This window comes from Nocardioides sp., from assembly GCF_041393715.1.
Classification (GTDB): domain Bacteria; phylum Actinomycetota; class Actinomycetes; order Propionibacteriales; family Nocardioidaceae; genus Nocardioides.
In genome coordinates this window covers 114,397-227,914 of sequence record NZ_JAWKJQ010000003.1, presented here as the reverse complement: position 1 = coordinate 227,914, position 113,518 = coordinate 114,397, and the positions used below count along the sequence as shown (strand labels likewise).

Annotated in this window: 110 protein-coding genes, 3 pseudogenes and 1 riboswitch (1 of these 114 cut by a window edge); of the genes and pseudogenes, 50 read left to right on the top strand and 63 right to left on the bottom strand. The window is 72.8% G+C overall.

Annotated features, from left to right (window positions below; genetic code table 11):
- The 8 genes from mraY to mraZ form a co-directional block, all read right to left on the bottom strand.
- A protein-coding gene (gene mraY, locus R2740_RS06470; protein WP_371301870.1) for a phospho-N-acetylmuramoyl-pentapeptide-transferase crosses the window boundary here: on the bottom strand, positions 1-329 show its beginning. 757 nt of this gene lie to the left of the window's left edge; 329 of the gene's 1,086 nt are visible here — the first part of the coding sequence; it begins with the start codon at positions 327-329; its stop codon lies off the left edge, out of view.
- Complete coding sequence (murF, locus tag R2740_RS06465; protein WP_371301869.1) at positions 326-1,741, bottom strand: UDP-N-acetylmuramoyl-tripeptide--D-alanyl-D-alanine ligase; 1,416 nt, start codon at positions 1,739-1,741, stop codon at positions 326-328. The genes mraY and murF overlap by 4 nt, the downstream gene beginning before the upstream one ends.
- A complete protein-coding gene (locus R2740_RS06460) occupies positions 1,738-3,258 on the bottom strand; it encodes a UDP-N-acetylmuramoyl-L-alanyl-D-glutamate--2,6-diaminopimelate ligase (RefSeq protein ID WP_371301988.1) in 1,521 nt (506 codons plus the stop codon). Before R2740_RS06460 ends, murF begins: the two co-directional genes overlap by 4 nt.
- Before the next feature lie 61 nt (positions 3,259-3,319).
- Positions 3,320-5,056, bottom strand: coding sequence for a peptidoglycan D,D-transpeptidase FtsI family protein (locus tag R2740_RS06455; RefSeq protein ID WP_371301868.1), 1,737 nt, complete (start codon positions 5,054-5,056; stop codon positions 3,320-3,322).
- 166 nt (positions 5,057-5,222) lie between these two features.
- A complete protein-coding gene (locus R2740_RS06450) occupies positions 5,223-5,864 on the bottom strand; it encodes a hypothetical protein (RefSeq protein ID WP_371301867.1) in 642 nt (213 codons plus the stop codon).
- 11 nt (positions 5,865-5,875) lie between these two features.
- The gene (rsmH, locus tag R2740_RS06445; RefSeq protein WP_371301866.1) at positions 5,876-6,862 is read right to left on the bottom strand and encodes a 16S rRNA (cytosine(1402)-N(4))-methyltransferase RsmH; all 987 of its coding nucleotides are present in this window, start codon (positions 6,860-6,862) and stop codon (positions 5,876-5,878) included.
- Between the two features lie 9 nt (positions 6,863-6,871).
- Positions 6,872-7,015 carry a hypothetical protein gene (locus R2740_RS06440; RefSeq protein WP_371301865.1) on the bottom strand — a complete coding sequence of 48 codons (144 nt, stop codon included), beginning with the start codon at positions 7,013-7,015 and terminating at the stop codon, positions 6,872-6,874.
- A 213-nt stretch (positions 7,016-7,228) separates the two neighbouring features.
- Entirely contained in the window at positions 7,229-7,657 is a 429-nt protein-coding gene (gene mraZ, locus R2740_RS06435; RefSeq protein ID WP_371301864.1) for a division/cell wall cluster transcriptional repressor MraZ, read from the bottom strand.
- A gap of 480 nt (positions 7,658-8,137) precedes the next feature.
- Between mraZ and R2740_RS06430 the strand changes: the two genes are divergently transcribed.
- The 3 genes from R2740_RS06430 to R2740_RS06420 are packed head-to-tail and all read left to right on the top strand — an operon-like array spanning position 8,138 to position 12,799.
- Positions 8,138-9,115, top strand: coding sequence for an AAA family ATPase (locus tag R2740_RS06430; protein ID WP_371301863.1), 978 nt, complete (start codon positions 8,138-8,140; stop codon positions 9,113-9,115).
- Between the two features lie 22 nt (positions 9,116-9,137).
- Positions 9,138-10,412 carry a DUF58 domain-containing protein gene (locus R2740_RS06425; protein ID WP_371301862.1) on the top strand — a complete coding sequence of 425 codons (1,275 nt, stop codon included), beginning with the start codon at positions 9,138-9,140 and terminating at the stop codon, positions 10,410-10,412.
- The gene (locus R2740_RS06420) at positions 10,409-12,799 is read left to right on the top strand and encodes a transglutaminaseTgpA domain-containing protein (RefSeq protein ID WP_371301861.1); all 2,391 of its coding nucleotides are present in this window, start codon (positions 10,409-10,411) and stop codon (positions 12,797-12,799) included. Before R2740_RS06425 ends, R2740_RS06420 begins: the two co-directional genes overlap by 4 nt.
- A 58-nt stretch (positions 12,800-12,857) precedes the next feature.
- On the opposite strand, the gene R2740_RS06415 is transcribed toward R2740_RS06420, so the two are convergent.
- The 7 genes from R2740_RS06415 to R2740_RS06385 all read right to left on the bottom strand — a co-directional run bounded on the left by R2740_RS06415 (position 12,858) and on the right by R2740_RS06385 (position 21,107).
- Positions 12,858-13,187: a DUF3040 domain-containing protein gene (locus R2740_RS06415; RefSeq protein ID WP_371301860.1), complete on the bottom strand. Its 330-nt coding sequence runs from the start codon at positions 13,185-13,187 to the stop codon at positions 12,858-12,860.
- A 147-nt stretch (positions 13,188-13,334) separates the two neighbouring features.
- Complete coding sequence (dinB, locus tag R2740_RS06410) at positions 13,335-14,540, bottom strand: DNA polymerase IV (RefSeq protein ID WP_371301859.1); 1,206 nt, start codon at positions 14,538-14,540, stop codon at positions 13,335-13,337.
- 36 nt (positions 14,541-14,576) lie between these two features.
- A complete protein-coding gene (locus R2740_RS06405) occupies positions 14,577-15,377 on the bottom strand; it encodes a methyltransferase (RefSeq protein ID WP_371301858.1) in 801 nt (266 codons plus the stop codon).
- A gap of 64 nt (positions 15,378-15,441) precedes the next feature.
- Positions 15,442-19,464, bottom strand: a complete 4,023-nt coding sequence (locus R2740_RS06400) for a DNA polymerase III subunit alpha (protein WP_371301857.1) — start codon at positions 19,462-19,464, stop codon at positions 15,442-15,444.
- Positions 19,454-19,927, bottom strand: a complete 474-nt coding sequence (locus R2740_RS06395; RefSeq protein ID WP_371301856.1) for an SAV_6107 family HEPN domain-containing protein — start codon at positions 19,925-19,927, stop codon at positions 19,454-19,456. The genes R2740_RS06400 and R2740_RS06395 overlap by 11 nt, the downstream gene beginning before the upstream one ends.
- A 13-nt stretch (positions 19,928-19,940) precedes the next feature.
- Positions 19,941-20,384 (bottom strand): DUF6504 family protein, encoded by a 444-nt coding sequence (locus R2740_RS06390; RefSeq protein ID WP_371301855.1) that lies wholly within the window; start codon positions 20,382-20,384, stop codon positions 19,941-19,943.
- A gap of 225 nt (positions 20,385-20,609) precedes the next feature.
- Positions 20,610-21,107, bottom strand: a complete 498-nt coding sequence (locus R2740_RS06385; protein WP_371301854.1) for a hypothetical protein — start codon at positions 21,105-21,107, stop codon at positions 20,610-20,612.
- A 202-nt stretch (positions 21,108-21,309) separates the two neighbouring features.
- On the opposite strand from R2740_RS06385, the gene R2740_RS06380 reads away from it, so the two are divergent.
- The gene (locus tag R2740_RS06380; protein WP_371301853.1) at positions 21,310-21,708 is read left to right on the top strand and encodes a YbaK/EbsC family protein; all 399 of its coding nucleotides are present in this window, start codon (positions 21,310-21,312) and stop codon (positions 21,706-21,708) included.
- A gap of 19 nt (positions 21,709-21,727) precedes the next feature.
- On the opposite strand, the gene R2740_RS06375 is transcribed toward R2740_RS06380, so the two are convergent.
- Positions 21,728-22,621 carry an alpha/beta fold hydrolase gene (locus R2740_RS06375; RefSeq protein WP_371301852.1) on the bottom strand — a complete coding sequence of 298 codons (894 nt, stop codon included), beginning with the start codon at positions 22,619-22,621 and terminating at the stop codon, positions 21,728-21,730.
- 245 nt (positions 22,622-22,866) lie between these two features.
- Between R2740_RS06375 and R2740_RS06370 the strand changes: the two genes are divergently transcribed.
- A complete protein-coding gene (locus R2740_RS06370; protein ID WP_371301851.1) occupies positions 22,867-23,469 on the top strand; it encodes a DUF4126 domain-containing protein in 603 nt (200 codons plus the stop codon).
- A gap of 13 nt (positions 23,470-23,482) precedes the next feature.
- Positions 23,483-24,787 (top strand): phytoene desaturase family protein, encoded by a 1,305-nt coding sequence (locus R2740_RS06365; RefSeq protein ID WP_371301850.1) that lies wholly within the window; start codon positions 23,483-23,485, stop codon positions 24,785-24,787.
- A 61-nt stretch (positions 24,788-24,848) separates the two neighbouring features.
- Here R2740_RS06365 and R2740_RS06360 read toward each other — a convergent pair whose 3' ends face one another.
- Together R2740_RS06360 and metF are read right to left on the bottom strand one after the other, a co-directional pair.
- The gene (locus R2740_RS06360) at positions 24,849-25,457 is read right to left on the bottom strand and encodes an SIMPL domain-containing protein (protein WP_371301849.1); all 609 of its coding nucleotides are present in this window, start codon (positions 25,455-25,457) and stop codon (positions 24,849-24,851) included.
- A 52-nt stretch (positions 25,458-25,509) separates the two neighbouring features.
- Positions 25,510-26,448: a methylenetetrahydrofolate reductase [NAD(P)H] gene (metF, locus tag R2740_RS06355; RefSeq protein WP_371301848.1), complete on the bottom strand. Its 939-nt coding sequence runs from the start codon at positions 26,446-26,448 to the stop codon at positions 25,510-25,512.
- A 63-nt stretch (positions 26,449-26,511) separates the two neighbouring features.
- On the opposite strand from metF, the gene R2740_RS06350 reads away from it, so the two are divergent.
- Positions 26,512-27,639, top strand: coding sequence for a polyprenyl synthetase family protein (locus R2740_RS06350; RefSeq protein WP_371301847.1), 1,128 nt, complete (start codon positions 26,512-26,514; stop codon positions 27,637-27,639).
- Between the two features lie 159 nt (positions 27,640-27,798).
- Here the strand turns inward: R2740_RS06350 and R2740_RS06345 are convergent, their stop codons facing one another.
- The 4 genes from R2740_RS06345 to R2740_RS06330 all read right to left on the bottom strand — a co-directional run bounded on the left by R2740_RS06345 (position 27,799) and on the right by R2740_RS06330 (position 29,406).
- Positions 27,799-28,236 carry a barstar family protein gene (locus R2740_RS06345; RefSeq protein ID WP_371301846.1) on the bottom strand — a complete coding sequence of 146 codons (438 nt, stop codon included), beginning with the start codon at positions 28,234-28,236 and terminating at the stop codon, positions 27,799-27,801.
- On the bottom strand, positions 28,233-28,688 hold the full coding sequence (locus R2740_RS06340) for a ribonuclease domain-containing protein (RefSeq protein ID WP_371301845.1): 456 nt from the start codon (positions 28,686-28,688) through the stop codon (positions 28,233-28,235). Before R2740_RS06340 ends, R2740_RS06345 begins: the two co-directional genes overlap by 4 nt.
- A gap of 68 nt (positions 28,689-28,756) precedes the next feature.
- Positions 28,757-29,011 carry a DUF2000 family protein gene (locus R2740_RS06335; RefSeq protein ID WP_371301844.1) on the bottom strand — a complete coding sequence of 85 codons (255 nt, stop codon included), beginning with the start codon at positions 29,009-29,011 and terminating at the stop codon, positions 28,757-28,759.
- A 20-nt stretch (positions 29,012-29,031) separates the two neighbouring features.
- On the bottom strand, positions 29,032-29,406 hold the full coding sequence (locus R2740_RS06330) for an Rv2175c family DNA-binding protein (protein ID WP_371301843.1): 375 nt from the start codon (positions 29,404-29,406) through the stop codon (positions 29,032-29,034).
- Between the two features lie 155 nt (positions 29,407-29,561).
- Here R2740_RS06330 and R2740_RS06325 point away from each other — a divergent pair, with 155 nt between their 5' ends.
- From R2740_RS06325 to R2740_RS06300, 6 genes are all read left to right on the top strand, one after another.
- The gene (locus tag R2740_RS06325; RefSeq protein ID WP_371301842.1) at positions 29,562-31,934 is read left to right on the top strand and encodes a PASTA domain-containing protein; all 2,373 of its coding nucleotides are present in this window, start codon (positions 29,562-29,564) and stop codon (positions 31,932-31,934) included.
- A 9-nt stretch (positions 31,935-31,943) separates the two neighbouring features.
- Positions 31,944-32,402 carry a helix-turn-helix domain-containing protein gene (locus R2740_RS06320; RefSeq protein WP_371301841.1) on the top strand — a complete coding sequence of 153 codons (459 nt, stop codon included), beginning with the start codon at positions 31,944-31,946 and terminating at the stop codon, positions 32,400-32,402.
- Positions 32,403-32,442: 40 nt separating this feature from the next.
- Positions 32,443-32,850, top strand: a complete 408-nt coding sequence (locus R2740_RS06315; protein ID WP_371301840.1) for a VOC family protein — start codon at positions 32,443-32,445, stop codon at positions 32,848-32,850.
- Between the two features lie 37 nt (positions 32,851-32,887).
- Positions 32,888-33,796 (top strand): deoxyribonuclease IV, encoded by a 909-nt coding sequence (locus tag R2740_RS06310; RefSeq protein WP_371301839.1) that lies wholly within the window; start codon positions 32,888-32,890, stop codon positions 33,794-33,796.
- Entirely contained in the window at positions 33,793-34,701 is a 909-nt protein-coding gene (locus R2740_RS06305; protein WP_371301838.1) for a DMT family transporter, read from the top strand. The genes R2740_RS06310 and R2740_RS06305 overlap by 4 nt, the downstream gene beginning before the upstream one ends.
- A 125-nt stretch (positions 34,702-34,826) precedes the next feature.
- Positions 34,827-35,921, top strand: a complete 1,095-nt coding sequence (locus R2740_RS06300; RefSeq protein ID WP_371301837.1) for a hypothetical protein — start codon at positions 34,827-34,829, stop codon at positions 35,919-35,921.
- Between the two features lie 18 nt (positions 35,922-35,939).
- Here the strand turns inward: R2740_RS06300 and R2740_RS06295 are convergent, their stop codons facing one another.
- From R2740_RS06295 to R2740_RS06285, 3 genes are all read right to left on the bottom strand, one after another.
- On the bottom strand, positions 35,940-36,932 hold the full coding sequence (locus R2740_RS06295) for a low specificity L-threonine aldolase (protein WP_371301836.1): 993 nt from the start codon (positions 36,930-36,932) through the stop codon (positions 35,940-35,942).
- Between the two features lie 7 nt (positions 36,933-36,939).
- Positions 36,940-38,325: a class II 3-deoxy-7-phosphoheptulonate synthase gene (locus R2740_RS06290; protein WP_371301835.1), complete on the bottom strand. Its 1,386-nt coding sequence runs from the start codon at positions 38,323-38,325 to the stop codon at positions 36,940-36,942.
- 127 nt (positions 38,326-38,452) lie between these two features.
- Entirely contained in the window at positions 38,453-39,442 is a 990-nt protein-coding gene (locus R2740_RS06285) for a hypothetical protein (protein ID WP_371301834.1), read from the bottom strand.
- Between the two features lie 157 nt (positions 39,443-39,599).
- On the opposite strand from R2740_RS06285, the gene R2740_RS06280 reads away from it, so the two are divergent.
- Together R2740_RS06280 and glpK are read left to right on the top strand one after the other, a co-directional pair.
- Positions 39,600-40,427, top strand: a complete 828-nt coding sequence (locus R2740_RS06280; RefSeq protein WP_371301833.1) for a DUF1028 domain-containing protein — start codon at positions 39,600-39,602, stop codon at positions 40,425-40,427.
- Complete coding sequence (gene glpK / locus R2740_RS06275) at positions 40,424-41,902, top strand: glycerol kinase GlpK (RefSeq protein ID WP_371301832.1); 1,479 nt, start codon at positions 40,424-40,426, stop codon at positions 41,900-41,902. Before R2740_RS06280 ends, glpK begins: the two co-directional genes overlap by 4 nt.
- 81 nt (positions 41,903-41,983) lie before the next feature.
- Here glpK and R2740_RS06270 read toward each other — a convergent pair whose 3' ends face one another.
- The 5 genes from R2740_RS06270 to R2740_RS06250 are packed head-to-tail and all read right to left on the bottom strand — an operon-like array spanning position 41,984 to position 46,099.
- Positions 41,984-42,898 carry a hypothetical protein gene (locus R2740_RS06270; protein WP_371301831.1) on the bottom strand — a complete coding sequence of 305 codons (915 nt, stop codon included), beginning with the start codon at positions 42,896-42,898 and terminating at the stop codon, positions 41,984-41,986.
- A 9-nt stretch (positions 42,899-42,907) separates the two neighbouring features.
- Positions 42,908-43,408 carry a GNAT family N-acetyltransferase gene (locus R2740_RS06265; protein ID WP_371301830.1) on the bottom strand — a complete coding sequence of 167 codons (501 nt, stop codon included), beginning with the start codon at positions 43,406-43,408 and terminating at the stop codon, positions 42,908-42,910.
- A 7-nt stretch (positions 43,409-43,415) separates the two neighbouring features.
- On the bottom strand, positions 43,416-44,102 hold the full coding sequence (locus tag R2740_RS06260; protein WP_371301829.1) for a response regulator: 687 nt from the start codon (positions 44,100-44,102) through the stop codon (positions 43,416-43,418).
- Positions 44,103-44,111: 9 nt separating this feature from the next.
- On the bottom strand, positions 44,112-45,248 hold the full coding sequence (macS, locus tag R2740_RS06255; RefSeq protein WP_371301828.1) for a MacS family sensor histidine kinase: 1,137 nt from the start codon (positions 45,246-45,248) through the stop codon (positions 44,112-44,114).
- Between the two features lie 32 nt (positions 45,249-45,280).
- Complete coding sequence (locus R2740_RS06250) at positions 45,281-46,099, bottom strand: lysophospholipid acyltransferase family protein (RefSeq protein ID WP_371301827.1); 819 nt, start codon at positions 46,097-46,099, stop codon at positions 45,281-45,283.
- 159 nt (positions 46,100-46,258) lie between these two features.
- Between R2740_RS06250 and R2740_RS06245 the strand changes: the two genes are divergently transcribed.
- Positions 46,259-47,026, top strand: coding sequence for an alpha/beta hydrolase (locus R2740_RS06245; protein WP_371301826.1), 768 nt, complete (start codon positions 46,259-46,261; stop codon positions 47,024-47,026).
- A 32-nt stretch (positions 47,027-47,058) separates the two neighbouring features.
- On the opposite strand, the gene R2740_RS06240 is transcribed toward R2740_RS06245, so the two are convergent.
- The 7 genes from R2740_RS06240 to R2740_RS06210 form a co-directional block, all read right to left on the bottom strand.
- Entirely contained in the window at positions 47,059-48,651 is a 1,593-nt protein-coding gene (locus R2740_RS06240) for an ROK family protein (RefSeq protein ID WP_371301825.1), read from the bottom strand.
- Between the two features lie 28 nt (positions 48,652-48,679).
- Positions 48,680-50,401 carry a pilus assembly protein TadG-related protein gene (locus R2740_RS06235; protein WP_371301824.1) on the bottom strand — a complete coding sequence of 574 codons (1,722 nt, stop codon included), beginning with the start codon at positions 50,399-50,401 and terminating at the stop codon, positions 48,680-48,682.
- Entirely contained in the window at positions 50,398-50,814 is a 417-nt protein-coding gene (locus R2740_RS06230; RefSeq protein WP_371301823.1) for a TadE/TadG family type IV pilus assembly protein, read from the bottom strand. The genes R2740_RS06235 and R2740_RS06230 overlap by 4 nt, the downstream gene beginning before the upstream one ends.
- A 335-nt stretch (positions 50,815-51,149) precedes the next feature.
- The gene (locus R2740_RS06225) at positions 51,150-52,091 is read right to left on the bottom strand and encodes an ROK family glucokinase (protein WP_371301822.1); all 942 of its coding nucleotides are present in this window, start codon (positions 52,089-52,091) and stop codon (positions 51,150-51,152) included.
- Positions 52,088-52,489, bottom strand: a complete 402-nt coding sequence (locus R2740_RS06220; protein ID WP_371301821.1) for a hypothetical protein — start codon at positions 52,487-52,489, stop codon at positions 52,088-52,090. Before R2740_RS06220 ends, R2740_RS06225 begins: the two co-directional genes overlap by 4 nt.
- Positions 52,486-53,673, bottom strand: a complete 1,188-nt coding sequence (locus tag R2740_RS06215; protein ID WP_371301820.1) for an ArsA family ATPase — start codon at positions 53,671-53,673, stop codon at positions 52,486-52,488. Before R2740_RS06215 ends, R2740_RS06220 begins: the two co-directional genes overlap by 4 nt.
- Before the next feature lie 25 nt (positions 53,674-53,698).
- Positions 53,699-54,136: an SRPBCC family protein gene (locus R2740_RS06210; RefSeq protein WP_371301819.1), complete on the bottom strand. Its 438-nt coding sequence runs from the start codon at positions 54,134-54,136 to the stop codon at positions 53,699-53,701.
- Between the two features lie 138 nt (positions 54,137-54,274).
- Here R2740_RS06210 and R2740_RS06205 point away from each other — a divergent pair, with 138 nt between their 5' ends.
- The 13 genes from R2740_RS06205 to R2740_RS06145 all read left to right on the top strand — a co-directional run bounded on the left by R2740_RS06205 (position 54,275) and on the right by R2740_RS06145 (position 67,295).
- Positions 54,275-56,059 (top strand): long-chain fatty acid--CoA ligase, encoded by a 1,785-nt coding sequence (locus tag R2740_RS06205; RefSeq protein WP_371301818.1) that lies wholly within the window; start codon positions 54,275-54,277, stop codon positions 56,057-56,059.
- Positions 56,060-56,344: 285 nt separating this feature from the next.
- Entirely contained in the window at positions 56,345-57,127 is a 783-nt protein-coding gene (gene cpaB, locus R2740_RS06200; RefSeq protein ID WP_371301817.1) for a Flp pilus assembly protein CpaB, read from the top strand.
- A gap of 33 nt (positions 57,128-57,160) precedes the next feature.
- Complete coding sequence (locus R2740_RS06195) at positions 57,161-58,327, top strand: CpaE family protein (RefSeq protein WP_371301816.1); 1,167 nt, start codon at positions 57,161-57,163, stop codon at positions 58,325-58,327.
- Positions 58,324-59,838 (top strand): CpaF family protein, encoded by a 1,515-nt coding sequence (locus tag R2740_RS06190; protein ID WP_371301815.1) that lies wholly within the window; start codon positions 58,324-58,326, stop codon positions 59,836-59,838. The genes R2740_RS06195 and R2740_RS06190 overlap by 4 nt, the downstream gene beginning before the upstream one ends.
- Positions 59,838-61,757: a type II secretion system F family protein gene (locus tag R2740_RS06185; protein WP_371301814.1), complete on the top strand. Its 1,920-nt coding sequence runs from the start codon at positions 59,838-59,840 to the stop codon at positions 61,755-61,757. Before R2740_RS06190 ends, R2740_RS06185 begins: the two co-directional genes overlap by 1 nt.
- Positions 61,758-61,760: 3 nt before the next feature.
- On the top strand, positions 61,761-62,690 hold the full coding sequence (locus R2740_RS06180) for a type II secretion system F family protein (protein ID WP_371301813.1): 930 nt from the start codon (positions 61,761-61,763) through the stop codon (positions 62,688-62,690).
- On the top strand, positions 62,690-64,309 hold the full coding sequence (locus tag R2740_RS06175; RefSeq protein ID WP_371301812.1) for a sensor histidine kinase: 1,620 nt from the start codon (positions 62,690-62,692) through the stop codon (positions 64,307-64,309). The genes R2740_RS06180 and R2740_RS06175 overlap by 1 nt, the downstream gene beginning before the upstream one ends.
- A complete protein-coding gene (locus R2740_RS06170) occupies positions 64,306-64,953 on the top strand; it encodes a response regulator (protein WP_371301811.1) in 648 nt (215 codons plus the stop codon). The genes R2740_RS06175 and R2740_RS06170 overlap by 4 nt, the downstream gene beginning before the upstream one ends.
- Positions 64,954-65,130: 177 nt before the next feature.
- Entirely contained in the window at positions 65,131-65,343 is a 213-nt protein-coding gene (locus R2740_RS06165; protein ID WP_371301810.1) for a Flp family type IVb pilin, read from the top strand.
- Positions 65,344-65,621: 278 nt separating this feature from the next.
- A complete protein-coding gene (locus tag R2740_RS06160) occupies positions 65,622-65,834 on the top strand; it encodes a Flp family type IVb pilin (RefSeq protein WP_371301808.1) in 213 nt (70 codons plus the stop codon).
- 264 nt (positions 65,835-66,098) lie between these two features.
- Positions 66,099-66,308 carry a Flp family type IVb pilin gene (locus tag R2740_RS06155; protein WP_371301809.1) on the top strand — a complete coding sequence of 70 codons (210 nt, stop codon included), beginning with the start codon at positions 66,099-66,101 and terminating at the stop codon, positions 66,306-66,308.
- A gap of 300 nt (positions 66,309-66,608) precedes the next feature.
- Positions 66,609-66,821, top strand: coding sequence for a Flp family type IVb pilin (locus tag R2740_RS06150; RefSeq protein WP_371301808.1), 213 nt, complete (start codon positions 66,609-66,611; stop codon positions 66,819-66,821).
- 267 nt (positions 66,822-67,088) lie between these two features.
- Positions 67,089-67,295, top strand: coding sequence for a Flp family type IVb pilin (locus tag R2740_RS06145; RefSeq protein ID WP_371301807.1), 207 nt, complete (start codon positions 67,089-67,091; stop codon positions 67,293-67,295).
- 75 nt (positions 67,296-67,370) lie between these two features.
- Here the strand turns inward: R2740_RS06145 and R2740_RS06140 are convergent, their stop codons facing one another.
- From R2740_RS06140 to R2740_RS06125, 4 genes are all read right to left on the bottom strand, one after another.
- A complete protein-coding gene (locus R2740_RS06140; RefSeq protein ID WP_371301806.1) occupies positions 67,371-68,534 on the bottom strand; it encodes a hypothetical protein in 1,164 nt (387 codons plus the stop codon).
- Positions 68,535-68,572: 38 nt separating this feature from the next.
- Positions 68,573-69,502, bottom strand: coding sequence for an NlpC/P60 family protein (locus R2740_RS06135; RefSeq protein WP_371301805.1), 930 nt, complete (start codon positions 69,500-69,502; stop codon positions 68,573-68,575).
- A gap of 73 nt (positions 69,503-69,575) precedes the next feature.
- Positions 69,576-69,759: riboswitch (cyclic di-AMP (ydaO/yuaA leader) on the bottom strand.
- 181 nt (positions 69,760-69,940) lie between these two features.
- Complete coding sequence (locus R2740_RS06130) at positions 69,941-70,147, bottom strand: hypothetical protein (protein WP_371301804.1); 207 nt, start codon at positions 70,145-70,147, stop codon at positions 69,941-69,943.
- A 135-nt stretch (positions 70,148-70,282) separates the two neighbouring features.
- Positions 70,283-70,543 carry a hypothetical protein gene (locus tag R2740_RS06125; RefSeq protein WP_371301803.1) on the bottom strand — a complete coding sequence of 87 codons (261 nt, stop codon included), beginning with the start codon at positions 70,541-70,543 and terminating at the stop codon, positions 70,283-70,285.
- A gap of 80 nt (positions 70,544-70,623) precedes the next feature.
- Between R2740_RS06125 and R2740_RS06120 the strand changes: the two genes are divergently transcribed.
- The 4 genes from R2740_RS06120 to R2740_RS06105 all read left to right on the top strand — a co-directional run bounded on the left by R2740_RS06120 (position 70,624) and on the right by R2740_RS06105 (position 76,969).
- A complete protein-coding gene (locus R2740_RS06120) occupies positions 70,624-72,423 on the top strand; it encodes a DEDD exonuclease domain-containing protein (protein ID WP_371301802.1) in 1,800 nt (599 codons plus the stop codon).
- Positions 72,420-72,698 (top strand): Lrp/AsnC family transcriptional regulator, encoded by a 279-nt coding sequence (locus R2740_RS06115; protein ID WP_371301801.1) that lies wholly within the window; start codon positions 72,420-72,422, stop codon positions 72,696-72,698. The genes R2740_RS06120 and R2740_RS06115 overlap by 4 nt, the downstream gene beginning before the upstream one ends.
- Before the next feature lie 116 nt (positions 72,699-72,814).
- A complete protein-coding gene (locus R2740_RS06110) occupies positions 72,815-76,261 on the top strand; it encodes an Ig-like domain-containing protein (protein WP_371301800.1) in 3,447 nt (1,148 codons plus the stop codon).
- A gap of 69 nt (positions 76,262-76,330) precedes the next feature.
- A complete protein-coding gene (locus R2740_RS06105; RefSeq protein ID WP_371301799.1) occupies positions 76,331-76,969 on the top strand; it encodes a hypothetical protein in 639 nt (212 codons plus the stop codon).
- Here R2740_RS06105 and trpD read toward each other — a convergent pair.
- From trpD to R2740_RS06090, 3 genes are read right to left on the bottom strand one after another with little or no spacing between them, the layout of a single operon-like run.
- Positions 76,951-77,985 carry an anthranilate phosphoribosyltransferase gene (gene trpD, locus R2740_RS06100; RefSeq protein WP_371301798.1) on the bottom strand — a complete coding sequence of 345 codons (1,035 nt, stop codon included), beginning with the start codon at positions 77,983-77,985 and terminating at the stop codon, positions 76,951-76,953. The genes R2740_RS06105 and trpD overlap by 19 nt on opposite strands.
- 52 nt (positions 77,986-78,037) lie before the next feature.
- Positions 78,038-78,454, bottom strand: coding sequence for a hypothetical protein (locus R2740_RS06095; RefSeq protein WP_371301797.1), 417 nt, complete (start codon positions 78,452-78,454; stop codon positions 78,038-78,040).
- Positions 78,451-79,401, bottom strand: a complete 951-nt coding sequence (locus R2740_RS06090) for a cytochrome c oxidase assembly protein (protein ID WP_371301796.1) — start codon at positions 79,399-79,401, stop codon at positions 78,451-78,453. The genes R2740_RS06095 and R2740_RS06090 overlap by 4 nt, the downstream gene beginning before the upstream one ends.
- 142 nt (positions 79,402-79,543) lie before the next feature.
- On the opposite strand from R2740_RS06090, the pseudogene R2740_RS06085 reads away from it, so the two are divergent.
- The 4 genes and pseudogenes from R2740_RS06085 to R2740_RS06070 all read left to right on the top strand — a co-directional run bounded on the left by R2740_RS06085 (position 79,544) and on the right by R2740_RS06070 (position 83,843).
- Positions 79,544-80,114, top strand: a pseudogene (locus tag R2740_RS06085) (heme-copper oxidase subunit III).
- A 74-nt stretch (positions 80,115-80,188) separates the two neighbouring features.
- A complete protein-coding gene (locus tag R2740_RS06080; RefSeq protein ID WP_371301795.1) occupies positions 80,189-81,055 on the top strand; it encodes a c-type cytochrome in 867 nt (288 codons plus the stop codon).
- The gene (locus R2740_RS06075) at positions 81,052-82,092 is read left to right on the top strand and encodes a Rieske 2Fe-2S domain-containing protein (protein WP_371301794.1); all 1,041 of its coding nucleotides are present in this window, start codon (positions 81,052-81,054) and stop codon (positions 82,090-82,092) included. The genes R2740_RS06080 and R2740_RS06075 overlap by 4 nt, the downstream gene beginning before the upstream one ends.
- The gene (locus R2740_RS06070) at positions 82,089-83,843 is read left to right on the top strand and encodes a cytochrome bc complex cytochrome b subunit (protein ID WP_371301793.1); all 1,755 of its coding nucleotides are present in this window, start codon (positions 82,089-82,091) and stop codon (positions 83,841-83,843) included. The genes R2740_RS06075 and R2740_RS06070 overlap by 4 nt, the downstream gene beginning before the upstream one ends.
- A 91-nt stretch (positions 83,844-83,934) precedes the next feature.
- On the opposite strand, the gene R2740_RS06065 is transcribed toward R2740_RS06070, so the two are convergent.
- From R2740_RS06065 to coxB, 6 genes and pseudogenes are all read right to left on the bottom strand, one after another.
- Positions 83,935-84,459, bottom strand: a complete 525-nt coding sequence (locus tag R2740_RS06065) for a hypothetical protein (RefSeq protein WP_371301994.1) — start codon at positions 84,457-84,459, stop codon at positions 83,935-83,937.
- Positions 84,460-84,726: 267 nt separating this feature from the next.
- Positions 84,727-84,879: pseudogene (locus tag R2740_RS06060) on the bottom strand (type IV toxin-antitoxin system AbiEi family antitoxin domain-containing protein); the annotation flags it as partial.
- A 148-nt stretch (positions 84,880-85,027) separates the two neighbouring features.
- The gene (locus tag R2740_RS06055; protein WP_371301792.1) at positions 85,028-86,248 is read right to left on the bottom strand and encodes an Ig-like domain-containing protein; all 1,221 of its coding nucleotides are present in this window, start codon (positions 86,246-86,248) and stop codon (positions 85,028-85,030) included.
- A gap of 147 nt (positions 86,249-86,395) precedes the next feature.
- Positions 86,396-86,815 (bottom strand): cytochrome c oxidase subunit 4, encoded by a 420-nt coding sequence (locus R2740_RS06050; RefSeq protein WP_371301791.1) that lies wholly within the window; start codon positions 86,813-86,815, stop codon positions 86,396-86,398.
- The gene (ctaD, locus tag R2740_RS06045; protein WP_371301790.1) at positions 86,812-88,554 is read right to left on the bottom strand and encodes a cytochrome c oxidase subunit I; all 1,743 of its coding nucleotides are present in this window, start codon (positions 88,552-88,554) and stop codon (positions 86,812-86,814) included. Before ctaD ends, R2740_RS06050 begins: the two co-directional genes overlap by 4 nt.
- Positions 88,551-89,423, bottom strand: coding sequence for a cytochrome c oxidase subunit II (gene coxB / locus R2740_RS06040; RefSeq protein WP_371301789.1), 873 nt, complete (start codon positions 89,421-89,423; stop codon positions 88,551-88,553). Before coxB ends, ctaD begins: the two co-directional genes overlap by 4 nt.
- A gap of 93 nt (positions 89,424-89,516) precedes the next feature.
- Here coxB and R2740_RS06035 point away from each other — a divergent pair, with 93 nt between their 5' ends.
- Together R2740_RS06035 and R2740_RS06030 are read left to right on the top strand one after the other, a co-directional pair.
- On the top strand, positions 89,517-90,743 hold the full coding sequence (locus tag R2740_RS06035; RefSeq protein WP_371301788.1) for a cysteine desulfurase family protein: 1,227 nt from the start codon (positions 89,517-89,519) through the stop codon (positions 90,741-90,743).
- Entirely contained in the window at positions 90,740-90,979 is a 240-nt protein-coding gene (locus tag R2740_RS06030) for a sulfurtransferase TusA family protein (protein WP_371301787.1), read from the top strand. The genes R2740_RS06035 and R2740_RS06030 overlap by 4 nt, the downstream gene beginning before the upstream one ends.
- Here the strand turns inward: R2740_RS06030 and R2740_RS06025 are convergent.
- Complete coding sequence (locus R2740_RS06025; RefSeq protein WP_371301786.1) at positions 90,976-91,956, bottom strand: carbohydrate kinase family protein; 981 nt, start codon at positions 91,954-91,956, stop codon at positions 90,976-90,978. The genes R2740_RS06030 and R2740_RS06025 overlap by 4 nt on opposite strands.
- A gap of 64 nt (positions 91,957-92,020) precedes the next feature.
- Between R2740_RS06025 and R2740_RS06020 the strand changes: the two genes are divergently transcribed.
- Positions 92,021-92,260 (top strand): hypothetical protein, encoded by a 240-nt coding sequence (locus tag R2740_RS06020; protein ID WP_371301785.1) that lies wholly within the window; start codon positions 92,021-92,023, stop codon positions 92,258-92,260.
- A 104-nt stretch (positions 92,261-92,364) separates the two neighbouring features.
- On the opposite strand, the gene R2740_RS06015 is transcribed toward R2740_RS06020, so the two are convergent.
- Together R2740_RS06015 and R2740_RS06010 are read right to left on the bottom strand one after the other, a co-directional pair.
- On the bottom strand, positions 92,365-92,727 hold the full coding sequence (locus R2740_RS06015) for a HesB/IscA family protein (protein WP_371301784.1): 363 nt from the start codon (positions 92,725-92,727) through the stop codon (positions 92,365-92,367).
- A 134-nt stretch (positions 92,728-92,861) separates the two neighbouring features.
- Positions 92,862-93,953, bottom strand: coding sequence for a glycerate kinase (locus R2740_RS06010; protein WP_371301783.1), 1,092 nt, complete (start codon positions 93,951-93,953; stop codon positions 92,862-92,864).
- Positions 93,954-94,001: 48 nt separating this feature from the next.
- On the opposite strand from R2740_RS06010, the gene R2740_RS06005 reads away from it, so the two are divergent.
- On the top strand, positions 94,002-94,904 hold the full coding sequence (locus R2740_RS06005) for a GNAT family N-acetyltransferase (RefSeq protein WP_371301782.1): 903 nt from the start codon (positions 94,002-94,004) through the stop codon (positions 94,902-94,904).
- 49 nt (positions 94,905-94,953) lie between these two features.
- Positions 94,954-96,126, top strand: a complete 1,173-nt coding sequence (gene nadA / locus R2740_RS06000) for a quinolinate synthase NadA (protein ID WP_371301781.1) — start codon at positions 94,954-94,956, stop codon at positions 96,124-96,126.
- Positions 96,127-96,220: 94 nt separating this feature from the next.
- Here the strand turns inward: nadA and R2740_RS05995 are convergent, their stop codons facing one another.
- The 4 genes from R2740_RS05995 to R2740_RS05980 are packed head-to-tail and all read right to left on the bottom strand — an operon-like array spanning position 96,221 to position 98,813.
- Positions 96,221-96,832 (bottom strand): hypothetical protein, encoded by a 612-nt coding sequence (locus R2740_RS05995; RefSeq protein WP_371301780.1) that lies wholly within the window; start codon positions 96,830-96,832, stop codon positions 96,221-96,223.
- Between the two features lie 4 nt (positions 96,833-96,836).
- Entirely contained in the window at positions 96,837-97,742 is a 906-nt protein-coding gene (htpX, locus tag R2740_RS05990; RefSeq protein ID WP_371301779.1) for a zinc metalloprotease HtpX, read from the bottom strand.
- Between the two features lie 10 nt (positions 97,743-97,752).
- Complete coding sequence (locus R2740_RS05985) at positions 97,753-98,031, bottom strand: hypothetical protein (protein ID WP_371301778.1); 279 nt, start codon at positions 98,029-98,031, stop codon at positions 97,753-97,755.
- On the bottom strand, positions 98,028-98,813 hold the full coding sequence (locus R2740_RS05980) for a PspA/IM30 family protein (protein WP_371301777.1): 786 nt from the start codon (positions 98,811-98,813) through the stop codon (positions 98,028-98,030). Before R2740_RS05980 ends, R2740_RS05985 begins: the two co-directional genes overlap by 4 nt.
- 184 nt (positions 98,814-98,997) lie before the next feature.
- On the opposite strand from R2740_RS05980, the gene R2740_RS05975 reads away from it, so the two are divergent.
- Positions 98,998-99,549 (top strand): DUF3043 domain-containing protein, encoded by a 552-nt coding sequence (locus tag R2740_RS05975; protein ID WP_371301776.1) that lies wholly within the window; start codon positions 98,998-99,000, stop codon positions 99,547-99,549.
- 35 nt (positions 99,550-99,584) lie between these two features.
- Positions 99,585-100,409, top strand: coding sequence for a hypothetical protein (locus R2740_RS05970; protein WP_371301775.1), 825 nt, complete (start codon positions 99,585-99,587; stop codon positions 100,407-100,409).
- On the opposite strand, the gene R2740_RS05965 is transcribed toward R2740_RS05970, so the two are convergent.
- A complete protein-coding gene (locus R2740_RS05965; RefSeq protein WP_371301774.1) occupies positions 100,397-101,464 on the bottom strand; it encodes a 2Fe-2S iron-sulfur cluster-binding protein in 1,068 nt (355 codons plus the stop codon). The two genes, R2740_RS05970 and R2740_RS05965, sit on opposite strands and share 13 nt — an antisense overlap.
- A 109-nt stretch (positions 101,465-101,573) precedes the next feature.
- On the opposite strand from R2740_RS05965, the gene R2740_RS05960 reads away from it, so the two are divergent.
- Both R2740_RS05960 and R2740_RS05955 read left to right on the top strand, forming a co-directional pair.
- A complete protein-coding gene (locus tag R2740_RS05960) occupies positions 101,574-102,959 on the top strand; it encodes a GNAT family N-acetyltransferase (protein ID WP_371301773.1) in 1,386 nt (461 codons plus the stop codon).
- A complete protein-coding gene (locus R2740_RS05955; RefSeq protein ID WP_371301772.1) occupies positions 102,956-103,255 on the top strand; it encodes an AzlD domain-containing protein in 300 nt (99 codons plus the stop codon). Before R2740_RS05960 ends, R2740_RS05955 begins: the two co-directional genes overlap by 4 nt.
- Before the next feature lie 93 nt (positions 103,256-103,348).
- On the opposite strand, the pseudogene R2740_RS05950 reads toward R2740_RS05955, so the two are convergent.
- Positions 103,349-103,582 (bottom strand): annotated as a pseudogene (locus tag R2740_RS05950) (PTS sugar transporter subunit IIA); the annotation flags it as partial.
- A gap of 2 nt (positions 103,583-103,584) precedes the next feature.
- Complete coding sequence (locus R2740_RS05945; protein ID WP_371301771.1) at positions 103,585-105,042, bottom strand: PTS mannitol transporter subunit IICB; 1,458 nt, start codon at positions 105,040-105,042, stop codon at positions 103,585-103,587.
- Between the two features lie 304 nt (positions 105,043-105,346).
- Between R2740_RS05945 and R2740_RS05940 the strand changes: the two genes are divergently transcribed.
- Positions 105,347-107,083, top strand: coding sequence for an alcohol dehydrogenase catalytic domain-containing protein (locus R2740_RS05940; protein ID WP_371301770.1), 1,737 nt, complete (start codon positions 105,347-105,349; stop codon positions 107,081-107,083).
- 29 nt (positions 107,084-107,112) lie between these two features.
- Here the strand turns inward: R2740_RS05940 and dapB are convergent, their stop codons facing one another.
- A complete protein-coding gene (gene dapB / locus R2740_RS05935) occupies positions 107,113-107,844 on the bottom strand; it encodes a 4-hydroxy-tetrahydrodipicolinate reductase (protein WP_371301987.1) in 732 nt (243 codons plus the stop codon).
- Positions 107,845-108,068: 224 nt separating this feature from the next.
- Between dapB and R2740_RS05930 the strand changes: the two genes are divergently transcribed.
- Genes R2740_RS05930 through R2740_RS05920 form a run of 3 tightly spaced genes read left to right on the top strand, consistent with a single transcriptional unit; the run spans position 108,069 to position 109,753 of the window.
- Positions 108,069-108,581 carry a trans-aconitate 2-methyltransferase gene (locus R2740_RS05930; RefSeq protein WP_371301769.1) on the top strand — a complete coding sequence of 171 codons (513 nt, stop codon included), beginning with the start codon at positions 108,069-108,071 and terminating at the stop codon, positions 108,579-108,581.
- A 51-nt stretch (positions 108,582-108,632) separates the two neighbouring features.
- On the top strand, positions 108,633-109,235 hold the full coding sequence (locus R2740_RS05925) for a transposase (RefSeq protein WP_371301768.1): 603 nt from the start codon (positions 108,633-108,635) through the stop codon (positions 109,233-109,235).
- Positions 109,232-109,753: a hypothetical protein gene (locus R2740_RS05920; protein WP_371301767.1), complete on the top strand. Its 522-nt coding sequence runs from the start codon at positions 109,232-109,234 to the stop codon at positions 109,751-109,753. Before R2740_RS05925 ends, R2740_RS05920 begins: the two co-directional genes overlap by 4 nt.
- 9 nt (positions 109,754-109,762) lie before the next feature.
- Here the strand turns inward: R2740_RS05920 and R2740_RS05915 are convergent, their stop codons facing one another.
- On the bottom strand, positions 109,763-111,142 hold the full coding sequence (locus R2740_RS05915) for a M16 family metallopeptidase (RefSeq protein WP_371301766.1): 1,380 nt from the start codon (positions 111,140-111,142) through the stop codon (positions 109,763-109,765).
- An 8-nt stretch (positions 111,143-111,150) separates the two neighbouring features.
- Complete coding sequence (locus R2740_RS05910; protein WP_371301765.1) at positions 111,151-113,361, bottom strand: polyribonucleotide nucleotidyltransferase; 2,211 nt, start codon at positions 113,359-113,361, stop codon at positions 111,151-111,153.
- Between the last annotated feature and the right edge of the window lie 157 nt (positions 113,362-113,518).

Sequence of the window (113,518 nt, the reverse complement as noted above, 5' to 3'; positions counted from 1 at the left end):
AGACCGAGAGAGCGCTGCTTCACGATCTTGATGAAGTCGTCGACGAACCCCACCAGGCCCATGCCGACGAACAAGAAGAGGAGCAGCAAGGCCGAGGCGGACGGCTCGGTGCCGGTGAGCAGGTTCGCGAGGGCGTAGCCGACGACCGTGGCGAGGATGATCACCAGTCCGCCCATCGTGGGCGTGCCGCGCTTGGTGTGGTGGCTGGTCGGGCCGTCGTCGCGGACCTCCTGGCCGTAGCCGCGCCGCGACAGCACCGTGATGGCCACCCGGGTGCCGAGCAGCGAGATCAGCAGCGAGAACGCGCCGCCGAACAGGATCGCTCTCATGCCCCGGGGTCTCCTTGGTCGCTGGCTGTCGGTGCGGCGCCGGTGGGAGCCAGCAGACCCTCGGCGAGGACCTCGAGCGCGGCGCCCCGGGACGCCTTCACGAGTACGACGTCCCCGGCCGTGACATTGTTCCGTACCCAGGCGAGCGCGGCGTCACGCCCCGCCGTGTCGACCGCCAGCCCGGCCCAGCCCGGGGCGTGCCGAGCACCGGCGGCGATGGCGGCGGCCTCGGGGCCGACGGCGACCACCACGTCGACCTCGCACGCGGCGGCGTAGCCGCCCACGTCGCGATGCAGCGCGCCGGCCCCGGGCCCCAGCTCGCGCATCTCCCCCAGCACCGCGAACGTGCGCCCGCGCCGCCGGCCGAGATCGCGCAACGCGTCGAGCGCGGCGCGCATGGAGGCGGGGTTGGCGTTGTAGGCGTCGTTGACGACGACCAGGCCGTCGTCGCGCTGGTGCAGCTCCATCCGCCACCGCGAGCCCGGCGCCGGCCGGTTGAGCGCCTCGGCGACGAGGCCCAGCGGCACCCCTGCCGCGAGCGCCATCGCGGCCGCCGCCGTCGCGTTGGCGACCTGGTGCGAGCCGACCTGGGAGAGCCGGACCGGCAGCCACTCCCCCGCGAACCCGAGTGAGTACGCCGGCCGGCCGAGGTCGTCGGCGGTGACGTCTCGCCACGCGACCTCGCCGGCGGACCCGAAGGTCAGCACGCGTGCCGCCGTCCGGGACGCCATGGCGGCGGTCCGCGGGTCGTCGGCGTTGAGCACCGCCACGCCGTCGGCCGGCAGGGACTCGACGATCTCGCCCTTGGCCCGGGCGATCCCCTCGACCGAGCCGAACTCCCCGAGGTGGGCGGTGCCGACGTTGAGCACCGCGGCGACCCGGGGCGGCGCGATGCTGCAGAGGTAGCCGATGTGGCCGACGCCGCGGGCCCCCATCTCGACGACCAGGAAGCGGGTGTCCCCGGTGCACCGCAGGGCCGTCAGCGGGACGCCCAGCTCGTTGTTGAGGTTGCCGCGGGTCGCGACCGTCGGGCCGGCGGCCGCCAGCACGTGGCCGAGAAAGTCCTTGGTCCCGGTCTTGCCCTGGGAGCCGGTCAGCGCCAGCACGGTCAGGTCGGGCAGTCGGTCGAGCACGGCCCGAGCCAGCCGCCCGAGCGCGGCCACCACGTCGTCGACCAGCACCGCCGGCACGCCGACGTCGCGGGAGGCCAGCACGGCGGCGGCGCCACGGTCGACCGCCGCAGCCGCATAGTCGTGGCCGTCGACGTGCTCACCGGCCACCGCGACGAACAGGCCCTCGGGGACCGGCTCGCGGCTGTCGAGGAACGGCTCGCCACTCACCACCAGGTCGGGCGGTCCGACGACGACGCCGGCGACGGCCTCGGCGATCTGGGCGAGCGTCATCGAGATCATCGGGCGGCGAGCTCCTCGGTCACCACGACCCGGTCGTCGAAGGGGTGCACGACGCCGGCGACCTCCTGGCCGGTCTCGTGCCCCTTGCCGGCCACGACCACCACGTCGCCGGGCCGGGCCCGGTCGAGCGCTGCCCGGATCGCTGTCCTCCGGTCGCCCACCTCCACCAGCTCCGCCGGGCCGCGGGCCCCCGCGAGGACCGCCCGCCGGATCGCGGCCGGGTCCTCGCTGCGCGGGTTGTCGTCGGTCACCACCACCAGGTCGGCGAGCCGCGCGGCGGCCTCGCCCATCAGCGGTCGCTTGCCGGTGTCGCGGTCGCCGCCCGCGCCGACCACCATGATCAGTGCGCCGGCCGTCAGCGGCCGCAGGGTGCCGAGCAGGGCCTCGATGGCGTCGGGCTTGTGGGCGTAGTCGACGACCACCAGGAAGTCCTGACCGGCGTCCACCCGCTCCAGCCGGCCCGGGACGCCCGGGCCGGCGGCGATGCCGGCCGCGACGCGCGCCGCGTCGTAGCCCGCCTCGGCGCAGGCCGCCACGGCCGCGAGCGTGTTGGCGACGTTGAACTCCCCGGGCAGCGGGCAGCCGGCGGCGACCTCCAGGCCGTCGGGCCCGAGCACCGTGAACGTCGACCCGGTCGCGCTGGCGACCACGTCGACGGCCCGCCAGTCGGCGCCGGGGTTGTGCAGCGAGAGGGTGCGCACCGGGATCGAGGCGTCGAGCACCAGCCGCTGCCCGTGCTCGTCGTCGACCGAGACCAGTCCCAGCCGCGCGCGCTCGATCGTGAACAGGGAGGCCTTGGCGCGGTAGTAGTCCTCGAGGTCGTCGTGGAAGTCGAGGTGGTCGCGACCCAGGTTGGTGAAGACGGCGACGTCGAAGACGACGCCGTCGACCCGGCCCATCACCAGCGCGTGGCTGGACACCTCCATGGCACACGCCGCCACGCCGTCCTCGACCATCCGCGCGAACAGCCCGTGCAGGTCCGGAGCCTCCGGGGTGGTCAGCGCCGTCGCGACGTCGCGACCTCCGATCCGGGTGCCGACCGTGCCGATCACCGCCGCGGGGACGCCGGCCGCCAGCAGCCCGCCCTCGGCGAGCCGGGTCGTCGTGGTCTTCCCCTGGGTGCCGGTCACCCCGATCAGGGTGAGCCGGTCCGCCGGCCGGCCGAAGACGTACGCCGACAGCTCGCCGAGCACTCGCCGGGGCCGGTCGACCACGACTCCGGGAAGACCCGCCGGCACGCTCGCCGCCCCCTCGTCGTCGGTGAGGACCGCGCCGGCCCCGGCGGCCAGCGCGTCTGCGAGGTAGGAGATGCCGTGGGTGCGCGACCCCGGCAGGGCGGCGTAGAGGTCGCCCGGCCGGACCCGCTGTGAGCTGAGCGTGATCCCCGTGACCCGGGTGTCGCCGGGCGCCTCGCCCAGCAGCCGCCGCGGGACCCCCTCGTCCTCGAGCCACGCGGCGACCTCGGCGACGGTCCGGCCGACCGGACGTCGGGGACGCGTCGATGGGTCCTCGGTCAGCACGCCGTGAGGCTACCGCCCGGCGAGACGCCGAGCGGGGTGTCGGGGACGGGGGCCGGCCTCACTGGCCCCAGGTCGCCGGCAGCGCCGGCGCCTTGGTGCCGGTCGGCGGCACCGCGAAGTGGCGCAGCGCGTAGCCCATGATCTTGCTGAACGCCGGACCCGCGACCGAGCCGCCGCCACCGCCGTTGCGCGGGTTCTGGACCACGACGTAGACCGTCAGTCGCGGGTCGTCGGCCGGGGCGAAGCCGGCGAAGGACACGGTGAACGTGCCGTCGTAGCAGCTGCAGCCCTCACCCACGCGCTGCGCGGTGCCGGTCTTGCCGGCGACGCGGTAGCCGGGCACCGCCGCTGCCGGCGCGACGCCCACGTCGGGGTCGACGACCAGCTCCATCATCCGCGCGGTCTGCCGGGCCGCCTTGGCGCTGACCACCCGGTTGACGGTGGCGTGGTCGGTCCCGACCACCTGGCCGCCGCGGGTGCGGGCGCTGCCCTCGATCAGGCTGGGCGAGACGTGCTCTCCCCCGTTGGCGATGGTGTTGACCGCGGCCGCCATCTGCAGGGCGTTGACCGACATCGACTGGCCGAAGGCGACCCGGTCCTTGGTCTGCGGGGTCATCGCGGCGCCGTCGGTGAGGATGCCGGGCGCCTCGCCGAGGATCCCGACGTTGGTCCGCTGTCCGAGCCCGAAGCCGCGCAGGTAGCGCCACAGCCGGCGCGGCGACATCTTGTCCGCCGCGAGCACGGTGCCGATGTTGGACGACTTGGCCAGCACCCCGGCCAGGGTGAGCTTGAGGTCGCCGTGCGCGAACCAGTCGTGGATGACCCGGTCCTGCCGAGCCAGCTCCGGCGGCACCAGGATGTGCTGCCGCGGCGTGACCAGGCCGGCGTCGAGCAGCGACGACATGGTCAGCACCTTCTCGACCGAGCCGGGCTCGTAGACGTCGTTGAGCGCGCGCGACCCGAGGTCCTCCTTGGGAGAGTCCAACGGCTTGCTGGCGTCGTAGGTCGGGTCGTCGGCGAGGGCCAGGATCTCGCCGGTGCGGCTGTCGAGGACGATCGCCACACCCGAGTCGCCGCCGGCGTCCTCGACGGTCTGGCGGAGCACCCGCTGGGTGTACCACTGGAGGTCCATGTCGAGGGTGGTGTGCAGGTCGCGACCCTCCACCGGGTCCACCGTGGTGCTGTCGGCCAGCGGGATGCGATAGCCCTTGCCGACCTGGTAGGTCGCCTTGCCGTCCTTGCCCGCCAGCCGCTTGTTGAAGGTGAGCTCCAGACCGGCCAGCGGCTGCACGCCCTCGAGCGGGTCGGGGGTGCCGAGGAAGCCGACGACGTTGGCGGCGACGTCGTGACCGGGGTACTCCCGCACCGGGTCGCGCTCGGTGCCGAGCCCCTCGAACCCCTCGGCCTCCGCCTTGGCGACGACCGCGGTCGCCTGGGCCGCGGGCACCCGGCGGGCGAGGTACTGGAAGCGGCTGTCGGGCGCGCGCAGCCGGTCGAGGGTGTCGAAGTAGTCCAGGCCCATCTCGTCGGCCAGGAAGCGCGCCAGCTCGGGCGCCTGGTCGCGGGTCAGCTGGGGGTCGGCCACCAGCATCAGCCCGTCGATGGACTCCGCCAGGGGCTCGCCGTTGCGGTCGAGGATGTCGCCGCGGGTCGCCGGGAGCACGATCTGCACCGAGCCCTCGGCGGCGGCCATCTCGGCGTAGGACTCGGAGTCGAGGCCCTGGAGCTGCACCAGCCGGGCGCCGAAGACCGACAGCACCATCGCGATCACCACGAAGCCGACCCGCAGCCGCACGTGGGGCGAGCCGCGGCGGACCCGGGAGACCGTGGAGGACGACCGGCCCGACCCCGGGCGACCGGCCGGCCGGCGAGCCAGGCGGCCGCGACCGGAGTCTCGTCGACCGGTCCCTCGGCGGGGACGCGCGGCAGGCGACACAGGTGCTCCTCGGAGGGGTCTCGGATCAGCGGCCGGCACGAGCCGGCGTCCCGCGGTCCGGCGTACCGCCATTACTACCCTGGGCGGAGCCGGACCCAGGTGAGGCGGAGCCCGTGTCCTGGCGGTTCTTGGTCTTGCTCTTGGCCTTCTTCTTGGCCTTGTTGTCGTGTCTGTGCTTCGCGCCGTCGGTCGCCTTGGCCGGCACGGTGATCGGCGCAGGATCGAGGATCGCCGGCTTGACCGGGGCGGCGGGCAGCAGCCGCAGCCGCTCCGGCGCCGGGGACGCGGCACAGGCCGGCTGCTTGCCCGACAGCACCAGGAAGCACGACCCGCTCGGCAGCACCATGCCCATCGACTGCGCCTGCTCGGCCACCCGCTGGGGGTCGCGCAGCGCCTCCACCTGCACCGACAGCGCCTGCTCCTGCGCGCTCAGTGCGGTCGCCTTGTCCTCCAGCCGGGAGGCCGTGAAGGAGGCCTGCTGCATCGAGGTGTTGAACATCAACAGCCCGACGACGCCGAGGGCGAGGACCAGCGAGACCAGCAGCACGAACGGCACCCGCGGCGCTCGCGCGCGCACCCGCGGCACCACGGTCAGCCGGGCCCGGGTCAGCGCGGCGTCGGCCAGCCGCGGCGCACGACGCAGCCCGGCGCTCACCGGGTTCGTCATCGGACTGCTCATCAGGCTGCTCCCTCGCGCGGGTCGGGGCTGGAGACTCGACCGGGGCGGACCCGCTCGGCGGCCCGCAGCCGGACGGACGCGGCGCGCGGGTTGTCTCGCACCTCGTCGGGACCGGCCTTCTCCGCGCCGCGGGTCACGAGCCGGAGCACCGGCTCGTGCCCCTCAGGGACGAACGGCAGGTCGTCGGGTACGTCGGTGCGCGCGGCGCCGGCGAAGACCCGCTTGACGATCCGGTCCTCCCCCGAGTGATAGGACTCCACGACCACCCGACCGCCCACCGCGATCGCGTCGACGGCCGCAGGCACCGCGCGGCGGAGCACCGCGAGCTCGTCGTTGACCTCCATGCGCAGCGCCTGGAAGGTGCGCTTCGCGGGATGACCACCGGTGCGCCGGGCGCGGGCCGGGATCACGTCGTAGAGCAGCTCGACGAGGCGGGCGGAGGTGGAGAACGGCTCCTTCTCCCGCTCGCGCACCACCGCCGCGGCGATCTGACGCGCGAACCGCTCGTCGCCGTAGACGCGCAGCACCCGGGCCAGGTCGGCGGCCGGGTAGGTGTTCAGCACCTCGGCCGCGGTCCGTCCGCGGGTGGGGTCCATCCGCATGTCCAGCGGCGCGTCGGCGGCGTAGGCGAAGCCGCGGTCCACCAGGTCGAGCTGCATCGAGGAGACACCGAGGTCGAACAGGACCGCGCTCACCTCGGCCATCCCGAGGTCCTGCAGCACGTCGGGGATCTCGTCGTAGACCGCGTGCACGGGGGTGAACCGGTCGCCGAAGTCGGCCAACCGGCGTCCGGCGAGCTCCAGGGCGGCCGGGTCGCGGTCGATGCCGACCACGCGGGCCAGCTCGCACCGACCCAGCACCGCCTCCGAGTGCCCGCCGAGACCGAGGGTCGCGTCGACGAGCACCGCGCCCGGATGGTCCAGGGCGGGCTCCAGAAGAGCGACGACCCGGTCGAGCAGGACCGGGACGTGCTGGGGGGAGCTCATCGTGGCCGCCTAGCGGCCCAGCCGGGTGAGCAGCAGGAGCACCGTCGCGAAACCGGCCGACAGGCCGACCGACATCGCCATCACGGCCAGTGACTGGCGGGCCTGGTGGCGCACCCGCTGTGGCCGTGGGCCGGTGATCGGCAGGCTGCTCATGGTCTCGACCCCCTGTGCTGGTGATGGCGCTGGTGCTGGTGCTGGTGGAGTCGTCGGGCCAGGTCCCTGCCCGCTCCGTGTGGGGAAGCGCCCTCTGGAACCGGGGAAGGTGCCCCAGATGGCGGCAGCGGAGCGGGCACGAGCCTCGCCTGACGAGTCCTGTGTGGAGTTGGCTGTGGTGGTGCTGGTGGTGCTGGTGGTCCTCGAGCGGGGTCAGATCCCGGGGAAGATCTCCTCGCTGAGGTCGGCGTAGCGCTGCTCCTGCTCCGCCAGGTAGGTCTCCCAGCTGGTGGGGTCCCAGATCTCGACCCGGTTCATCGAGCCGATCACCACGACGTCCTTCTGCAGGGAGGCGTAGGAGCGCAGCAGGGGCGCGATGGTGATCCGCCCCTGCTTGTCCGGCACCTCCTGGAAGGCGCCGGAGGTGAGCATCCGGACGTAGTCACGGGTGGTCTTGTTGGTGAGCGAGGCCTCGCGGAGGCGCTCGGTGAGGACACCGAACTCCGTCAGCGAGTAGACGGTCAGGCAGCGCTCCTGCCCTCGCGTGACCATCAACCCGTCCTCCAGCTGTTCCCGGAACTTCGCCGGGAGGAACAGCCGCCCCTTGTCGTCCAGCTTCGGGGTGTAGGTGCCGACGAACATCGCCACCTCCGCCTCTGCCGGACCCCTTGCGGCGCCCGCTTCCTCCACTTTCCACCACCTTACCCCACTTTCCCCCACCGTCAACCACATCCGGCCAGGAAATCGCCGGGTTTCCACCGTCGAACGCCTCGCTGACCTGGGAGAACGCGCGGTGGAGCGAAGTGGAGGGGATCCGCGGGCGCGCGCGGCGCTCGCCGGGGCCGACGCGGGCCGGTACGACGGCGCGGGGACCGGGTGCCGGCGACGCCGGTGAACCGAGGAGCCGCCGAATCCGTAAGCAAACCGTGACCAGCGTGACGTCGAGGGGGATCGACGCGACCGCGTATGTTGCCCAGACGGCCTACGGTGGAGGCACCGACGGTCGCCGGGCTCGCCACCCGCGGCCGCCCGGGCCGCTTCACCGTCACGAGCCCAGGCCGCAACCCGGCCGAGGCGCACAGCGGACCCCGACCCGGGGTCCCGGACCAGGAAGGACCGCACGTGTCAGCACCAGGTTCGGCCGGCGCCGACCTCGACACCCTGACCCGGGTGACCGACCGGGTCCGCGACAACGTCCAGCGCGTGCTCGAGGGCAAGCCGGACGTCGTCACCTCGGCCCTGGTCGTGATGCTCGCCGAGGGCCATCTGCTCATCGAGGACGTCCCGGGCGTCGGCAAGACCATGCTCAGCAAGGCGTTGGCGCGCAGCATCGACTGCTCGGTGCGCCGGATCCAGTTCACCCCCGACCTGCTGCCGTCCGACGTGACCGGGGTGTCGGTGTTCAACCAGAACACCCGGGAGTTCGAGTTCCGGCCCGGCGGTGTCTTCGCCAACGTCGTGGTCGGCGACGAGATCAACCGCGCGTCGCCCAAGACCCAGTCGGCGCTGCTGGAGTGCATGGAGGAGCGTCAGGTCACCGTCGACAACACGACCTACCAGCTCGAGGCGCCGTTCATGGTGATCGCGACCCAGAACCCGATCGAGATGGAGGGCACCTACGCCCTCCCCGAGGCGCAGCGCGACCGGTTCATGGCGCGCGTCTCGGTCGGCTACCCGGTCCCCGCCGCTGAGATCGCGATGCTCGACGTGCACACCGGGCACCGACCCCTCGAGGACCTCGAGCCGGTCACCGACGCCGCCGAGATCCGCAAGCTGATCGACATCGTGGCCCAGGTCTATGTCTCCCAGCCCGTGCAGCGCTACGCCGTCGAGCTGGCCACCGCGACCCGGCGGGCGGCCGAGCTCACGCTGGGGGCCTCGCCCCGCGCGACCCTCCACCTGGTGCGCGCCGCGAAGGCGCGGGCGGCGATGCGAGGGCGCGACTACGTCCTGCCCGACGACGTGACCGCCCTCGCCCAGCCGGTGCTGGCCCACCGTCTGCTGGCCAGCGTGGAGGCGTCGATGACCGGTCGCACGACCACCGCCATCCTCGACGGCATCCTTGCCTCGGTCCCGGTGCCCGAGGGCGCCGGAGGCTGACCGGGTCCGGAGGGGGACGCAGGTGCGCGAGGGACTGAGCGGACTCACCACGCGAGGACGGGCCTTCCTCGCGGCCGGGGTGACCGCCGTGGTCTGCGCCCTGGTGATCGGCCAGCCGGCGCTGACCCGGGTGGGCGTGCTGCTGATGACGGTGCCGCTGCTGGCGGCGTACCTCGTCGGCGGCAGCCGCTACCGACTGGCGCTGGTCCGCACCGTGTCCCCGCAGCTGGTCGCCGCCGGGCAGCCGGCCCGGGTGCGGCTGACGATCACCAACGAGGGCCGCACCCCCACCGGCATCCTGCTGCTGGAGGACCAGGTGCCCTACGTGCTCGGCACCCGGCCGCGGTTCGTGCTCGAGGGCATCGGCCACGGCTGGCGGCGGCACGTGACCTACCAGGTGCGCTCCGACCTGCGCGGCCGGTTCCAGATCGGCCCGATGTCGGTCCGCGTGACCGACCCGTTCGGCATGGTCGAGCTGGGTCGGGCGTTCACCACCACGGTGCCGCTCACCGTGACCCCGCGCACCGTCCCGCTTCCGGCGATCCCGCTGGGCGGGGTGTGGAGCGGCTCCGGCGACCATCGGCCGCGTGCCTTCGCCTCCGGCAGCGCCGAGGACGTCACCGTGCGGGAGTACCGCCGTGGCGACGAGCTGCGGCGCGTCCACTGGCGCAGCTCCGCGCGGGTCGGCGAGCTGATGGTGCGTCGCGAGGAGCAGCCCTGGCAGGCCCGGGCCACCCTGGTGCTCGACAACCGGCTGCCGGCCCACCGCGGCCAGGGCGCCGCCTCCTCCCTGGAGGCGGCGGTCTCCGCCGCGGCGTCGATCGCCGTGCACCTGACCCAGCGCGGGTACGCCGTCCGGCTGGTGACCGCCACCGGCGAGGAGGCCGGCGCCGAGTGGCACTCCCGCGACGCCACGATCAACGCCGCGCCGCTGCTGGAGTCCCTGGCGGTGCTGCGGGCCACCCCCGCGCCGCGCTTCGACAGCGGCTGGCTGGCCGACCCCGGGCAGGGTTCGCTGATGGTGGCGGTGCTCGGCGCGGTCGAGGAGGCCGACGCCCCGGTGCTGCGCCGGATGCGGATGCACACCTCCACCGCGATGGCGCTGGCGCTCGACGTCCAGGCCTGGGCTCCGGACAGCCCGGCCACCCTCGACGGCGCGTCCGTGCTCGGCGGCTACGGCTGGCGTGCGGTGGAGCTGCGCCCCGGCAGCCGGCTCGACGCCGTCTGGCAGGAGCTGGGCCGGCTGGGCACCCGGCAGCCGACGGGTCCGGAGCAGCCCGAGGAGCTGGTCCGATGAACAGCGGGTCGCGCACCGGTCTGCCGCACAGCCTGGCGGTCTCCCTGGCCGCCGCGCTCACCACGTGGCTCGCGATGCTGTCCTGGCGCGGCTTCGGCGAGGACGCCAGCAGCTACCTCGCCCCGCTCTTCGACAGCGCCCTGATCATCGCCGGCCTCGGCGGCGTGCTCCGCTGGTGGCGCGCCCCGGGCTGGCTGGTGCTGCTGGCCCAGGTGATCGGCGTCGGCGCCTACGTCACCCACGTGCTGACCGGCTCGCTGCTCCCCGACGCCGCCGAGCGCGCCGACCTGCTCGTCCGCTGGGAGGCCGCGGTCCAGGCCTCGCAGGCCTACGCCTCCCCCGTGCCCGCCGAGGCGGGCACCCTCGAACCGCTGCTGCTCCCGCTCGGGGTGGTCTGCCTGCTCCTCGTCGACGTGGTGGCCTGCGCCTGGCGCCGGGTGCCCCTCGCCGGCCTGGTGCTCCTGACGCTCTACGCCGTCGGCGTGAGCGTGCTGGCCGGTCAGGTCGCGTGGGGGTGGTTCGCCCTCCCGGCGGCCGGGTTCCTGGTGATGCTCTACCTCCACGAGGACGAGTACGTCGGCCGCTGGGGGCGCGGCGTGGGCAGCAGGCACGACGAGGGCGGCTTCGCGGTCCGCACCGGCGCCGCCCGCACCACCGCCCTGGGGGTGGGCGCGGCCGCCACCGCGCTCGCGGTCGTGCTCCCAGCCCTGATCCCCACCCTCCAGTTCGGCGTCTTCGGCGGCGGGCTGGGCGCCGGCGGCGATGGCAGCGTCGACATCCAGGATCCCGTGGTCGACCTGCGCCGCGACCTCAACCGCGACGTCGACGTCCCGTTGCTCCGCCTGGAGACCAACGACCCCGCGCCGGCGTACCTGCGGATCTCGGTGCTCACCGACTTCAACGGCGAGGCCTGGAAGGCCGGCGACCGCGACATCCCGGCCGACCAGCGGGCCGACGGCACGCTGCCGCCGCTCTTCGGGGTCTCGAGCTCGGTGGACCGCACGGAGTACAGCTACCGGGTCTCGGCCCTCCAGTCGTTCCGCTCGACCTGGCTGCCGGCGATGGCCACCGCCACCTCGGTCGACGCTCCCGGCAACTGGCGCTATGACCGCGACACGATGGACTTCCTCGCCGCCGACGAGGGCACCAACACCCACGGCATCAGCTACACCATGCAGGCCGTCGACCTCGACCTGACCCCCGAGGAGCTCGCCGCCGCGCCGCTGCCCTCGGGTGATCTCATCGACCGCTACACCAGCCTGCCCGCGTCGGTGCCGCGAGACGTGGTGGCCCAGGCGCAGCAGCTGACCGCCGACGCCACCAGCGACTACCAGCGGGCGGTGATCCTGCAGAACTGGTTCCGACGCGACGGCGGGTTCGAGTACAGCCTGACCAACGCCACGCAGGGCAACGGCGGCGACGAGCTCGAGGCCTTCCTCACCGACCGGGTCGGCTACTGCGAGCAGTTCGCCTCGGCGATGGCCGTGATGGCGCGCTCGCTCGGCATCCCGTCCCGGGTGGCCATCGGGTTCCTCACCCCCGACCGCACCGCGGCCGATGCCTTCGAGTTCTCCGCCCACGACCTGCACGCCTGGCCCGAGCTCTACTTCGCGGGCTCGGGCTGGGTGCGGTTCGAGCCGACGCCCAGCACCCGCACCCCGGCCGCGCCCAGCTACACCCGCGGCCAGGTCCCGCAGTCCGATGAGGAGTCGTCCAGCGCCAACCCCGACCAGCAGAGCGGCGAGCCCAGCGCCAGCGCGAGCAGCCGGCCGCTGCGGCCCGACCTGCTGGACCAGCAGGGGGGCGGCGGCACGGCACCGGACACCGGACCGCGGTGGATGCTGATCGGCTCGATCGCCGGCGGCGTGGTCCTCCTGGTCGTGCTGGTGCTGTTGCCGGGCTGGTGGCGGCGGTGGCGGCGGGACGCCCGGTGGGCGGCCGATCCGGGTCCCGAGGCCGCCTGGCTCGAGCTCCGCGACACCGCCGTCGACCACGGTCGCGCCTGGCCCGTCGGGCTGTCGCCGCAGGCCACCGCGCTCCGCGTCGCCGACTGGTTCGGCGACCCCGACGACCCACATCCGCCGGCTCGGCCGCCGCACGGCCCCGACTACGCACCCGACGCGGTGGCCGCGCTCGGTCGGCTGGTGCAGGCCGTCGAGCGGCACCGCTACGCGCGGCCCGGCGGCGCCGACCCGACCGGGGCCGACCAGCTGCGCGAGGAGACCACGACGGTCAGCCGCGCGATCGCCGCCGGCACCACCCGGCGTACCCGCCGTCGGGCCCGGTGGCTGCCGAGGTCGCTGTTCCGACGGACGCCGTCGGTGCCGGTGGTCTCCGACGACGTGGAGGTCGTCGAGCGCGGCGGCCTGGTCGACCACGTGCACTGACCACGAGGCTCCACCAGGAGGCGTCGGCGGCCTTGAGAGAGCCGGGCCGAGGCGGCGGTCAGCCGTCCTGGCCGCGCCGCCGCCAGGGCAGCGGGGTCGGCGCCTGGGCGCCGTCGTCGGTCTGCGCCCGCCAGGCGGTGAGCCCGACGGCGGCCGAGGCCAGCATCACCACGAAGCCGGCGATGCCCACCGGGGTGAGCTGGGCGATGGCGCCGGTCATCAGCACGGCGATGCCCACGAGAAGGCCGACACCGGCGTAGATGACGCGGCGGCGGGCGTTGCGGCGGCGGGCGGTGCCGCGCAGGGTCGAGGCGAGCTTCGGGTCGTCTTGGACGAGGGCGCGCTCCATCTGCTCCAGCAGCCGGAGCTCCTCTTCCGAGAGTGGCACGTTACCTCCCCGATGCCCGGGGCCTCGGCTTGCGGGATGCGAGCCGTGCGGACCGGCGGCTCCAGTCTAGGTGGGCATTCCGCCGCGCGGTAGCGACCGGGCCAAATTGTCCGATCACATCTCGGCCAACGCTCGAAGCCGGCCCGGTCAGGCCGGGTCGGCCAGCAGCGCGGCCGGCTGGACGGCGGCGGACCCGAACCGCAGCCGGGCCCGGTCGACGGCCCGGTCGGCGTCGGGCCAGCCGTGCTCGCGCTCCCCCAGCACCCCCTGCCGGTGCACCGTGGTGCGCGGCACCAGTCCCTCGACCCGCACCCCGACCAGCCGCAGCCGGGCCCGCTGCAGCCCCAGCCCGTCATAGAGGCGCAGGGCGGCGCGGTAGATCTCCTGGGTGACGTCGGTCGCCTCCGGGAGGGTCCGGGAGCGGGTGATCGTGGTGAAGTCGGCGAACCGCACCCGCACCGTCACCGTCCGGCCGGCCACCTCGGCGGCCCGCATCCTCCCCGCCACCCGCGCCGACAGCCGGAGCAGCTCGCGGGCGATCACCGCCCGATCGTCGGTGTCGCGGCCGAAGGTCTCGTTGGCGCCCATCGACCGGTCGGGCTCGTCGACGCCCCGGCGCTCGACGACCTCGCGGGCGTCATCGCCCCAGGCCAGCCGTCGCAGGTGCCGCCCGAGAGCGTCGCCGACCGCCCGGCACAGGGTGCGCTCGGGGGTGTGCGCGAGATCGCCGATGGTCTTCAGCCCGAGCCGGTGCAGCATCGCCTGGGTCTTCTCCCCCACCCCCCACAGCTCGCCCACGTCGAGCGGATGCAGGAACGAGGTGACCTCCTCGGGAGGGACCACCAGCAGCCCGTCGGGCTTGGCGCGGCGACTGGCCATCTTGGCCAGGGTCATCGCCGCCGCCACCCCCACCGAGCAGGTGATGCCCTGCTCGTCGTGGATGGTGGCGCGCAGCTGCTCGGCGATCTCCCGCGGCGAGCCCCACCGCCGGGTCGCCCCCCGGACGTCGAGGAACGCCTCGTCGAGGGAGACCACCTCCACCAGCGGGGTGACTCGGCGGAAGGTCTCCATCACCGACGCGGACACCTGGGTGAAGGTGTCGTAGTCGGGTGGCACCACGACCACCTGGGGGCACAGTCGGCGGGCTCGGGTCCCGGGCATCCCCGAGCGGACGCCGTACCCGCGGGCGAGGTAGTTGGCCGACAGCACCACGCCGCGGTAGCCGCCGCCCACCATCACCGGCACGTGCTGCAGCTCCGGGCGGTCGCGCAGCGCCACCGAGGCATAGAAGGCGTCCATGTCGACGTGCAGGATCGGCGCGGCCCAGGACGGGTCGGGGCCCGCGGGCGTCACGGTGCCTCCTCGGAGGAGACACCGGCGGACGGACCCTCAGCGACGGCGGGCGAGCAGGTGCAGCTGCGCGGCGAGGGGGAGGTACTCCGGCCGCTCGGCGACCGCCTGCTCGAGCTCGGCCAGCGCGGCGGTGGCGCCGGGCTCCAGGTCGAGCAGCGACCCGGGCACCAGGTCGGCGAAGACCCGGATGCCATGCAGGGCCTCCACCTCCCAGTCGGTCTCGACCAGGGCGGTGAGCTCCTCGGCGGTGAACCGGTGCCCCATGGCCCCCCGGGTGCTCGGGTCCGGAGGCGGCGAGGTGTCGAGCAGGGTCCGGGCCTGCTGGAAGTGGCCGGCCATCGCACGGGCGATGACGGCGGCGTGCCGCTGGGCGACCAGCAACGAGAGGGCGCCGCCGGGGCGGAGCACCTCGTGCACCGCGGCCAGTGCCGCCGCGGGGTCCTCGACCCCCTCGAGCACGCCGTGGCACAGCACCAGGTCGGCGGGCCGGTCGACCTGTCCCTCGCCGACCACCGTGGGCAGCTCGGCGACGTCGCCCTGGACGCCGGTGACCAGGTCGGTGACCCCGTGCTCGGCGGCGCGCCGGCCCAGCGCGGCGAGCGCGTCGGGGCTGGGGTCGACCACCAGCACCCGGTGGCCCAGCTCGGCCAGCGGGACGGCGAAGCCGCCGGTGCCGCCGCCGAGGTCGACGATGCTCGCCCGCTGCTCGGCGTAGGCCCCCGGCGCGGCCAGCGCCCGCCGGAGCGCCTCCCACACCACGCCGGTGCGGACCAGGCTGCGCCGCTCGCTGGCCCGGTCGAGGGCCCGGTCGCTGGTTGCCCGGTCACTGGCTGGCATGGCCCCACCCTAGGCCCTGGCGCCCCGGGGCTTCGGGGGTGTTGCTTCACGCCGACCCCCACGCTCATCCCGGACTCCCGGGGCTGCGGTGCCAGAGCTTGCGGGCGACGTCCTTGGTCGGCTCGCCGGCCGGCTTGATGTCGGAGTAGGGCGAGACCTTGAAGCCGCTGGAGTGCACCAGCACCCGGCGGCGGCCCATGCCGCCGGCGGCGCCCCTGCCCTCGGGGTCGTCGGCCCCTCCGGCCATCGACCCACCGGCCATCGACCCACCGGGCGCGGCCATCACCGGACGGCTGCTGCGACTCTCCGCCGCACCGGCCACGGCCGCCTCGCCCACCCCGGCGAAACCCTCGGGCACCACCGCCATCCGCTCACGGACCGCGTCCATCCCCTCGGCCTCCCACAGCGCGTGCAGCGCGGGCAGCTCCCAGCAGCCGGTGGCCCGCAGCGACACCCCCTGCCGGCCGGTACGGCGCAGCTCGCCGCGCACCACCAGCAGCCAGGAGTGGAACACGGTGGCGGCGTAGGGACCCTGGGCGTCCTCGAAGAACGTCGCGTCCACCGGCCCGGTGGCGTCATCGAGGGTGAGGAAGATGACCCGCCGGCCGGAGCGGATCGGCGGGGTCTGGGTGGCGACCTTGACCCCGGCCACCAACAGCTCGGCCTTGCTGCGCCGGCGCAGCAGGTCGCGGCTGCGGGTGACGCCGAGCGCGTCGAGGAAGCCGGCGTAGGAGTCGACGACGTGCCGGCTGGCGTCGAGGCCGAGGATCTCCAGCTCGGCCTTCATCTTCTCCTGCACGTCGAGCTCGGGCAGCCCGCTCACCTCTCCCTCGGTCGGCGCGTCGCCGAGGTCGAGGGCGAGCTGCACCGAGGTGACCGGCGCCGGCGGCGGGGTCGCCTGCGACTGCGCGGCGGCGGCCGCCCAGACACCGCCGTCGGCCAGCGGGTGCCGCTCCAGCCGGGCCGCCTGCTCGCGCTCCCGCGGGTCGGAGCTGTTGCGCTCGGCGGCCTGCGCCGCCCGGGTGGCCGCGACCTCGGTGGTGGAGGCGACCTGGGACCGGGCCGCGGCAGGAAGCCGGCCCACTCCGCGGCTGCCCAGCCCGCGCCCGCGCGCCGCCCGGTCCAGCGCCCGGGCGTGCCGGTCGAGGTCGGCCACCTGGAGCAGCAGGTCGCGACGGGTCACCCGGCCCCGCCGCCGGACCCCGAGGTCGACCGAGCCGATGCCGTAGATGCTGTCGAACCCGCCGGCCAGCACCAGCCGCTCCACGACCGGCCGGGAGATGTGCGCGCGGTGCCAGAAGTCGGTGAGCGACTGGTAGGGCCGGGCGGCGACGATCCGCTCCACCTCGGCCCCGCTGATCCCCTTCACCTCCGCCAGCGCCAGCCGGATGCCGTAGGCGCGACCGTCGGGCCAGCCCACTCCGGGCTCCCGCGCCGAGCGGCCGAGCACGGTCGGGGGTGGCTCGTCGAGGGAGGCCATCGGCTCGACGACGTAGTCCTTGGCCGAGGCGTTGACGTCGAGGCCGAGCACCGCGATGCCGCACTGGCGGGCGTCGTCGAGGATCAGCCGCTTGGGGTACATCCCCGGATCGTGGGTGAGCACCCCGGCCAGGAAGTGGGCCGGCCAGTGCGCCTTGAGCCAGGCCGACTGGTAGGTCGGCAGTGCGAACGCCGCGGCGTGGGCCTTGCAGAACCCGAACGACGCGAACGCCTCGAGCACCTTCCAGACCTGCTCGACCACGGCCAGCGGGTAGCCGCGGCCCAGGGACCGCGGGAAGAACCACACCTTGGTCTCGGCCATCCCCTCCCGGTCGCCGAGCGCGCGGCGCTTCTCGTCGGCCTCGGCATAGGAGATGCCGGCCAGCTGGGCGATCATCTCGATCACCTGCTCGTGGAAGACCACCACGCCGTGGGTCTCGCCGAGGATCGGCCGCAGGTCGTCGTGGAGGTAGGTCGCGTCCTTCCAGCCCTGCTTGGCCTCGAGGTAGGGCGTCACCATGTCGCTCTTGACCGGACCGGGCCGGAACAGCGAGATGTCGGTGATGATGTCGGAGAACGAGCCCAGCCCGGACTTGCCGACCAGCTCGCGCTGCCCGGGCGACTCGATCTGGAAGACGCCGAGGGTCTTGGCGGCGCTGATCATGGCGTAGGTCGCCGGGTCGTCGAGGGGCACCTGCGCCTCGTCGTCGAGGTCGATCGCGACGCCGTCGACCCGCTGGATCTCGGTCAGCGCATGCGCCATCGAGGACTGCATCCGGATGCCGAGCACGTCGAGCTTGAGCAGCCCGAGGTCCTCCACGTCGTCCTTGTCGAACTGGCTCATCGGGAACCCGGCGTACGACGCCTCGACGGGGGTCCGGTCGAGCAGGGTCGCGTCGGAGAGCAGCACCCCGCAGGGGTGCACCGCGATGTGCCGGGGCAGCCCGTCGAGCCGCTCCACCAGCCCGAACATCAGGTCCAGCCGCTCCTCGCCCAGGCCGCTGGCGCGGAGCTCGGGCAGCTCGCGCAGCGCCGCCCGCGCGTCGCGGGCCCGGATGTGCGGGAACGCCTTGGCGATCGCGTCGATCTCACCGGGCGGCATGCCCAGCGCCGCCCCCACGTCGCGGACGGCGTGCCGGACGCGATAGGTGTCCATCATCGAGACCGCCACGCAGCGCTCCCCGCCGTAGCGGTCGAGGATCGCCTCGTAGACCTCGGTGCGCCGCGCCGACTCCACGTCGACGTCGATGTCGGGCAGCGCCTGCCGCAGCGGGGAGAGGAACCGCTCCATCAGCAGGCCGTGCCGGATCGGGTCGACCCCGGAGACGCCGAGCAGGTAGTTGACCACGCTGCCCGCCCCCGACCCGCGCGCCGCGCAGCGCACCCCGAGGTCGCGGATCAGGTCGGTCACGTCGCCGACGGTGAGGAAGTACGACGCGTAGCCGAGCCGCCGGATCATCTCCAGCTCGTCGTCGAGCCGCTTCCACACCACCGCCAGCCCCGCCGAGCCGTAGCGGTCCCCGATCGCCGTCTCGCACCTGGCCCGGAGCACGTCGTCGGCGGTCGCCCCGTCGCTCCTCGACCCTCGCTCGTCCTCGCCGGCGAGCTCGAACTCCGGGAAGTGGATCTCGCCCAGCCCCAGGTCGGCGCGCGGGTCGAGGGCACAGCGGTCGGCGACGGCGCGGGTGCGGGCCAGCAGCTGCCGTGCCTCCCGGGCCGGGTCGCCCAGCCCGGAGAGCCGGCAGACCTCCTCGGCGATCTCGTGCATCTGCTTGCCGGACTTCAAGAACCCCTCGGCGTTGCCGCGGTCGAGGTGACGGTGGTCGAGCGCCACCAGCCGGCGCGCGGCGTCGAGGATGTCGACGGTCGGGGCGTCGAGCCGGTCGGCGTAGCGCACCGCGTTGGTGAGCACGCTGCCCAGCCCGGCCCGCCGGGCCAGCCCCGCCATCCTCGCGGCGTGCGGGGAGGTGCCCGGGCCCCAGTCGCCACCGCTGGCCCCGAGCCGGTGGGAGACCAGCTCGACCAGGAGGTTCTCGGCCGGCACCACCTCGCGCCACGGCGCCAGCGCCGCCAGCGCCAGGTCGTCGCGGCGGCGGGTCACCGCCTCCCCCACCTCGGAGGCGGGACCGAGCAGCACCACCACGTCGCCGCCGGCGAGGTAGGGCGCCAGCACCTCGAGGTCGGCCACCGGGGCGCCCCGCTCGCCGGCCAGGTGGGTGGCGGAGATGGCCCGGCAGATCGCCGCCCAGCCGGCCGCACCCCCTCGGCCGCCGGCATGGGCGAGCAGGGTGACCCGGGGCAGCCGCGGGTCACGGAACTCGCCGCCGCGCACCGGGCTGCGCGGCCGCCGCCGGTCGGGCACCTGCTCCCGGCCGCTCCCCCGCGGCGGCCGGTAGGCCAGGTCGACCCCGAGGACCGGGCGGACGCCCGCCCGCAGACAGGCCTTGGCGAACTTCACCGCGCCATAGACACCGTCGCGGTCGGTGAGGGCCAGGGTGTCCATCTCCTGCTCCGCCGCCCGCTGCACCAGCAGGTGCGGGTGCGAGGCGCCCGCCTGCAGCGAGTAGCCGGAGGCGACGTGGAGATGGACGAACGGGTCAGGCGACACCGGCCCGGCCGGCGGGGCCGCTGAGCCCGTGCCCGGTCAGCGAGGGGTGCGGGACCAGGCCCAGCGCCGTCTCGACCACCTCGAGGAACCGGTCGGCGTCGCGCACCAGGTCGTCGGCCTCCCGCGCGGTGACCGCCCGGGTGGACCCCGCCTCGGCGGCCGCCCTCTTGGCGGCCCCGGCGGCGAAGAAGGTCGCCCACTCCCCCAGCTCGGGGGCGACCTCGGCGAGCAGCACCCAGGCGTTCTTCTGCGGTCGTCGACGGCGCGGCGCCGGCCGGGCTCGCGAGGCCAGCAGCGCGGCGGCCGCCCGGAGCGCCGCCACATGGGCACAGGCGTAGCGGGTCGGCACGTCGGGCGCGGTCATCGCCTCCTGCAGCGAGGCCGCGGCGCGGGTGAGGTAGGAGTGGGTGGTGGCGGGCAGCGCGTGCGGTGCCGGCGCAGCATGAGAGGCAGCGTGGGTCATCGTCGGCTCCTCCTCAGTCCAGACAGCCGACGAGCTGCCAGCAGCCGTCGGCCCAGCTGAAGGACAGGTCGAAGACCCCGGACCACCCCTCCGGGTCACCGGTCGCCCCACCACCCGACCCGCCGGGCCGACCACGACCGGCCTCCACCCGCCACAGCTCGCGCTCCACCAGCAGGTCCCGGTCCCCCAGCAGGTCGAGCGACGACTGCGCCCGGTCGGCCGACCCGGCCGGCCGCCCTCCCGACCGCGCCGCCGATCCCTCGGGCTCGTGGGTGCCGAGGACCGCCCGCACCCCGGCGGAGCGCCACCACGGGCCGGTCTCCACCCAGTGCGCGACCACCGCCCGCACCTGCCACAGCCGCCCGCGCCACAGGAACTGCTCGGGCCCCTCCACCCCGCTCTCCGGGGCCCCGATCCAGCCCTGCCGCACCTCGACGGGGTCGTCGTACCTCCTCATGCCTGCCTCCCACGGAAACGACTCGACCCCAGCCAGTCGACCCCCGGGCTCAGGCCTCACGCCTGCCTCGGCGGAGGCGGGGGTCGAGGTCGCCTCCGCCGAGGTGATCGAACATCTGTTCGAACACGACCACGGTACACCGACCCCCCGACGGCCCGTCAACGCCCGACGGGAAGAAGAGGCAAAAAGAATCCGGCCCGACGCGACCGGCCCGGTCGAGCTCGCTCAGCCCTGCGAAAGAGCCTCGGCCGCCGGCACGTCCTCGTGCAGGAACCGGCCGGTGTCCTCTCTCCACAGGAACCAGACGAGTGCGGCGTTGAGACCCAGCGCCACCACGCCCAGCCCCACGAACAGCGGCGGCTGCGCCCGCCACAGCCCGACGGCGATCGCGAAGGAGGTGAACGCCGCCGTGGCCGTGAGCACCACCCGGGACCAGGGGTGGCCGCCCCGGAGGAAGGCGACCAGCACCAGCACCAGCGCGGCATAGACGACCAGGAAGGTGACCGTCAGCGCGGCGAAACCGGGGATCCGGATGGAGCTGCTCTTGAGAGCCTCCAGGCCACCCTCGTCGAGGACCTCCTGGGCCGCCTGGTTGCCGCGCGCCCAGGCCACGACCAGCTCGTCGCGCAACAGCACGGTGAGTGCGGTGGCCAGCACACCCCAGGCGACCAGGGCGCGCACCAGCATGATCGAACGCCGCACCGAGGTCGGCAGCTGCCCCACTCGTCTCCTCCTCCGCTCACCATCCGGCCTCCGGGTGCCGCCCGGCCGCCGCTAGGGTCGCCGCATGAGCAGCGACGCCGCACCATCCTCCCCCGGCCCGTCCGCCTCAGGCCCATCCTCCCCCGACGCGCCGACACCGGAGCATCCGTCGATCGCGAGGTTCCGGGCCGAGCACGTCGCGCGCGGCGGTACCGGTGAGATCGTGATCCTGCCAGACAGTGTGCACACCGCGGCACTGGCCGCCGAGGCGCTGGGCTGCGAGGTCGGCGCGATCGCCAACAGCCTGCTCTTCGACGCCGACGGCGGGCCGGTGCTGATCCTCACCTCCGGCGACCATCGCGTCGACACCGCCAAGGTCGCGGCGACCCTCGGCGTCGACGCGCTGCGCCGGGCCACACCGGAGTTCGTGCGCGAGCACACCGGCCAGGTGATCGGCGGGGTCTCCCCCTTCGCGCATCCGGCCCCGGTGCCGACGTACCTCGACCCGTGGCTGCGCCGCTTCGAGGTCGTCTGGGCCGCCGCGGGTCACCCTGCCGCGGTCTTCTCCACGTCGTACGACGAGCTGCTGGCGATGACCGGAGCCACCGAGGTCGAGGTCTGACGCCCGGCGGCGCGAGCCCTCACCCGGACAGCAGCCCGTCGAGCGCCTCGTCGACCCGGTCGGCGCCGATGGACACGTGGCCCTCGCCGGGCAGCAGCCGCGACGTGGCGCCGGCGACCTCCGCGGCCAGCCACCGGCCGTGGTCGAAGGGCACCATCAGGTCGGCGTCGCCCTGCCAGACGTGGACGGGCACCTCCGGCGCGGTCGCGTCGAAGCCCCAGGGCGACACGAACGCCAGGTCGTCGTCGAGCCACCCGTCGATGCCCGTCGACACGGCCGCCCGGAAGCTCGCCGCCAGGTCCTCGGCCAGGTCGTCGCGACCCAGCGCGGCCACGTCGACCTCCGGCAGCAGCGTCGACAACGACGCCACCAGCTCGGTGCCGGTGACCTCGGCCAGCTCGTCGCGGGCGGCCTCGAGGAGGGCCCGCAGCGACGCCTCCCCCTCCAGCGCGGCCCCGAACTCCGCGATGTTGTCGTCACCCATGCCGGCCAGCCAGTCCAGTCCGGCGGCGTCGTAGGGCGCCACCCCGGCCAGCAGCAGGGCGCCGGCCACCCGGTCGGGGGCGAGACAGGCGCTGGCCAGCGCGTGCGGGCCGCCGCCCGACCACCCCATCACGTGGGCGCGCTCGACGCCGAGGTGGTCGAGCACCGCCCGGAGGTCACCGACCACCTCGGCCACGGTGCGACCGGGATCGCGCGTCGAGGCGGCATAGCCGGGGCGCGACCAGCTGACCAGCCGCAGCCCCCGCCGTGCGGCCGCGGCGACCACCGGCGCGGGCGGCACCCGCCATCCCGGCGTGCCGTGGTGGTAGACCAGCACCCCTTGGTCGGAGGCGGCCTCGGTGCCGTCGGTCCGGCCGTGCACGGCCACGTCGAGGACCCGGTCGCCGACCGGGAGCAGCAGTTCGGTCACGCCCCGATCGTAGGACGGCCCTCGAACGGCCACCACGCCCGGCACAGCGGCGACCCGGCCCAGCGGCGACCCGGCCCAGCGGCGACCCGGCACGGTGACGACCCGGCACGGGTGACGGCCCGGTCCCGCACCACCCCCGTGACGCCCGGGACCGGGCCGACGCGTCCACCGTGCCGCCGACGCGCCGACGAGTCATCCGTGCGGGTACTCAGGGCCTACGGGTGCGACGTACCTAGGATGTGCGCGTGGAGACCCTCCCCCTGGTGTTCTCGAGCGGCTGGGCCAGCGGCGTCAACGCCTACCTCGTGGTGCTGGTCCTGGGCATCTCCGACCGCCTGCACGACACGCCGGAGATCCCCGACGCCCTCGGTCGCTGGGACGTGCTGGCGGCCGCGACGTTCCTCTACGCGATGGAGTTCGTCGCCGACAAGATCCCCTACATCGACTCCACCTGGGACGCCATCTCCACCGCGATCCGGCCGACCGCGGGCGCGGTCATCGGGGTGCTGATGGCCGGCGACGCGCCGACCCTGCAGGCGGCCGTGCTCGGCGTCGTCGGCGGCGGGACGGCGCTGCTCAGCCATCTGGTGAAGTCGGGCACCCGGCTCGCGGTCAACTCCTCGCCCGAGCCGGCGAGCAACGTCGCGGTCAGCGTCGGCGAGGACCTCACCGTGCTCGCGCTGGTCTGGTTCGCGATCGACCACCCCCGCGCGGCCGCCGCGATCGCCGCAGTGCTGCTCGTGCTCGGGCTGGTCCTGGTCTACGTCGTCGGCCGGACCGTGCGCCGCGGCTGGCGGCGCTGGAAGGGCCGCGAGCCGGCGCCGACGACGACGCTGGGCGAGCCCTGACCGGGTGCCGCGCGTGACGCGCGTCGTGGTGGTGGGCGGCGGGCTCGGCGGGATGGCCGTCGCGGCACGGCTGGCCAAGCTGGGCCACGCGGTGACGCTCTGTGAGGCCTCCGACCGGCTGGGCGGCGCGCTGAGGCCGGTGGAGCGCGACGGGTTCGTGTGGGACGGCGGCGCGGCCTCGACGCTGTTGCCGGCGGTGCTGCGCGACCTCTTCCGCAAGACCGGTCGACCCCTGGAGCGGGAGCTGCACCTGGTGCCGCTGCAGCCGATCCGCGAGCACCGGTTCACCGACGGGTCGCGGCTGGCGCTGCCGGGTGGCTCGCGGGCCGCGCAGCTCCGGGCCTTCGACGGACTGGGCGCCGGGCTGGGCGCCGCATGGGCGGCGTACGTCGCGGGGCTCGCCGTCGACTGGGAGCTGGTCCGCCGCGACTACCTCGAGCGGCCCTACGACCCGGCCACGGCCGACCGGGCCGCGACCGTGGTGCTGCGCCGCCGACTGTCGCTGGGCCGGCTGGTGGAGCAGGCGCTGCCGGACGAGCGGCTCCGGCTGGTCGCACTCCACCACGTGCGCGCGGAGGGTCAGGACCCCGCCCGGGTGCCCGCGTGGGTGGGCGTGTGGTCCTACCTCGAGCAGCGGCTCGGCGCGGCGACGGTCCCCGGTGGGCTCTCCGCGGTGGCGGCGGCGCTGGAGCGGCGGCTCGAGACGCGAGGGGTCGAGGTCCGGCTCTCGACTCCGGTGACCCGGCTGCTGGTCGACGGCGGGCGCGCCCGTGGCGTCGCCACCGCGGCCGAGGAGCTGGCCTCCGACGCGACCGTGGTGGCCTGCGACCCGTCGCGGTTCCGGGCGCTGTCACGCCACGTCCGCCGCACGACGCCGGTGCCGGCGCCGACGGTCGTCCATCTCGGGGTGACCGGTGACCTCGACCTCGCCCACGAGACCGTGCTCCACGGCGGGCCCGACCTGGTGCTGCATCGCGGCGGGTCGGCGCCCGCCGGGCACGCCGTGCTGACCGTCGCGGCGCACCGGCCGCCCGCCACCTCGGACCTCGTCGACCTGCTGGCCGACCGAGGGATCGACCTGCGCGAGCGCGTCGTGAGCCGCGTCGACCGATCCGCGGGCGAGGTCGGCGCCGGCGGGTCGCCGTACGGCGTGGCCTGGGAGGGCCGCGCGACCGTCAGCCGCCGGCTCGGACCGCGCACCCCCATCGCCGGGCTGTTCGCCGCCGGCGCGCACGCCACCCCGGGCGGCGGGGTGCCGTTCGTCGGACTGTCGGCCGCCCTCGTCGCGCAGGTCGTCGGGCCGGCCCCGGGCCGATAGTCCGCCACGTTCGGCACCGGTTCACCCCCCGACACTGGTGCCGAACGTAGCGGACTATCCCTCAGACGAGGCGCCAGGTGATCCTGACGGTCGCGGAGACGCCCTGCTCGCCGGCCTCGAAGGCCAGGTCGGCCTTGGCGGCACGGCCCGCCGCGAGGGCCACGGGTCTGGCGAACCCCGGCTCGTCCTCGACGACGGTCACCACCTCGCCGAGTGAGGCGTCGCTGAGCGCCGCCAGCGCCTCGGCCCGCTCGCGCGCGTCGGCGTACGCCGCCTCTCGCGCCGCCTCCGCCGCCGGTCCCGGGTCGGACACGGTGAGCGACACCCCATCGATCGTCAGCCGGTCGCCGACCTCCTCGGCCAGCTCGGCCAGCAGCCTCCCGGCGGCCGTCACATCGGCCACCCGGATCCGCAGGGAGTGTCGCGCCTCGAACCCGCTGGGCTGGCCACTGCGGTCGTGGGCCGGCCACACGGTGAGCCCGGTGGAGGAGATCCGCGCCTCGTCGGTGTGCCGCCGGGCGACCTCCCCGATGCTGCGGGCGGCGGAGTCCACACCGGCGCACGCCTCCGCCACCCCGCTCGCCTGGTGCCGCGCGCCGATCGTGACGACGGCGGCGTCGGGCACCACCTGCACGGTGCCGCGCCCGGTGGTGGTGACGGTGCGCTTCATGCGGCGAGGGTACGCCGGGGCCCGGCCCCGCAGGCGAGTGGACGGGCGCGCCTCAGGCGGTGATCCGCAGCGCCTCGAAGATCTCCAGCGTCGCCCGGGAGCGGTTGAGCGTGTAGAAGTGCAGCCCGGGGGCGCCGCCGGCCAGCAGCGCCTCGCAGAGCTCGGTGGCGACCTCGACCCCGACCCGGCGTACGTCGGCCGGCTCGGTGAGGCCGTCGAAGCGCGCCAGCACCGCCTGCGGGATCGTCGCACCCGACAGTTCGGCCATCCGGCGCAGCGAGCCCAGGTTGGTGATCGGCATGATGCCGGGGAGGATCGGCAGCTCCACGCCCCGGGCCGCGACCCGCTCGACCAGCCGGAAGTAGTCGTCGGGCCGGAAGAACAGCTGGGTGACGGCGAAGTCGGCCCCGGCTCGCGCCTTGTCGGCCAGCACCCGGGCGTCGGTCTGCAGCGACGCGGCCGACGGATGCCCCTCGGGGAAGGCGGCGACCCCCACGCTGAACGAGCCGACCTCGTGCGCCAGCTCGACCAGCTCGACGGCGTAGGTCAGCCCACCCGGGGTCGGCGTCCACGGAGCGGTCGGCCCCTCCTTCGGGTCTCCGCGCAGCGCCAGCAGGTTGCGGACGCCGGCCTGCTGGTAGGCGCGCAGCACCTCGACCAGCTCCTCGCGGGTGTGCCCCACGCAGGTCAGATGGCCCAGCGCACGAAGCGAGGTCTCCCGCGCGATCCGCCCGGTGATCTGCACGGTGGTGTCGCGGGTGGTGCCGCCGGCGCCGTAGGTCACCGACACGAACGTGGGCTGGTAGGGCTCCAGGTCGGAGATCGCGCTCCACAGCTGGGCGGCCCCGGCCTCGTCGCGCGGTGGCATGAACTCGAACGACACCGACCGCTCGCCCGCGGCGACCAGCTCGCCGATCCCCCGCTCCCCGTGCGGCGTCGGGTCGGCGGCGGGCACGGCGTCGGGCACGGCGTCGGGGGCGGCGTCGTCCATGCCGATGATTTTAGGGCCGACCGCCCAGGCGGAGGTCCGCCGTCCACTGGCTAGGCTCGCGGCGTGACCTCGCCCGACGACGCCCTCCCGGCCGGTCGACCCACGGTGGACGCCGCGGTCGAGGCGCCGTGGGATCCCGCGGCGTTCCGCGCCCGCGTGCAGCGGGCACTCGACGACTTCCTGACCGAGCAGGCCGACCGGCTCGCCCCCCTCGGCGCCGACGCCGAGCGGTTGCTCGCGGAGGCGCGCGACGGGGTCGGCGGCGGCAAGCGGCTGCGGGCCGCGTTCTGCTACTGGGGCTACCACGCCGTGGCGCCCCACCCCTCCCCGGCTGAGGAGCAGGCGCTGGTCCGGGCCTGCGCCTCGCTGGAGCTGCTGCATGCCAGCGCGCTGGTCCACGACGACCTGATGGATGCCTCCGACACCCGGCGCGGGCGGGCCGCCACCCACCGGGGGTTCGCCGCCGAGCATCGCGCACATGCCTGGCCGGGCAACCCGGAGCAGTACGGCGCCGCGGCGGCGATCCTGCTCGGCGACCTGCTCCTGGCCTGGGCCGACGAGCTGCTGCGCCGTTGCGGGCTGCCCTGGGAGCGCGTGGCGGCCGCGCTGGAGGTGTTCGACGCCTGCCGCAGCGAGGTGATCACCGGTCAGTTCCTCGACGTGTCGGTGCAGGCACGCGGCCGCGCCGACGTCGACGCCGCGATGACCGTGCTCCGCTACAAGTCCGCGAAGTACTCCGTGGAGCGGCCGCTGCACATCGGGGCCGCGCTCGCCGGTGCGACCCCCGGGCAGCTGGCCGAGCTCGGCGCCTTCGGCCTGCCCCTCGGCGAGGCCTTCCAGCTGCGCGACGACCTGCTCGGCGTCTTCGGCGACCCGGCCAGCACCGGCAAGCCCGCGGGTGACGACCTCGTCGAGGGCAAGCGCACCGTGCTGGTCGCGCTGGCACTCGACACCGCACCACCCGAGGCGGCCGCCGAGCTCGACGCGGCCCTCGGGACGCCGCTCGACGCCGCGGGGGTCGACCGGTTGCGCGCCATCATCGACGCGAGCGGGGCGCACGCCCAGGTCGAGGGCGCGATCACCGCCCTCGCCGAGCGTGCCGAGGCCGCCCTCGACCGGGCCGACGTCGACCACCGGGCGCGCGGCGTCCTCCGCGACCTGGCCGCCGCCACGACCCATCGCGCCGTCTGACTCGCCGCCTGCCGCGCCGTCTCCCGCGCTCGGTCGCGGCCGTCTCCCGCGGGCGCCGCCCGGGACGTCATACACACCGGCCGCCCCCACGACCACGTCGTATGACGCCCCCACCGCCGACGCCCCACCACCAGCCGGGCGGCCACCCGGGCCGAGGGGTCAGTCCAGACTCTCGACGCCGGTGACGCTCGGCCCCTCACCTCGCAGCAGCACCGCGAACGGGCCACCGTGGTCGTCGGCCACCCGCCGCCCCAGTACGGTCAGCGCCTTGAGGAACGCCTTCTCGTCGTGCCAGGCGAAGGGGCCCCAGCCGTCCCACAGCAGCAGCGTGCCGTGGGAGTCACCCGCCTCGACGTCGCGCAGGCAGTCGGCCAGCGCATCGAAGTTCTTGCCGTAGTAGTCGGGGAAGTGCAGGGCATCACCGACGGCGCGCAGGAACTCCTTCTTGGTCTCCGCGTCGTGCCAGCCGTCGATGTGGGCGAAGTGCCAGCCCGCGTGCTCGACGGTGTGCTCGATGTCGGAGACGGAGAACGCCCCGTGCCAGTGGTAGATCCCGGGCTCCCGGCGCTCGGCCAGCAGCGCTGCCAGTCCACTCATCGCCTGATCCTTTCGAACGAGTCGTAGTGGTCCTCGGTCCAGTAGAGCTCCCCGCCCGCGCCGGCCACGATCCGGCGAGCGCCGCGGTCGGACGACCCCGGGGTCTCGACGGTGTACTCGTGGTAGTAGCCCCGGTCGTGGTCGGGGAGGTTCTGCTCGTTGTTGTAGAACACCGACCCGTCCTGGTCATAGGGGAACGGGCCGCCGCTGTCGATCAGCGCCAGCGTGTCGGCCGCCTCGGGCGGCAGCGCGGACGCGTCCACCCAGGGCAGCCCACTGTCGGGGTCGGTGGTCCCGGCCCCACCGGTCTGCCCGGCCGCCTGGCTCGTGGTCGAGCCCGCTGCCCCGCCGTCGTCGCTCCCCTGGAGCAGCTGCGGCGCTCGCCAGACCACCAGCACGACCACGACCGCCGCGATCACGGTGAGCACCGTGCGGAGCCGGGCCTGGTTCACGCTTCCGACCCTAGATCACCCCGACGGCGCTCGGACGGGCGGTCCCGACGCGCTCCTCGACCACCCGCTCACGGGTGCAGCCGGCTGCCCTTGACCACCTTGTCGACCGCGGAGCGAGGCCCGTGGAGCGCCAGCCCCACCAGGTCGAGCCGGTCGCCGGGGACGGCGGCCACGACCGCACGGTTGGCGGCGTCGTGCCCGGTGCCGAACATGTCGGCGGTGTAGACGGCCGGCTCAAGCTGCCGGCGTACGGCGCGCTCCCGGGCGGCCGCCAGCACCGCGCCCGACGCCGCGAACACAGGGCGCGCGGCCGTCCACGGCACCCCGCGGGTGGTGGGATCGGTCAGAAGGCCATCGCCTGGGCGCGGCGCTTGACTTCCGAGCCCCGGTTCTCACGGAGCGCGTCGATCGGCCGGCCCGGAAGGTCGGCGTCGGTGAAGACCCACGCCACGCTCTGCGCGGGGTCGTAGCCGCCGTCGTGCAGCACGGTCAGCAGACCCACGAGCCCCTTGACCACCAGGCCGTCCTGCACGAAGAGCGCGGGCACCTGGGCCCGGTCCCCCGGCGACGGGGGCAGGGCCACCAGCTCGTGTCGGCGCAGCATCGTGCGCAGCTGCGTCTCGGAGACGCCGAGCGCGTCGGCGGCCGTCTCGAGGTCGAGCCAGTCGGCCACCAGGGAGCGCAGGTCGGGCGTGCTGTCGGGGGTCACCTCGGGCATGACGCCACTGTCCCAGGACAGCGGCGGTGGCCGAAATCGGTGCCGTGGTCGCGCCGCCGCCACGCCGGGGCCTCCACAGCGGCGGCTTCCTCGGCCGCGAAAGTACGATGGTCCTCCGGATCCCTTCCCCGTCCGGGCACTCGAAAGGTCGACACGTGGAGCCAGACGAGGCCGCTCCTGCGCGCCCCGCCGCGCCGCCGCGCGCCCGCGGGGATGCCAGCGACGCCCTGACCGGCCGGCTCCTCGACGGTCGCTATCGCATCGGCTCGCGGATCGCCCGCGGCGGCATGGCCAGTGTCTACGAGGCCGCCGACATCCGCCTGGACCGGATCGTCGCGGTCAAGATCATGCACTCCGGGCTGGGCGACGACACCGAGTTCGCCGAGCGGTTCGTGCGGGAGGCGAGGTCGGCGGCGCAGATCTCCCATCCGAACGTCGTGGCCGTCTTCGACCAGGGCGACGACCAGGGCACCCTGTTCCTGGCGATGGAGTACATCCGCGGCCACACGCTGCGCGACGTGATCCGCGACGAGGCGCCGCTGTCCCCGGGCCGGGCGCTGGCGCTGCTCGAGCCGGTGGTGTCGGCGCTGGCCGCCGCCCACCGCGCCGGCCTGATCCACCGCGACGTGAAGCCCGAGAACGTGTTGATCGCCACCGACGGCCGGATCAAGGTGGCCGACTTCGGGCTCGCCAAGGCGGTGACCGCCGACACCCAGCACACCGCCACGGGCGGGGTGCTGATCGGGACCGTGTCCTACCTCGCCCCCGAGCTGGTCGTCGACGGCCGGGCCGACCCGCGTGCCGACGTCTACGCCGCGGGCGTGATGCTCTACGAGCTGCTCACCGGCCGCAAGCCCCACGAGGGCGAGTCGCCGATCCAGGTCGCCTACAAGCACGTGCACGAGGACGTGCCGGCCCCCTCGGCCAGCGAGCCCCGGCTGCCGGCGTACGTCGACGCGCTGGTGGCCCGCGCGACGGCCCGCGACCGCACCCAGCGCCCCGCCGACGCGGGCATCCTGCTCCACCAGCTGCGGCGGGTCGCCCAGGCGCTGGCCGACGGTCTCGACGACGACCCCGAGCTCACCGCCGACCTCGCGCTGCGGGCGCCGGCAACGGAGCCCCCCGACGCGGAGGCGACCACGGCCCTGGGCGTCGCCGGCAGCTTCGGTGAGGAGGCCGAGGCCCCCGACGCGGTCGACACCGGCGAGCGCCCGGCCGCCGTCGCGGCCGCGGCCGTGGTGGGGGCGGCCGCCGTGTCGCCCACCGTCAACCCGCAGCTGCGGGCCGTGCGCCCCGGACAGGACCCTCGCGACGACGTCGCCGCCCACGACGACCGCGACGACCGCCCGGCCTCCGCCGCCCCCACCGAGGGGTCCGCCCGGGTCGCCCTGGTGCCACCCCGGCCGCGCGCCGACGTGGCCGACGGCGTCGACGACGACGTGTTCGGACTGGCCGAGTCGCTGGCCGACGAACCGCGGGCCGGCGCGGCGGACACCGCCCAGAGGCCGGCCGCCCACGAGCCCTTCCGCAGCGTTCCGCCCGACTACACCGCGCCGATCGCCACGCTCGGCGCCGCGACGCCGTACGCCGACGAGGGCGGCTTCGACGACGACGGCGACCTCGCGGCGGCACCGCCGCGCCGGTCCCGCCGCGGCCTCCTGCTCCTCCTGCTCGCGCTGCTGCTGGCCGCCGGCGTGGGCGTCGGCGCCTGGTGGTTCGGCTACGGCCGCTACACCCCGGCGCCGGCGGTGCTCGAGCTGACCCAGGCCAACCCCGAGGCCAAGATCGACGAGGCCGGACTGGTGGCCAAGGTCGTCGACCAGCAGTACGACGAGGAGATCGGCAAGGGCAAGGTGATCAGCGCCAGCCCGGCCGCCGGTGCCAACGTGCTGCGCGGCGGCGTCATCGAGCTGGTCATCTCCCTCGGCAAGGAGCGCTACAACGTCCCGAAGCTGGTCGGCCTGACCGAGGACAAGGCCCAGGACGCCCTGGCCGAGCAGCACCTCACCTTCGGGACCAGCACGCGCGAGTGGAGCGAGACGGTCAAGGAGGGGCGGGTCATCTCCCAGTCCCTCAAGCCCGGCAAGCGGGTCAAGCCGGGCACCGTCGTCGACCTGGTGGTCAGCAAGGGCCGCCAGCCGATCCGCTTCGGCGACTGGAGCGGCAAGCCCGCCGCCGACGCCACCGCGGCCCTGGAGAAGAAGGGCCTCAAGGTCGACGACTCCCAGCAGGAGTTCTCCGACACGGTCCCCGAGGGCTCGGTGATCTCGCAGGACCCCGCATCCGGCCCGCTCTTCCGCGGCGACACGGTCAAGCTCGTGGTCTCCAAGGGCCCCGAGCTGATCGAGGTCCCCCGGGTGATCGGGTCAGGCGTCGAGGCCGCCCGGCAGCAGCTCGAGGACCTCGGCTTCGTCGTGAAGACCAGGAAGTCCGGAGAGTACGTCGGCCTGCAGTTCGTCGTCCGCACCGACCCCGGGCCGGGCGAGCTGGCCCCCAAGGGCAGCACGATCACGCTGATCGTGGTCTAGGTCGGCGGGATGTCGTCGGCCGAGGAGGACGTCCACCGCCGCCTGCTGCGGGCCCGCGACCTGATGGACCGGCGCTATGCCGATCCGCTGGACACCCGCAGGCTGGCCGAGGTGGCGCTGATGGGCACCTCGCACTTCATCCGGGAGTTCCGCCGGGTCTTCGGTGAGACGCCCCACCGCTACCTCCAGCGACGCCGCGTCGAGCGGGCGATGCAGCTGCTGCGCGACACCGACGCCAGCGTCACCGACATCTGCCTCACCGTCGGCTTCACCAGCCTCGGCACCTTCAGCCGCCGGTTCTCCGAGGTGACCGGCGCCAGCCCGACGGCGTACCGAGCGCGGGCCTCGACCCTCGGCCTGCGCGCGCCCACGTCGTTCACCATGCGCTGGACCCGCCCCGCCGACCTCGGTGCGCGGCCGGCCGAAGACGGCGATTTCGGAGAAGCCTCGCCGTCGCGGCCGACCTAGGCTCACGGTCGACCGACCGACACCGACCTCCGGAGGCCCGATGCTGCAGCGCAACAACCTGTCCTCGATCTTCGTCCTCGACCAGGACCAGGCGCTCGACTTCTACGTCGGCGTGCTGGGGCTGGAGGTGAGCGCCGACCTGGACTTCGGCCCGATGCGATGGCTGACCGTGCGGGTGCCGGGCGACGCCAAGGAGATCCTCCTGGAGCGACCGGGGCCGCCGGCCCACGACGAGGCCACCGCCGAGCAGGTGCGCGCCCTGGTCACCAAGGGCGCCGGCGGCGGCTGGCTGGCCTTCACCACCGACGACGTCGACGGCTTCTTCGCCCGCGTGGAGGCGGCCGGGGTCGACGTCACGCAGGAGCCCACCGACCAGCCCTACGGCCGCGACTTCGGCATCCGCGACCCGTTCGGCAACCACCTGCGGATCGGCAGCCTGCACGCCTGACCCGACCTCGGTCGAGGGCGGGAGATAGCCTCGCGGCGTGCCGACCTCGACCGTGGCCGCGCGGGTCCGCAACCCGCTCGGCACCCACGTGCTGGTGGGCTCCGGCCTGGTCTCCGGAGCGCTGGCCAGTGCCGAGGAGCTCGGCTGCGACGCGATCCAGATCTTCGCCGGCAACCCGCGGGGCTGGGCGCTCAGCGACGGCGACCCGGCCGCCGACCGGAGGTTCCGGGACGCGGCGGCCCGGCAGGGGCTCCGGGTCGTGGTGCACGCGCCCTATCTCGTCAACCCGGGGTCCCCCGACCCGCTGACCTACGAGCGCTCGATCGCCTCGGTCGCCCACCAGCTGCGCCGCGCGGCGGAGCTGGGCGCCGAGGGGGTCGTCGTGCACACCGGGTCCTATGTCTCGGTCGAGGGTGGGGCCGAGGAGCACGCGGCCGCGCTCGGCCGGGTCCGGGAGGGGCTGCTGCCGCTGCTCGACGCGCTGCCGGCCGACGGCGACGAGGCGCCGTGGCTGCTGCTGGAGCCGACCGCCGGCCAGGGTCGTTCGCTCTGTTCCCGGGTGGCCGACCTGCCGGCGTACCTCGCGGCGCTGGAGCACCACCCACGCGTCGGGCTGTGCCTCGACACCTGCCACCTGTTCGCCGCCGGCGAGCCGCTGGACGAGCCGGGCGGCACGGCGGCCGTGGTGGACCGGGTCGTCGAGATCGCCGGCGAGGGGCGCCTGCGGCTGGTGCACGCCAACGACTCCCTCGACGTGCGCGGGTCGCTCCGCGACCGCCACGCGCGCCTCGGCGAGGGACGGCTGGGCACGAGGGCGTTCGCGGAGCTGTTCGCGCACCCCGCCACGGCCGGAGTGCCGTTCATCCTGGAGACCCCCGGGTCTCGCGACCCCGGCAACCCGGACCTCGCGCTGCTGGAGCGACTGCGGGCGGAGGTCCGCTCGTGAGCGACCCGGCCGGTCCGACCTCGCTGCGCACCCGGCTCGCGGCCACCGCCGCGCTGCTGGCAGTCACCGCGGTGTGGGGGTCGACGTTCCCGCTGATCAAGGGCCTGCTCGACCGGGTGCCGACGCTCGACTTCCTGGCCATCCGCTTCGCGATCGCCGCGGTGTTCCTGGTGCTGGTCGCGCCACGCGCCCTGGGCCGCCTCTCCCCCGACTCGCGGCGTCACGCCCTCGTCCTCGGCGGCATCTACGGCGTCGCCCAGGTGCTGCAGACCGCCGGCCTGGCGCACACGCCCGCCAGCGTCTCCGGCTTCATCACCGGGATGTACGTCGTGTGCACGCCGCTGCTCGCCGCGCTGGTGCTGGGCACCCGGATCGGCCCGCTCACCTGGCTGGCCGTGCTCGTCGCCACCGGCGGACTGGCCGTGCTCACCCTCGACGGGTTCTCGATCGGCTACGGCGAGGCACTGACCCTGGTGGCCGCGGTCCTCTACGCCGCCCACATCGTGGGCCTGGGTGCGTGGAGCCGGCCGGACCAGGCGCTCGGGATGTCGATCCTGCAGATCATCGTGATCGCCGTGCTGTGCTTCGTGGCGACGGTGCCCGACGGCGTGGTGCTGCCCGACCGTCCCGGCGACTGGCTCTCGATCGTCTACATGGCCGTCTTCTCCGGCGCCCTCGCCATGCTCGGGCAGACCTGGGCGCAGGCCCACCTGCCCCCGACCCGGACCGCGATCATCATGACCATGGAGCCGGTGTTCGCCGCGACCTTCGCGGTGCTGCTGGGCGGCGAGAGCCTGACCGCGCGGATGGCCGTGGGCGGGCTGCTGGTGCTGGCCGCGATGCTGATGGTCGAGCTGGCGCCGCGCCGCAAGCTCGAGGCGGAGGTGCCGCACCTCACGGTCTGAGGCCGCGCAGGGCCCGAACGGAGGCGCTCCGGACGGTGGGGACTCGGCATCCGGGCGCACCTGACCTAGGCTTGCCTCCCAGGTCAGGGACGTGGTGGGGCCAGTCTGCCGGACGGGAGGGACCGATGGCGTTCTGCGCACGGTGCGGTCACGACCTCGGCGAGGCGCCGGTCTGCGACCGCTGCGGCACCCGCGCGGCCCGCTACGCCCAGCCCGGGGCGGCCGGCCACACCTCCCCGCGGCTGCCGGCCGTCGGCCTCGACGACACGGCCGAGCGCCCCGGCCTCGGGCTGGCCGAGGCCCGGCACGCCCGGGTGGTCGCCGAGGCCGAGCCCACCGTCGTACCTCCTCCGTCGGCGGAGCCGGCGTTCTCCCATGCTCGCTTCCCGCTCTTCGCCGACGAGGCGGTGCCCGTCCGAACCGCCGAGGAGCCCGCCGTGGCGCCGCCGCCGGTCGCCGGTCGCGACCGCTCGATGGCCGAGCTGCTGCCGTGGGTGTTCCTGGCCGTCGCCGCCGTCGGACTGCTGCTGGTCACCGCGGTCTGGCTGCTGTTCCGCCCCGGCTCCGACGCCACGGCCACCGAGCGCCAGCAGACCGCCGCGTCGGCGGACGGCCGGGCGGGCGACCGGGCGAGCGACCAGGCCGAGGACGGGGCGACCCAGGACCAGCCGACCGAGGGCGAGAGCGCCACCGGGACCGACCGGGGCGACGACGCACCTGCGGGGCGGACCCGCAACGTCGCCGCCGGCGCCACCGCCCTGGTGCCCTCGAGCGCCCCGGCCGGGCAGGATGTCCGCGGGCGTCCGGTGCGCTACACCGCGGCGCAGATGTTCGACGGCGACCGCTCCACGGCGTGGCGGATGGTCGGCGACGGCACCGACGCGTTGATCACGATCCGGCTCGCGAGGCCCACCGAGGTCAGCAAGATCGGGCTGGTCAACGGCTACGCCAAGCAGGACGTCGACGGGCGCGGCCACACCGTGCGGTGGTACCCCCGCAACCGCCGGATCACCGCCGTCACCTGGTCCTTCGACGACGGGTCGGTGGTCGAGCAGGACCTCCGGCAGCGACCGGACATGCAGATGACGAAGGTCGGCTCCGAGGTGACCCGCACCATCCGGCTCCGGTTGGTCGGCGTCACTCCGCCGATGCCCGGCCCCCGCGGCCGCAACTACACCGCGATCAGCGAGATCCGGATCAAGGGCGTGCCCGCCGGCTGAGCGCCCATCGTTTGCTGCCTAGAGACGAGCGAGCACGGCCGCGGCCCGCTCGGCGTCCGCACGCGTGACGTCGAGGTGGGTGACGAGCCGGACTGTCGTCGGCCCGACGGCCGAGACGCGTACGCCGGCCTCGGCGGCCGCCGCGACGTACGCCGGCGCGTCGGCGCGCTCGAGCACCACGATGTTGGTGTCCACGCCGGCCGGGTCGACGCCGCACGCCTCGGCCAGCAGCCGCGCGTGGGCGTGGTCCTCGGCGAGCCGCTCGACGTGGTGGTCGAGGGCGTAGAGGCCGGCGGCGGCCAGCACCCCGACCTGGCGCATCCCCCCGCCCATCCGCTTGCGCCAGACCCGCGCCTCGGCGATCGCGTCGGCGCCGCCCCCCACGAGCGAGCCGACGGGGGCGCCGAGACCCTTGGACAGGCAGACGGCGAGCACGTCGGCGGCGCCGGCGTAGTCCCGGAGCGGCACCCCGGTGGCCACCTGGGCGTTCCAGAGCCGGGCGCCGTCGAGGTGGATCCGGGTGCCGACCTCGTCGGCCCAGGCGCGCAGCGCCTGCAGGTCGGCCAGCGGGAGCACGGTGCCGCCGGCGAAGTTGTGGGTGTTCTCGACCGAGATCGCGGCGGTGGCGACGAAGAACGGGCCCATGTCGGGGGCGAACAGCCGTTGCAGCGCGGGCAGGTCGACGCCTCCGCGCGGGTGGGTCCAGGTGCGCATCGTGAGCCCGGTGTAGGCCCCGTGGGCGCCCAGCTCGGCGCGGGCGATGTGGGCGGAGGACTCGCAGAGCACCTCCTGGCCGGCGCCGACCAGCGAGCGGACGGCCAGCAGGTTGGCCATCGACCCGGTCGGCGTGAAGAGCGCGGCCTCGTGGCCGAGCAGGTCGGCCACCCGCTCCTGGAGAGCGAGCACGGTCGGGTCCTCGCCGAAGACGTCGTCGCCGACCTCGGCCCGGGCCATCGCGGCCCGCATCCCCTCGGTGGGGCGGGTGAGGGTGTCGGAGCGGAGGTCGATCACGGCCGGGTCAGCCGCGGTCGCGCTCGGCGGCGCGCAGCATCTCGGCCACCAGGAACGCCAGCTCCAGGCTCTGCACCCGGTTGAGCCGCGGGTCGACCACCGACTCGTAGCGGTGGGCCAGCCCGGCCTCGTCGATCTCCTCGCCGCCGCCGACGCACTCGGTCACGTCGTCGCCGGTCATCTCGACCAGGATGCCGCCCGGCCAGGTGCCGAGGCCCCGGTGCACGTCGAAGAAGCCCTGCACCTCGTCGATGACGTCGTCGAAGCGCCGGGTCTTGAAGCCGTTGCTCGCCTCGAACGTGTTGCCGTGCATCGGGTCGGAGACCCAGGCGACGTTGAGCCCCTCCGCGGTGACCTTCTCGACCAGCGGCGGCAGCCCGTCGCGGATCTTGTCGGCGCCGAAGCGGGTGATGAAGGTGAGCCGGCCGGGCTCGTTGTCGGGGTTGAGCCGGGTGGCCAGGGCCAGGGCGTCGTCGGGGGTCGCGCTCGGACCGAGCTTGCAGCCGATCGGGTTGCGCAGGTGGCGGAAGTACTCCACGTGGGCGCCGTCGAGCTGCCGGGTGCGCTCACCGATCCAGACGAAGTGGCCGGACACGTTGTAGGGCAGCTCGGTGCGGGAGTCGATGCGCGTCATGGCGTGCTCGTACTCCATCAGCAGCGCCTCGTGGCTGGAGTAGAAGTCGACGCGGCGCAGCTCGTCGGGGTCCACCCCGATGGCCTCCATGAAGGACATCGCCTTGTCGATCTCGGCGGCGAGCACCTCGTAGCGCTGGCCGACGACCGAGCCGCGGACGAAGTCGGTGTTCCAGGTGTGGACCTGGCGCAGGTCGGCGTAGCCGCCGGTGACGAAGGCGCGCACGAGGTTCAGCGTCGCGGCGGACGCGTGGTAGACCTCGACCAGCCGCTGCGGGTCGGGGATGCGGGACTCGGCGGTGAAGTCGAAGCCGTTGACCGCGTCGCCGCGGTAGGCCGGCAGGGTGACCCCGTCGCGGGTCTCCAGGTCGGCGGAGCGCGGCTTGGCGTACTGGCCCGCCAGCCGGCCGAGCTTGACCACGGGCACCGAGGCGGCGTAGGTCAGCACCACCGCCATCTGCAGCAGCACCCGCAGCTTGTTGCGGACGTTCTCGGCGGTCACGCCCTCGAACGTCTCGGCGCAGTCGCCGCCTTGGAGCAGGAACGCCTCGCCCCGGCTGACCGCCGCGATCTTGTCCTTGAGGTCGTCGCACTCACCCGCGAACACCAGCGGGGGCATCTTCCGCAGCCGCGCCACGGCGTCGTCCAGCGCGAGGCGGTCGGGGTAGGTCGGCTGCTGGGCCGCGCCGACGGCGTGCAGGGTCTCCAGGCTCGGGATCGCGCCGGGGGTCGACCCGGGAGGGGTGCTGGACGTGCTCACCGCACCAGGGTACGGCGTCGGGTCCCCCGCTCGGCATCGCTATCCGCCTCCCGGGCCGCCCCCGCTGCGATAGTCCGCTACGTTCGGCACCGGTCGGAGGCCTCCACGTGGTGCCGAACGTAGCGGACTATGCGGATCGGCGCTGGCCCCACCAGGGCGGCGGCTCCAGCGTCCACCCGCGCTCCTCGGTCGTACGCCGGCGCGCGCGACGCCAGGTGTCGCGCATCCGCTGGGCGACGCGGTCCCGATGGCGCAGCTCGCCGCCCACGACGCTGAAGTACTCCAGGCCCGCGGCGCGCATCCGGTCCTCGCGGGCGAGGTCCTGCGCCCGCTGGGCGGTGCGGAGGTGGTGCGCCCCGTCGTACTCACCGACGACGCCGAGGGTGGGCTCTAGCAGGTCCGGGTAGCCCAGCAGCCGACCCTCGAGGTCGAACACGGGCTGGTTGCACACGGGCGGCGGGAGCTCGGCGTCGAGCAGCCAGCACAGGCGAAGCCACGACTCCTGCGGCGAGCGCGAGTCGTCGCTGGCCAGGGCGACGGCCTCGCGGGTCTGCGGGACGCCCTCCCACGCGTGCTTGTGTGACACGAACTCCGCGAGCCCGGCGATGCTGAGTAGGCCCGCCGCGGAGACCATGTCGGCGGCCACCACCGCCTGCCGCACCGAGCCCGCGAAGCGCATCACGTCGAACAGCGACCGCTCCACCGTGGCGCACGGGACGCCGCGCACCAGCTCGGTCTCGGTGGGCGCCAGCTGCGCGCCGCTGAACCGCGCCGGGCCGGGTGGCAGCGACGCCCCTCCCCCCAGGCGCAACAGGTCGACCGGCGCGAGGCTCCCGTCGGGCCGATGCCCGTCGAAGTAGGCCGCACCCCGCCATCGCAACGCCGCCCAACCCGACAACGCGCCCTCCGTCCCGACCACCCGGACCGCCTGCTCGAGGATGCGCTGCTCGACGTCGTCGGGGTCCACCGACGCCGGGACGTACCACCCCCGGGCACACCGGCGCCACGCGCGCCCACGTGCCTGTCCGCGCGTCGGCCCGCGCACCCCCCTCGGGTCGAGGCGCACCGGCCAGACCAGGTCGCGGTGCGGGTCGACGTACGGCGTCCAGAGGTCCATGTCCTCGGCATGCCCGGTCGGTCGGGCGACCACACCGACCTGCGCGGCCCCTGTGGACAACCCACTAGTCCGCTACGTTGCGCACCAGTCGGAGCCCCGCAGGTGGTGCCGAACGTAGCGGACTATCCCCCACACGTCGGGGCACTAGGGTCGGAGCATGACCTTCTCGATCGTGGCGCGCTCGGCAGACGGAGAGTCCTGGGGGGTGGCGGTCGCCTCGAAGTTCCTGGCGGTCGGCTCGGCGGTGCCGGCAGCCGTCGCCGGGGTCGGCGCCATCGCGACCCAGGCCGACGCCAACCTCGCCTACAAGGGCCAGGCGCTGGCCCACCTCGACGACGGCGCCACCGCCTCCGTGGCGCTGCAGCGGCTGCTCGAGGAGGACGACGGCCGCGACCACCGCCAGGTGGGGCTGGTCGACGTCGACGGCTCGGCCGTCACCTACACCGGCGCCGCGTGCTTCGACTGGGCCGGCGGTCGCACCGGCCCGGGCTACGCGGTCCAGGGCAACATCCTGACCGGCGAGGAGGTGGTCGCCGCGATGGAGCAGACGTTCGTCGACGCCGACCCCGAGACGCCCTTCGCCCACGTGCTGCTGGCGGCCCTGGCCGCGGGTGACGCGGCGGGCGGCGACAGCCGCGGGCGCCAGTCGGCGGCCCTGCTGGTGGTCCGGGAAGGGGCCGGCTACGGCGGCCACGACGACATCGCCGTCGACCTGCGCGTCGACGACCACCCCGACCCGGTCACCGAGCTGGCCCGGCTCCTGGAGCTCAACGACCTCTACCTCACCGCCTCGCGCGACGACGAGAAGGTCGAGGTCACCCCCGCGCTCGCCGAGGAGCTGGAGCGGCTCGCCCGGAGCCTCGGCGCCCGCGACCTCCATGCCTGGGTCGGCACCGAGAACTACGAGATGCGGGTCGCCGGCGACGGGTCGTGGATCGACGAGAAGATCCTCGCCCGGCTCCGGGCGGCCGGGGAGGACGCATGAGCGTCCTCGCCATCGATGCCGGCACGACCGGCGTCACCGCGGTTGTCGTCACCCCCGACGGCACCATCGCCGCCAAGGGCTACCAGGAGTTCCCCCAGCACTTCCCGCGCCCGGGCTGGGTCGAGCACGGCCCCGAGGAGATCTGGCAGGCCACCTTGGAGGCCACCCGCCAGGTGCTGACGTCGTACGACGCCGCCGAGCTCGAGGCCATCGGCATCACCAACCAGCGCGAGACCGTGCTGCTGTGGGACCGGGAGACCCTGGCGGCCCCGCGCCGCGCGATCGTCTGGCAGGACCGGCGCACCGCCGACATCTGCACGCGGCTGCGCGACGCCGGCCACGAGGACCGGGTCGCCGAGCTGACCGGGCTCCGGCTCGACCCCTACTTCTCGGGCACCAAGCTCGTCTGGCTCGCCGAGAACGAGCCGCACACCTGGGCGCTGGTCGAGTCCGGCCGCTACGCCGTCGGCACCGTCGACTCCTACCTCATCGCCCGGATGACCCGCGGCACCTGGCACGTCACCGACGTGTCCAACGCCTCGCGCACCCTGCTGTTCGACCTGGAGGCGGGCGACTGGTCCGACGAGCTGTGCTCGCTGCTCGGCGTCCCTCGCGACGCGCTCCCCGACCTGGTGCCCAACTGGGGCGAGGTCGCGACCAGCGACCCGGCCGCCTTCTGCGATCTCGAGCTGCCGATCGCGGGCATCGCCGGCGACCAGCAGTCCGCGCTGTTCGGTCAGACCTGCTTCGACGAGGGCGACTCCAAGTGCACCTACGGCACCGGGTCGTTCATCCTCACCAACACCGGCACCACCGTGCAGCGCTCCGACGCGGGCCTGCTCAGCACCGCCGCCTGGCGCTCCCCCGACGGCACCCTGACCTATGCCAACGAGGGCGCGATCTTCGTGACCGGCGCGGCCGTCCAGTGGCTGCGCGACGGACTCCAGATCGTCGGGTCGGCGGCGGAGACCGAGGCGATCGCCCGCTCCGTCGACGACTCCGGAGGCGTGGTGTTCGTGCCCGCGCTGACCGGGCTCGGCGCCCCCCACTGGGACCCGCACGCCCGCGGCCTGATCGCCGGCGTCACCCGCGGCACCACCCGCGCCCATCTGGTGCGGGCCACCCTCGAGGCGATCGCCTTCGAGGTGCGCGACGTGCTCGACACGATGGACCTCGGCGACGACGACACCCCGCTCAAGGTCGACGGCGGCGCGTCGGCCAACGACCTGCTCTGCCAGCTGCAGGCCGACCAGCTCGGGCGCCCCGTCGAGCGGCCCGAGCTGGTCGAGACCACGGCGCTCGGCGCGGCGTTCCTCGCCGGCCTCGGCGTCGGCGTCTGGGACTCCACCGACGACCTGCGCGACAGCTGGCAGCTGGACCGCCGCTTCGAGCCGAGCGCGGACCGCGACGCCGCCGACGCCGCCCACGCCCTCTGGCTGGAGGGGGTACGCCGCGCCCAGGGCTGGCCCGGCTGACGCCTCCGATAGTCCGCCACGTTCGGCACCACTCGCCGGCGCCAGACCGGTGCCGAACGTAGCGGACTATCGCAGCGGCGGTCAGTCCAGGTCGTCGAGCTCGGTCTGCCGGGCGTCACGCTCGGCCTCGGCGTCGGCCAGCGCGACGGCGGCGTCCTCGACCTCCTCCTCGGCCTCACCGACCTGGTCGTCGAGCTCCTCGGCGCGCGCCTCGCGCTCGGCCACCTGGCGACGGAGCTCGTCGAGCTCGGCCTGCACCTGGAGCCCGGCGGCGCGCAGCCTCTCCAGGGCCCGCTCGGCCCGGCGGTGCGCCTGCGTCGCCGCGCGGACCGTCGAGCTCGCCTCCCGCACCGCCTTCTCCGCCTCACGCCGGGCCGCGCGCAGCGCCGCGGCGTCCGGCTCCGGTGACGGTACGACGTGCAGCTCGGGCCGCGGGGTCGGCGCGGCCTCGCGGGCGGTCGCCTCGAAGCCCAGCGCGTCGGGCAGCGCGACCGCCGCCGCCACGTCGGCGGCGTCGACCCCGTTGGCGCTCAGCGAGGTCACCAGCAGGCCGCTGCGCACCGCCTCGGCGGCACCCTCGTCGACCATCGCGGCCGTCAGGGTCGCCTCGACCTGCTCGGCGACCGACTCGGTCACCCGGGCCCCCTCCTCGGCAGCCAGCGCCCGGGCCTGGGTGGTGACCGCCGCGGTGACCTGCCGGCGCTGCCTGGTCAGGGCCCGCAGCTCGTCGCCGTCGAGCGTGCGCTGGGCCTCCCGCAGCGCGGCGCCGACCTGCAGCACCTGGTCGACCTGGGCGGCGTCCCGGCGGACCAGCAGGTTGACGACCCAGGCCGCCACCGACGGCCTCCGCAGCGCCTTGACACCCGCGGCGAGGTCCCGATCGGCGCTCCGCAGCTCCTTGGCCAGCGCGTCGCGGGCCGCGGTGAACTCACCCGCCGGCAGCCCGTAGAGCTCGTCTGCATGCGCCAGCAGCGGGTCGTCGGAGGCGGAGGGCACCGGCCCAGCCTAGGGCTCGACCACCGGCCCCGCGCCGAGCGCGTAGCCCACCTCCGTCGGGTACGGCGGCCACGGCTCCGGCTGCGTCTCCCCGGTCGGCCGCCAGCCCTCCCGCTCGTAGACGGCGCGGGCCCGGTGGTTGTCGGCGAGACACCACAGCCTCAGCTCGGTGTGCCCGGCGGCCCGCAGCCGCTCCTGGGCGTGCCGGAGCGCGGTGGTGCCGAGTCCCTGCCCCCACAGGGCCGGCGCCACGGCGAGCTGGCGGACCGTGCCGTGGTCGTCGTAGGCCACGACGCAGGTCAGCTCGGCCTCCGAGCCGTCGACGACGTCCACGGTGGTCCCCGGATCGGCCAGCACCAGGTGCCAGCGGGCCAGCACGTCCGCCGACGGGTAGGGGTGCCGGTCGGCCGGGAACACGTGCCCGAGCGCGGCCAGGCTCGCCGCACGCTCCAGACCCAGCAGCGCCTCGGCATCCGCGGCCCCGGCCCGCCGGAAGGCGGCCGAGGTCACCGCGGGCTCACCCGTCGTCGTCCTCGTCGGCGTCGAGCCCGTGCTCGATGGCATAGCGGGTGAGCTGCACCCGGTTGTGCATCTGCAGCTTGCGCAGGGTGTTCTGGACGTGGTTCTGCACCGTGCGATGGGAGAGCACCAGCCGGTCGGCGATCTGCTTGTAGGACAGCCCCTTGGCCACCATCTTGAGCACCTCGGTCTCGCGCTCGGTGAGCTCGGGGGCGTCGGGGTCGGGGTGGGCGGGCCCGTCGGAGAGCCGCCGGAACTCCCCGAGCACCAGCCCGGCGAGGCCGGGCGTGAAGACGGTGTCGCCCTGGGCCACCCGGCGCACGGCGCGGATCAGCTCCTCGCGGGAGGCCGACTTCACGAGGTAGCCGGTCGCCCCCGCCTTGACCGCGTCGAGCACATCGGCCTGCTCCCCGGAGGCCGACAGGATCAGCACCCGGGCCGAGGGGTCCTGGGTCAGCACCTCGCGGGTCACCTCGACCCCGCTCGGCGGCGGGATCTGCAGGTCCAGCACCACCACCTGGGGCCGGGCCGCCGGGAAGCGCGCCAGCGCCTCGGTGCCGGTGGCGGCGACGCCGACGACGACGAACCCGGCGTCCTGGAGGTCGCGCTCGACGGCGTCGCGCCACATCGGGTGGTCGTCGACGACCATCACCCGGATCGGCTCGCCCTCGGTCGCGGTGTCCATGCGCCGACCCTACCGAGCGCCAGCCGCGGGTCGGGCCGGGTCGAGCGGGAACGTCAGCTCCCACTCCGTGCCGTCGCCACCCGTGACCAGCTCCGCCCGTCCCCCGAGCTCGGCCACCCGCCCCAGGATCGAGTCGCGGACGCCGAGCCGGCCCTCCGCCGCGGCGGCGTCGAGGCGACCCTCCGGGATGCCCAGGCCCTCGTCGCGCACGGTGACCACGACCTCGTCGGAGATCTGCTCCAGCAGCACCCAGGCGGGCGCCTCGAGACCGACGTGGCGGGCCACGTTGTCCAGGCAGGCCGACACGACGGCGACGACCTCCCGGACCACCACCGCGGGCAGCAGCACCGGCGTGCCCGGCGTGGCCACCGAGACGACCGGCGGCCGTGCGGCCTCGAGCCGCTCCAGCTCGGCGGCGAGGTCGACCTCGCCCTCCTCGCCGGCCTCGGCGGGCACCGAGTCCTGCTGCCGGATCAGCGACCGCAGCGCGCTCTCCTGCTCCCCCGCCATCCGGCCCAGCTCGGCGAGGTCTCCGCCGGCCTCGGCTCCGCGACGCTGCATGAGTGCGAGCACCTGCAGCACCCCGTCGTGGACGGCGCGGGCCAGCCGGGTCCGCTCCTCGGCGGCGGCCGCGGCGCGCTCGGCCCGGTCACGCTCGACCCCCATCAGCTGCAGGGTCTCGCACATGTAGCCGACGATCGGCCCGCCGACCAGGAGCAGGAAGACGTTGCCGTAGTTGGACTGGGTGATCTGGTCGCGGATCGCCAGGTCGGCGGCGGCGAGGCAGGCCCCCGCGAACAGGCCGCCTCGCCAGCGGTAGTGCACCGCCCAGGCGAGCAGCGCCCCCATCACCCAGAAGCCGGGGATGGTGGCCCGCAGCTGCTCCCCCTTGACGACGGGCGAGACCAGGATCGCGCCGACGGCGATCGCGAGGTCGGCCGCCAGCAGCCAGGTGGTCCGGCGAGCGGCGTCGCGGTAGGCCCAGGTGGCGTACGCCGTCCACGCGACCAGCACCAGCACCACCACGATGCCGGCCCAGGGGTGCACGAAGTTGTCGTGACGCCACAGGTTGAGGCCGACGGCGTTGACCAGCACCACCCAGCGCAGCACCGCCAGCGCACGCAGCAGCCTGTCCTCGACGGCCACGGCCGCCGGCGCCGACCACCACGGCTCGGTGCTCAGGAGGCTGCCCTCCGGTCCTCGCCGTCCGTCGTGGGACCGTCGGTGTCGTCGGCGCCGCCCGCCTCCTGCTCGGCGGCGGCGGCCGCCTCCTGCTCCGCCTTGGCCGCCCGCTCCGCGCGCTTCGCCTCGTCCTTGGCCTTGGCGGCCAGCTCCTTGGCCTTCTGCGCGTAGAGGTCGACGTACTCCTGCCCGGAGAGCCGCATGATCTCGTACATGATCTCGTCGGTGATCGAGCGCAGGATGTAGCGGTCGTTCTCCAGGCCGTCGTAGCGCGAGAAGTCCAGCGGCTCGCCGAAGCGCACCGACGGCCGGGTGACCGCACCGAACTTCTTCCCGGGCGGCGCGACCACGTCGGTGCCGAGCACCGCGACCGGGATGACCGGGACGCCGGTCTCCAGGGCCAACCGGGCCACGCCGGTGCGGCCGCGGTAGAGCCGACCGTCGTGCGAGCGGGTGCCCTCGGGATAGATCCCGAACAGCTCCCCCTCCTCGAGGATCCGGCGCGCCGATGTCAGCGCCCCCTCGGCGGCGGTGGCGCCCGAGCGGTCGATCGGCACCTGGCCGGCCCCGGAGAAGAACTTCCGCTGGAACCAGCCCTTGATCCCGGGGGTGGTGAAGTACTCCGCCTTGGCCACGAAGGTGACCCGCCTCGGGAGCGTCAGCGGCATGAAGAGCCAGTCGGCATAGGACAGGTGGTTGCTCGCCAGGATCGCCGGCCCGGTCTCGGGCACGTGCTCCTCACCCTCGACCCGCGGACGGAAGATCAGCCGCAGCACGGGACCGATCGCGATCCACTTCAGGAACCAGTAGAACAACCGGGGGGTCTCCTCTCCGAGCGTCGCGGCACGCGACAGACAGAGGCTAGTCCCTGGGCGCGCCCGGACCCCAGAGCCCGGACACTCAGCGCCTCCTCACCTCGGACAGCCCGCGGGGTGTCCGCTGACGGCCGCCGTCGGGAGGGGCACAATGCCTCCATGGCCATCGACCCGCACGCCGCCCCGCTGTCCGTCGCCGCGCGACCCGAGCTCACCGGCGGTCGCCGGATCGGCGTGCTGCTGAGCCATGGGTTCACCGGGTCGCCGTTCTCGATGCGCCCGTGGGGCGAGCATCTCGCCGCGCTCGGGTACGCCGTCGAGGTGCCGCGGCTGCCCGGTCACGGCACCTCGGTGGCGGAGGCCAACCGCACCCGCTGGGAGGACTGGTACGCCGAGATCTCCCGCACCTTCGAGAAGCTGGCCGCCGAGAACGACGCCGTCGTGGCCGGCGGGCTGTCGATGGGCGGCGCGCTGGTGCTCCGGCTGGCCGCCGACCAGGGCGATCGGCTCTCCGGTGTCATGGTCGTGAACCCGGCGGTCAAGACGCTGCGCAAGGACGTGCTGGCGCTGCCGGTGCTCAAGCACGTCGTGGCCGCGTTCCCGGCGATCGGCAACGACATCAAGAAGCCCGGCCAGGACGAGCACGCCTACCCCAAGACGCCGCTCAAGGCCGCCGCCTCCATGTTCGGTGGCTACAAGGCGCTGATCCCCGACCTCGGCCGGATCACGGTGCCGCTGCTCTACTTCCGCTCCACGGTCGACCACGTCGTCGACGAGTCGTCCGAGCCGGCCATCCTCGGCGGCGTGTCCTCGGCCGATGTCGAGCGGGTGTCGCTCGAGAACAGCTACCACGTCGCCACGATCGACAACGACGCCGACCTGATCTTCGAGAAGAGCGCGGAGTTCATCGGCCGGGTCGCCGGCTGACGAGCACCGGCCGTGCCGCGCCCCTGGCCCCGTCACCGGGCGCGGCCTACGGTGGTGCCGTGAGCGAGCGGGAACCCGACGCCCGGGACGAGGACGAGCTGTGGCGCTCGATCGTGGACAACTACGGCGACCGCGCCGAGCTGAGCCCGGACGAGCTCGCCGCCGAGGCACGTCCCGCCGAGGGCCCCGCTGAGCCGCCCGCCACCGACCCCGGGGAGCCGGAAGTCTTCCTCGACGACGAGGTCGAGGAGTTCGTGCCGCCGGAGCCGCCGCCCGTGCCGCTCCCCCGCGGACCTCGGCTGGCCGCCTGGGGAGGGGTGCTCCTGGGACCGCTGCTGATGCTGCTGGCCGCGCTCACCCGCACCACCCTGCCCACCCTCGGCGGGCTGGCGCTGGTCTCCTGGTTCATCGGCGGGTTCGCCTACCTGGTGGCCACCATGCCTCGCGGCCCCCGCGACCCCGGGGACGACGGCGCCGTCGTCTAGCCGCGACGTGCGCGGTCCGGTCCCGCGACCTGCGGGAAATGGTCCGCCGACCTGCGGGAAATGGTCCGCCGACGTGCGGGAAATGGCGACGCGAGGGTCAGTCGGAGACCCGCGGCGCCGTGCCCAGCGGCCCGGTGGCGATCGCCCACCGGTTGGGGCGGAGCGTGGCGCGAGCCAGCGCGGCCGCGCCGACCAGGCCGGCCTCGGGACCGAGCTGCGCCTGGTGCACGGGCGGCACCACCCGGTGGGCCGCGCCCACCAGGGAGCTCGCCATCTCTGCGCGCGCCGGCCCCAGCAGCAGGTCTCCGCGTCGGACACCCCGCCGCCGACGACCACGCAGTCGGGGTCGAAGGCGGCGACCAGGTTGGCGATGCCGACACCCAGCCAGGTGCCGACCTCGTGGAAGGCCGCGCGGGCGACGGCGTCTCCCGCGACGGCCGCCTCGGTCACCATCGGCCCGGTGATCCGGTCGACGTCCCCCGCGCAGGCCGCCTCGAGGCTCGTCGGCTCCTGGCCGATCCGGGCGCGGACGAAGCGCACCAGCGCGTTGCCGGAGGAGTACTGCTCCCAGCAGCCCGTGCCCCCGCACTCACACGGCAGCCCGTCGGGCACGACCTGCATGTGGCCGAACTCGCCGGCCATCCCGTTGCGGCCCCGGTGCACGGCCCCGTCGAGGAGGATGGCACTGCCGATCCCGGTGCCGAGGGTGATCATCAGCGCCGAGTGGGTGCCGCGCGCCGCGCCGTACGTCCACTCGCCGACGGCGGCGCAGTTGGCGTCGTTGTCGAGCACGACCGGCGCGCCCCAGCGCTGCTGGAGATGGGCCCGGACCGGCTCACCGCGCCAGGGCAGGTGCGGGGCGAACATCACCCGCTCACCGGCCTGGTCGACGAACCCCGCTGCGGCGACGCCGACCGCGGCGATCGGGGTGCCGTCGGCGACGTCGAGCACGGCCGCGACCAGCGCGTCCTCCACGATGGTCGGGTCGACCAGGCGACCCGGCGTCGACCGGCGTGCGGTCGCCACCACCTCACCGCTGCTGGTCACCACCCCGGCGAGCACCTTGGTGCCGCCGACGTCGACGCCGACGTAGAGCCCGCGCTTCTTCAGCCGCGACGGTCGTTTGGACGCTTGCCTCATGGAGGCTGATCCTAGGGCCGGCGTGAGGTCAGTCGCTGAGCACCGGGACGAGCGGCCCGTTGGGGTCGAGGATGACACCCGCCTCGGCGGCGCCGTCGGCCGGGAGAGCGTTCTTGTTGAAGAACACGACGTGCATCGACACCACGCGGTTGCTCTGGATGTCGGTGCCGTTCATGGTGGTGCTCGGCGTGCCGTCGGTGAACAGCTGCGTGTTGTACGACGACTCGTTGGCCTCGGAGGTGATGAAGCAGGGGCGGATGTCGGTGATGGAGTAGTGCCCGCTGCCGCCGCTCGTCGGGTCCACGGAGATCACCGGCACGTAGCAGAACCGCGGCGAGTTGTAGATCTCCGGGTCTAGGGCCGGGCCGCCGCTGTAGGTCGGCGACGCGATGTCCGCGAGCGTCATGGCCGGGTTCGCCATGAAGCACGACAGCGTGTCGTCGTTGACCGAGTGACCGAGCAGCTGTCGCTGCCGGGTGACGTGACCGGGTGAGCACTCACGACCCGCGACCGCCGTGGTCGTGGGGTGCAGCTCCAGCCGGCCGACCTTGCCGGTGCCGGTGCCGGTGACCAGACCCTGCGTCGCGACCTGGGCGGTGAGACCGGTGTCGGTGTCGACGCAGTTGGTGTTCGGATAGCGGGTCGCGCCGCCGGTCGTCGCGGTGTAGACCACGTTCGCGGCCCCGGGGGTGCACTCGGGGATCTGCGCGGTGTTGGTCTGGACGGTCAGCGACAGCGGTGGGTCGAGGCCGGAGGCGATGTTGTCCGGGGCCCAGGTGGAGGGCTGCGTCGAGCGCGCCAGCTTGAGCATGCCGTAGTTGCCGGCGTCCGACGTGCCCGGACACATGATCGGCCCGTCGCCGATCCGGATCGGCAACGCGTTGTCGAGCGCGGTCCAGCCCTTGTTGCCGGTGTTCTTGTAGACCCTGATCCACCACACACCGGCCGCACCGGCCACCCCTGCGGGCAGGGTCGCCGTCACCTGGGAGCTCGAGGCGCTGGTCGCCGGCACCTCGTAGATGTTGGGGCTCTCGGAGGTCTTGCGATAGAAGCCCACCGTGGTCACCCCGGACAGGCCGCTTCCCTCGATGGTCACGGTGCCGGTCACGCCGACGTCGAACTGGTAGGGCGTGGCATGGTCGAGCACCGAGTTGGTGGTCTGGCTGGAGTTGGACGCCGGTGACTGCAGGTTGGTCGGGACGATGCTCTGGACGTGCCCGTTGGCCGGGTCGCTGAGCGTCTGGGCGCCGTAGTCGCAGCCCTCGCCGAACACGGCGTAGAACGGGATCAGGTGATCGGCGGCCGGGGTGCCGAGGCCGACGGTGGCGGAGGACGCCACGTCGGTGCTGGAGTTGCCGGTGAGCGGAACCGACAGCCCGAAGTTCACCGTGGCTCCGGGAGTCACCACCTTCATGGCGTACTTCGAGGGGAAGGTCACCTCGCCGTTGCCCAGGTCGCCGTCGGTCAGCTGGGACGCGGAGATCGCATCCTGGCCGGCCTTGAGGTTGTGGTTGAGATAGTCGGCGGCCGACTGCACCGCGGCGGCCTGCGAGACGGTCAGCTTCGCCGCCGCCGAGGTCGCGGCCAGGTCCGCCTGCGACTGGGTCTCCGCCTTGCGCTGGTAGAGGTTGCCGAGGTCCACACCCAGCGCGGCCAGACCGAAGAGCGCGGTCGCCAGCAGCGCGAACATGACGGCGTAGGCACCCCGCTCGTCGCGGCGCCGGGCGGCCCAGAAGCTCGCCCGGCTCATCCGCAGTTGCTCCAGTTCGTGTTGGCGGTCGAGCTGAAGTTCTCGACCCGGGCGATCGACACCTCGCGCACGTTCGCGTCGCTGATCATCGGGACGAACGGGAAGTTCATGTCGACCGAGTGGTAGGTCACCACGATGCGGGCGTTGGCGCCGGTGTAGGCGGCCACCGGCGTGCTGAAGGAGGTGTCCTCGGGCTTGTAGTAGCGGCGGGTCACCTTGAAGTCGGACTCGACGAGCTTGGTGCTGGCCTGCGCCTGGCTGAGGAGCTCAGTGCAGGACTGGCCCACGGCCGCGCGGCGAGCGGCATCACGGGCGGCGTTGGCCGCGGACTGGGTCGACCAGAAGTAGAGGGAGTACTGGATCATCCCGAACAGCAGGGTCAGGAAGACCACGACGAGCAGGGCGAACTCCACCGCCGAGCCGCCGGCCTCCGAGTGCCGTGCCCGTCGAAGGCCCCGATGTCTGGGGCTGGGGGTCTGGGGGGTCCCCTTGCGTCGATTCACACGCTGGCCTTTCCCGAGTCTGTCGCCGACTCCGACCTCGGGGGGTGAGGTCCGGCGATCGCGGTGATCGTAAGCAGCGCACCTGCTCGTCCCCCGTCGTTTCGGGCAAATCGAGGAGCCGGCACCCCGCCCGGCTCACAGATGCCCCAGGGTGGTCTAGTCCGGGGTGCGCGTGGTGTAACGGCAGCCCCGATCACAGCGTTGTCTCGGGCCGGCGTACGCCGGGAGCTGTGGGCCGATCGGGCTCAGCGGCGTGCCAGGTCGGCGGCCCCGATGATCCCGGCCCGGTTGCCGAGCCGGGCCGGCCGGATCGCCTGGATCGGGCGGTGCTCCGGCGCGATCACCTCGCCGAGGAACGCCTGCCGCGCCGGTTCGACCAGCAGGTCGCCGGCCTGGCTCACGCCACCGCCGATCACGGTCACGGCGGGGTCGAGCACCGTGGCCAGAGCGGCGATGCCCTCCCCCAGCCACCGGCCGAGCTCGGCGAGCAGATCGACGCAGAAGGGGTCCCCCGCACCGGCCAGCTCGGTGACCATCGGGCCGGTGACGGCGGTCGGGTCGCCACCCGCGCGGGTGACCAGGGGCCGGGACTCGGGGGACCCGCCGATGGCGCGTTGCCGCGCGTTGCGCACCAGCGCGCTGCCACTGGCGTACTGCTCGAAGCAGCCGCGGTTGCCGCAGCCGCACGGATGGCCGCCCGGGACCATCCTCAGGTGTCCGACCTCTGCGGCGACCCCGAACGCCCCGCGCAGCAGGTCACCACCCAGGACGATGCCGCCGCCGACCCCGGTGCCGATGGTCAGCAACAGCAGGTCGTCGACGTCGGCGCCGGCCCCGAAGGCGAACTCTCCCCAGGCGGCCGCGTTGGCGTCGTTCTCGACGACCACCGGGAGCCCGACGCCGGCCTCGAGGTCGGCGCGCAGCGGCACGTCGCGCAGCGCCAGGTTGGGCGTGAACATCACCACCGACCGACCCGAGTCGATGTAGCCGGCCATCCCCACGCCCACCGCCTCGACCTCGTGCCCGGCGCGCAGCTGCTGCACCAGCGCGACGATGGTCTGCTCGATGCGGTCCGTGTCATCGGCCGGTGAGACGACGGTCGCCTCGGCCAGGATGACGCCCCCCTCGTCGACCACGCCTCCCGCGATCTTGGTGCCACCCACGTCGATGCCGATGGTCAGGGTCACGGCTGTTCCTCCGGCCAGTCGTCCTCGACGGGGATGTGCTCGACCCCGGTCCCGGAGGGGTCCGGGCCGTCCTGCGCGGCCTGCGCCGCCGACAGCAGCGCCGTGAGCGCATGCGCCAGGGAGGCCCCGGCCGAGCCGAGATGGGCGCGCACCTCCGGGGAGGTCCCCCGCAGGAGACGCACGCCCTGGCAGATCGGGCAGTAGGTGCACTCGGGGTCGCCGGTCGCGAGGTGGTCGTGGAGGTCCTGGCCGACCACTCCGGCCCGCTCCACCACGTCGTCGAGGGCCGGCGCGTGCTCGCCGGCCCAGCCGGACAGCACGCCGAGCAGCTTGGCCGCCTCCTCGGCGAGCGAGCCGACCTCACGGTCGTCGGCCGCGCCGCTGGACTGGTCGGTCACGCGGTCGTCTCCTCGAATCGCACCTGGAGCTCGCCGTCGACGACGCGAGCACCCGTGACGCTATGGCGTGCGAGGGCGGGAGGCAACGTCAGCAGCCGACGGTACGCCGCCACGGTGACGGCCAGCTCGTCGCCGTGCCGGGTCAGGTCCACGTCGGAGCGCTCGACCAGCGGCAGGGCCAGGCGCAGCGTCGTGGCCGCGCCGTCGCGGGTGAACCGCAGCGGCTCGGCCCCCGACGGATCGGCCAGCGCGTCGTGACCGGCGTACAGCTCCTCGGCGAGGGCGGCCAGCGCCGCGGTGCCCACGGGCTCGTCGTCGCGGTAGCAGGCCCGCCACAGCGGCAGGCCGACGAAGGACTCCCGCACCCGGCCCATCACCTCCGCCTGCGCGGCCACCCAGCGCGCACGCCACTCGTCGGCGCCCGCCTCCGGGAAGACCCGGTTGACCACCGCGCCATCGACCCGGTAGCCGTAGAGCGACAGCGTCGTGAGCGAGCGGCGGGCCTCGGCCAGCACGACGTTCTCGGGAGTCAGCACCAGCCGCACCGACGCCCGCGGTCCCGCCAGCAGCGAGCGGACCTCGTCGAGCTCACCGTGCAGCCGCTGCACCGCGCCGAACACGTTGTCCTCGGGCATCGGTACGCCGGCCGCGCGGCTCAGCACCGGGCCGAGCGCGCGGACCACCCGCCGTTCGACCGGGAAGACCCGGTGCATGTACCACCCCAGGGCCTCCGGCAGCGCGAGCAGCCGGAGCGTCTCCGCGGTCGGCGCGCAGTCGACCACCACGGCGTCCCAGTCGCCGGTGCGCACCTGCAGCCGGAGCTCGAGGAGCGCCAGCACCTCCTCGGCACCGGGCAGCACGGTCAGCTCCTCGGCCGTGACCGGGTCCACGCCTCCGGCGTCCAGGACGCTGCGCAGGTAGCGTGAGATCTCCGACCAGGAGGCCTCGAAGCGCCGCTGCGCATCGACCTGCTGCAGGTGCAGCAGGTCGTCGACCTGGGTCGGGTCGGGGCCCGGACGGTGGACGCCGAACGCGTCGGCGAGCGAGTGCGCCGCGTCGGTCGAGAGCACCAGGGTCCGCAGGCCCCGGCGGGCCGCGAGGCAGGCGGTGCCGGCGGCGATGGTCGACTTGCCGACGCCGCCCTTGCCGGTGAACAGGAGGATGCGCGGGTCGCCCCGGCTCACGCCGCCCGACCCCGGTGTCGACGGGTCATGAGGACTCGACGCGCTGCTTGAGCCCCTTGAGCGCCGCGTCGATGATCATCTTCTCGCCCTTGCGCTTGATCATGCCGATCAGCGGGATGGAGAGGTCGAGCGCCAGCCGGTAGGTCACCTCCGTGCGCCCGTCGCCGAGGTCGGCCAGGAGATAGGCGCCGTCCATGTGCGTCAGCACCTTGCCCTCGACCAGCTGCCAGGTCACCCCGTCGTAGCCGTCCCACTCGTAGGCCAAGGTGTACTCGTCGCGGATCGGCGCCACGTCGAGGGCGAAGAAGACCTGCTCCGCCCAACCGTCGTCGCCGTCGACGACCACCTCGGCGCGGCTGACCCCCTTCGCCCACTCGGGGTAGGAGGGGAAGTCGCCGATCACCTCCATGACGGCGGCCGGCTCGGCCTCGATGACGATCGAGGACGTCGTCTGCTCGGCCATCCTGCTCCCCTCGTCGCTCTCGGGCGCCAGTGAGCGTACCGGACCCGGTGGCCGGGACCGGCAGCGGTAGCCTGCGCGGAGGGCCCCGACCGCCAGCACGGAGCCCACCGCCGGCAGCGACAGAGACGAGGAGCCACGGTGCGCGAGTACGCCGCCCCGGCGACGACCCGACCCGTCGCCGGCAACCTGACCGACGCCCTCGTCGACTGGGCGGAGCGATCTCCCGAGCGGGCGCTCCTCGCGCGCCGGTCGAGCGAGGGGTGGACCGACGTCTCGGCCGCCGACCTGCTGCGCCAGGTGACCGGTGTCGCGAAGGGACTGGTCGCGGCCGGGATCGAGCCTGGCGACCGAGTCGTCCTGCTGTCTCGCACGCGCTACGAGTGGACGGTGCTCGACTACGCCATCTGGTTCGCCGGGGCGGTCACCGTGCCGGTCTACGAGACCAGCTCGGCCGAGCAGGTCGCCTGGATCCTCGAGGACTCCGGGGCCGTGGGTGTCGTCACGGAGACCGGCAGCCACGTCGCACGGGTGGCGCCGCTGCGGGCCGACCTCCCTGACCTCCGGCACGTGTGGTCGATCGACGACAACGCGGTGGAGGTGCTCACCCGCCTCGGCGCCGAGCTCACCGACGCCGAGCTCGAGTCCCGGCGTACCAGCCGCTCGGCCGACGACCTCGCCACCCTGATCTACACCTCCGGGACGACGGGACGTCCCAAGGGCTGCATGCTGTCCCACGGCAACTTCCTCGCCGAGGTCGAGGCGGCCGCCGAGGAGCTGCCCCAGCTGTTCGAGGAGGGCGCGTCGACGCTGCTGTTCCTGCCGTTGGCGCACGTCTTCGCCCGCGTCATCCAGGTCGGCTGCGTCATCACCGGAACCCGGCTCGGGCACACCTCCGACATCGCCAACCTGGCCACCGAGCTGCAGTCGTTCCGACCGACCTTCGTGCTGGCCGTGCCGCGGGTGTTCGAGAAGATCTTCAACACCGCCTCCCAGCGAGCCACCGCCGACGGCCGCGGGGCGATCTTCACCCGGGCGGCCGACACCGCCATGGCCTGGTCACGTGGTCTGGACCAGCGCCGGGCTCCCCTGCACGTGCGCGCCCAGCACGCCGCGTTCGACCGGCTCGTCTATCGCCGCCTGCGCGAGGCTCTCGGCGGCGCCTGCCGCTACGCCGTCTCCGGCGGCGCCCCCCTCGGCGAGCGGCTCGGCCACTTCTACCGGGGGATCGGCGTGACGGTGCTCGAGGGCTACGGCCTCACCGAGACCACCGCGGCACTGACCGCCAACCGCGCCGACGCGGTCCGGGTCGGCTCCGTCGGGCAACCGCTGCCCGGCGCCGCCGTCCGGGTCGCCGACGACGGGGAGCTCCTCGTGCGCGGACCGCAGGTCTTCTCCGGCTACTGGCACAACGACGACGCGACCGCCGAGGCGTTCACCGACGACGGCTGGTTCCGCACCGGCGACGTCGGGGAGCTCGACGGCGAGGGCTATGTGCGCATCACCGGCCGCAAGAAGGAGATCATCGTGACCGCGGGCGGCAAGAACGTCGCCCCGGCCGTGCTCGAGGACCGCCTGCGGGCGCACCCGCTGGTGGCTCAGTGCCTGGTCGTGGGCGACGGGCGCCCGTTCATCGGCGCGCTCGTCACCCTCGACCCCGACGCCGTCGGACCGTGGGCCGAGGCCCGCGGCAAGACCACCGACCTGGCGGTGCTGGCCGGCGACCCGGAGCTCGAGGCCGAGATCGCGAGCGCCGTCGACGATGCCAACCTCGCGGTGTCGAAGGCCGAGTCGATCCGCGCGTTCAAGGTGCTGCCGGTCGAGTGGACCGAGGAGGCCGGGCATCTCACGCCGAGCCTCAAGCTGCGCCGCAGCGTGGTGTTGCGCGAGCTGCGCGAGGAGATCGCGGACCTCTACCTGCCCTGACCGGGGCGTCGACACAGCCTGCTCGCGGTCCGCTCCCAGGGCCGTCGCAGCTGCCGTTGACCTGGCCACGAGGGCAGGTGCGACGGGGCATCATGCACGCCCGGCAGGGCGGCCATACAGGTTTTTCCGTTTTTGGGACAGGCCGCTGACTAGACAATTAGATTCCACGCCGAGAGCCCGCCAAGACCGCTCGGACCCGGCCTGGCAGGTCACTTCGAACCTTCATCCGAACCCCTGGATGGTGGCACGCCATCGTCCCTCGTGACCGAAAGGTGCCCCCGCACCATGAACCGACGCTCAGTCCTGCTGCTCCTCGCCACGCTGGTCGCCCTGGTGGGCACCGCGCTGGTCGTGGTGTACGTGCGCAGCGCAGACAACCGGGCTCAGGAGCAGTTCGACACCGTCGAGGTGCTGCGGGCCACCCAGACCATCGAGGCGGGTGAGTCCATCGAGGCCGCCACCTCGGCCGGCAAGATCGCCTCGCAGGCGGTCCCGAAGAACCAGGTGCTCGACGGCGCCATGCAGTCCGTCGACGCCCTCAAGGGCGAGGTCGCCGTCACCGACATCTACGCCGGTGAGCAGATCGTGCCCGCCAAGTTCGGCGGCCAGCCCGAGGGCGAGACGCTCGCGATCCCGGACGGGATGGTCGCGATCTCCGTGGAGCTGTCCGACCCCTACCGGGTCGCCGGGTTCGTCAACCCGGGCTCCGAGGTCGCCATCTACTACCTGCCGACCAGCCCCGACTCCGGCGCCGCGACGCCCGGGGCCGCCCAGCCGGGCGTGCCGGACCGCGTGCGGGTGCTGCTCAAGCGCGTCCTGGTGCTCGGCGTCGGCTCGACCTCGACCACGACCACGCGGAAGTCGGTCGACGAGAGCGGCCAGCAGACCACCTCCGAGGTGCCTCAGACGCTGCTCACGATCGCGGTCAACCAGCAGGACGCCGAGCGCGTGCTGTACGCCGAGGACGAGGTCGTCGACCACGGCGAGGTCGCCTTCGCCCTGCTCACCGACAAGAGCAAGGTCGAGTACACCCGCGGCGTCGGTCCCGACAACATCTACGTCAAGTAAGCCTGCAATCCCCCTGCGGGGAGGGAGACCGCAATGCCAGTCGTCATCGACACCGACAGCAGCGTCGTAGCCAAGCTGGTCACCGCGCTGCCTGCCGGTGCCCATGGGGTCGAGAGTGTGGACCGCCTCGGTCCGTGGCTCGACAACCGACCCGAGGAGTACCTCGTGGTGCTCGGGCCGAGCGTGCCCCTGGATGAGGCGTTGAGCGTCTGCGAGGACCTGCGGTTCAGCCGGCCGACCGTGAGCGTCGTGCTGGTCCGCAGCCTCGTGGACACCGACGTCCTCACCCGGGCGATGCACGCCGGCGCCCGCGACGTCGTCGCGGACAACGACGCGGACGCTCTCGGTGCCGCCGCCGGCCGGGCCCACCAACTGTTCACCGCACTGCGCGGTCCCGGTGGCGTCGCCCACATGGGCCGAGTGGTCTCGGTGTTCTCGCCCAAGGGCGGGGTCGGCAAGACGACGATGGCGGTCAACCTCGCGCTGACGCTCTCGGACCGGGGTGCGCGCCAGGTGTGCCTGATCGACCTCGACCTCGCGTTCGGCGACGTGGCGATCACCATGCAGCTGTTCCCGTCGCACTCGATCGAGCACGCGATCGGCAGCGAGGACAGCCTGGACTACGAGGCCATCGACGGCCTGCTGACCCGGCACGAGTCCGGCCTGATGGTGCTGGCCGCGCCCAGCCTCCCCGACGCCCACGACCGGGTCACCCCCTCGCTGGTGTCGCGGATGATCCGGGTGCTCAAGGAGAAGTACGACTACGTGATCGTGGACACCGCGCCGGCCTTCGACGAGCAGACGCTGACGGCGCTCGACGAGACCGACGACCTGGTGATGGTGGCCACGCTGGACGTGCCGACGCTCAAGAACGTCAAGGTGGCGCTCGAGACGCTCGACATGCTCAACATCGCGCAGGACCACCGCCACCTCCTGCTCAACCGCGCCGACGACGCCGTCGGCATCGGGGCCGAGAAGGTGGAGGCCATCCTCGGGATGCCCGTCACCAACCAGATCTCCACGTCGATCGACATCGCGGCCGCCACCAACGCCGGCCGTCCGATCGTCCTGTCGGCACCCGACCACGCCTCCAGCCGGGCCGTTCGAGCACTCGCCTCGACGCTCTCGGGTGGCGACGCGGCGGACTCCGACGACATGTCCGATGACAGCAACAACCGACGACGCAGGAAGCGCAGATGAGCTCTCTACGAGACCGCCTGGCGGCCGCGGCCGCCACCCAGGCCCCCGGTGCCCCGACCGCGTCGCCGACCTCCTCCCCGGTCGGCGCCCCCACGACCGACCCCGCGCAGGGCGCGGCTGGTCCGGCCGCGGGTGCGCCCGACGCGGGTGAGCACAAGTCGCCCGGCTTCAGCACCCCGCCCAAGCCGCAGCCGGCCCAGGCACCCGCCAAGAGCCTGAAGAAGCTCGGCAGCCAGGCCGACCGCATCGAGGAGCTCAAGGCCAGCGTGCACGGCCAGCTGCTCAAGGAGCTCGGCCCGCAGCTCTACGACGCCAACATGGACCAGCACGAGCTGGAGTCGCGCGTTCGGGCCGCCCTGCTCGACGTGCTGGCCCACCAGGACCGCCCGCTGAGCGCGAGTGACCGCACCCGGATCACCCAGGAGATCAGCGACGACATCCTGGGCTACGGACCGATCCAGCCCTACCTGCTCGACCCGGACGTCTCCGAGGTCATGGTCAACGGCCACACGAACATCTGGCTGGAGCGCAAGGGCAAGCTGGTCGCCGCCGACGCCGTGTTCGCCGACGAGGCGCACCTGCGCCGGATCATCGACAAGATCGTCTCGCGCGTCGGCCGACGCGTCGACGAGTCGAGCCCGATGGTGGACGCCCGCCTGCCCGACGGCAGCCGTGTCAACGCGGTGATCCCGCCGCTGGCGATCGACGGCTCCTCGCTGACGATCCGGAAGTTCTCGGCCGACCCGCTCACGGTCCACGACCTGATCCGGTTCGGCTCGCTCACCCCGCAGTCCGCCGAGTTCCTCGACGCCTGCGTGCGTGGCCGGCTCAACATCATCGTGTCCGGCAGCACCGGCGCCGGCAAGACGACGACGCTCAACGTGCTGTCGTCGTTCATCCCCGCCGACGAGCGGATCGTGACGATCGAGGACGCCGCGGAGCTCCAGCTGCACCAGGAGCACCTGGTCCGGCTCGAGTCGCGCCCGGCCAACATCGAGGGCAAGGGCGCCATCACCATCCGTGACCTGGTCAAGAACTCCCTGCGTATGCGTCCCGACCGGGTCATCGTCGGTGAGGTTCGTGACGCCTCCGCCCTGGACATGCTCCAGGCGATGAACACCGGTCACGACGGCTCGATCTGTACCCTCCACTCCAACGGCCCCCGCGACACCCTGTCCCGCCTGGAGACGATGGTGCTGATGGCCGGCATGGACCTGCCGATCCGCGCCATCCGCGAGCAGACCGCCTCCGCGGTCGACATGATCGTGCACCAGACCCGGTTCAAGGACGGCACCCGCCACATCACCCACATCACCGAGGTGGAGCGGATGGAGGGCGACGTGATCACCCTCCAGGACATCTTCCTCTACGACCACGCCGCGGGCTTCGACGCCGAGGGTCGCTACATGGGCACGCTGAAGCCCACCGGTCTGCGCCCCAAGTTCCTGGACAAGATGGCGCACGCCAACGTCCACGTCGACCCGATGCTCTTCGCGATGGGACGCGCCTGATGCCCAAGCGCCTTCTCTCCTACGTCCTGGCCGCCTGGGTGGCCGGGACCCTCGCCCTGGTGGGCGGGCCGGCGGTGGCCGCCGACGGCGCGAGCATCGCGCACGTCAAGCCCACCAAGGACGGGGTCAAGATCCTGGTGTCGGTGCCCGAGGGCGCCGACGTCGACCTGGGCGGCGTCACGGTCACGCTGGCCGGCAAGGACGCCGAGGCCACGGCGCGGTCCGCGGACAGCGACCAGGCGATCAAGCGCACCGCGATCCTGGTGATCGACACCAGCAACTCCATGAAGGGCGACCGCTTCGCCGCCGCCCAGGAGGCCGCACGCACCTTCCTCGCGACCGTCCCCGACAACGTCTACGTCGGCATCACCACGTTCGCGAGCGAGGTCGAGCAGCCCCTGGCTCCCACGCTGGACCGGGCCCAGGCCGTCGCCGTGCTCGACAAGCTGGAGCTGAGCAAGAAGACCAGCCTCTACGACGGCGTCATCGCGGCCACCAAGCAGGCCGGCAAGGACGGCCAGCGCAGCCTGCTGGTCCTCTCCGACGGCGCCGACACCAGCAAGACCCCGCTCGACCAGGCCACCAAGGCCATCGGCGACAGCGAGGTCGACGTGGACGTGGTCGCCCTGGAGCAGAAGGCCAAGAAGCTCGCACCGCTCGAGGCGATGGCCAGCGCCGGCAACGGCAGCGTCATCAACTCCGACCCGGAGGCGCTGCAGGAGGCCTTCGCCAGCGAGGCCGACGTGCTGGCGCGTCAGGTGGTCGTGGTCGCCACGCTGCCCGAGGGCCTGACCGCCACCGAGGGCAACATCGAGGTGACCCTCCCCGCGGGTGGTCAGACGCTGACGGCCAAGGCCTACGCCCCGCTCAGCAAGGGCGCTCCCGAGACTGCCGAGACCGCGGCGCCGCAGTACGTGCCGGTGAGCGGGTTCGCCCTGCCGGCCTGGGCCATGTACGCCGGCACGGCGCTGCTGGGCCTGAGCCTCGTGGTGCTGTTCATCAACCTGCTCCCCGGGAAGCCGAAGTCCGACTTCACCCCGGACGAGCGGGTCGCGCAGTACACCGCGATGACGGCGGGCATCCCGAACCCCAACCCGGTGGCGTCCGAGCGTGACATCAGCCTCGCCCAGGCCAAGGAGGCCGCGGCGGCGATGCTGCACCACAACCAGAGCCTGGAGGCGCGGATCGCCGCACGCCTCGAGCACGCCGGCAGCAACCTGAAGCCTGCGGAGTGGCTGCTCGCCCACGCGGCGATCGCCGTGATCTCCGGTGCGGTCGGCATGCTGCTCGGTCGCGGCAACATCATCGTGTCGATCATCTTCACGGTGCTGGGCGTCGTCCTGCCCTGGGTGTGGCTCGGCTTCAAGCGGTCGCGTCGACTCAAGGCGTTCAACTCCTCGCTGCCCGACACGCTGCAGCTGATGGCCGGTTCGCTGCAGGCCGGCCTGTCGCTGGCGCAGTCGGTCGACACCATCGTCAACGAGGGCACCGAGCCGATCGCGGGCGAGTTCAAGCGCGTGCTGGTCGAGACCCGCCTCGGCGTGACGCTCGAGGACGCCCTGGAGGGCATCACCGAGCGGTTCGACAGCAAGGACTTCGCCTGGGTGGTCATGGCCATCAAGATCCAGCGTCAGGTCGGCGGCAACCTCGCCGAGCTGCTCAACACGGTGGCCGGCACGATCCGCGAGCGGGAGTACATGCGCCGCCAGGTCGCCGCGCTCGCGGCCGAGGGCAAGCTGTCGGCCGTGGTGCTCGGTGGTCTGCCGCCGACGTTCCTGCTGTACCTGCTGCTCACCAACGGCGACTACGTCATGCCGATGTTCACCGACCCCCGCGGTTGGGTGATGCTCGGTGGCGGCGCGCTGCTGCTGTCGGTCGGCGTCTTCTGGATGAGCAAGATGGTCAAGGTGGAGGTCTGAGCCATGGTGATCCTGTTCGTACTCGGCCTCATCCTGGTCGGCACCGCGCTGATGCTGCTCTCGATGGCGACCCGCAGCGAGGCCGAGACCAGCGGCATCAACAAGTCCCTGGCCGTCCTCGAGGCGATGTCGATGGCTCCCAGCGAGCTCGCCAGCGACCTGGACCAGTCCTTCGCCGACCGGGTGATGGACCCCCTGCTCAAGCGCTTCCTCGGCCTCGGGCGACGGCTCAGCGGTGCCGACACCGGCGAGCGGATCCGTCGCCGGCTCGAGCTCGCGGGCAACCCTCCGGGGTGGACCGTCGACCGGGTCGTCTCGGCCAAGGTGGTCGCCGCCATCGGCGGCTTCATCGTCGGGCTGCTCTTCGCGGCCGTGATCTCACCCGGCTTCACGATCCAGATCCTGATCGTGGTGGGCGGCCTGCTGGCCGGCTTCTTCGGCCCGAACCTCTACCTCTACCAGCAGTCCTACGACCGCTCGGAGAAGATCCAGCGCAGCCTGGCGGATGCGATCGACCTGCTGACCATCAGCGTGGAGTCGGGCCTCGGCTTCGACGCCGCCCTGCAGCAGGTGTCGCGCAACACGACCGGCCCGCTGGCCGAGGAGTTCGCCCGCGTGCTGCGCGAGATGCAGATCGGCCAGGGCCGGACGGAGGCGCTGCGAGCCCTGTCGGAGCGCACCAATCTCGCCGACCTCAAGAGCTTCGTCAGCGCTCTGGTGCAGGCCGACTCGTTCGGTATCCCGATCGGCTCCGTGCTGCGCGTGCAGTCGGCGGAGATGCGGGTGAAGCGCCGCCAGCGCGCCGAGGAGAAGGCGCAGCAGGTGCCGGTCAAGATCACCATCCCGCTGATCTTCTGCATCCTGCCCTGCCTCTTCCTGGCCGTGATGGGTCCGGCCGCGATCAGCATCATGGACAACTTCGCCGCGAAGTGATGGGCTCCGCGACCTCACGCGCGTTCGGCCGCCTCGCCGTCGCGGCGCGCGTCTTCGTGCTGCTGGCCCTCGTCGGGCCGGCGCTGTGGGCACGCGACACGGCGTCGTTCCCGGCGCTGGTCGCGCTGGCGGTGGTGCTCGGCGTGGGCGCGATCGCGGCCCAGCAGCGCTGGCAGCTCACCGCCTCGTCCGACCTGCTGGAGGCGACCGCCGTCGGCGTCGTCGTCGCGCTCCCCGCGGAGACCTCCCCCGGCCTGCTGGCCGCGCTGGCGCTGCCGCCGTTCCTCTCCGGACTGCGGCACGGGAACCGCGGGGTGGCCGAGGCGATGACCGCTCAGCTGATCGGGGTCGTCGCCACGGCGACCCTCGTCGGCGGCGGCATCGAGGGCGGCTTCGGTGTGGCGATCTTCACCTGGACGGTGTGCGGCCTGGGCTTCGGTCTGGTCGCGGGCTTCCTGCACACCTTCCTGCGACGCGAGCCGGACTCGGTGGCCGGCTATCGCGAGGCGCGGCAGCTGCTGCGCGAGCTGCTCGACCTCTCCGGCGACCTCTCCTCCGGCCTCGACCCGGTGTCCCAGGCCGACAGCCTGCTGATCGCCGTCCGCGACGAGCTTCCGGCCTGTGACCTCGCCGTCCACGTCCCCCAGCACGACGGGCTGACACCGCTCACCCGCTCGAGAGTCTCGACGGAGACGCCGGAGGGCGAGTCCCCCACCGCCGACCCCGAGCAGTCCGCTCGGCTCGCGGAACGGGTGCTCGCCACCGGCCGGCCGCTGACCCGCGGTCAGGACTTCGCCTTCCCGCTCACCGCGGGCGGCGCCATCGTGGCGGTGGTCGCGGGCAGCCTGTCCGAGCGACTCTCCCCCGACCAGGTCGGCCTGAGCACCCGCCTCGGCGCCCTCTCGCGCTCGCTGTCCGCGGACGCCGTACGCCTCGAGGCCTCGCTGCTGTTCGGCCAGCTGCGCGACGCGGCCACCTCCGAGGAGCGCCGCCGCCTGGCCCGTGAGATGCATGACGGCATGGCGCAGGAGATCGCCTCGATGGGCTACTTCGTCGATGGCCTGATCGCCGCTGCGGAGTCCCCGGAGCAGGGCACGCAGCTGCTGCTGCTGCGCGAGAGCATCACCTCCGTGGTCGCGGAGGTACGCCGGTCGGTGCTGACCCTGCGGTCCGCGGTGGACGGCAGCGACAGCCTCGGCGCCGCCATCGGCGGGGTGGCCCGCCACCTGAGCGCCCTCTCCGGGGTGCCGATCTCGGTCACCGTCGACGAGGGCACCGTCCGGCTGCGCCCGGAGGTGGAGGCCGAGCTGATGCGGATCACCCAGGAGGCGCTCAACAACGCCGTCCGCCACGCCCAGGCCAGCCGGATCGACGTGGCGTGCGAGGTGAGCCCGCCCGAGGTCTCGATCACGGTCCGCGACAACGGGCGCGGCCTGCAGCAGAAGCGGGTCGACTCCCACGGCCTGGAGATCATGCAGGAGCGAGCGCGCCTGGTCGGCGCGACGCTCGACATCGGGAACCACCCGGACGGCGGCGCCCTCGTCTCCCTCCGGATCTCCGGCGATGCCGCGCGCGGCGCCGCCGTCTCGGACCACGACAGAGAGAGTGTGCTGCCATGAGTGAATCCCCCGTTCGCGTCGTCCTCGTCGACGACCACGACCTGATCAGGCAGGGCCTGGCGGCGTCGTTCACCCTGGAGCCGCAGACCGAGGTCGTCGGCACCGCCGGTTCGGTCGCCGCGGCGCTCGAGGTGTGCGAGGAGACCCGGCCCGACGCCGTGGTCACCGATCTCCAGCTGCCCGACGGCACCGGCCTGGACATCGTCCGGCGTCTGCGCAAGGACCACCCCGACATCGGCCTGGTGGTGCTCACCATGCACTCGGGCGACGACCAGATCTTCGCGGCCATGGAGGCCGGGGCCTCCGGCTTCGTCGGCAAGGACGCGCCGGCCACCGAGGTGGTGCGCGCGACGATCCACGCCGCGGCCTCGCCGAAGACCTTCCTCTCCAGCGGACTCGCGGCGGCGATGATGCGCCGCGGCGCCGCCGAGTCCACCCGGCTGTCCGACAGGGAGCACGAGGTGCTGCTGCTGCTCGCCGACGGACTCGGGTCCGGCGCCATCGGCCAGGAGCTCTACATGAGCGAGTCGACGGTGAAGTCGCACATCGGGCGGATCTACCAGAAGCTCGGCGCCAACAACCGCGCCCAGGCCCTGGTCACCGCGATGCGGATCGGTCTCCTCACGAGCGTGCGGCAGGCCTGACCGGTCGGCAGCTGGGTCACCTCGACGGGAGACCTGGCCCGAAGGGACTACGCAGGTCTGACCGTTCGCGGGCCGCGTACGACGCCCTGCTGAGGAAGACTTCTCAGCAACGAGGCGCAGAACCCAGCGTTCCTCGGCACCACACCGACAACATGACTCACAAGGAGAAGGAACATCATGCTGGACTACCTGCGCATCATGCTGAACGCCCGCCTCGCCAAGATGAACGAGCGCGGCGCCTCCGCCGTCGAGTACGGCCTCCTGGTCGCCGGCATCGCCGCGATCATCGTCCTGGTCGTCTTCGCCTTCGGCACCCAGATCAAGGCCGTCTTCCAGGACACCTGCAACACCGTCAGCACCAACTCCGGCTCCGGTACCGGCTGCCCGTGACCTGACCGGGTACGGCACCACGCCACACCCACACCGCCTCGTGGCCGCGAACTTCCCCATGGTTCGCGGCCACTGGCCATTTCCGGAGAGCTCGATGCCGGCGGCGACGCACCGAAACTCCATGGACCATTCCGAATAGCTCGAAATGACTACCCGGAATCCTCCGAAATTCCGCACACAGAACACCCCTGTGTGGGTGAGGATTCTGATCAGAGCGAGGCGCAGACCCAAGAGCGATCCTCGACACCACCCACCAAGGATCACAAGGAGAAATCCCCATGCTGGACTACCTGCGCATCATGCTGAACGCCCGCCTCGCCAAGATGGACGAGCGCGGCGCCTCCGCCGTCGAGTACGGCCTCCTGGTCGCCGGCATCGCCGCGATCATCGTCCTGGTCGTCTTCGCCTTCGGCACCCAGATCAAGGCCGTCTTCCAGGACACCTGCAACACCGTCAGCACCAACTCCGGCTCCGGTACCGGCTGCCCGTGACCTGACCGGGTGCGGCACCACGCCACACCCACACCGCCTCGTGGCCGCGAACTTCCCCATGGTTCGCGGCCACTGGCCATTTCTCAGCAAGGTCCCCGCCGGCATCGATGATCATCGGGGGTGGCCCGAAGTGACTACGCAGGCCTGACCGTTCGCGGGCCGCGTACGACGCCCTGCTGAGGAAGACTTCTCAGCAACGAGGCGCAGAACCCAGCGTTCCTCGGCACCGCACCGACAACGTGACTCACAAGGAGAAGGAACATCATGCTGGACTACCTGCGCATCATGCTGAACGCCCGCCTCGCCAAGATGGACGAGCGCGGCGCCTCCGCCGTCGAGTACGGCCTCCTGGTCGCCGGCATCGCCGCGATCATCGTCCTGGTCGTCTTCGCCTTCGGCACCCAGATCAAGGCCGTCTTCCAGGACACCTGCAACAACGTCGCCGCCTCCGGCTCCGGTACCGGCTGCCCGTGACCTGACCGGGTGCGGCACCACGCCACACCCACACCGCCTCGTGGCCGCGAACTTCCCCATGGTTCGCGGCCACTGGCCATTTCCGGACCCTGGCCATTTCCGGACCCAGCTGACCCTCAACCGCAGCGACCGACCCGAAACTCCCGGGCCATTCCGAATGGCCCGAAATGACTACCCGGAATCCTCCGAAATTCCGCACACAGAACACCCCTGCGTGGGTGAGGATTCTGATCAGAGCGAGGCGCAGACCCAAGAGCGATCCTCGACACCACCCACCAAGGATCACAAGGAGAAATCCCCATGCTGGACTACCTGCGCATCATGCTGAACGCCCGCCTCGCCAAGATGGACGAGCGCGGCGCCTCCGCCGTCGAGTACGGCCTCCTGGTCGCCGGCATCGCCGCGATCATCGTCCTGGTCGTCTTCGCCTTCGGCACCCAGATCAAGGCCGTCTTCCAGGACACCTGCAACACCGTCAGCACCAACTCCGGCTCCGGTACCGGCTGCCCGTGACCTGACCGGGTGCGGCACCACGCCACACCCACACCGCCTCGTGGCCGTGAACCTCGCAGAGGTTCACGGCCACTGGCCATTTCCGACCGGCCGCCGACCGGCCGAGCACGCAAGCATCGGCCGTCGAGTGCGTCTAGTCACATCGGGCCATGCCGATCGAACCGTTTTCCGGGCGCATCGGGGGTCGTGATCGCGGAGGATGGAGTCATCACGAGGGACAGCCCATGATCCTCGACCCACGACCCGAGACGTTCAAGGAGAAGGACCATGCTGGACTACCTGCGCCTCATGCTCACGGCGCGACTCGCCAAGAAGGACGACCGCGGCGCCTCCGCCGTCGAGTACGGCCTCCTCGTGGCCGGCATCGCCGGGATCATCGTGCTCACCGTGTTCGTCTTCGGTGCCCAGGTCAACGCGCTGTTCCAGGACACCTGCGACAGCATCGCCAACCAGCGCGGCGCGGCCAACTGCTGACCCGCTGCTCGCCACAGCCACCAGGGCCGGGCGCTCGACACTTCCCCATGGTGTCGGGCCCCGGCCCTCGGCGTGTCAGGACCCGACCGGGGCCGTGGCCGCCAGCCGCCCCAGCCGGTGGCGCCAACGCTCCATGAACGCGCGTCGGGACCAGCCCGCACGGGCGATCGCCTCGGCGACCTGCCCACGGCCGTGGACGCCCGAGCGCAGCTCGACCAGGCCGCGCGGACCGAGCCTGGCGGCCAGCACGGCCGCGGCCAGCCACGCCGACTCATAGGTCGCCTCCAGCGCGTCGCCACGGCCCTGGAAGGCCCGCCGGCCGGGCAGGCCCTCGGGAACGCCGTGGCGGCGTACCTGCGCCGCGAGTGACGTGGTGCGCCCGGTCAGCCCCAACCCGCGCAGAGCGACGTAGTCGGCGAACCCCTCGCTCAGCCACAGCGGCTCCGGGGCCAGCACGTCGTCCACGGCGACGTGCACCATCTCGTGCGCCAGCACCACGGCGAGCCCGTCGCGATCCATCTGGGGCACCTGGGCGGGGTTGACCACGATGCGCAGCCCGGCTCCGGGACGCGCGGACCCGTCCACCGTGGTGGTCACCGCCGCGAGGCGGGCGTACTCGTCGCCGCGCGCCGCCAGCAGGGCGGCGTACGTCGGCTCGTCGGGCGGCAGCTCCACGAGCACCCCGGGCGCCTCCCCGAGGACGTCGCCCACCGCCGCGTGGGAGCGGTCCAGGGCGTCGCCGACCGCCCGTGCGGTGCGTCGACCACTCCCGCTCGCCGCCACCAGCTGCCAACCGGGACCCCGGGTGCTGTCCAGCCGCTCGTGGAGCCACCACGCCGATGTCGGGGGGTCATCGAGCCGAGCCACCAGCACCCTGCCACCGTCGGCGGCGAACGTGACCGGGACGGAGACCCTCGCGGTGCCCGGGAGCCGCCCCGTCCGCCAGGTGACCTCCCAGTCCCCCGCACCCGCACCGGCGGAGCGGTAGCGGATCACGACGTCGCGGAGATCGAGCTCGGAGCGGTTGGCCGCCATCAGTCGAAGCCGCCGGGCCGCGGAGGCGCTGCCGGCGAGCCGCGCGGCCGCGGTCGGGTCACCGGCCCGCACCGCCTCCTGCACGCGGGCCGTGGTCTCCAGCGCGGCTGAGGTCGAGACCCCCTGGTCCGCCGCCGAGGCGGTCGCGCCGGGTCCCGGGGTGGGTGCTCCAGGCGTCGAGCAGCCGGCGGACGTCAGGGCCACCGCCAGCAGGGCGGCGACGAGGGTCGGCGAGGTGCTGATCAGCCCGGTCGGACGGCGCCGGCGAACGGCATGGAGTAGAGGCCGGCGACCCGCACACCCGCGCCCGGGTGGGCGGCGTGCACGATCATGCCGTTGCCGATGTAGATCCCCACGTGGCTGATCGGGCTGTAGTAGAAGACCAGGTCACCGGGGCGCAGCGCGCTGGCCGGGATGTGCGGGCCGGAGCCGAACTGGGCGCTGGAGGAGTGCGGGAGGCCGACACCGGCCTGGCCCCACGCCACCATGGTGAGCCCCGAGCAGTCCCAGGCGTTGGGACCGGCCGCGCCGTAGACGTAGGCGTCGCCGACCTGGGCCAGCGCGAACCGCACGGCGGCGGAGCCCCGCCCGGAGGCGGGGATGTTGCTGGGGATCCGGGTGACGCCGGCGCCGCGGGAGGCGATCGCCTGCCGCTCCTTCTCCTTCAGGTCGGAGAGCAGCGCCTTGGCCTCCGCGAGCTTCTTGTCGACCGACGCCTTCGCGTCGGCGGCCTCGCGCTCGGCGGCGGCGATCTCGGCGGTGCGGGTCCGGGTCGCCTCCTGCCGGATGTTCAGGGCCTTGAGCTCGGTGGCGTAGTCGGAGTAGATCCCGCTCTGGAGGACGTTGTACTCCGAGGCGGTGGACAGCTGGCTGAGGAACGCGGACGGGTCGTCGGAGAGGACAACCTGGCCCACCGTGGAGAGGTCCTGGCCCTGGTAGGCGCGCACGATCGATCCCTCGACCTGGGTGCGCACCGAGCCGAGCCGGTCGGCCTGACGACGCTCGTCGGCCCGCAGGCCGCGCAGATCGCGGCGCAGGTCCTTGAGCCGCAGCTGGACGTCCTGGTAGCGCTCCTGCGCCTGCTCGGCCTCGTGGTAGAGCGTGTCGACACGCTTCTGCACCTGGTCGATGTCGGGCTCGGCGTACGACGGGTTGGAGCCGGCGAGGCTCATCCCCAGGAGAAGGGCGCCTCCGCCGAGCAGGGCTGCAACACGGTTCCGGCCTCGAGACACGAGGGACGTACTCCTTGGTTCAGTCGGACGCCTACCGGGTGAGCTGACGGGTTCGGGCTCGACCTGCCCGTCGCCTCTTCCTCGTCGTCACTGGCGCGTGACGCCGCCTGGAGGCGATTGACCCCAGAGGGTTGGTTCCCCGGCTCCACGACCCGGTCGTCCCCCCGACCATGTCACGGACTCGGCGCGGTGGTCGCGCGGACCGGTCTGGTCCACTTCCACAGCCACCTGCGGCACGAGGGTAGCCGCGCGACCACGGCGCCGCCAACTTCTGGGACATCTAGACCGGGCGTTTTGTGGACAACGTTGTCGAGGTCACTTCTCACAGGCCCCACCAGCCTCATCAGTCACAGGCAGCCCCGGCCACCGACGGCTGGCTCAGGCCGACTCGATCACCGGAGGTGGCACCGGCTCGACCATCCGCAGGGGCGGCACCAGCCCGCCGGCGGCGAGCGCGTCGAGGGCGCGGCACTGGTCGTCGTCGAAGGTGAGCTCCTCGGGCGGCCCGAGCAGCACGGTGACCACGCAGTCGTGGCAGGCCGGGCCCCGCTGGGAGCAGTGGTCGCAGTCGATCCGGGTCGTCATGGGGCGCAGCCTGCCAGCGGCCACCGACAGTCCCTCCGACGCGGCTCCCGTGGCTCGCGAGAGCCCGAGGGGCGCGACGGTCCTGGGCCACGGGCGGGCGCGCATCGGGCCTGCCGGGGTCCGGCTCCGTGGAGGTCAGGCCTGCTGGGCGTCGGAGGCGCTCGCCGCCTCGGCGCGGCTGACCAGCTCGATCGCGTCGGCGCGCCCGCACCACCGGCAGGAGACCGACTCGACGCTCTCGTGGCGCAGCGTCGACTCCTCGATGGCCGGAGCGCCGGCGAGGTCGAAGTGCCAGTACTCCGTCGTCCGTCGGGTGCGGGTGACGTCGAAGCGGGTGAGGTTGCCGCAGCCGCCGCAGCGCCAGCGATGCGTGTCGTCGGGGAGGGCGATGACCATGCCGGCGAGCCTATCCCCGGGCGCACAGCCCTCCGCGCGTCGTCCAGGAACTGTCGGCGCCCGACCGTAGCGTCGGCGTCATGACCTCGGTCTCCCTCGCCGCCACCCGCTGGGAGGAGCAGCGCAGCTTCGACGAGCTGGGGCGACCCTTGCGCGAGGTCACCTTCTGCGTCGTCGACCTCGAGACGACCGGCGGCCCGGCCGCGGCGGGCTCGCAGATCACCGAGATCGGGGCGGTGCGGGTCCGGGGTGGCGAGGTGCTCGGCGAGTTCCAGACGCTGGTCAACCCGCACACCGAGATCCCCGCCTTCATCGCGGTGCTGACCGGCATCACCAACGGCATGGTGGCCGAGGCGCCGCCGATCGAGTCCGCACTCCCCGCGTTCCTCGAGTTCGCGGCGGGCAGCGTGCTGGTCGCCCACAACGCGCCGTTCGACGTCGGCTTCCTGCGCCACTTCGCACTGGAGCAGGGGCGGGCGTGGCCCGACTTCGAAGTGGTCGACACCGCGAAGCTCGCCCGGCGGGTGGTCACCCGCGACGAGTCACCCAACTGCAAGCTGTCGTCACTGGCCCAGGTGTTCCGGTCCTCGACCACGCCCAACCACCGGGCGCTCTCCGACGCCCGGGCCACCGTCGACGTGCTGCACGGCCTGCTGGCCCGGGTGGGCAGCCTGGGTGTGCACACCCTCGAGGAGCTGCAGACCTACTCCTCGCGGGTGAGCCAGGCGCAGCGTCGCAAGCGCCACCTGGCCGAGGGCCTCCCGCATGCGCCGGGGGTCTACCTCTTCCGCGACGGCGAGGAGCGGGTCCTCTACGTCGGCACCTCACGCGACCTGCGGAGCCGGGTGCGCAGCTACTTCACCGCGTCGGAGACGCGGTCGCGGATGGGCGAGATGATCGGCCTGGCCGAGTCGGTCACCGGCATCGAGTGCGCGACGCCGCTGGAGGGCGAGGTCCGCGAGCTGCGGCTGATCGGCCACCACAAGCCGCGCTACAACCGCCGCTCCCGGTTCCCGGAGAAGACCGTCTTCGTCAAGCTCACCCGCGAGCCGTGGCCACGGCTGTCGTTGGTGCGGCGGGTGCTCGAGGACGGCGCCGACTACCTCGGCCCGTTCTCCTCGCGCAAGGTGGCCGAGCGCTGCCTGGCGGCGCTGCACGAGACCTTCCCGGTCCGCCAGTGCAGCGACCGGCTGCCGCTCCACCCCTCGCGCTCCCCCTGCGTCCTCGCGGAGATGGGTCGCTGCCTGTCTCCGTGCGACGCCAGCGTCGACGAGCCGACGTACGCCCATCTGGTGGGGCGGCTGCGCGAGGCGATCACCCGCGACCCGGGCGAGGTGGTGTCGGCGCTCGGTCGTCGGATGGCCGGGCTGGCCGGCGACGAGCGCTACGAGGAGGCGGGCGCCCACCGCGACCGGCTGAGCGCCTTCCTGCGCGGTGCCGCCCGGACCCAGCGGCTGGGCGCGCTGACCGGCTGCCCCGAGCTGGTGGCCGCGGGCCGCGACGACCAGGGGCGCTGGGCCGTCCACGTGGTGCGCCACGGCCGGCTGGCCGCGGCCGGCCTCATCCCCCCGGGCGGCGACGCCCACCGCTTCGTCGCCGACCTGCGCGCCAGCGCCGAGACCGTGGCCGGTGGCCCCGGCCCGGTGCCGGCCGCGAGCGCCGAGGAGAGCGAGCGGATCCTGCGCTGGCTGGAGTCACCCGGCGTGCGGCTGGTCCACCTCGAGGGCGAGTGGAGCTGCCCGCCCCACGGCGCCGGCCGGCATCTGGCCGTCCACGACGCCCTGCGCCGCTCGCAGGAGAGCCTGGCCCCCTTCGACGAGCCCCGCGTCGGCGGCACGGTGCACCGACCGGTGGCCGCCTGGCTAGGCTCTGACCTGTGATCACCGCCATCGTGTTCGTGAAGGCCGACGTCGCCCGCATCCCCGAGGTCGCCGAGGCCATCGCGGCACTCGACGGCGTCAGCGAGGTCTACTCCGTCACCGGTCAGATCGACCTGATCGCCCTGGTGCGGGTTCGCGACCACGACGACGTCGCCTCCGTGGTCGCCGACCGGCTCAACAAGGTCGCCGGGGTCACCTCCACCGAGACCCACATCGCCTTCCGTGCCTACTCCCGGCACGACCTCGAGGCGGCGTTCTCGGTCGGCCTCGACTGACGCCCCGGCCGGCCCGTCAGCAGGTCGGCACCAATTCCGCCGTTTCGCCACGGCGCACCCTGCACCCCACATACCGTCGCTCTGCTATGTCCGACGTGGGATGCAAGGAGCTGCTCGTGCCCACCCCCCAGTCCCGGCACTCGATCCTCGCGGTGCTCGCCCTGTTGCTCGCGACGCTGCTGACGTCGACGCCCGCGCACGCGGCCGGCCTGGCCGCGCCGTCCAACCTGTCGCCCGACGCCACCTCCGTGGACGGCACCCCGGTGCTCTCGTGGTCGAAGGTCTCCGGTGCCACCAACTACGCCGTCGAGGTCTACCGGGTCAGCGACTCCACCAAGATCTGGAGCGCCACGACCGTGCAGCGGCACGTGGTGCCGGCCCGCCAGCTCCCCCAGGGACAGCTGATGTGGCGGGTGCGGGCCATGAGCGGTGCCACGTCCAGCAACTGGGTCGAGGCCAACATCGACCGGGACGCCCTGGCGGGCCCGGCGCTGGTCGGCCCGTCGCCGGGCTCGCTGCTGTCCCAGCCCGACGAGCCGGTGGTCCTGAACTGGACGCCGATCAACGGGGCGACGCAGTACACGACGGAGATCAGCACCGACTCGTCGTTCACCGACACCAAGCAGATCACGACCACCACGACGAAGACGACGTCGTTCGTCGTGCAGAACGTCGACGTGGCCCAGCCCTACTACTGGCGGGTCCGGGCCACGCTGGCGACCGACCTGCTCACCGACTGGTCCGAGGTCGGCGACTACGAGGTCGGCGGCCTGGCCAAGCCGGTGCTGACCTCGCCGGAGGACGGGGCGTTCACCGACGTCGAGGACGTGGTGCTCGACTGGGAGCCGGTGCCCGGCGCCCGCGCCTACAACCTCCAGGTGAGCGTCGACAAGAACTTCTCCACGGGCAACGTCGAGATCAACCAGGCCAACATCACCGGCACGCGCTACTCGCCGCCGACCACCCTCAACAACGACCAGTACTACTGGCGCGTGCAGCCGATCGACTCCTCCGGCAACGTCGTGGACTGGAGCGCCGTCGACGTCTGGACCTTCCGCCGGTACTGGCCCGAGCAGCCCGAGCTGACCTACCCCTACGACAACGACGTGGTGAGCGACCCGCTCTACTTCCAGTGGACCCCGGTGCCGCACGCGAGCCACTACGAGTTCCAGATCAGCCCCAACATCACGTTCACCGGCGCCGGCACCAAGTTCTGCCCGACGACCGCGACGACCTACGTGCCGAGCATCAACACCGACTGCTGGATCCCCGGCGGCGCCACCTACTACTGGCGAGTCATCGGCTTCGACGACCCCAAGGGCGTCCAGACCGACGCCGTCTCCGCGGAGGTGCGCCAGGTCACCTACCTGCCCGAGCGCCCCGAGCCGATCACACCCACGGGGAGCGACACCCCCGCGATCCCGACGCTCAGCTGGACCCCGGTGGCCCGGGCCGCGCAGTACCAGGTCACGATCTCCGCCGTGGACGGCGGCGCCGGCTCGGTCAGCAACGCCAAGACGACGGCCACGTCCTACACCCCGCGCGCGAAGCTGTCGCCGGGCAAGACCTACCGCTGGGACGTCCGCACCGTGAGCGCCAGCGGGCGGCTCGGCCCCGGCCTGCTGCTGCAGGACATGCCGACCTTCACCGTGGGCGACGAGCCCACCGCGACCTCGGAGTCCCCCGAGCCGATCGGCCCGGCGGACGGCACCGAGTCCAGCCGGTTCCCCACGCTGACGTGGGAGCCGGTGCCGGACGCGACGCAGTACCGCGTGCTGGTACGCCGCGAGGGGACCTTCTCGTGGTCCACGGTGCCCGACTGGTTCTTCTACCCGGCGGGCGAGGACGACACCACGATGTTCCTGCAGCCCGGGACCTACGAGTGGATGGTGCAGGCCTACCAGGGCAGCAGCTCGCTGCTGGCCTACTCCACGGGCACCTCCACCTTCACGATCTCTCCGCTCGATGCGGTCACCGGCCAGCACGTGGCGCTCAGCGGTGAGGCCGCGGGCGACCCCGGGCTCTCCTGTGACTCGACCCTTCCCGACCAGTGCATGGACCTGCGGCAGACGCCGGTGCTGGCCTGGGACCCCTCGCCCGACGCCGGCGCCTACCAGGTGTGGATCTCCAAGGACAAGGAGATGACCAACATCCTGAGTGGCTACCCCAAGCTCGTCGAGGGCACGGAGTACCTCTCGACGGTGGCCCTCCCCGACGGCCAGGCCGGGTCGGCGTACTACTGGCACATCCAGCCGTGCCGGGTGGGCAGCACCACCTGTGAGCCGCTGGCCCACGCGGACAACGCCTTCAACAAGCTGTCCAAGCCGGTGGAGACCATCTCGCCGGCGGACGACGACGAGGCGGCCAACGACATCACCTTCGAGTGGCGCGACTACCTGGAGACCAACCAGGACCCCTCGGCCTACCCGAGCTCCGATGAGACGGGCGTGAGCCTGGTCGACCCGACGGTCGAGGCCAAGCAGTACCGCGTGCAGGTGTCCGTCGACGCCAACTTCCAGACCCAGCTCGAGTCGCGGTTCCTGCCGGTGGACCAGACCACCTACACCTCGTTCGAGAACACCTTCCCCGAGGGACCGCTCTACTGGCGGGTGCAGGCGATCGACGGGACGGGCAACAACCTGGCGTGGAGCGCCCCGGTGAAGTTCTTCAAGCGCTCTCCGACGACGACGCTGCTGTCGCCCGTCTCCGACGAGGAGGTGCCGGGCAGCTTCCCCCTCAGCTGGGAGCCGGTGAACTACGCCGCTGGCTATGACGTGGAGATCTACAAGAACGGCGACACCACGGGCTCACCGGCCAACCGCGTCCTCGCGGACAGCAGCCTGGTCTCGTCGGCCTCCTTGAAGGACCCACTCCCGGTGGCGGCCACCCCCTACACCTGGCGGGTCCGGCCCAAGGACGTGAAGGGACGGCCCGGACGCTGGACCGACCTCGCCGACCCCAGCGCCCGGTTCTACGTGACCGGTGCGGCCCCGGCGCTGCTCGACCCCGCGGAGGGCTCAAACGTCGTGGCCGACGACGTGCTGTTCTCGTGGACGGCCGCCGAGGGGGCGACGTCCTACCAGTTCGAGCGCCGCCTGGTCGGCTCGACCGCGAGCTCGGAGACGATCAAGACGCCGGCCCTGGGCTGGGCGCCGTACACCGCGATCGCCGAGGGCCTCTGGCAGTGGCGGGTCAGCTCGCTCGACGCCAAGGGCAAGGTCATCGGCGCGGCGCCCTGGCAGACGTTCCGCGTCGACAGCACCCGGCCGACGGTGACGAGGAAGTCGCCGACCGGCAAGGTCTCGCGCACCACGAACTTCGTGGTGAAGTTCAGCGAGCCGGTCGCCGGGGTCACGGCCAAGCGCTACTCGATCCGGGTGGCCGGCACCACGAAGAAGCTGCTGGCGACGGTGACCGTCAACGCGGCGGGCACCAAGGCCACCCTCGACCCGGCCGCTCCCCTCAAGGCCGGGAAGAAGTACACGATCAAGCTGACGTCGGGGATCAAGGACCTGTCCGGCAACCGGCTGGTCCCGACCCAGTGGACGGTCACGGCCAAGTGAGTCCCTGAGCGCCGCCGGCGCCCGCATGCGCGGGCGCCGGCGGGCTAGGGTGCCCGGATGATGGCGTCGATGGCGACCCCGATCACCTGGGTCGGCGACCACTGGCTCGACCTGCTGGGGTGGGGCGGCAGCGCGTTGCTGGTCTACTCCCTGCTGCAGACCCGGGTGCTCCGCTTCCGCGTGCTCAACCTGCTGGCCTGCCTGACCCTGCTGGTGTTCAACGGACTGCTCGGCGTCTGGCCGATGGTCGGGATGAACCTGGTCCTGGCGGCGATCAACCTGTGGTTCATCGCCTCCCTGCAGCGCCATCGGCACGACGAGGCCGTCTTCGAGGTGCTCGAGGTGTCGCCCACCGACGAGTACCTCCGCCACGTGTTGCGCGTGCACGGCCGCGACATCCTGCGCCACCAGCCCGACCTCGTCTTCGACCCCGCGGCCGAGGGGCAGCACGCGTTCCTGGTCCAGCGTGGTGACGAGACCGTCGGCGTGGTCCTGCTGGCCGTCGAGGGCGACCAGGGCCGGGTGCTCCTGGACTACGTGACCAGGCGGTTCCGCGACTTCACCCCGGGGGAGTTCGTCTGGCGCCGCAGCGGGGTGCTGCGCGAGCTGGGGCTGCGCCGGGTGGTCACGCCCGCCCACATGGTCGCGCCCTACTACGACCACATCGGCTTCCGGCGCAGCGGCGACTCCTACGCGTTGGAGATCTGAGCTCGGACCCAGCGGTCGAGGGTGGCCGCGGCGGCACCGGAGTCGAGGGCCTCGGTCGCCCGCGCGATGCCGGCGGCCAAATGGTCCTCCAGCACGCCCGGCGCACCGTCGTAGACCGCGAGGGCGGCGCCCGCATTGAGGAGTACGGCGTCGCGCACGGCGCCCCGCTCCCCCGCCAGCAGCCGACGCACCACCTCGGCGTTGTGGGCGGTGTCGCCGCCGCGCAGGTCGTCGGTCGTCGCCACGGCGATGCCGAGCCGCGTGGGGTCGACCGTGTCCTGGCGAACCTCTCCCCCGTGCACGGTCCACACCGTCGACGTCGTGGTCGTCGTCAGCTCGTCGAGCCCGTCGTCACCGCGGAACACCCAGGCGTCGACACCGCGGTCGGCGAAGACGCCCGCCATCACGGGGGCCATCCGCGGGTCGGCACAGCCGATCGCCTGCGCCGCGGGCTGCACCGGGTTGGCCAGCGGGCCGAGGAAGTTGAAGGTGGTGCCGATCCCGAGCTCGCGGCGCGGGACGGCGGCGTGCCGCAGCGCCGGGTGGAAGGCCGCGGCGAAGCAGAACGTGATGCCGACCTCGTCGACCGCGGCCGCGACCTGCTCCGGCGGGAGGTCGAGCCGGATGCCCAGCGCCTCCAGCACGTCGGCGCTCCCCGACTGCGAGGACGCCGACCGGTTGCCGTGCTTGACCACCCGCGCCCCGGCGCCGGCCGCGACGATCGCGGCCATCGTCGAGATGTTGACCGACATCGACCGGTCGCCGCCGGTCCCGACCACGTCGAGCACCCGGCCGGGGACGGTGATCGGCGTCGCCCGGGCGAGCATCGCCTCGACCAGGCCGGTGACCTCCTCGATGGTCTCGCCCTTGCTGCGCAGCGCGACCGCGAAGCCAGCGATCTGGGCGGGCGTGGCCTCGCCGCTGAGCACCTCGGTCATCGCCCACGAGGTCTGGGCGGCGTCGAGGTCGCGGCCCGCGACCAGCGCGGCGAGGACCTCCGGCCAGCTGTGGGTCACGGGTGCTCCCTGGGTGGCGGGTCGGGCGGGCGAGGTGGCGGGAAGGCCAGGCTCAGGCGGGCACCCGCGAGGAGAGCAGCTCCACGACGACCTCGGCGAGCCGGATCGGGTCGAGCGGGTGCGGGACGGCGGCGTCGGCCCGCGACCAGGTGGCCAGCCAGGCGTCCTGGGGCCGGCCGGTCAGCACCAGCAGCGGCGGGCAGTGGTAGATCTCGTCCTTGAGCTGCTTGGCGATCCCCATCCCCCCGGCAGGCACGGCCTCGCCGTCGAGGATGGCCAGGGCGATGCCGCCGGCGTCCATGTTCTGGATCACCACGGGCTCGGTGGCGACCTCGACGAACGTCAGCGGAGGCAGATCGGGGTGCGGCCGACGGCCGAGGGCCAGGATCACCTGCTGGCGGGTGTTCACGTCGTCGCTGTAGACGAGCACCCGCAGCGGGGCGCTCGACGAACTGGTCGCTTCGGTCACGGGCCGATGCTACCGCCACCGGGCGGTCCGCCCTGCGGCACTGCCCTGGCCGCGGCCTCCAGCCGGTCCAGGCGCCGGTCCTCCCGGGCCGCCTCGCGAATCGAGTCACGCACCCACTGGGTGAACAGGACTCCGAAGAACACCAGGCCGACGAGGTCGCCGGCGCCCCACAGGATGCCGCCGGCGAGATGCTGGTCGGCGGCCATGGACGGCAGCCACGACCCCATCGGCCCCTCCCGGAGCGCGGCATACCACTCCTCGCCGATCAGCCGGGTCGAGTCCATGATGGTGACGCCCAGGAAGGCGTGGAACGGCAGCGTCATCACGACCAGCAGCATCCGGAACGGGAAGGACACCCGTCCCGGCACCGGGTCGACGCCCATCAGCGGCCAGAAGAAGAGCGACCCCACGAGCACCAGGTGGACGTGCATCATCTCGTGGATGTACGACGACCTCAGGCTGGCGTCGTACCAGCCGCTGAAGTAGAGCACCCACGGCGACAGCACGAACAGCGCGAACGCCAGCGGCGGGAAGGACAGCACCCGGGCCACCCGTGAGTGGAGCACGGCCAGCAGCCAGCGACGCGGCGTCCCGGGCAGGGTGCGCAGCGCGAGCGTGACCGGGGCGCCCAGGGCCAGCGCCAGCGGCACCGGCATCGACAGGATCATGTGCTGGACCATGTGGTCGCTGAGCAGGGTGGTGTCGTAGGCCGCCAGCCCCGACTGGGTGGCGAAGACGAAGAGCCCCATCCCGACGACGACGAAGGCGACGGTGCGCCCCCACGGCCAGCGGTCACCGCGGCGGCGCAGCACCCACACGCCGGTGAGATAGAGGCCGACCACCCACACCGTGGCGACGAACAACCAGGGATCGAGCCCCCACAGGGTGAACACCCGTCCCCAGGTGAACGGCGGCAGGTCGAGCTGCTCGGCGCCGGACATCAGCATGTCTACGACAATAGGTCGTCGTTGGCGGGGGGTCGGGGTGACCTCCCGCACGGACTATGACCATAATGCTCCCGTGGCGACTGCTTCTGCGATCCCGGCCTCCCGACTCCACGGGCACCACGATCGTCCCAGCATGGTGAGTGTGGGGACGATCATCTGGCTGTCCAGCGAGCTGATGTTCTTCGCGGCCCTGTTCGCGGCGTACTTCACGGTGCGGTCGGTGAGCCCCGAGCTGTGGGCGCAGGAGACCCAGAACCTCAACGTGCCGTTCTCGTCGGTCAACACCATCATCCTGGTGCTGTCGTCGGCGACCTGCCAGATGGGCGTCTTCGCCGCCGAGCGCGGCCAGGTCGGGCGCTCCGGCTCGGTGTTCAAGGTGGGCGGCTGGGGCCTGCGCGAGTGGTTCGTGCTGACCTACATCATGGGCGCGATCTTCATCGGCGGCCAGGCGCTCGAAGTACGCCGAGCTCGTGCACGAGGGTCTGACCATCCCGAGCTCGGCCTACGGCACGCTGTTCTACCTCGCCACCGGCTTCCACGGCCTGCACGTCACCGGGGGCCTGATCGCCTTCCTGTTCGTGCTCGGACGCACGTTCCTGGCCAAGAAGTTCACCCACGAGCAGGCGGTCAGTGCGATCGTCGTGTCCTACTACTGGCACTTCGTCGACGTCGTCTGGATCGCCCTGTTCTTCACGATCTACGTGCTCAAGTAGGCAACCGTTGCACCCCGACCGAACGACATGACGAGGAGAAGCCCCCGCGGCTTTGAGGACCCGAGAGGACACTCGTGCGACTCCTGAACCTGACCGCTGGACGGGTCTCCCGGCACCGCCGGAGCAAGCTGGCCGGCCTGGTGGTGCTGCTGCTCGGCCTGCTGCTGACCGGCGGCCTCTACTCCCTGCTCGCGCCCGCCTCGGCCGAGCAGACGGTGAGCGCGGACCAGCAGGTGGCCCAGGGACGCGAGCTGTTCCTCGTGGGCTGCTCGTTCTGCCACGGGCAGAACGGTGAGGGCGTGCGCACCACCGAGGGCAACCAGCTCGGCCCCTCGCTCGTCGGTGTCGGCGCCGCCGCGGTCGACTTCCAGGTCAGGACCGGCCGGATGCCGCTGGCGCAGCCCGGCCAGCAGGCACCCCGCAAGCCACCGGTCTACAACGACGACGAGATCGCCGCCCTGGCCGCCTACGTCGCTTCGCTCGGCCCCGGCCCCGCGATCCCCAACGAGTCGGACTACTCCCTGGACGGCATGTCCGAGCAGGAGCGCGAGGAGGCCGTCGTCCGCGGCGGGCAGATCTTCCTCACCAACTGCACCGCCTGCCACAACTTCGCCGGCGCCGGCGGCGCGATGCCCCAGGGCGGCTACGCCCCGTCGCTGCACCAGGCCACCGAGCGCGAGATCTACGAGGCGCTGCTGACCGGTCCCCAGCAGATGCCGTCGTTCTCCAACGGCAGCCTGTCGCCCGACGAGAAGCGCGACGTGATCGCCTACATCATGTCGATCCGCGACACGCCCGAGTACGGCGGCTTCAGCCTCGGCGCGCTCGGCCCGGTGGCCGAGGGCCTGTTCGCCTGGCTCGGCGTCGGCCTGCTCGTCGGCGTCGCCATCTGGATCGCAGCCCATACCACCAGGACGGCCAAGGAGAAGGTGGACGAGTGAGCTCCCACGACGACAACCTGCCGGTCCTGGAGGCCGACCCGATCGCCGACCCCGGGCTGCCCGACCACACGTGGCGCCCCACCGACGTCGACCCCGCCATGGCGCGCCGCGCCGAGCGGCAGGTGGCCTTCTGGTTCACCCTGTCGATGGTCTGCACGGTGCTGTTCTTCGTGTCCTACTTCGCCTTCCAGGTCGGCGACGACCCGTCGACGTTCTTCGGGCTGGGCGCCTCGACCCTCTTCCTGGGCCTGACCCTGGGCGGCGCACTGCTGAGCATCGGCATCGGTGTGATCCAGTGGGCGCGCAAGCTGATGGGCGACCACGAGATCGTCGAGTACCGCCACTCGGCCGCCTCGAGCTCCGAGGACCGCGAGCAGGCGCTGGCCGCGCTCGGCCTCGGCGCCGAGGAGTCGGGCATCGGTCGTCGCCCGCTGATCCGCAACACGCTGCTCGGCGCGATGGGCCTGGTCGGACTGGCCCCGATCATCGCGCTGCGCGACCTCGGCCCGCTGCCCGGCGACGCGCTCGACCACACCATCTGGTCCAAGGGCATGCACGTGGTCCGCGACGTCGTCGGCACCCGGATCCTCGCGTCCGAGCTGATCGTGGGCGACCTGGTCAACGCCCAGCCCGAGGCCCTGTTCACGGGAGGACCCGACGGCGGCCCCATGGAGGGCGTCGAGCTGCAGGTCCAGAAGGCCAAGTCGTCGGTGATCGTCGTCCGGATGGACCCCGACGACATCATCCCGGGCAAGGGCCGCGAGGACTGGTCGGTCGACGGCATCCAGTGCTACTCCAAGATCTGCACCCACGTCGGCTGCCCGATCTCGCTGTGGGAGCGCACCACCGGCAACGTGCTGTGCCCCTGCCACCAGTCGACGTTCGACCTCGGCGACTCCGCCAAGGTCGTCTTCGGCCCCGCGGCCCGGCCACTCCCCCAGCTGCCGTTGGCCGTCGACGACGAGGGCTACCTGATCGCCCAGGACGACTTCGACGAACCCGTCGGACCCAGCTTTTGGGAGCGTGACTCGCAGTGAGCATCGACACGAGCAAGGTCGCCGACAGCAACCGCGACGAGCCGGCCACGCCGGCGAAGCCCAGCAAGGCCGGCGCCGCGGCCAACTGGGCCGACGAGCGCCTCGGGCTCGCCGGCGCGATGAAGAAGCAGATCCGCAAGGTCTTCCCCGACCACTGGTCGTTCATGCTCGGAGAGATCGCACTCTGGAGCTTCGTCATCCTGCTGCTCACCGGCGTGTTCCTCACCCTGTGGTTCAAGCCGAGCATGGGCGAGGTGACCTACGAGGGCTCCTACGCCCAGCTGCGCGGGATCCAGATGTCGGAGGCCTACGCCTCCAGCCTCGACATCTCCTTCGACGTGCGCGCCGGGCTGCTGATGCGGCAGATGCACCACTGGGCCGCCATGCTCTTCGTCGCCTCGATGATGGTCCACATGATGCGCGTCTTCTTCACCGGCGCGTTCCGCAAGCCGCGCGAGCTCAACTGGGTGATCGGCTCGCTGCTGCTGCTGCTGGGCACCCTCGAGGGCTTCACCGGCTACTCCCTCCCCGACGACCTGCTGTCGGGCACCGGCATCCGCGCCGCCGACGGTTTCATGAAGTCGATGCCGGTGGTGGGCACCTACATGTCGTTCTTCCTGTTCGGCGGTGAGTTCCCGGGTGAGTCGATCATCCCGCGCCTCTACGCCGTCCACATCCTGCTCATCCCCGGCCTGCTGCTCGCGCTGGTGACCGCCCACATGCTGCTGCTCGTCTACCACAAGCACACGCAGTGGCCCGGCCCCGGCCGCACCGAGGAGAACGTCGTCGGCTATCCGATGATGCCCGTCTACATGGCCAAGGCCGGCGGCTTCTTCTTCATGGTCTTCGGCGCCACCGCGCTGATGGGCGGTCTGCTCACGATCAACCCGGTCTGGAAGTTCGGGCCCTACGACCCGTCCAAGGTGACCGCCGGATCCCAGCCCGACTGGTACATGGGCTGGCCCGACGGCGCGCTGCGGATCATGCCGGGCTGGGAGACGCACGCCTTCGGTCACACGATCTCCTGGAACGTGATGCTGCCGATCATCGTGCTGCCCGGCCTGATGTTCACGATCCTGCTCCTGCTGCCGTTCATCGAGTCGTGGATCACCCAGGACAAGCGCGAGCACCACCTGCTCCAGCGGCCGCGCAACGCGCCGACCCGGACCGCCGTGATGGTCTCCCTGATGACGTTCTACGGCCTGCTGTGGGCCGCGGGCGGCAACGACCTCCTCGCGACGCACTTCCACCTGAGCATCAACCAGATCACCCACTTCATGCGTGCCGCCGTGTTCATCGGCCCGCTGATCGCGTTCTGGGTGACCCGTCGGTGGTGCATCTCCCTGCAGCGGCACGACAACGAGAAGCTGCTGCACGGCTACGAGACCGGCATCATCATGCGTTCCCCGGAGGGCGGCTACTCCGAGCGCCATCTGCCGATCAAGGAGTCGTCGGCGTACACCCTCACCGCGCGCGACCGCGACCAGGTCTTCACGCCCGAGTCGGAGACCGACGACAACGGCATCGCGGCGCCCGGCTCCCGCAAGGAGCGGCTGCGGGCCCGGCTGTCGCGGCTGATGTACGCCGACAACGTGCAGAAGCCGACCCGCGAGGAGCTCGAGGAGGCGCATCACCACGCCGAGCACGAGCGTGAGCTCGAGGCCGGCCTCGACCACCCCGCCTCCGGCCACGAGTTCGACGGCCACAACCTGCACGAGGTCTCCGACGAACCCCTCCGCCCCCACCACTGACAGTCGACCCGGCAGAAGTTCGGGTTGACCCGGCAGAAGTTCAGCGACAGTGAGGCACGCGGATGGCACGTGGCGCGGTTTCGGGCCGGGTCTACGCGACTCGGCCCGAGCGGGCCAAGGCGAACCCTCGCGTGAGTTGGGCGTAGACGTCCTGCATGGGACCGCGGACGTTCTCGGCGCGCACGACCACGAGCCGCCAACCGTGGACGGTCGTGAGCCAGTCACGACGTGACTCGTCATGCTCCCGGGTCGTCTCGCCATGGAAGTCCGCGCCGTCGTACTCGGCACCGAACAGCAGCTCGGGCAGGCCGACGTCGATGAAGTAGGAGCCGTGCGGGGCGGGCACCTCGATCTGACACTCCGGCCACGGCAGCCCGCAGTCGTGCCAGCGCAACCGCAACAGGCTCTCCTGCGGCGACTGGGCCCGGGCATCAGCCAACGGCGCGAGAGAGCGGAGCTGAACCACGCCTCGATAGCGCTTGAACCGAGTGACCTCATCCAACAGCTCCCCCAGCTCGAAGCCATCGAACCTCATCAGCGCGTCGAGCGCCCCGATCGCCTGGTCGCGATGCAGGAGACGCCCGAGATCGCATGCCGTGCGGAGCGGCGAGGTCACCGCCACTCCCCCGAGCTCGCACACGTCTCGGGCCGCAAGCCTGCGCTCCCCACTCTGCGAGAGCGAGTTGCGGAGCCGCACACCCGGACGCCGTCCGTAGGCAGACACCTTCGGCGGAGCCAGGTGATCACCCGGCGCGAGGATCATCGGGACACCCCACAGCCAACCGGCGGTCCGGTCGGTGACGACGTAGCCGGGTGGCAGGACCAACCGAAGGCACGCCACTCTCAGCTCGAGGCCGTCCTCGAGGTGATGGGGCACGTAGACCCCCCGCATCGGGCGTCTCAATTGCCCCCGGTGCACGAGATCGGCGAGCCGATACCGGTCGAGTCCAGCCTCGAGGGCCGTCGCGGTCGTGAACGGCGTGTCGGAAAGCCCCGCCGGCAGCCCGGCGTACGTCGGGCCAGGGAGACTCTGCATGGCCCCGAGCCTGGGTTACTGCGCCTCGGACCGCCACGGCCCGGCCCCGCCCTGGGGAGATACCGAGCAAAGCCCGGTCTTGTGGAGGACAACCGGCTCCGGTTCCCCGAACTCTTGCCGGGTCAACCCGAACTTCTGCCGGGTCAACCTAGAGGGCGGAGCCCTGCTTGTACTCCTTGAAGGGGACGTTCCAGTCGCCGTAGCCGTTGGTCATCGTCATCCAGCGGTCCGTGCCGGTGTACTCGACCACGTCGCCGCGCTTGGAGATGCCGTAGAGCCAGGCGGCGTTCGAGGTCGACATGCCGGTGCAGCCGTGACTGACGTTGGCATAGCCCTGGGAACCGACCGACCAGGGGGCGGCATGGATGAACTCGCCGGAGTAGGTCAGCCGCATGGCGTACTCGACATCGTCGATGTTGTAGTACTCCGGGTTGCTCTGGGAGATGCCGACGGTCTCGGAGTTCATCCGCTTGGTGCGGAACTTCTCGATGATCACCTTGGTGCCCGAGCGGGTCGTGAAGCCGGCCTTGCCGGTGGTGATGGGGATGGTGCGCAGCACCTTGCCGTTCTGGGTCACGGTCATCTGGTGGGTCTGGGCGTTGACCTTGTAGATGTTGGCGTCACCGACATGGAAGGACACCTGGCGGCTCTCCTGGCCATAGATGCCGCCACCGGCGGGAACGCTGTTGATGTCGACGTCGACCGTGACGTCGGTGCCGGCCTTCCAGTAGCGGGCCGGGCGCCAGTGCGCCTCGTGGTCGCTCAGCCAGTACCACGAGCCCTTCTGGTGCGGGCTGCTCGTCACGGACATGTGCTTCTGGAACGCCGCGTGGTCCTTGACCGCCACGTCGAAGGTGACGATCACCGGCATGCCGACCCCGACGGTCTCGCCCTGCAACGGCGCCACCGAGGGGTAGGTCTGCTGGTCGAGGGTGAGGTCCTGGGTGTGGAACCGCGCCTTGCGGTGTCGCACCTTGCCGTCGGAGCGGACGGCCACGCTGCTCACGACGTAGTCGAGGCCCGGCTCCAGCCGACCGCTCGCCTTCCAGCCGGTCTTGTCGGCGTTCAGCTTGCCGGGGAGCGTCGTGTCGCCGGCCGCGACGGAGACCTTGCGGAGCGTGCCGCCCTCGGCGCTGACCTGGAGCGTGGTGGAGACCGGCACCGCCTTGGTCTTGCGACCCAGGTTGGTGCTCACCCGCACCGGGGCGACGGGCGGGTCGCTCGGCGTGGCTTCGGCCCTGGGGGACCCGCTGCCGATGGCCTCCGGCGTCGCGGTCGTGCCCGAGGCCTGGCAGGCAGCCGTCGTCAGCGCCAGCGCGCAGACGGCAGCCAGCAGGCCGGCGCGAGCGCCGGGCAGGACAGAGGTCACGACGTGGGCTCCCCAGAGACGAGGTCGGTCAGGACGACCACGCCAGCGTAACGAAGGGGCCAAGCCTGACCCAATCGACATCGTGTACGCCGGCCACGGCCGGGCCCCCGCGAGCTGGGAAGGCCCGCAGCGCCCGAACCCGTCGGCTCAGTGGGCGTACTCGCCCCGGTAGTACTCGAAGACGAAGCCGGACAGCGCGACGAACCCGAGGCCGGCGGCGATGATGAACAGCCACCAGGCGGCCATCGCGATGCCGAACACGCCGGCGGCCAGGCACATCGCCACCCACAGCGGCCACCAGGAGTAGGGCGGGAAGAAGCCCAACTCCCCCGCGCCGTCGGCGATCTCACCGTCGGTGCGGTCCTCGGGACGGGCGTCCATCCGGCGCGCGTGGAAGCCGAGGTAGAGGGTGATCATCAGCGCCAGCAGCATCGTCATCGCCAGCGCGACCGTGCCGGTCCAGTCGCCGCTGCCGTCGAAGTAGTGGCTGGTGGCGATCCAGTAGCCGGGCGTGACGACCACGAAGAAGAGCGTCGTGATCGCGAAGATCCAGGTCTCGACCTTCACCGGTCGTCCTCCCCCATCGTCTCGTCCAGGTGCTCGGCGCGGCCGTCCACCTCGGGGGCGTCGGCGAGCGTCTTGACCATGCCCTCGTTGTGCTCGAGCTCCATCGCAGCCACCTCGGGGTGGTGCAGGTCGAAGGCGGGCGACTCCGAGCGGATCCGCGGCAGGGTGTGGAAGTTGTGGCGCGGCGGCGGGCAGCTCGTGGCCCACTCCAGCGACCGGCCCCAGCCCCACGGGTCGTCGGTCTCGACCAGCGGTCCCCTGGACGACTTGTAGACGTTGTAGAAGAAGGGCAGCATCGCGATGGCGAGAGCGAACGAGCCCACCGTCGAGATCTGGTTGAGGGTGGTGAACCCGTCGTCAGGCAGGTAGTCGGCGTAGCGCCGCGGCATGCCCTCCACGCCCAGCCAGTGCTGCACCAGGAACGTGGTGTGGAAGGCCACGAAGAGCAGCCAGAAGTGGATCTTGCCGAGGCGCTCGTCGAGCATCCGGCCGGTCATCTTGGGCCACCAGAAGTAGAAGCCGGCGAACATCGCGAACACCACGGTGCCGAACACCACGTAGTGGAAGTGCGCCACCACGAAGTAGGAGTCGGACACGTGGAAGTCCAGCGGCGGCGAGGCGAGGATGACGCCGGTCAGGCCACCGAAGAGGAAGGTCGTCAGGAAGCCGACGACCCAGAGCATGGGTGTGTCCAGTGACACCGACCCGCCCCACATCGTGCCTATCCAGTTGAAGAACTTCACCCCGGTCGGCACCGCGATCAGGAAGGTCATCCCGGAGAAGAAGTTGAGGTCGACCGCCCCGGTGACGAACATGTGGTGCGCCCACACGGCCATCGACAGCATCGCGATCATCAGCGTGGCGCCCACCAGGCCGACGTAGCCGAAGACCGGCTTGCGCGAGAACACCGGGATGATCTCGGTGACGATGCCGAAGAACGGCAGCGCCAGGATGTAGACCTCCGGATGGCCGAAGAACCAGAACAGGTGCTGCCACAGGATCGGCCCGCCGTGGGAGGTGTCGAACACGTGGGCACCGAACTGCCGGTCGGCCTCGAGGGCGAGCAGTGCCGCGGCCAGGATCGGGAAGACCATCAGCACCAGCAGGCTGGTGACCAGGGTGTTCCAGGTGAAGATCGGCATCCGGAACATGGTCATGCCGGGCGCGCGCATGCAGATGATCGTGGTGATGAAGTTGACCCCACCCAGGATGGTGCCGAGACCACCCAGCCACAGACCCATGATCCACAGGTCGCCGCCGACACCGGGTGAGCGCACCGCGTCGCTGAGCGGCGTGTAGGCGAACCAGCCGAAGGACGCCGCCCCCGACGGGGTCAGGAAGCCGGAGCCGGCGATGATGCCGCCGAACAGGTAGAACCAGTAGCTCAGCATGTTGAGCCGCGGGAACGCGACGTCGGGGGCACCGATCTGGAGCGGCATGATCACGTTGGCGAACCCGAAGAACAGCGGGGTCGCGAAGAGCAGCAGCATGATCGTGCCGTGCATCGTGAAGAGCTCGTTGTAGACCTCGTCGGACACCACCTGGGTGCCAGGGAAGGCCAGCTCGGCGCGCATCAGCAGCGCCATGATGCCCGCCAGGATGAACCACACCATGGCGGTGATGAGGTACATCTTGCCGATCAGCTTGTGGTCGGTGGTCGTCATGATCCGAACGAGCTGCTGGCCGAGAGTCCGACGGGGCTCGATGGTCATCGCGGGGTGGGCCGCGGTCGCGGTCATTCGGTGCCTCCCTCGGTCTCAAGACCCGCTTGTTCGGTGCTGATCTTGTTGCCGGTCACGGGCGTGTCCGAGACGAAGCCCTTGTCGATCTGGTCCTGCAGGTAGGCCTCGTAGTCGGCGCGGCTCACGACCTTGACGTTGAACAGCATCCGCGAGTGGTAGGCACCGCACAGCTCGGCGCACTTGCCGCGGTAGTCGCCGAGCCGGTTGGGCGTCACCTCGAACTGGTTGACCCGCCCGGGGATGACGTCCTTCTTGTAGAGGAACCCGGTGATCCAGAAGGAGTGGATGACGTCGGGCGAGACCAGCTTGAACCGCACGGTCTCGTCGACGGGCAGCACCAGGGTCGGGATGTAGGAGCCGGTGCCGGACTCGTAGACGTTCTTGCCGCCCGCGACCGGCTCGTCGACGTAGTTGAAGGTCCACGACCACTGCTGTCCGACCACCTCGACGGTGTGGTCGGGGGCGTCGCTCAGCGCGTTGAGGTCGGTCTGCAGCCGCACCGTGTGGGTGAAGAACACCAGCACCATGATGACCGGCGCGATGGTGTAGAAGATCTCGAGCGGGAGGTTGTAGCGCGTCTGCACCGGGACCTCGTCCTCGTGGCGGCGGCGGTAGCGCCAGACCGCCCAGAACATCAGGGCCCAGACGACGATGCCGGTGGCCATCGCGGCGATCCAGGAGTTGACCCAGAAGTCCAGGATGCGCGTGCCCTCCTGGGTGCCCGGCTCGGGCATCGCGAGGCGCTTCCACTCGCCCTGCGTCTGGGACGAGCAACCGGTCAGAGTCAGGACCCCGAGCGCGATGCCCAGCGTCAGTGCCAGCCGAGCGCGGGACATGCCCCGGCGCCGGGGGAGCTGCACACCCACGAAGCAGCCTCTCTCTCGTCGTGCACGGATAGCCGAAAGACTAGCCCAACCACTACCGGTCGTAGTGGCTGGGGCACCGGGTAGTTTGCACGTGTGTCGGATCGCCCCTCCCCCGACGACTCCCGCCACGACTCCGCCGGTGACGGGGCCGGTGACGGGGCCGGTGACGGGGCCGGTGACCGGGCCACCGCCACCCGCCCGGTCTATCTCGACTCGGCCTCCGCCGAGCCGCTCCACCCCGCGGCGCGGGACGTGCTGCTCCGCGCGGCGGAGCAGGGGTACGCCGACCCGCGACGGCTGCACGGTCCGGGGCGGGCGGCGCGGCTGCTCCTCGACAACGCCCGCGAGGTCACGGCGCAGGCGCTCGGCGTCCGCGCCGACGAGGTGACCTTCACCGGCTCCGGGACCGAGGCGGTCCACCGCGGGCTGCTCGGGCTGCACCGCGGCCGGGCCCGCAGCGCCGGTGGGTTCCTGGTCGGCGCCGTCGAGCACTCCGCGGTGCGACACGCCACCCGCTGGACCGGCGAGCCGGTGCACGAGCTCCCGGTCACCCGACTCGGCGCGGTGGACCCGTCGGCGGCGGCCGACGTCGTCGCCGAGGCCGGCCCGGTGGCCGTCGCCGCGGTCCAGAGCGCCAACCACGAGGTCGGCACGCTGCAGCCGGTCGCCGCCGTCCTCGACGCGCTGGCCGGGGACACCCCGCTGTTCGTCGACGCCTGCGCCTCGGCCGGGCGGATGCCCCTCCCTGCGGGCTGGTCGGCGGCGGCGGCGTCGGCTCACAAGTGGGGCGGACCCGCCGGGGTCGGCGTACTCCTGGTGCGGAAGGGCTCGGTCTGGCGCAACCCGTTCCCCGGGGACGACCGGGTCGACGAGCGTGCGGCCGGCTTCGAGAACGTCCCGGCGGCGCTGGCCGCGGCCGCCGCCCTGCAGGCGGTGGTGGCCGAGCGCGACGAGGTGTCCGCCCGCCAGCGGGCGATGGTCGAGCGGGTCCGGGCCACCGTGGGCGCGACCGTGCCCGACGTGGAGGTCGTCGGCGACCCCACCGACCGGCTGCCCCACCTGGTGACGTTCTCGTGCCTCTACGTCGACGGCGAGGCGCTGGTCACCGAGCTCGACAGGCGGGGCTTCGGGATCGCCAGCGGTTCGGCCTGCACCGCGTCCACGCTCACCCCGAGCCACGTGCTGGCGGCGATGGGGGTGCTCACCCACGGCAACGTGCGGCTCTCGCTCACGCGGGAGACCACCGACGACGACGTCGACCGCTTCCTGGCCGTGCTGCCCGAGGTCGTCGCCGAGCTCCGAGCGCGGGTCGGGCCATGAGCCCCGAGGTCGCGCTTGAGCTCGACTGCCGTGGCCTGCCCTGCCCGCGCCCGGTCATCGAGCTGGCCCGGGCCATCGGCGGCGTCCCGCTCGGCGCCGCCGTGGCCGTCCTGGCCGACGACGTCGCCGCCCGCACCGACATCCCGGCGTGGTGCCGCATGCGCCGCCAGGAGTACGCCGGCCACGACGCCGCCGCCGACGGCACCCCGCGCTACGTCGTGGTCCGGCGGGTCTAGCGGGCGCCGAGCCGCTCGTCGACCTCGGCCGCGGCGACCGGGCCGTACTGCCGGCCGAGCCGCGCGGTGAAGTCGTCGGCGGTGAAGGAGTACTCCTGGGTGCCGACGGTCTCGACCACGTAGGCCGCCAGCACACAGCCGACCTGGGCGGCCCGTTCGAGTCCGAGGTCCCAGGCCAGGCCGGCGAGGAAGCCGGCCCGGAACGCGTCACCGACGCCGGTGGGCTCGATCGCCTCCACCTCCGCGACCGCCGGGAGCTCGAAGGCCTCGATCCCCCGACCCTGCACGCGCACGCCCTGGGCCCCGAGGGTCGTCACCTGGACACCGACCCGGTCGAGGATGTCGTCGCCCGACCAGCCGGTCTTGGCCTCGATCATGTGCGACTCGTACTCGTTGGAGAAGAGCAGGGCCGCGCCGTCCACGAGCTCGCGGATCAGCGCACCCTCGGAGAACGCCAGCTGCTGGCTCGGGTCGGCGATGAACGGGTAGCCGCGCTGGCGGCACTCCTCGGTGTGCCGACGCATCGCCTCCGGGTCGTCGGCGCCGACCAGCACGTAGTCGGGGGCGCCGACGCGCGCGGCGATCGGTGCGAGCTCGATCAACCGGGCCTCGCTCATCGCACCGGGGTAGAACGACGCGAACTGCGCCATCGAGGCGTCGGTGGTGCACACGAACCGGGCGGTGTGCTGGGACTCGGAGATGTGCACCGAGTCGCAGTCCACGCCGTGCCGCTCCAGCCAGGAGCGGTAGTCGGCGAAGTCCTCACCCGCGGCGCCGACCAGGACCGGACGCAGTCCGAGCCGGCCGAGCCCGAAGCACATGTTGGGCGCCACGCCGCCGCGACGGATCTCCAGATCGTCGACAAGGAACGACACCGACAGCTTGTCGAGCTGGTCGACGACGAGCGAGTCCGAGAACCTGCCCCCGAAGCTCATCAGGTGGTCGGTGGCGATGGAGCCTGCGATCAGCAGCGACATGACGCGGAAGACTACCGGCCGGTAGTGCTGGGGGTACTCGCCAGTAGCCCGTAGCGTCGTGGACATGCCCGACCCCCTGCTCGCGCCCGAGTCCCTCGACGCCTGGCGGCGTACCACCGCGGACTGCCGCGCCGTCGGCCAGAACCTGCGGCTGCCGCCCCTGCAGCGGGCCGCCGAGCGGGCCCTGGCACCCGCGCCGAGCCTGCACTACGCCGACTTCCCACGCGAGGTCGGCAAGCGCGACATCGAGATCAGCGAGGCGGCCGCCCGGCTCGCCGCTGCCCTGCACCTGCACCTGGACTGACCAGGTCACCCGACCTCGAGAAGCACGAGATCCCCGTGCACCGTGGGGCGCCGGGGATCTCGTGGTGTCTGGCCCGCCGATCCAGCGGCGGTCAGCTCAGTGGCTCAGTGGAAGGAGTCGCCGCAGGCGCAGGAGCCGGTGGCGTTGGGGTTGTCGATGGTGAAGCCCTGCTTCTCGATGGTGTCGACGAAGTCGATCAGCGCGCCGTTGAGGTAGGGGACGCTCATCCGGTCGACGACCACGGCGACGCCGTCGAAGTCGGTGACCACGTCGCCGTCGAGGGTGCGCTCGTCGAAGAAGAGCTGGTAGCGAAGTCCGGAGCAGCCACCCGGCTGCACCGAGATCCGCAGCTGCAGGTCGTCACGGCCCTCCTGCGCGAGCAGGCTCCTCACCTTGGCGCCGGCCTCGGCGCTGAGGTTGATCGAGTCGGCACGGCGCTCGTCGGTGGTCTGGACCTGGTCGGTCATGCTCGCTCCTGCGGGGCTCGGGTCGTGGCGACGTACGTGCGGAGGACGGCGCGTGGGACCGCCTCATCGGGTCCAATCGTCCCACATCGGTGGTTATTCCCCGAGCGGGCACGACGCGCGCCGCGCCCGGGGGCCTATCCGCCGCGTGACCAGGTGCGGGCGACCCGCTCGGCCAGGTCCGCCAGCGCGGCGGCGGGGTCGGCGAAGGCCCGCTCCCGGCCGACCAGCTCGACCAGGGAGTACGCCGACTCCATGCCGAGCGCTCGCATCTCCCGAGCGCCCACGAGGACCTCCCCGGCCAGGGCGATGCAGGGTCGCAGCGCCTCACCGGCCACCGCGGCCACGCCGTAGGGGACCTTGCCGGACCGGCTGGAGAAGTCGAAGGAGCCCTCCCCCGTGATCACCAGGTCCGCCCGCCGTGCCCGCTCGGCGAGCCCGACCGCCTCGGCCACCAGGCCGACCCCGGGCTCGCGCGCGGCCCCGAGCGCCAGCAGCGCGAAGCCCAGCCCGCCGGCGGCACCGGCGCCCGGTTCGAGGGAGATCCGCCGGCCGACGGCCTCCGCCAGCGCCTCCAGGGCCGCGTCGACGGCGGGCAGTCGGTCGTCGGTCAGACCCTTCTGCGGCCCGTAGGTCTTGGCGGCCCCGAACAGCCCGGTCAGCGGGTTGTCGACGTCGGTGGCGGCCACCAGGGCGACTCCCCGCAGGCGCTCCCGCGCCGGCGCGAGGTCGACCGTGGTGAGGCCGGCCAGTGGCATCGGCCCGGAGCCCAGGTCGGCGTCGCCGACCGCGCCGAGCGCCGCCAGCAGCCCGGCGCCCCCGTCGGTGGTGCCGGAGCCGCCGAGCCCGACCACGACGGTCGTCGCGCCCGCGTCGACGGCGGCGCCGACCAGGTCACCGACGCCGCGGGAGCCGGCCGTCTCGGGGCGATCGGTGCCGGTCAGCTCCAGGCCGCACGCCTGCGCGCTCTCGACATAGGCGGTCTCGCCCACCAGGAGCACCGTCGCGGGTGTCGGCTCCCCGAACGGACCGGCCACGGTCACCGCCGCCAGCTCCCCGCCGAGGGTCGCGTGCAGCACGTCGACGAAGCCGGGTCCGCCGTCGGCCATCGGTGCCAGGTCCAGGTCGTCGAGGGGCGCGCGTCGCCCCCAGCCCTCGGCGATCGCCCGGGACGCCTCGACGGCCGTCAGGGTGCCCGCGAACTTGTCGGGGGCGATCAGGACCCGCATGCGCCCATCCTGCCGGGGCCCGGGCGGCCGTCGTACGCTCGGGTCGCCATGACGACCGGTTCGCACGACGTCCTCATCCGTCCGATGGCGCCCGAGGACCTCCCCGCCGCCGAGGCGCTCTCGGCGCGGGCCTACTACGAGGTCGACCTGGCCAGCTACCAGCGCGCCTGGCCCGAGCCGGTGCGGCGCTCCCCCGAGCGCGGGTCCGACTGGCAGCGGCGCACCGGCCACCTGCTGGAGACCGACCCCGCCGGCTGCTGGGTCGCCGACCGTGGCGGCGAGGTCGTCGGCATCGCCACCTCACTGGTGCGGGAGCTGATGTGGGTGCTGGCGTCGTACGCCGTGACCCCCGGGCAGCAGGGGTCGGGCATCGGACGGCAGCTGCTCGCCGCGGCCCTGGCGCACGGACGCGGCTGCCTGCGCGGGATGCTCAACGCCTCCCCCGACCCGCGGGCGGCCCGGCTCTACCGGTCGGTCGGGTTCGCCCTGCACCCGCAGATGCTGCTCTGGGGCCACGTCAGCCGCGCCGACCTGCCCGTGGGGATCCGGCACGTCCGCGACGGCGGCCCCGACGACTTCGACCTGATGGACAGCATCGACCGCCGGGTCCGCGGTGCCGCACACGGCCCCGACCACCCGGTGATGGCCGAGCGGTTCCGCCTCCTCGTCTCCGACCGGCCGGCCGGGTCCGGCTACGCCTACGTCGACCCGGCCGGCGGCACGGTGGTGCTGGCCGCCACCCACCGCAAGACCGCGCGGTCCCTGATGTGGGAGGGCCTGGCCGGCTCCGACCCCGAGGTCCCCGTCGAGATCGGTCACGTCACCGCGGCCAACCAGTGGGCCCTGGACGTGGCGCTCGAGGCCCGGCTCGCCGTCTACAACCGGGGCTTCCTGGCCGTACGCCACCTGCGCCCGCCCGCGCCGTACCTCCCGCACCCGACGTTCCTGTGACCCGGACGCCCCCGGGAACGGGCTGCGGCACCGGCATAGGCTTCCGGTCATGGCGATCGACCTCCCTCTGCTGCCCCTCGGCCGTGGCCGTGACCTCGACCCCGAGCGCGGCGTCGAGTGTCCCGGCGACCTGCCGCCCGCGTCCGACCCGTCGCTGGTCGAGCGGGCCCGCGCGGCGAAGGAGGCACTCGGGGAGCGGCTGTTCGTGCTCGGCCACCACTACCAGCGCGACGAGGTGATCCAGTTCGCCGACGTCACCGGCGACTCCTTCAAGCTGGCGCGCGACGCCGCGGCCCGCCCGGAGGCGGAGTACGTCGTGTTCTGCGGCGTCCACTTCATGGCGGAGTCGGCCGACATCCTGACCGCACCGGAGCAGCGGGTGATCCTGCCCGACCTGGCGGCCGGCTGCTCGATGGCCGACATGGCCCGGCTCGCCCAGGTCGAGGACGCCTGGGCCGCGCTGGAGGACGCGGGCGTGGCCGACCTGGTCACCCCGGTGACCTACATGAACTCCAGCGCCGACATCAAGGCGTTCTGCGGCCGCCACGGGGGCGTCGTGTGCACCTCGTCCAACGCCGACGTGGCGCTCGACTGGGCCTTCTCCCAGCACGGCGCCGACACGAAGGTGCTGTTCCTGCCCGACCAGCACCTCGGGCGCAACACCGCGGTGCTCAAGATGGGCTTCTCCCTCGATGACTGCGTGGTCTGGGACCCGCTGCAGCCCGGTGGCGGGCTCACCGCCGAACAGCTGCGCGACGCCCGGATGATCCTCTGGAAGGGCCACTGCTCCGTGCACGGCCGGTTCTCCCCCGACGTCGTCGACGAGCTGCGCGCGAAGGACCCGGAGATCACCATCCTGGTGCACCCCGAGTGCCAGCACGAGGTGGTGCTGAAGGCCGACCTCGTCGGGTCGACGGAGTTCATCATCAAGACCGTCGAGGCGGCGCCGGCGGGGTCGTCGTTCGCGATCGCCACCGAGCTCAACCTGGTGAAGCGGCTGGCCGACCGGCACCCGGACAAGACGATCGCCTTCCTCGACCGCAACGTCTGCTACTGCTCCACGATGAACCGGATCGACCTGCCGCACCTGGTCTGGGCGCTGGAGTCCCTGGTCGCCGGCGTGGTGGTCAACCAGATCACCGTCGACCCCGACACGGAGCGCGATGCCCTGGTGGCCCTGCAGCGGATGCTCGACCTGCCCGGCAAGTCCCACCGCGACTGACCGGCGTACGTCGGCCGGCGCGTCGCGCGACCATGTCGCGCATCTCGCGCGACCATTTCCCGCATCTCGCGCGACCATTTCCCGCACGTCGCGGTCAGAGGCCGGGGGCGCCCCAGACGGCCAGCCACCGGGAGAGGTCGGCCTCCATCGGAAGCTCACCGGAGAGCTGGTCGCGCACCGAGATCTCCAGCAGGTTGTCGCGGGCCTGCGGGGGCTCCGTGGCCGCCGAGGTCCCCGACCCGGAGGACGCGGCCACCGGCGCGAAGGCGTAGAAGGTGCCCTGCTGGTAGAGGTAGACCAGCCCGAAGCGGCGCCCCGACGGGTCGGCGAAGGGCACCATCGTGCACAGCAGCCCACCGGCGAAGCCCTGCTCCACCAGGGTGGTGTTGACGACGTGCAGGTCGGTGCACAGGCCGGCGAGGTCGCCCGGGTCGCGATGGACGACCAGCCAGGTGTAGCCGTAGCCGTCGACGCTCACCTCGACGTCGGGCTTGTCGGGGTCGGCCTGGATCACCGCGATGACGTCGTTCTGGAGCGCGTGGAAGGCGGCGCCGGCGGCCGCCCGGAAGCACACCGACCCACTGCCGGTGGGCAGGAAGCCCATCGCCGCCTGCAGCGACACGGCCGCGGCCGGGACCCCGAACAGCGCGTCGAGGTCGGGTCCCTTCGTCCGCCGCCGACCGGTGACGGCCTCCCACAGGCGCATCCGGTCAGCCCTGGGGACGAGAAAGCTCGGCCTGGATGCGGGCCAGCTGCTCCAGCCGCTGCTCCAGCGAAGGGTGGGTCGCGCTCAGGGTGCGCAGGGTCGCGCCACTGATCGCGGGAGCGATGAAGAAGGCGTTCATGGCGCTGCTGGCCCGCAGGTCGCGCTGCGGGATGGCCGCCATCTCGCCGGTGATCTTCTGCAGCGCGGAGGCCAGCGCCTGGGGATTCATCGTGAGGTAGGCGCCCGAGCGGTCGGCGCACAGCTCGCGGTAGCGCGAGAGCATCCGGGTCAGGAGGAAGCTGACGGCGTAGACGGTCAGGCTCACCGCCAGCACCAGCAGATAGGCAGGCACCCCGTTGCTGTTGCGCGACCGACCGAGGCCGGCGAACTGCGCACCGCGGGTCAGCATGCCGGCGACGATGCCCGCCGAGGAGGCGATGGTCATCACCAGCACGTCGCGATGGGCGACATGCGACAGCTCGTGCGCGAGCACTCCCTCGAGCTCCTCGGCGGTGAGCTTGCCGAGGATGCCGGTGGTCACGCAGACGACCGCCCGCTCGGGCGAGCGGCCGGTGGCGAACGCGTTGGGCAGGTCGAGGTCGGCGATGCCGACCCGGGGCTTGGGCATGTCGGCCATCGCGCAGAGCCGGTCGACCATCGCGTGCAGCTCGGGCGCCTGCTCGGGGGTGACCTCGCGGGCGCGCATCGCCCGCATCGCCACGGTGTCGCTGTTCCACCACTGGAAGAAGGCGATGCCGATGCCGACCAACCCGATGATCGGGGTGTACTCCACGGGCATCAGGAACATCAGCGTGACGAAGAACGCCACGAACACCCCGCCGAGCAGCAGCATGACCGAGGTCATCCGCAGGGTCAGACCGGAGTCGTTCAGGAAACGGGAACGGGCCATCGGATGCCGCTCAGCCGGGGATCAGGCCGTCGTCGGCGAGCATCGCCCGGACCTCCTCCAGGGACGCGTCGGCCGGGGGCAGGATCGCGTCGGACTCGTCGAGGGAGTCCACCTGGTGGGTGGTGCCGACGGAGCGTACGGCGTCGAGCAGCGCCCCGAGCGCGGCCTCGAACGCCGCCTCGTCACCGCTCCCGATCGCCGACTCGACCGCGCCGTCGTGCTCGTTGAGAGCGGACAGCGCGTCGTCGGGGACGTCGAACTGCCCCTCGCCGAGGATCCGGACGATCACGACGACTCACCCTGCTCCACGGCCTCGGGAGTCGTCTCCTCGGCCAGGATGTCGCCGCTCGGAGGCGCCTCGATCGCCTCGGGCCGGCTGGCGCCCTTGAGGGCCGCGAGCTCGGCCTCGACGTCTGCCTGGGAGCTCATCGCCTCGAGCTCGCGGGCGATGTCGTCACCACGCGAGAGCGAGCTCACGTCGTCGAGCGCACCCGAGGCGATCAGCTCGTCGATCGCGCCCGCCCGGGCCTGCATCTGGGCGGTCTTGTCCTCGGCGCGCTGGATGGCCAGGCCCACGTCGCCCATCTCCTCGCCGATGCCGGAGACCGCCTCGTTGATGCGGGTCTGCGCCTCGGCGGCGGTGTAGGTCGCCTTGATCGTCTCCTTGCGGGTGCGGAAGGACTCGACCTTGGCCGCCAGCCGCTGCTGGGCCAGGGTGAGCTTCTCCTCCTCCCCCTGGAGCTGGGTCAGCTGTCCCTGGAGGTCGGCGATCTGCGTCGTCAGGCCGGACTTGCGGGTCAGCGCCTCACGGGCGAGGTCCTCGCGGTTCATCTCCAGCGCCTTCTGCGCCTGCTCGGTGAGCTTCGCGGACTGCTGCTCCAGCTGGCTCACCTGGATCTCGACGCGCTTGCGGCTGGTGGCGACGTCGGCGACGCCGCGGCGTACCTTCGCGAGCAGCTCGGTCTGACGCTGGTAGCTGTAGTCGAGCGTCTCGCGCGGGTCCTCTGCCCGGTCCAGGGCCTTGTGGGCCTTGGTCTTGAAGAGCATCGTGATGCGCTGCCACAGGCTCATGGGGGCGGTGTCCCTCCCGTTTCTGGGGTCCCTCGGCGGGGACCTCGTGCCCTCCACCCTAGTTTCAATCGCCAAGCGCGGCGAGCACTCCCCCGTCGGCACGTCGGCCGGCGCTCGGTGCGCGCGCCGGCCGCCGTCGAACCCACCGGTAGGGTGAGAACCCCGTGCCACCCGACCGAAAGCCGTGCCCGTGTTCCGCCGTCGCAAGCCCGAGTCCGAGTCGACCGAGCAGCTCCCGCCCAAGCCGGACGGCAAGGGCCGGCCGACGCCGACCCGCAAGGAGGCCGAGGCCGCGGCTCGCGCCCGCGCCAAGGCGGCTCCCAAGTCGAGACGCGAGCTCGCCATGCAGGAGCGCGAGCGGCGGGTGCTGTCCCGCGACGCCGGACCCGCGAAGGCGCTGGTCCGCGACCTCGTCGACCAGCGGATCATGCTCATGGAGGTGCTGATCCCGGTGCTGCTGGTCTCGCTCGTCGCCAGCTGGGTCGGCCAGGGCAAGCAGATCGCCTGGGTGATCGCCACCGCCAGCCTGATCTTCTACGCCGTCTTCCTGACGATGATCATCGAGACCGTGATGCTGCGGCTCCGGATCCGCCGCGAGATGGCCCAGCGGCTGCCCGGACAGCCGACCCGCGGGCTGCTGTTCTACGCGTTCAACCGGTCGATGCTGATGCGGTTCCTGCGCAGCCCCAAGCCCGCCGTCAAGGTGGGCGAGCCGCTGCAGGACCACTACCGCTGAGCGCCGTGGCCGGCGTCGTGGCGGGCTGAGCGCTCGTGGTCCTGGGGCTGCTGGCCGGGCTGGGCGCCGCCGCACTGTTCGGCACGGCGGCGGTGCTGCAGGCGCACGCCGTGCGCCAGCTGCCGCACGGGACCCGCCGACTGGGCGCCTTCGTCGGCGCCGCCGTCCGGCACCCGCTCATCCTGGTGGTGGTGGCCGCCTACCTCGGGGGGTTCGTGCTGCACGCGGTGGCGATCTGGCTGCTCCCCCTCTATCTCGCGCAGGCGAGCATCGCGCTGTCGCTCCCCATCTCCGCGATCGCCGCACGACGGGTCGCCGAGCACGTGACGGCGCGCCAGGTGGCCGCGGTGGCAGCCGTGGTGCTCGGCCTGTTCCTGCTCGCCGGCGGCGCCGGTGCCGCGGGCGAGGTGCGGGTCTCCCCCGCCTTCGTCGCCGTCCTGTACGCCGGCATCGCCGGGCTGCTGATGGCGGCGGCGCTCGGCCAGGATCCGCCCGGCGAGTGGTTCGGGGCGCTCTCCGGACTGGCCTACGCCGGCTCGGCGCTGGCCGTGCGCGGCGTCACCTGGCCGGCCAGCTGGCCGGTGGTGCTGGCCGCCGTGGCGGTGTCGGCCTTCGGGCTGCTCGGCTTCTGGCTCTACTCCACCGGGCTGGCCCGCGGCAGCGTGAGTGCGGTGACCGCGCCGATGATCGTCGGCCAGACCGCGGTCCCGGGACTGCTCGGCGTCCTGGTGCTCGGCGACGGCGTGCGCGCCGGCTGGTGGCCGGCCGTGGTCGCCGGACTGGCGCTGGCGACCGCCGGCGCGGCGCTGGTCGGCCCGCCCCAGCCGGCGCCGCCGGCGCGCGCCCCTCAGCCGTCGTAGTCCAGGACCACCCGCGCGGAGGTGGGGTGGGCCTGGCAGGTGAGGACGTGGCCCCGGGCGACGTCGTCGGGCTCGAGCGCCCAGCTGGCGTCCATGCTCACCGTGCCCTCGACCAGCCGGGCCCGGCAGGTGCCGCAGACCCCGCCCTGGCAGGCGAAGGGCAGGTCGGGACGGACCCGGAGGGCCGCCGAGAGGATCGACTCCCCGTCGGCCGCGACGGCGAAGACCGACTCGCGCCCGTCGAGACGGATGGTGACGCCGGCGTCGCCGACCAGCCGAGTGCCTCCCACCGGGACCGGACGGGGCGTGGGGTCGGCATGGAACAGCTCGCCGTGAACCCGCTCGGCGGGCACCCCGGCCTGCAGGAGGGCGTCGCGCAGGTCGAGCACCATCTGCTGGGGTCCGCAGAGGAACCAGGCGTCGACACCGTCGGCCGGGACCCAGGCGTCCAGGACCGCCGGGAGACGCTCGCCGTCGAGCCGACCGGACAGCAGCTCGTGGTCCGCCGGCTCGCGGGACAGCACGTGCAGCAGGCGGAACCGGTCGGGGAAGCGTCGCTCGAGGTCGGCCAGCTCGGCGGCGAACATCGCCGAGCGACGGGTGCGGTTGGCGTAGAGGAGCGTGACCGACGAGTGCGGCTCCTCCTCCAGCAGCGTGGTGATGATCGACAGCACCGGCGTGATCCCCGAGCCGGCCGCGATCGCGGCGTACCGCCGGCGCGCTCCGCGGTCGGGCACCACGGTGAACCGGCCGGTCGGCCGCATCACCTGCAGGGTGTCGCCGACCGCCAGACCGGGCAGGACTCCCTCGGAGAAGGTGCCGCCCGCCAGCCTCTTCACCCCGATCCGGAGCACCCCCGAGCGCGGCGTCGAGGCGAGCGAGTAGAGCCGCCGCGCCTCGTCGGGACCGAGGATCGCCACGTGCTGGCCGGCCGTGAAGGCGTACTCCTCCCGGAGCTCCTCGGGCACCTCCAGGGTCAGCGCCACCGCGTCGTCGGTGAGCTCGTCGATGGCCACGACCCGCAGCGCGTGGAAGGCGGACGTGCGGGCGCTCACCCGGCCCAGCCTGTCTCAGCGGCCGAAGCCCGCCGGCGGCCGGCCCGCCGTGGACCGCAGCGCGCCGCCGGTGCGGGGTTCGCGACCCGGTGGTGTCAGGATCGGGTCCATGAGCAGCAGCACCGGACCCTCGGCCGACCTCTCGGTCCGCGTCGGCTGGGCCGACGACGCCGGCCCGCTGGCGGCGGTCCAGCTGCGTGCCTGGGGAGAGCGGTATGCCGGCCTGCTGCCGCCCTCCGCCCTGCCCGACCCGGCCGACGACGCGACGGTCGCCGCGGCGGCCGCTCGGTGGCAGCAGTCGCTGCAGCGCCCGGGTGACGCCCGCAACCGGGTGCTGGTGGCGCTCGACCGGCAGCGAGTGGTGGGCCTGGCGGTCACCCAGCCGGCGACGGACCCCGACGCCGACCCGGTGGCCGACGCCGAGCTGACCGAGCTCGCGGTGGACCCCGGCGAGCGGCGCCGCGGCCACGGGTCACGGCTTCTGCAAGCCGCCGTCGACACGCTGCTCGCCGACCGGTTCCGCCGGGCGGTCTGCTGGCTGGCGGCCGGCGACGACGACACCCGACACTTCCTCACGGGAGCCGGCTGGTCCCCGACGGGGCGCACCGCACCCTCGACCTCACCGGCGACGGCTCGGTCACGGTCAAGCAGGTGCGGCTGCACACCGCGTTGTCCTGAGCCGGGGCCGACCCGCCCACCGCACGGCGCTAGGGTCGCCCGCGTGCCCGAGGAAGCCGCCGGCGCGCAGCCGCCCGACCACCCGCCCTGGCCCCAGGAGCGCGCCAGGATCGTGCGCGACAGCCTGGGCGTGGGGGTGGCCACCGGGGCCTATGGCATCTCCTTCGGCGCGGTCGGCGTCGCCGCGGGGCTGACCGTCGCCCAGACCTGCGCGCTCTCGCTGCTGATGTTCACCGGGGCCTCCCAGTTCGCGCTCGCCGGCGTCGTCGCCGCCGGGGGCTCACCGCTGTCCGCGGCGACGACGGCGCTGCTGCTCGGCACCCGCAACACGCTCTACGGGCTGCGGATGGCACCCCTGCTCGACTGGACCGGCTGGCGGCGGGTGGCGGCCGCACACATCCTGATCGACGAGTCCACCGCGATGGGCGTCACCCGGGACAGCCGCCGCGCCGCGCGGGTGGGCTTCCTCACCACCGGTGTCTCGATCCTCGTGCTCTGGAACACCGCCACCCTGATCGGCGCGCTGGCCGGCGCGGCGATGGGCGACCCGCGGACCTATGGCCTCGACGCGGCCGTCGGCGCGGCCTTCCTGGCCCTGCTGTGGCCCCGGCTGCAGGACCCGGCCAACCGGGTGGTCGCGGTCGCGGCCGCCGCGGTGGCCCTCGGGCTGGTGCCGCTCACCGCGGCCGGCGTACCCGTGCTCGCCGCCGGCGGGGTGGCGCTGCTGGCCGGCGTCCTCTCCCGGCGGCCGGACCCGACCGAGATCCCGGGCGAGGTCCCGGGCGAGCGGACGGAGCCCGAGGAGGAGGGCCGATGACCTGGACCGTGCTGCTGGTCGCGGCCGCGGGTTGCTACCTGCTGAAGCTGGCCGGCCTGGCCGTCCCCGCACGGCTGCTGGAGCACCCCGTCGTGGAGCGGGTGGCGGACCGGATCCCGGTCGCGCTGCTCGCGGCGCTGGTCGCCGTGCAGGTCTTCGCCGACGGAAGCCGGTTGGTGCTCGACGCCCGGCTGGCCGCCCTGGGGTTCGCCGTGGTGGCCCTGGTGCTGCGGGCGCCGTTCCTGGTGGTGGTCTTCGGCGCCGCGCTGGTCGCGGCCCTGCTGCGCCTGGCCTGACGCCCGCACCACCGCGCGGCCCGACGACACCGCACCGGCGATCCCGAGGACGAACTTGACCGGGTTGCCGTTCCAGTCGATGCCGTCGTCGTAGCGCACGAAGCTCAGCCCCGTCCGCACGATCGACCCCTTGGCCTCGTTCGTCCCGTGCGGGATCGCCAACAGGTTGCCCATGTAGGTCGACACGGAGGTCTCACGCTCGTGCATCGCGTCGACGTACACCGGCTCCACTGCGCCCGCCGCGACCAGCAGCTGGCCGGCCTCGGAGATGGCGTCGTCGCGTGTCGACGCCGTCCCCTGCAGGCGGATGGACTCCTCACTGAGCACGGTCACGAGGCGCCTCCGTGGGAGTCACGGACGATCTCCACGATCTCGTCGTAGCGAGGGCTCCCGAGGAAGTTCTCCACCGAGACGTGGATCGCCGAGGGCGACTTGAGCCGGGCCCGGTCGGTCAGGTCCTGGTGGGTGACCACGAGGTCCTGGTCGTCGGACAGGTTCGCGATGGCCTTGTTGACCACGGTGACGCTGGTGAAGCCGGCGTCGTGGACCTTCTTGCGGAGCACGGAGGCACCCATGGCGGAGGAGCCCATGCCCGCGTCGCAGGCGAACACGATCGACTCGACCGGGCGGGTGGCCACCGCGGTGGCCGTGCCGCCGCCGGTCAGCGCCGAGGCGACCGAGGACTGCTTGCCCTTCAGGGCCTCCATGTCGGCGGTGGCCGCCGCCAGGTCGCCCTCGTCGTCGCCCTTCTCCAGACGCAGCATCAGCGAGGCGATGAGGAACGAGACGAGCGCCGCTCCGAAGACACCCAGCGTGACCCCGAAGTAGTCACCCTTGGCGGTCTGCGTGTAGACCGCGATGATCGACCCCGGCGCCGCGGGCGCGCGCAGGCCCACCCCGAAGGCGACGTTGATGGCCACACCGGTCATGCCGGCGGCGATCATCGCGACCAGCAGCTTGGGCTTCATCAGCACGTAGGGGAAGTAGATCTCGTGGATGCCGCCGAAGAAGTGGATGATGATCGCGCCGGGCGCCGTGGCCTTGGCCACACCGCGACCGAACAGGGCGAACGCCACCAGCAGACCCAGGCCGGGACCGGGGTTGGCCTCCAGCAGGAACAGGACCGACTTGCCCTTCTCCGATGCCTCGCTCAGGCCGAGCGGCGTGAGCACGCCGTGGTTGATGGCGTTGTTGAGGAACATCACCTTCGCCGGCTCGATCACGATCGAGGTGAGCGGCAGCAGGTCGTGGTTGACGAGGTACTCCACCATGTTGCTCAGCACGTCCATCACCGCGTTGACCAGCCGCGCGACGGCGTAGAAGCCGAAGATCGACATCACGAAGGCCGTGATGCCGGCGGAGAACATGTTGACCAGCATCTCGAAGCCGTGCCGGATCTTGCCCTCCCAGAGGGCGTCGAGCCGCTTCATCACCTCGGCGGACAGCGGGCCGAGGATCATCGCACCGATGAACATGTGCACCTGGCCGAGCGCCGAGAAGTCGGCCTCGGCGTTGCCGGCGGCCAGCCACTCGGCGAGGGCGTCGGCGTTGAAGTTCGCGATCAGCAGGTCGGAGCCCGCGATGGCACCCATCGTGGCGAACGCGCCGACCACGGCGCCCCGGTCGCCATAGACCATCTTGCCGCCGGTGACGGCGATCAGGATCGGCAGCAGGTAGTGGATCGCCGGCCCGACCATCGTGGTGAGGTCGTCGTTGGGCGTCCATCCCACGGGGATGAACAGGGCGGTGAAGAAGCCCCACGCGATCAGGGCAGGGATGTTCGGCATGATCATGTTCGACAAGAACGTGCCGAACCTCTGGATGTGAACCCGTGCGCCGGTGCCGGCGGACGGGGTCGACGTGGCTGTCGCCATGCTGGTCCTTTCTCAGTCGGCCGCGTCTCGGGACGCCGCCAGGTGGACACCCAGAGGCGTGGCCCCGTTCATGACGGTGATGGGGCTCACACCAATCTGTGAATACCTTCATATCGGCCCCCGTTTGCCTTCGTCAACCCTCTGAAGCAAACTACTTCCAACAAATCAGGCACGTTCGGTAGTGTCGTCCGCATCCCGATCCACCTGCGGAGGAACCATGACATCGACGTACGACCGGTACCGCGCGGCCGATCTCGACGTGCCGGACCAGAGCTGGGCCTGGAACCTGTACGGCGCGGGCGAGGACAACATGGGCAAGGGCGACGGTCCCGAGCTGCTGCCCGTTCCCACCCCCGCCGCCGACCAGATGCTGGTGCGCATCGACAGCGTGGGGCTCTGCTTCTCCGACGTGAAGATCATGCGTCAGGGCGGCAGCCACCCGAAGCTCTACCACCGTGACCTGGCCACGGACCCCACCCGCCTGGGACACGAGGTCAGCCTGACGGTCATCGACGTCGGAGAGGACCTCCAGGACCGCTACCACGCCGGCCAGCGGCTGGCGGTGCAGCCCGACATCTACCAGGAGGGCAAGAGCACGGCCTACGGCTACACCATTCCCGGCGGGCTCATCCAGTACCACCTGATGGGCTCGGAGATGCTCGACACCGACGACGGCGCCTGCCTGCTGCCCCTCCCCGACACCATGGGGTACGCCGAGGCCTCGACGCTCGAGCCCTGGGGCTGCGTGATGGCGGCCTACACCCAACGACGCCGGCTGGAGCCCAAGACCGGCGGGACGATGTGGGTCATCGGCCGCCCCGGGGACGAGCGTGACTACCTGTTCTCCGCCGGCCTGGACGCGCCCGCCACGATCGTGATGACCGACGTGCCGGCCTCGGTGGAGAAGCTCCTCGAGCAGACCTCGGCCGAGAAGGTCGTGCGCAACGGTCTCGGCACCGACAACTTCCAGTCCCTGGTCGACGAGCTGACCGACGGCGCCGGGTTCGACGACATCGTCATGCTCGATCCCCGCTCCGCGGCCACCGTCGGGGCCGTGGCCAAGCACATCGCGCGGCGGGGCACCCTCAACCTGGTCGGCGAGACCGCGCTGGACGGCCTGGTGGACACCGACGTGGGCCGCCTGCACTACGACTACACGGCCTATCTCGGCGGCCGAGGCCCGGACATCGCCGCGTCGTACGGCGAGGCGCGCAACCGCTGCGACCTGCGCCCGCGCGGCACCACCGTGTTCGTGGGCGCCGGTGGCCCGATGGGGCTGATGCACGTCCAGAGGGCCATCCAGCAGCCCGACGGCCCCCGCACGATCGTCGCCACGGAGGTGAGCGACGAACGCCTCAAGAGCCTCGAGGACCGGCTGGCCCACCTGGCGGAGAGCAACGACTGCGAGCTGGTCACCTTCAACTCCCAGACCGTGGACCAGTCGCTCCACGACTTCGTCATGGGGATCACCGACAACCGCGGGGCCGACGACGTGGTCGTCAGCGTCCCCATCTCCGCCGTGATGGCCGAGGCCGACACGGTGATGAACCCCGACGGCATGCTGGTCTTCTTCGCCGGTGTGCCCAACGGCACCTTCGCGCCGCTGAACCTGAGCGCGGTCTACCTGGACAACGCGCAGTACACCGGGACGTCCGGGCTGACCATCCACGACCAGCAGCTGGTGGTCGACCTGGCCAACCGGGGCGAGCTCTCACCCGGGTCCATCGTGGGCGCGGTCGGAGGCATGCGGGCGGCCAAGGACGGTCTCCAGGCGCTGATCGACGGCAGCTACTCCGGCAAGGTCCTGATCTTCCCCCAGATCCACGACCTCCCCCTGATGGGCCTCGACGAGCTGAAGGAGAGGCTGCCCGACGTCGCCGCGAAGCTCGGACCGGGCGACACGTGGAACGACGAGGCGGAGAAGGCGCTCTTCGACAGCCAGCTCAGCGTCTAACACCAGCGGGCGCTGGTCGCCGGCCGGGCTCACCCCAGGTCGAGCAGCTCCTCCAGCCCGACGGTGAGCCCGGGCCGGCCGGCGATCGCCATGACGCCGGCCAGCACGCCGGGCAGGAACGACGTGCGCGCCAGCGAGTCGTGCCGGAGGGTGAGCGTCTCCCCCACCCCGCCGAGCACCACCTCCTGGTGAGCCACCAGTCCGCGCGCCCGGACGCTGTGCACCGGCACCCCGTCGACCAGGGCACCGCGCGCCCCGTCGAGCCCGGTGGACGTGGCGTCGGGCATCGGCGCCGACCCGGCGGCGCGGCGCGCCTGTGCCACCAGCCGCGCCGTGCGCGCCGACGTACCGGAGGGTGCGTCGGCCTTGTCGGGGTGGTGCAGCTCGATGATCTCCACCGACTCGAAGTACGGCGCCGCCTGGGCCGCGAACCGCATCATCAGCACCGCCCCGATCGAGAAGTTCGGAGCGACCAGGACCCCGACGCCGGGCGCCTCACCCAGCCACCCACGCAGCGTGGCCAGCCGGTCCTCGTCGAAGCCGGTGGTGCCGACGACGGCGTGGACGCCGTGCTCGACGCAGAAGCGCAGGTTGTCCATCACGACGTCGGGGTGGGTGAAGTCGACCACCACCGAGGCGCCGCCCTCGACCAGCAGCTCGAGCGGGTCGCCGGCGTCGACCTCGGCGACCAGCGCCAGTCCCGGCTCGGCCCGGACCGCGCGGCACACCTCGCTGCCGACCTTGCCGCGGGCGCCGAGCACCCCGACGCGGACCGCCTCCGCACCGTCCCGCTCCTGCGCCTGCCCCTCGGCCTGCCCCTGCCCCTGCCCCTGCCCCTGACCGGGACCCTGCACCGTCTCGCCCGCCACCGGACCCTCCTGACCGCTTCGCGAGGTGGACCTTCGACGGCTCACGGTAGCGCCGCCGACGGTCGCCCGGGTGGCGGTGCCTGACTCGTGGGCCGAGTGGTGGCAGGCTGGGGCCCATGGCACGGCAGCAGATCCCGCCCCGCATCCGGTGGGCCGTCGACACGATGGACATCCAGCCCGACGACCATGTCCTGGAGATCGGCTGCGGGCCGGGTGCCGGCGCCGAGGCCATCTGCGACCTGCTGGAGACCGGCAAGCTGTTCGCGATCGACCGCTCCGAGTCCGGCGTCGACCGGACCCGTCGCCGCAACCAGAAGTACGTCGACGCGGGGCGGCTCACCGTCCGGCAGATCGACCTGGCCACCCTGCGAGTGCCGGTCAAGCGGCTCACCAAGGTCTTCGCGTTCAACGTCAACCTGTTCTGGGTGCGTGAGTGCGCCGACGAGGTCGCGCTGCTGCACGAGCGGCTGGTCCCCGGGGGCTCGATCTTCCTGTTCTACGAGGCTCGACCCGAACTGGTGCCGGAGATCGTGCGCAAGGCCTCATCCGCCCTGACCGCCGTCGGCTTCCGGGTCTCGGTCGTGGAGCAGAAGGCACCACCGGTGATCGGTCTGATCGGGAGAAAGTAAGGCTCAGACCTGATATTGCACCACATAAGTTTCTGATCTAATCTTGGTCCCATGCAGGTGCTCGTCCTCACCATCGACCAGCGGTCCAGCCGACGCGGCCCCGACCTGGTCCCGGAGGCGCTCGCCGCGCTGGCCGCGGTGCCGATGCTGCGTCCCTTCGAGCGCACCGCCGGCGACGAGTTCCAGGGGGTCCTCGACGACGCCGCCGCGCTGGCCGAGGTGCTCGAGCCGCTGCTGCGCACGGAGGAGTGGAACGTCGGCCTCGGCCTCGGTCCGGTCGAGCTGCCGCTGCCGGCACATGCCCGGGCCGGCCGCGGCCCGGCCTACGTGTGTGCCCGCGAGGCGGTGACCGCCGCGAAGTCGAGCCCGTGGCACCTGCGGGTGGTCGGCGACGACGAGCGGGCTCGCCACCTCGAGAGCGCGCTGTGGCTCTGGGCGGCGGTGCTCGGCCGGCGTACTCCCAAGGGATGGGAGGTCGCCGACCTGCTCGAGCGCGACCTGACCTACGACGAGGCCGCCCGCAAGCTCGGCATCAGCCAGTCCGCGGTCAGCCAACGGGCGCGGGCCGCGGGCATCGCCGAGGGCCGCCGCGGTCGCGAGCTCGTCGGTCACCTCGCCGCCCTGCTGCTCACGGCGCCCGGAGCCGACCGGTGACCGCAGCCGCCATCCTGCTGGCCGGGGTCGGCTGCCTGGCCGCGTTCGCGGGCTGGGTGCTCCCCCGCCCCACGCTGCCTGCGGCCGCGGCCACCGCGGCGCTGGCCGGCGGGGTGCTGGCGGCGGTGCTCGAGACCGAGCCGGTCACGTCCGCCATGAGCGCGGTGCTGCTGGTCGTCGCGGGGCTGCTCGCCGTCCTCGGCGGAGGGCCGGTGGCCACCGCCATCTTCGCCTGGGTCGACCGCGACCAGAGCGACCAGCCGGGGTCGCTGCGCGGCGCCGGCGAGGTGCTCCGCGGGGGCGCCTGGATCGGTGCGCTGGAGCGCGCCGCGGTCTATGCCACGGTGGTGGCGGGCTGGCCGCCCGGGCTGGCCGTGCTGCTCGCCCTCAAGGGGCTGGGCCGCTACCCCGAGCTGCGGGTGCGCGAGGACTCGGGCGCCGCGGAGCGCTTCATCATCGGCACCCTCGCCAGCTCGTTGTGGGCGATCGCCTGCGCCGGGCTGGCCCTCAGCGCCTGACCGTGGCCCTCAGCCGGTGACGCCCGGGCCCACGACCGCGAGGATCTCGGGACGGGACAGCAGCGTGCCTGCGAGCCGGCGTACGTCGTCGGGGGTGACCGCCTCGATCCGGGCCACCACCTCGTCGAGCGGCAGCATCCGGGTGTGCACCAGCTCGCCCTTGCCGAGCCGCGACATCCGCGCCCCGGGGTCCTCGAGGCCCAGCACCAGGCCGCCGCGCAGCTGGCCCTGACCCCAGGCCACCTCCTCGTCGCGCAGCCCGTCGGCGGCCACCCGAGCCAGCTCGGCCCGGACCGTGGCCAGCACGTCATCGAGCTTGGCCGGCAGGCAGCCCACGGAGACGCCGAAGAGCCCGGCGTCGCGGTAGTGGTGGGCGAAGGAGTAGACGGAGTAGGCCAGGCCGCGCCGCTCCCGGACCTCCTGGAACAGCCGCGAGGAGGTGCCACCGCCGAGCGCCGCGTTGAGCACGCCCAACGCGAAGCGACGATCGTCGCTCCGGGTCAGCCCACCCACCCCGAGCACCAGGTTGACCTGCTCGAGCGAGCGGTCGGCGGCCGCCGCGCCGCTGTGGGTACGTCGTGTGCGGGACGTGGTCTCGACCGGCGCCGGCTCGGCCGGGGCGTCGAGGAAGCCGTGCCTCCCGAACGCGCGCCGCACCTGCCGGACCACCGCCGCGTGGTCCAACGCCCCCGCGGCCGCCACCACGATCCGCTCGGGACGGTAGTGGCGGCGGGAGAAGCGGAGGATCTGCTCGCGGCTCAGCCGGGCGATCGACTCGGTGGTGCCGGCGATCCGGCGGCCCAGCGGTGAGTCGCCCCAGGCGGTGGCCGCGAACAGGTCGTGCACGACGTCGTCGGGGTCGTCCTCGTGCATGGCGATCTCGTCGAGGATCACCTCACGCTCGGCCTCGACGTCCTCGGGCAGCAGCAGCGACCCGGTGACCATGTCACCGAGCACGTCGACCGCGAGGGGGAGGTCCTCCTCGAGGACCCGCGCGTGGAAGACGGTGTACTCCTTGGCGGTGAACGCGTTGAGCTCGCCGCCGACCGCGTCCATCGCCACCGAGATGTCGAGCGCCGAGCGCTCGTGGGTGCCCTTGAAGAGCAGGTGCTCGAGGAAGTGGGAGCAGCCGTGCAGCGTCGGCGACTCGTCGCGAGAGCCCGCGCCCACCCAGATCCCGATGCTCGCGGACCGGGCGCCGGCCATCTCCTCGGTCACGATGCGCAGCCCGCTCGGCAGCACCGTGCGCCGGGTGCGGGAGGTGACCTGGCCGTCGCGTCCGCGCTCGGTGTGCAGCGTGCGGGTCGTCGGCCGCGGCGGGGTGGGGGAAGCGGGCGACCCGCCCGAGGAGGCCCCCGGGCGGGTCGCTGCGTCGTTGCGTCGGCTCACGCCGTTCGTCACTCCTCGGAGTCGGACCCGTCGGCGTCGGACTCGTCGACGACGGGGACCAGGGACAGCTTGCCGCGGTCGTCGATCTCCGCGATCTGGACCTGGACCTTCTGGCCGACCGAGAGGACGTCCTCGACCGCCTCGACGCGCTTGCCGCCGGCCAGGGCGCGGAGCTTGCTGATGTGCAGCAGGCCGTCCTTGCCCGGGAGCAGCGACACGAAGGCGCCGAAGTTGGTGGTCTTGACGACCGTGCCGAGGTAGCGCTCGCCGACCTCGGGCATCGTCGGGTTGGCGATCGCGTTGACCGCGGACCGGGCGGCCTCGGCGGCCTCCCCGTTGGTGGCGCCGATGTAGATCGTGCCGTCGTCCTCGATGGTCAGCTGGGCGCCGGTGTCGTCCTGGATCTGGTTGATCACCTTGCCCTTGGGGCCGATGACCTCGCCGATCTTGTCGACGGGGACCTTCATGGTGATGATCCGCGGGGCGTGCGGGCTCATCTCCTCGGGCGCGTCGATGGCCTCGTTCATCACGTCGAGGATCGCCAGGCGGGCGTCGCGGGCCTGGGTCAGCGCCTGGGCGAGGACCTCGGCCGGGATGCCGTCGAGCTTGGTGTCGAGCTGCAGCGCGGTGACGAACTCGCGGGTGCCGGCGACCTTGAAGTCCATGTCGCCGAAGGCGTCCTCGGCGCCGAGGATGTCGGTGAGCGCGACGTACTGCGTCTCGCCGTCGACCTCGCCGGAGATCAGGCCCATCGCGATGCCCGCAACCGCGGCGCGCAGCGGCACACCGGAGTTGAGCAGCGACATCGTGGAGGCGCAGACCGAGCCCATGGAGGTGGAGCCGTTGGAGCCCATCGCCTCGGACAGCTGCCGGATGGCGTAGGGGAACTCCTCGCGGGTCGGGAGCACCGGAAGCAGCGCCCGGCGCGCCAGCGCACCGTGGCCGACCTCGCGGCGCTTGGGCGAGCCCACCCGGCCGGTCTCACCGGTGGAGAACGGCGGGAAGACGTACTTGTGCATGTAGCGTCGCGTCTTCTCCGGCGACAGGGTGTCGAGCTTCTGCTCCAGCGTCAGCATGTTGAGGGTGGTGACGCCCAGGATCTGCGTCTCGCCGCGCTCGAACAGCGCCGAGCCGTGCACCCGCGGGATCACGCCGACCTCGGCGTGCAGCGGCCGGATGTCGGCCAGCCCGCGGCCGTCGATGCGGATCTTGTCGCGCAGCACGCGCTCGCGGACGAGCGCCTTGGTGAGCGAGCGGTAGGCGGCGCCGATCTCCTTCTCGCGGCCGGCGAACTGCTCGCCGAGCTGCGCCAGGAGGGAGGCCTTGATCTCGTCGAGGCGCTCCTCGCGCTCCTGCTTGCCGCCGATGGTCAGCGCGGCCGCGGTGTCGTCCTTGGCGGCCGCCTCGACGGCGTCGTAGGCGTCGTCCTCGTAGTCGAGGAAGATCGGGAACTCGGCCACCGGCTTGGCGGCGACCTTGGCGAGCTCGGCCTGCGCCTCGCAGAGCTGCTTGATGAACGGCTTGGCGGCGTCGAGGCCGCCGGCCACGATCTCCTCGGTCGGCGCCTGCGCGCCGGAGTGGACGAGGTCCCAGGTGGTCTCGGTCGCCTCGGCCTCGACCATCATGATCGCCACGTCACCGGTCTCGGTGACCCGGCCGGCCACCACCATGTCGAACACGGCGTGCTCGAGCTGGCTGTGGTTGGGGAAGGCCACCCACTGGCCCTCGATGAGGGCCACCCGGACGCCGCCGACCGGGCCGGAGAACGGCAGGCCGGAGAGCTGGGTGGACATGGACGCGGCGTTGATCGCCAGCACGTCGTAGGGGTGGTCGGGCTCCAGGGCCATCACCGTGATGACGACCTGGACCTCGTTGCGCAGGCCCTTCTTGAACGTCGGGCGCAGCGGGCGGTCGATCAGCCGGCAGGTGAGGATCGCGTCCTCGCCCGGGCGACCCTCGCTGCGGAAGAACGAGCCGGGGATCTGACCCGCGGCGTACATCCGCTCCTCGACGTCGATCGTGAGGGGGAAGAAGTCGAACTGGTCCTTGGGCTGCTTGCCGGCCGTGGTGGCCGAGAGCAGCATCGTGTCGTCGTCGAGATAGGCGGTCACGGCGCCGGCAGCCTGCCGGGCCAGCAGACCGGTCTCGAACTTGATGGTGCGCTTGCCGAACTTGCCGTTGTCCAGAACGGTCTCAACGGCGGAAACGGTGGGTTCCACGAAGGTGTGGTCCCTTTCTCTTCGCGGAGCGAACCCGCGACACGTCCCGCAATGGTGCCGGTCTTCGATCGAGGCCCGCGGGGTCGTCTGCCGACTCCGAAGGCCACTACCGAGGACCGGAGCGAACGCGCGGGTCGCTCCTGATGGTTGTGTGTTC

Excerpts from the sequence above, each read along its gene's own strand:
- murF (WP_371301869.1), bottom strand. The coding sequence starts at position 1,741 with ATGATCTCGATGACGCTCGCCCAGATCGCCGAGGCCGTCGCCGGCGTC.
- R2740_RS06450 (WP_371301867.1), bottom strand. The coding sequence starts at position 5,864 with ATGACGAACCCGGTGAGCGCCGGGCTGCGTCGTGCGCCGCGGCTGGCC.
- rsmH (WP_371301866.1), bottom strand. The coding sequence starts at position 6,862 with ATGAGCTCCCCCCAGCACGTCCCGGTCCTGCTCGACCGGGTCGTCGCT.
- R2740_RS06440 (WP_371301865.1), bottom strand. The coding sequence starts at position 7,015 with ATGAGCAGCCTGCCGATCACCGGCCCACGGCCACAGCGGGTGCGCCAC.
- mraZ (WP_371301864.1), bottom strand. The coding sequence starts at position 7,657 with ATGTTCGTCGGCACCTACACCCCGAAGCTGGACGACAAGGGGCGGCTG.
- R2740_RS06420 (WP_371301861.1), top strand. The coding sequence starts at position 10,409 with ATGAACAGCGGGTCGCGCACCGGTCTGCCGCACAGCCTGGCGGTCTCC.
- R2740_RS06405 (WP_371301858.1), bottom strand. The coding sequence starts at position 15,377 with ATGCCAGCCAGTGACCGGGCAACCAGCGACCGGGCCCTCGACCGGGCC.
- R2740_RS06395 (WP_371301856.1), bottom strand. The coding sequence starts at position 19,927 with ATGACCCACGCTGCCTCTCATGCTGCGCCGGCACCGCACGCGCTGCCC.
- R2740_RS06390 (WP_371301855.1), bottom strand. The coding sequence starts at position 20,384 with ATGAGGAGGTACGACGACCCCGTCGAGGTGCGGCAGGGCTGGATCGGG.
- R2740_RS06360 (WP_371301849.1), bottom strand. The coding sequence starts at position 25,457 with ATGAAGCGCACCGTCACCACCACCGGGCGCGGCACCGTGCAGGTGGTG.
- metF (WP_371301848.1), bottom strand. The coding sequence starts at position 26,448 with ATGGACGACGCCGCCCCCGACGCCGTGCCCGACGCCGTGCCCGCCGCC.
- R2740_RS06345 (WP_371301846.1), bottom strand. The coding sequence starts at position 28,236 with ATGAGTGGACTGGCAGCGCTGCTGGCCGAGCGCCGGGAGCCCGGGATC.
- R2740_RS06330 (WP_371301843.1), bottom strand. The coding sequence starts at position 29,406 with ATGCCCGAGGTGACCCCCGACAGCACGCCCGACCTGCGCTCCCTGGTG.
- R2740_RS06320 (WP_371301841.1), top strand. The coding sequence starts at position 31,944 with ATGTCGTCGGCCGAGGAGGACGTCCACCGCCGCCTGCTGCGGGCCCGC.
- R2740_RS06315 (WP_371301840.1), top strand. The coding sequence starts at position 32,443 with ATGCTGCAGCGCAACAACCTGTCCTCGATCTTCGTCCTCGACCAGGAC.
- R2740_RS06300 (WP_371301837.1), top strand. The coding sequence starts at position 34,827 with ATGGCGTTCTGCGCACGGTGCGGTCACGACCTCGGCGAGGCGCCGGTC.
- R2740_RS06285 (WP_371301834.1), bottom strand. The coding sequence starts at position 39,442 with ATGGACCTCTGGACGCCGTACGTCGACCCGCACCGCGACCTGGTCTGG.
- R2740_RS06280 (WP_371301833.1), top strand. The coding sequence starts at position 39,600 with ATGACCTTCTCGATCGTGGCGCGCTCGGCAGACGGAGAGTCCTGGGGG.
- glpK (WP_371301832.1), top strand. The coding sequence starts at position 40,424 with ATGAGCGTCCTCGCCATCGATGCCGGCACGACCGGCGTCACCGCGGTT.
- R2740_RS06260 (WP_371301829.1), bottom strand. The coding sequence starts at position 44,102 with ATGGACACCGCGACCGAGGGCGAGCCGATCCGGGTGATGGTCGTCGAC.
- R2740_RS06245 (WP_371301826.1), top strand. The coding sequence starts at position 46,259 with ATGGCCATCGACCCGCACGCCGCCCCGCTGTCCGTCGCCGCGCGACCC.
- R2740_RS06240 (WP_371301825.1), bottom strand. The coding sequence starts at position 48,651 with ATGAGGCAAGCGTCCAAACGACCGTCGCGGCTGAAGAAGCGCGGGCTC.
- R2740_RS06235 (WP_371301824.1), bottom strand. The coding sequence starts at position 50,401 with ATGAGCCGGGCGAGCTTCTGGGCCGCCCGGCGCCGCGACGAGCGGGGT.
- R2740_RS06210 (WP_371301819.1), bottom strand. The coding sequence starts at position 54,136 with ATGGCCGAGCAGACGACGTCCTCGATCGTCATCGAGGCCGAGCCGGCC.
- cpaB (WP_371301817.1), top strand. The coding sequence starts at position 56,345 with ATGAACCGACGCTCAGTCCTGCTGCTCCTCGCCACGCTGGTCGCCCTG.
- R2740_RS06195 (WP_371301816.1), top strand. The coding sequence starts at position 57,161 with ATGCCAGTCGTCATCGACACCGACAGCAGCGTCGTAGCCAAGCTGGTC.
- R2740_RS06190 (WP_371301815.1), top strand. The coding sequence starts at position 58,324 with ATGAGCTCTCTACGAGACCGCCTGGCGGCCGCGGCCGCCACCCAGGCC.
- R2740_RS06185 (WP_371301814.1), top strand. The coding sequence starts at position 59,838 with ATGCCCAAGCGCCTTCTCTCCTACGTCCTGGCCGCCTGGGTGGCCGGG.
- R2740_RS06180 (WP_371301813.1), top strand. The coding sequence starts at position 61,761 with ATGGTGATCCTGTTCGTACTCGGCCTCATCCTGGTCGGCACCGCGCTG.
- R2740_RS06175 (WP_371301812.1), top strand. The coding sequence starts at position 62,690 with ATGGGCTCCGCGACCTCACGCGCGTTCGGCCGCCTCGCCGTCGCGGCG.
- R2740_RS06170 (WP_371301811.1), top strand. The coding sequence starts at position 64,306 with ATGAGTGAATCCCCCGTTCGCGTCGTCCTCGTCGACGACCACGACCTG.
- R2740_RS06165 (WP_371301810.1), top strand. The coding sequence starts at position 65,131 with ATGCTGGACTACCTGCGCATCATGCTGAACGCCCGCCTCGCCAAGATG.
- R2740_RS06160 (WP_371301808.1), top strand. The coding sequence starts at position 65,622 with ATGCTGGACTACCTGCGCATCATGCTGAACGCCCGCCTCGCCAAGATG.
- R2740_RS06155 (WP_371301809.1), top strand. The coding sequence starts at position 66,099 with ATGCTGGACTACCTGCGCATCATGCTGAACGCCCGCCTCGCCAAGATG.
- R2740_RS06150 (WP_371301808.1), top strand. The coding sequence starts at position 66,609 with ATGCTGGACTACCTGCGCATCATGCTGAACGCCCGCCTCGCCAAGATG.
- R2740_RS06145 (WP_371301807.1), top strand. The coding sequence starts at position 67,089 with ATGCTGGACTACCTGCGCCTCATGCTCACGGCGCGACTCGCCAAGAAG.
- R2740_RS06135 (WP_371301805.1), bottom strand. The coding sequence starts at position 69,502 with ATGAGCCTCGCCGGCTCCAACCCGTCGTACGCCGAGCCCGACATCGAC.
- R2740_RS06130 (WP_371301804.1), bottom strand. The coding sequence starts at position 70,147 with ATGACGACCCGGATCGACTGCGACCACTGCTCCCAGCGGGGCCCGGCC.
- R2740_RS06125 (WP_371301803.1), bottom strand. The coding sequence starts at position 70,543 with ATGGTCATCGCCCTCCCCGACGACACGCATCGCTGGCGCTGCGGCGGC.
- R2740_RS06120 (WP_371301802.1), top strand. The coding sequence starts at position 70,624 with ATGACCTCGGTCTCCCTCGCCGCCACCCGCTGGGAGGAGCAGCGCAGC.
- R2740_RS06105 (WP_371301799.1), top strand. The coding sequence starts at position 76,331 with ATGGCGACCCCGATCACCTGGGTCGGCGACCACTGGCTCGACCTGCTG.
- R2740_RS06090 (WP_371301796.1), bottom strand. The coding sequence starts at position 79,401 with ATGCTGATGTCCGGCGCCGAGCAGCTCGACCTGCCGCCGTTCACCTGG.
- ctaD (WP_371301790.1), bottom strand. The coding sequence starts at position 88,554 with ATGACCGCGACCGCGGCCCACCCCGCGATGACCATCGAGCCCCGTCGG.
- R2740_RS06030 (WP_371301787.1), top strand. The coding sequence starts at position 90,740 with ATGAGCCCCGAGGTCGCGCTTGAGCTCGACTGCCGTGGCCTGCCCTGC.
- R2740_RS06025 (WP_371301786.1), bottom strand. The coding sequence starts at position 91,956 with ATGTCGCTGCTGATCGCAGGCTCCATCGCCACCGACCACCTGATGAGC.
- R2740_RS06020 (WP_371301785.1), top strand. The coding sequence starts at position 92,021 with ATGCCCGACCCCCTGCTCGCGCCCGAGTCCCTCGACGCCTGGCGGCGT.
- R2740_RS06015 (WP_371301784.1), bottom strand. The coding sequence starts at position 92,727 with ATGACCGACCAGGTCCAGACCACCGACGAGCGCCGTGCCGACTCGATC.
- R2740_RS06010 (WP_371301783.1), bottom strand. The coding sequence starts at position 93,953 with ATGCGGGTCCTGATCGCCCCCGACAAGTTCGCGGGCACCCTGACGGCC.
- R2740_RS06005 (WP_371301782.1), top strand. The coding sequence starts at position 94,002 with ATGACGACCGGTTCGCACGACGTCCTCATCCGTCCGATGGCGCCCGAG.
- nadA (WP_371301781.1), top strand. The coding sequence starts at position 94,954 with ATGGCGATCGACCTCCCTCTGCTGCCCCTCGGCCGTGGCCGTGACCTC.
- R2740_RS05995 (WP_371301780.1), bottom strand. The coding sequence starts at position 96,832 with ATGCGCCTGTGGGAGGCCGTCACCGGTCGGCGGCGGACGAAGGGACCC.
- htpX (WP_371301779.1), bottom strand. The coding sequence starts at position 97,742 with ATGGCCCGTTCCCGTTTCCTGAACGACTCCGGTCTGACCCTGCGGATG.
- R2740_RS05980 (WP_371301777.1), bottom strand. The coding sequence starts at position 98,813 with ATGAGCCTGTGGCAGCGCATCACGATGCTCTTCAAGACCAAGGCCCAC.
- R2740_RS05960 (WP_371301773.1), top strand. The coding sequence starts at position 101,574 with ATGAGCAGCAGCACCGGACCCTCGGCCGACCTCTCGGTCCGCGTCGGC.
- R2740_RS05955 (WP_371301772.1), top strand. The coding sequence starts at position 102,956 with ATGACCTGGACCGTGCTGCTGGTCGCGGCCGCGGGTTGCTACCTGCTG.
- R2740_RS05945 (WP_371301771.1), bottom strand. The coding sequence starts at position 105,042 with ATGCCGAACATCCCTGCCCTGATCGCGTGGGGCTTCTTCACCGCCCTG.
- R2740_RS05940 (WP_371301770.1), top strand. The coding sequence starts at position 105,347 with ATGACATCGACGTACGACCGGTACCGCGCGGCCGATCTCGACGTGCCG.
- R2740_RS05930 (WP_371301769.1), top strand. The coding sequence starts at position 108,069 with ATGGCACGGCAGCAGATCCCGCCCCGCATCCGGTGGGCCGTCGACACG.
- R2740_RS05925 (WP_371301768.1), top strand. The coding sequence starts at position 108,633 with ATGCAGGTGCTCGTCCTCACCATCGACCAGCGGTCCAGCCGACGCGGC.